78 protein-coding genes are annotated in these 88,040 nt (G+C 65.4%); 41 read left to right on the forward strand and 37 right to left on the reverse strand.

Going from position 1 to position 88,040, the window contains the following annotated elements; translation table 11 throughout:
- Window positions 1-47: 47 nt before the first annotated feature.
- The gene (locus tag RBB39_RS12745) at window positions 48-2,972 is read right to left on the reverse strand and encodes an insulinase family protein (RefSeq protein ID WP_045991339.1); all 2,925 of its coding nucleotides are present in this window, start codon (window positions 2,970-2,972) and stop codon (window positions 48-50) included.
- Window positions 2,972-3,655 carry an SOS response-associated peptidase gene (locus RBB39_RS12750; RefSeq protein ID WP_045991338.1) on the reverse strand — a complete coding sequence of 228 codons (684 nt, stop codon included), beginning with the start codon at window positions 3,653-3,655 and terminating at the stop codon, window positions 2,972-2,974. Before RBB39_RS12750 ends, RBB39_RS12745 begins: the two co-directional genes overlap by 1 nt.
- Window positions 3,656-3,835: 180 nt before the next feature.
- On the opposite strand from RBB39_RS12750, the gene RBB39_RS12755 reads away from it, so the two are divergent.
- Both RBB39_RS12755 and RBB39_RS12760 read left to right on the forward strand, forming a co-directional pair.
- Entirely contained in the window at window positions 3,836-4,486 is a 651-nt protein-coding gene (locus RBB39_RS12755) for a TetR/AcrR family transcriptional regulator (RefSeq protein ID WP_045991337.1), read from the forward strand.
- Between the two features lie 74 nt (window positions 4,487-4,560).
- A complete protein-coding gene (locus tag RBB39_RS12760; protein ID WP_371931875.1) occupies window positions 4,561-5,190 on the forward strand; it encodes a 1-acyl-sn-glycerol-3-phosphate acyltransferase in 630 nt (209 codons plus the stop codon).
- A 214-nt stretch (window positions 5,191-5,404) separates the two neighbouring features.
- Here the strand turns inward: RBB39_RS12760 and RBB39_RS12765 are convergent, their stop codons facing one another.
- A complete protein-coding gene (locus RBB39_RS12765) occupies window positions 5,405-6,700 on the reverse strand; it encodes an HlyC/CorC family transporter (protein WP_045991336.1) in 1,296 nt (431 codons plus the stop codon).
- Between the two features lie 75 nt (window positions 6,701-6,775).
- Window positions 6,776-7,576 (reverse strand): inner membrane protein YpjD, encoded by an 801-nt coding sequence (locus RBB39_RS12770; protein WP_045991335.1) that lies wholly within the window; start codon window positions 7,574-7,576, stop codon window positions 6,776-6,778.
- Between the two features lie 267 nt (window positions 7,577-7,843).
- On the opposite strand from RBB39_RS12770, the gene ffh reads away from it, so the two are divergent.
- The 11 genes from ffh to recJ all read left to right on the forward strand — a co-directional run bounded on the left by ffh (window position 7,844) and on the right by recJ (window position 19,102).
- Entirely contained in the window at window positions 7,844-9,262 is a 1,419-nt protein-coding gene (ffh, locus tag RBB39_RS12775; RefSeq protein WP_306169132.1) for a signal recognition particle protein, read from the forward strand.
- A gap of 278 nt (window positions 9,263-9,540) precedes the next feature.
- Complete coding sequence (rpsP, locus tag RBB39_RS12780; RefSeq protein WP_045991333.1) at window positions 9,541-9,789, forward strand: 30S ribosomal protein S16; 249 nt, start codon at window positions 9,541-9,543, stop codon at window positions 9,787-9,789.
- A gap of 50 nt (window positions 9,790-9,839) precedes the next feature.
- The gene (gene rimM, locus RBB39_RS12785) at window positions 9,840-10,409 is read left to right on the forward strand and encodes a ribosome maturation factor RimM (RefSeq protein WP_045991332.1); all 570 of its coding nucleotides are present in this window, start codon (window positions 9,840-9,842) and stop codon (window positions 10,407-10,409) included.
- Window positions 10,410-10,451: 42 nt separating this feature from the next.
- Window positions 10,452-11,258, forward strand: a complete 807-nt coding sequence (trmD, locus tag RBB39_RS12790; RefSeq protein ID WP_045991331.1) for a tRNA (guanosine(37)-N1)-methyltransferase TrmD — start codon at window positions 10,452-10,454, stop codon at window positions 11,256-11,258.
- A 110-nt stretch (window positions 11,259-11,368) separates the two neighbouring features.
- On the forward strand, window positions 11,369-11,725 hold the full coding sequence (rplS, locus tag RBB39_RS12795; protein WP_045991330.1) for a 50S ribosomal protein L19: 357 nt from the start codon (window positions 11,369-11,371) through the stop codon (window positions 11,723-11,725).
- Between the two features lie 154 nt (window positions 11,726-11,879).
- Window positions 11,880-12,776, forward strand: coding sequence for a site-specific tyrosine recombinase XerD (gene xerD / locus RBB39_RS12800; protein ID WP_239452500.1), 897 nt, complete (start codon window positions 11,880-11,882; stop codon window positions 12,774-12,776).
- 3 nt (window positions 12,777-12,779) lie between these two features.
- On the forward strand, window positions 12,780-13,517 hold the full coding sequence (locus tag RBB39_RS12805) for a DsbC family protein (RefSeq protein WP_045991329.1): 738 nt from the start codon (window positions 12,780-12,782) through the stop codon (window positions 13,515-13,517).
- 104 nt (window positions 13,518-13,621) lie between these two features.
- Window positions 13,622-14,938 (forward strand): homoserine dehydrogenase, encoded by a 1,317-nt coding sequence (locus tag RBB39_RS12810; protein ID WP_045991328.1) that lies wholly within the window; start codon window positions 13,622-13,624, stop codon window positions 14,936-14,938.
- A 91-nt stretch (window positions 14,939-15,029) separates the two neighbouring features.
- Window positions 15,030-16,421 (forward strand): threonine synthase, encoded by a 1,392-nt coding sequence (gene thrC, locus RBB39_RS12815; protein ID WP_045991327.1) that lies wholly within the window; start codon window positions 15,030-15,032, stop codon window positions 16,419-16,421.
- Window positions 16,422-16,541: 120 nt separating this feature from the next.
- Window positions 16,542-17,159, forward strand: a complete 618-nt coding sequence (locus tag RBB39_RS12820; RefSeq protein WP_045991326.1) for a glutathione S-transferase family protein — start codon at window positions 16,542-16,544, stop codon at window positions 17,157-17,159.
- Window positions 17,160-17,290: 131 nt separating this feature from the next.
- Complete coding sequence (gene recJ / locus RBB39_RS12825) at window positions 17,291-19,102, forward strand: single-stranded-DNA-specific exonuclease RecJ (RefSeq protein ID WP_045991325.1); 1,812 nt, start codon at window positions 17,291-17,293, stop codon at window positions 19,100-19,102.
- Between the two features lie 86 nt (window positions 19,103-19,188).
- Here the strand turns inward: recJ and RBB39_RS12830 are convergent, their stop codons facing one another.
- The 6 genes from RBB39_RS12830 to RBB39_RS12855 form a co-directional block, all read right to left on the reverse strand.
- Complete coding sequence (locus RBB39_RS12830) at window positions 19,189-20,673, reverse strand: multicopper oxidase family protein (RefSeq protein WP_045991324.1); 1,485 nt, start codon at window positions 20,671-20,673, stop codon at window positions 19,189-19,191.
- 190 nt (window positions 20,674-20,863) lie between these two features.
- Window positions 20,864-21,304: a DUF411 domain-containing protein gene (locus RBB39_RS12835; protein ID WP_045991323.1), complete on the reverse strand. Its 441-nt coding sequence runs from the start codon at window positions 21,302-21,304 to the stop codon at window positions 20,864-20,866.
- On the reverse strand, window positions 21,301-21,450 hold the full coding sequence (locus RBB39_RS12840; protein ID WP_185696471.1) for a hypothetical protein: 150 nt from the start codon (window positions 21,448-21,450) through the stop codon (window positions 21,301-21,303). The genes RBB39_RS12835 and RBB39_RS12840 overlap by 4 nt, the downstream gene beginning before the upstream one ends.
- Before the next feature lie 489 nt (window positions 21,451-21,939).
- Window positions 21,940-22,395 carry a VOC family protein gene (locus RBB39_RS12845; RefSeq protein WP_045991321.1) on the reverse strand — a complete coding sequence of 152 codons (456 nt, stop codon included), beginning with the start codon at window positions 22,393-22,395 and terminating at the stop codon, window positions 21,940-21,942.
- Between the two features lie 95 nt (window positions 22,396-22,490).
- Window positions 22,491-25,178, reverse strand: coding sequence for a heavy metal translocating P-type ATPase (locus tag RBB39_RS12850; protein WP_045991320.1), 2,688 nt, complete (start codon window positions 25,176-25,178; stop codon window positions 22,491-22,493).
- Window positions 25,175-25,624 carry a MerR family transcriptional regulator gene (locus tag RBB39_RS12855; protein WP_045991319.1) on the reverse strand — a complete coding sequence of 150 codons (450 nt, stop codon included), beginning with the start codon at window positions 25,622-25,624 and terminating at the stop codon, window positions 25,175-25,177. Before RBB39_RS12855 ends, RBB39_RS12850 begins: the two co-directional genes overlap by 4 nt.
- A 394-nt stretch (window positions 25,625-26,018) precedes the next feature.
- Between RBB39_RS12855 and RBB39_RS12860 the strand changes: the two genes are divergently transcribed.
- The 3 genes from RBB39_RS12860 to RBB39_RS12870 all read left to right on the forward strand — a co-directional run bounded on the left by RBB39_RS12860 (window position 26,019) and on the right by RBB39_RS12870 (window position 30,722).
- Window positions 26,019-27,329 carry an OmpP1/FadL family transporter gene (locus tag RBB39_RS12860; RefSeq protein WP_052704222.1) on the forward strand — a complete coding sequence of 437 codons (1,311 nt, stop codon included), beginning with the start codon at window positions 26,019-26,021 and terminating at the stop codon, window positions 27,327-27,329.
- 364 nt (window positions 27,330-27,693) lie between these two features.
- The gene (locus RBB39_RS12865; protein WP_045991318.1) at window positions 27,694-29,628 is read left to right on the forward strand and encodes a TonB-dependent receptor domain-containing protein; all 1,935 of its coding nucleotides are present in this window, start codon (window positions 27,694-27,696) and stop codon (window positions 29,626-29,628) included.
- 47 nt (window positions 29,629-29,675) lie between these two features.
- Complete coding sequence (locus RBB39_RS12870) at window positions 29,676-30,722, forward strand: MBL fold metallo-hydrolase (protein ID WP_052704221.1); 1,047 nt, start codon at window positions 29,676-29,678, stop codon at window positions 30,720-30,722.
- A 104-nt stretch (window positions 30,723-30,826) separates the two neighbouring features.
- On the opposite strand, the gene RBB39_RS12875 is transcribed toward RBB39_RS12870, so the two are convergent.
- The 5 genes from RBB39_RS12875 to RBB39_RS12895 form a co-directional block, all read right to left on the reverse strand.
- Entirely contained in the window at window positions 30,827-32,461 is a 1,635-nt protein-coding gene (locus RBB39_RS12875) for an ABC transporter ATP-binding protein (protein WP_045991317.1), read from the reverse strand.
- 20 nt (window positions 32,462-32,481) lie between these two features.
- On the reverse strand, window positions 32,482-33,366 hold the full coding sequence (locus RBB39_RS12880) for an ABC transporter permease (RefSeq protein WP_045991316.1): 885 nt from the start codon (window positions 33,364-33,366) through the stop codon (window positions 32,482-32,484).
- A 9-nt stretch (window positions 33,367-33,375) separates the two neighbouring features.
- Window positions 33,376-34,302, reverse strand: coding sequence for an oligopeptide ABC transporter permease OppB (gene oppB / locus RBB39_RS12885; protein ID WP_045991315.1), 927 nt, complete (start codon window positions 34,300-34,302; stop codon window positions 33,376-33,378).
- A gap of 75 nt (window positions 34,303-34,377) precedes the next feature.
- Complete coding sequence (locus tag RBB39_RS12890) at window positions 34,378-35,991, reverse strand: ABC transporter substrate-binding protein (protein ID WP_239452499.1); 1,614 nt, start codon at window positions 35,989-35,991, stop codon at window positions 34,378-34,380.
- A 141-nt stretch (window positions 35,992-36,132) separates the two neighbouring features.
- On the reverse strand, window positions 36,133-37,764 hold the full coding sequence (locus RBB39_RS12895; protein ID WP_045991314.1) for a peptide ABC transporter substrate-binding protein: 1,632 nt from the start codon (window positions 37,762-37,764) through the stop codon (window positions 36,133-36,135).
- A gap of 386 nt (window positions 37,765-38,150) precedes the next feature.
- Between RBB39_RS12895 and prfB the strand changes: the two genes are divergently transcribed.
- From prfB to RBB39_RS12930, 7 genes are all read left to right on the forward strand, one after another.
- Window positions 38,151-39,249, forward strand: a protein-coding gene (gene prfB, locus RBB39_RS12900; RefSeq protein ID WP_197037043.1) for a peptide chain release factor 2 whose coding sequence is annotated in 2 segments (ribosomal slippage) — window positions 38,151-38,225 and window positions 38,227-39,249 — 1,098 coding nt in all. Because the reading frame shifts where the segments join, the coding sequence is not laid out codon by codon here.
- A 150-nt stretch (window positions 39,250-39,399) separates the two neighbouring features.
- A complete protein-coding gene (lysS, locus tag RBB39_RS12905; RefSeq protein ID WP_045991312.1) occupies window positions 39,400-40,929 on the forward strand; it encodes a lysine--tRNA ligase in 1,530 nt (509 codons plus the stop codon).
- 159 nt (window positions 40,930-41,088) lie between these two features.
- Window positions 41,089-41,475 carry a hypothetical protein gene (locus RBB39_RS12910; RefSeq protein WP_045991311.1) on the forward strand — a complete coding sequence of 129 codons (387 nt, stop codon included), beginning with the start codon at window positions 41,089-41,091 and terminating at the stop codon, window positions 41,473-41,475.
- A 163-nt stretch (window positions 41,476-41,638) separates the two neighbouring features.
- A complete protein-coding gene (locus RBB39_RS12915) occupies window positions 41,639-43,105 on the forward strand; it encodes an MFS transporter (protein ID WP_045991310.1) in 1,467 nt (488 codons plus the stop codon).
- Between the two features lie 72 nt (window positions 43,106-43,177).
- Window positions 43,178-43,489 carry a BolA family transcriptional regulator gene (locus RBB39_RS12920; protein ID WP_045991309.1) on the forward strand — a complete coding sequence of 104 codons (312 nt, stop codon included), beginning with the start codon at window positions 43,178-43,180 and terminating at the stop codon, window positions 43,487-43,489.
- On the forward strand, window positions 43,486-44,442 hold the full coding sequence (locus RBB39_RS12925) for a hypothetical protein (protein WP_306169133.1): 957 nt from the start codon (window positions 43,486-43,488) through the stop codon (window positions 44,440-44,442). Before RBB39_RS12920 ends, RBB39_RS12925 begins: the two co-directional genes overlap by 4 nt.
- Window positions 44,414-44,995, forward strand: a complete 582-nt coding sequence (locus RBB39_RS12930; protein ID WP_253028930.1) for a GNAT family N-acetyltransferase — start codon at window positions 44,414-44,416, stop codon at window positions 44,993-44,995. The genes RBB39_RS12925 and RBB39_RS12930 overlap by 29 nt, the downstream gene beginning before the upstream one ends.
- A 136-nt stretch (window positions 44,996-45,131) precedes the next feature.
- Here the strand turns inward: RBB39_RS12930 and zapB are convergent, their stop codons facing one another.
- Both zapB and rsmD read right to left on the reverse strand, forming a co-directional pair.
- Window positions 45,132-45,353, reverse strand: coding sequence for a cell division protein ZapB (gene zapB, locus RBB39_RS12935; RefSeq protein ID WP_045991307.1), 222 nt, complete (start codon window positions 45,351-45,353; stop codon window positions 45,132-45,134).
- Window positions 45,354-45,517: 164 nt separating this feature from the next.
- A complete protein-coding gene (gene rsmD, locus RBB39_RS12940) occupies window positions 45,518-46,192 on the reverse strand; it encodes a 16S rRNA (guanine(966)-N(2))-methyltransferase RsmD (RefSeq protein WP_045991306.1) in 675 nt (224 codons plus the stop codon).
- Window positions 46,193-46,363: 171 nt separating this feature from the next.
- Here rsmD and ftsY point away from each other — a divergent pair, with 171 nt between their 5' ends.
- From ftsY to rpoH, 4 genes are all read left to right on the forward strand, one after another.
- Window positions 46,364-47,941, forward strand: coding sequence for a signal recognition particle-docking protein FtsY (gene ftsY, locus RBB39_RS12945; RefSeq protein WP_045991305.1), 1,578 nt, complete (start codon window positions 46,364-46,366; stop codon window positions 47,939-47,941).
- Complete coding sequence (ftsE, locus tag RBB39_RS12950; protein ID WP_045991304.1) at window positions 47,938-48,606, forward strand: cell division ATP-binding protein FtsE; 669 nt, start codon at window positions 47,938-47,940, stop codon at window positions 48,604-48,606. The genes ftsY and ftsE overlap by 4 nt, the downstream gene beginning before the upstream one ends.
- On the forward strand, window positions 48,603-49,646 hold the full coding sequence (ftsX, locus tag RBB39_RS12955; protein ID WP_045991303.1) for a permease-like cell division protein FtsX: 1,044 nt from the start codon (window positions 48,603-48,605) through the stop codon (window positions 49,644-49,646). Before ftsE ends, ftsX begins: the two co-directional genes overlap by 4 nt.
- 130 nt (window positions 49,647-49,776) lie before the next feature.
- Entirely contained in the window at window positions 49,777-50,643 is an 867-nt protein-coding gene (gene rpoH, locus RBB39_RS12960; protein WP_045991302.1) for an RNA polymerase sigma factor RpoH, read from the forward strand.
- Window positions 50,644-50,825: 182 nt separating this feature from the next.
- Here rpoH and RBB39_RS12965 read toward each other — a convergent pair whose 3' ends face one another.
- The 4 genes from RBB39_RS12965 to RBB39_RS12980 all read right to left on the reverse strand — a co-directional run bounded on the left by RBB39_RS12965 (window position 50,826) and on the right by RBB39_RS12980 (window position 54,991).
- Window positions 50,826-51,863 carry an SPFH domain-containing protein gene (locus RBB39_RS12965; RefSeq protein WP_045991301.1) on the reverse strand — a complete coding sequence of 346 codons (1,038 nt, stop codon included), beginning with the start codon at window positions 51,861-51,863 and terminating at the stop codon, window positions 50,826-50,828.
- Window positions 51,864-52,000: 137 nt separating this feature from the next.
- Window positions 52,001-52,465, reverse strand: coding sequence for an NfeD family protein (locus RBB39_RS12970; protein ID WP_306169134.1), 465 nt, complete (start codon window positions 52,463-52,465; stop codon window positions 52,001-52,003).
- 385 nt (window positions 52,466-52,850) lie between these two features.
- Window positions 52,851-54,314 carry an anion permease gene (locus RBB39_RS12975; protein WP_045991299.1) on the reverse strand — a complete coding sequence of 488 codons (1,464 nt, stop codon included), beginning with the start codon at window positions 54,312-54,314 and terminating at the stop codon, window positions 52,851-52,853.
- A 272-nt stretch (window positions 54,315-54,586) separates the two neighbouring features.
- On the reverse strand, window positions 54,587-54,991 hold the full coding sequence (locus tag RBB39_RS12980) for a DoxX family protein (protein WP_045991298.1): 405 nt from the start codon (window positions 54,989-54,991) through the stop codon (window positions 54,587-54,589).
- A gap of 226 nt (window positions 54,992-55,217) precedes the next feature.
- Here RBB39_RS12980 and RBB39_RS12985 point away from each other — a divergent pair, with 226 nt between their 5' ends.
- A complete protein-coding gene (locus tag RBB39_RS12985) occupies window positions 55,218-55,679 on the forward strand; it encodes an META domain-containing protein (protein WP_045991297.1) in 462 nt (153 codons plus the stop codon).
- A 24-nt stretch (window positions 55,680-55,703) separates the two neighbouring features.
- Here the strand turns inward: RBB39_RS12985 and RBB39_RS12990 are convergent, their stop codons facing one another.
- Window positions 55,704-56,510, reverse strand: a complete 807-nt coding sequence (locus RBB39_RS12990) for a hypothetical protein (RefSeq protein ID WP_157032944.1) — start codon at window positions 56,508-56,510, stop codon at window positions 55,704-55,706.
- 266 nt (window positions 56,511-56,776) lie between these two features.
- Here RBB39_RS12990 and RBB39_RS12995 point away from each other — a divergent pair, with 266 nt between their 5' ends.
- On the forward strand, window positions 56,777-57,022 hold the full coding sequence (locus tag RBB39_RS12995; RefSeq protein ID WP_045991295.1) for a hypothetical protein: 246 nt from the start codon (window positions 56,777-56,779) through the stop codon (window positions 57,020-57,022).
- Between the two features lie 121 nt (window positions 57,023-57,143).
- Here the strand turns inward: RBB39_RS12995 and RBB39_RS13000 are convergent, their stop codons facing one another.
- The 4 genes from RBB39_RS13000 to RBB39_RS13015 form a co-directional block, all read right to left on the reverse strand.
- Entirely contained in the window at window positions 57,144-59,990 is a 2,847-nt protein-coding gene (locus RBB39_RS13000) for a valine--tRNA ligase (RefSeq protein ID WP_045994723.1), read from the reverse strand.
- Window positions 59,991-60,222: 232 nt separating this feature from the next.
- On the reverse strand, window positions 60,223-60,720 hold the full coding sequence (locus tag RBB39_RS13005) for a DNA polymerase III subunit chi (RefSeq protein ID WP_045994722.1): 498 nt from the start codon (window positions 60,718-60,720) through the stop codon (window positions 60,223-60,225).
- A gap of 66 nt (window positions 60,721-60,786) precedes the next feature.
- Window positions 60,787-61,881, reverse strand: coding sequence for a branched-chain amino acid aminotransferase (locus RBB39_RS13010; protein ID WP_045994721.1), 1,095 nt, complete (start codon window positions 61,879-61,881; stop codon window positions 60,787-60,789).
- 241 nt (window positions 61,882-62,122) lie between these two features.
- The gene (locus RBB39_RS13015; RefSeq protein ID WP_045994720.1) at window positions 62,123-63,640 is read right to left on the reverse strand and encodes a leucyl aminopeptidase; all 1,518 of its coding nucleotides are present in this window, start codon (window positions 63,638-63,640) and stop codon (window positions 62,123-62,125) included.
- 194 nt (window positions 63,641-63,834) lie between these two features.
- Between RBB39_RS13015 and lptF the strand changes: the two genes are divergently transcribed.
- The 5 genes from lptF (at window position 63,835) to bfr (ending at window position 67,780) form a co-directional block, all read left to right on the forward strand.
- Window positions 63,835-64,917 carry an LPS export ABC transporter permease LptF gene (lptF, locus tag RBB39_RS13020; RefSeq protein WP_083970631.1) on the forward strand — a complete coding sequence of 361 codons (1,083 nt, stop codon included), beginning with the start codon at window positions 63,835-63,837 and terminating at the stop codon, window positions 64,915-64,917.
- Window positions 64,914-65,978: an LPS export ABC transporter permease LptG gene (gene lptG / locus RBB39_RS13025; protein ID WP_045994719.1), complete on the forward strand. Its 1,065-nt coding sequence runs from the start codon at window positions 64,914-64,916 to the stop codon at window positions 65,976-65,978. Before lptF ends, lptG begins: the two co-directional genes overlap by 4 nt.
- Before the next feature lie 97 nt (window positions 65,979-66,075).
- Window positions 66,076-66,555, forward strand: a complete 480-nt coding sequence (locus RBB39_RS13030) for an RDD family protein (RefSeq protein ID WP_045994718.1) — start codon at window positions 66,076-66,078, stop codon at window positions 66,553-66,555.
- A gap of 197 nt (window positions 66,556-66,752) precedes the next feature.
- Window positions 66,753-66,959: a bacterioferritin-associated ferredoxin gene (locus tag RBB39_RS13035; protein ID WP_045994717.1), complete on the forward strand. Its 207-nt coding sequence runs from the start codon at window positions 66,753-66,755 to the stop codon at window positions 66,957-66,959.
- 335 nt (window positions 66,960-67,294) lie between these two features.
- The gene (gene bfr / locus RBB39_RS13040; protein WP_045994716.1) at window positions 67,295-67,780 is read left to right on the forward strand and encodes a bacterioferritin; all 486 of its coding nucleotides are present in this window, start codon (window positions 67,295-67,297) and stop codon (window positions 67,778-67,780) included.
- 365 nt (window positions 67,781-68,145) lie between these two features.
- Here the strand turns inward: bfr and RBB39_RS13045 are convergent, their stop codons facing one another.
- From RBB39_RS13045 to RBB39_RS13055, 3 genes are read right to left on the reverse strand one after another with little or no spacing between them, the layout of a single operon-like run.
- Window positions 68,146-68,379 carry a DUF1653 domain-containing protein gene (locus RBB39_RS13045; protein ID WP_045993070.1) on the reverse strand — a complete coding sequence of 78 codons (234 nt, stop codon included), beginning with the start codon at window positions 68,377-68,379 and terminating at the stop codon, window positions 68,146-68,148.
- Between the two features lie 19 nt (window positions 68,380-68,398).
- The gene (gene tcdA, locus RBB39_RS13050) at window positions 68,399-69,196 is read right to left on the reverse strand and encodes a tRNA cyclic N6-threonylcarbamoyladenosine(37) synthase TcdA (RefSeq protein ID WP_045993071.1); all 798 of its coding nucleotides are present in this window, start codon (window positions 69,194-69,196) and stop codon (window positions 68,399-68,401) included.
- Complete coding sequence (locus tag RBB39_RS13055; protein WP_045993072.1) at window positions 69,196-69,972, reverse strand: pseudouridine synthase; 777 nt, start codon at window positions 69,970-69,972, stop codon at window positions 69,196-69,198. Before RBB39_RS13055 ends, tcdA begins: the two co-directional genes overlap by 1 nt.
- Before the next feature lie 161 nt (window positions 69,973-70,133).
- Here RBB39_RS13055 and RBB39_RS13060 point away from each other — a divergent pair, with 161 nt between their 5' ends.
- From RBB39_RS13060 to RBB39_RS13085, 6 genes are all read left to right on the forward strand, one after another.
- The gene (locus RBB39_RS13060) at window positions 70,134-71,612 is read left to right on the forward strand and encodes a TrkH family potassium uptake protein (protein WP_045993073.1); all 1,479 of its coding nucleotides are present in this window, start codon (window positions 70,134-70,136) and stop codon (window positions 71,610-71,612) included.
- Between the two features lie 165 nt (window positions 71,613-71,777).
- Window positions 71,778-73,520 (forward strand): bifunctional isocitrate dehydrogenase kinase/phosphatase, encoded by a 1,743-nt coding sequence (aceK, locus tag RBB39_RS13065; protein ID WP_045993074.1) that lies wholly within the window; start codon window positions 71,778-71,780, stop codon window positions 73,518-73,520.
- Between the two features lie 47 nt (window positions 73,521-73,567).
- Window positions 73,568-74,290, forward strand: coding sequence for an NAD-dependent deacylase (locus RBB39_RS13070; protein ID WP_045993075.1), 723 nt, complete (start codon window positions 73,568-73,570; stop codon window positions 74,288-74,290).
- 319 nt (window positions 74,291-74,609) lie between these two features.
- Complete coding sequence (locus tag RBB39_RS13075) at window positions 74,610-75,491, forward strand: tRNA-uridine aminocarboxypropyltransferase (RefSeq protein ID WP_083970705.1); 882 nt, start codon at window positions 74,610-74,612, stop codon at window positions 75,489-75,491.
- 236 nt (window positions 75,492-75,727) lie between these two features.
- Entirely contained in the window at window positions 75,728-77,254 is a 1,527-nt protein-coding gene (locus tag RBB39_RS13080; RefSeq protein ID WP_146164622.1) for a hypothetical protein, read from the forward strand.
- A 102-nt stretch (window positions 77,255-77,356) separates the two neighbouring features.
- Window positions 77,357-77,959, forward strand: a complete 603-nt coding sequence (locus RBB39_RS13085) for a carboxypeptidase-like regulatory domain-containing protein (RefSeq protein ID WP_157033174.1) — start codon at window positions 77,357-77,359, stop codon at window positions 77,957-77,959.
- Here the strand turns inward: RBB39_RS13085 and RBB39_RS13090 are convergent.
- From RBB39_RS13090 to RBB39_RS13100, 3 genes are all read right to left on the reverse strand, one after another.
- Window positions 77,956-79,107 carry an alpha-hydroxy acid oxidase gene (locus RBB39_RS13090; protein WP_045995320.1) on the reverse strand — a complete coding sequence of 384 codons (1,152 nt, stop codon included), beginning with the start codon at window positions 79,105-79,107 and terminating at the stop codon, window positions 77,956-77,958. The two genes, RBB39_RS13085 and RBB39_RS13090, sit on opposite strands and share 4 nt — an antisense overlap.
- Window positions 79,108-79,287: 180 nt before the next feature.
- The gene (locus tag RBB39_RS13095) at window positions 79,288-80,520 is read right to left on the reverse strand and encodes a TraB/GumN family protein (protein WP_045995236.1); all 1,233 of its coding nucleotides are present in this window, start codon (window positions 80,518-80,520) and stop codon (window positions 79,288-79,290) included.
- 97 nt (window positions 80,521-80,617) lie between these two features.
- Entirely contained in the window at window positions 80,618-81,187 is a 570-nt protein-coding gene (locus tag RBB39_RS13100; protein ID WP_083970698.1) for a lactoylglutathione lyase family protein, read from the reverse strand.
- A 99-nt stretch (window positions 81,188-81,286) separates the two neighbouring features.
- On the opposite strand from RBB39_RS13100, the gene RBB39_RS13105 reads away from it, so the two are divergent.
- Complete coding sequence (locus RBB39_RS13105; RefSeq protein WP_045995238.1) at window positions 81,287-82,174, forward strand: LysR family transcriptional regulator; 888 nt, start codon at window positions 81,287-81,289, stop codon at window positions 82,172-82,174.
- A 39-nt stretch (window positions 82,175-82,213) separates the two neighbouring features.
- Here RBB39_RS13105 and RBB39_RS13110 read toward each other — a convergent pair whose 3' ends face one another.
- The 5 genes from RBB39_RS13110 to fmt form a co-directional block, all read right to left on the reverse strand.
- The gene (locus RBB39_RS13110) at window positions 82,214-83,662 is read right to left on the reverse strand and encodes a TrkH family potassium uptake protein (RefSeq protein ID WP_108448511.1); all 1,449 of its coding nucleotides are present in this window, start codon (window positions 83,660-83,662) and stop codon (window positions 82,214-82,216) included.
- A 132-nt stretch (window positions 83,663-83,794) separates the two neighbouring features.
- Window positions 83,795-85,168 carry a Trk system potassium transporter TrkA gene (gene trkA, locus RBB39_RS13115; protein ID WP_045995220.1) on the reverse strand — a complete coding sequence of 458 codons (1,374 nt, stop codon included), beginning with the start codon at window positions 85,166-85,168 and terminating at the stop codon, window positions 83,795-83,797.
- Window positions 85,169-85,346: 178 nt separating this feature from the next.
- Window positions 85,347-85,553, reverse strand: a complete 207-nt coding sequence (locus tag RBB39_RS13120) for a dodecin (protein WP_045995219.1) — start codon at window positions 85,551-85,553, stop codon at window positions 85,347-85,349.
- A 59-nt stretch (window positions 85,554-85,612) separates the two neighbouring features.
- Window positions 85,613-86,917 carry a 16S rRNA (cytosine(967)-C(5))-methyltransferase RsmB gene (rsmB, locus tag RBB39_RS13125; protein WP_045995222.1) on the reverse strand — a complete coding sequence of 435 codons (1,305 nt, stop codon included), beginning with the start codon at window positions 86,915-86,917 and terminating at the stop codon, window positions 85,613-85,615.
- 71 nt (window positions 86,918-86,988) lie between these two features.
- Complete coding sequence (gene fmt / locus RBB39_RS13130; protein WP_306169135.1) at window positions 86,989-87,966, reverse strand: methionyl-tRNA formyltransferase; 978 nt, start codon at window positions 87,964-87,966, stop codon at window positions 86,989-86,991.
- Window positions 87,967-88,040: the final 74 nt, after the last annotated feature.

An 88,040-nucleotide genomic window follows, 5' to 3' on the forward strand; every position in this document is an offset into this window, starting at 1 on the left:
CAAGCAGGGGGCGATGGGGTGGGCCAGGGCCTTTTGGCAGAGCCCTGTCAGGGTTTGGCCGCCTGGGCGCTGGTGTCCGCCGGCGTCGGTGACAGCGATTCTTCCTCGTCACCGGGCAGGGCTTCCAGGTCGCCTTTCAACGCCATGACGTCGCTGGGTGCGGCGCCCGGATCGAAGGTCACGTCCACCACGGCGGCGCCACCCAGACGCTGCCAGCTGTCCTTCAGGCTGGCGGCGTCGACCTCGAGCACCGCGGCGGCCAGCCGCTCACGCCTATCGAAGTCGGTGTCGCCGTAGGACAGCGCCTGCCACAGGCGGGTGGTGCGCTCCTCGAGGCCCGAATCACGCTGGGTAATCTCGTCGTGGACCGCCTGGCGATAGGTGGCCAGGGTGTCGTCATCCAGGCTGTCCAGACGCTCGGGCACACGGTCGAGGAAGTCGCTGACCCTGGCCTTGAGCTCGTCGCTCTGGGTGGAGGGAGACTGCACCAGCAGGCTGATGCCCGGAGCGTGCAGCAGCGGTGAGTAGCCTGCGCTGACGATGTACCCGAGCTGCTGTTCGGTACGCAACTGCTGGTAGAAGGGTGTCTCGAGCAGCTTGCCGAGCACCGCGATGCGGGCTTGGGTGGCGATACCCTGGTCCGGCCCCTGCAGGTAGCGAATCAGCAGCGACTCGTCTCGGCTGGAGTCCGGCGTCAGGCTCGGCAGATCCACTGCCTTGAGTACCTGCAAGTCGGTGATGGCGTCCGCGCCAAGGCTGGGCTCAAGCGCCGCGATGGCCTGCTCGGCCTCGTCGCGTGCCAGCGACTCTTCCAGGTTGCCGACCACCAGCGCCTGCAGGTGCAGCTCGTCGAGGAAGCGCTCGCGGAAGTCGCGCAGGTCCTGGGCCTCGAGGTCGGACAGCGCCTCCAGCAGTACCTGGGGGGACCACTGGGGCCGAATCAGCGCCTCGGACAGGGTGCGTTGACCCTGGTGATAGAGCGGATTGCGTGGTGCATTGCCCCATTGCTTTTCCAGGCCGTAGCGTACTCGGGCGACGCTTGCGTCGAGGATCTCACCCTGCTTGAGCTGGTCGATCACCTCCCGTATCACCCTGTCCTGGCGGTCACGCCAGCCGGTGAAGGACAGCGTCATGCCACGCGAGTGGGCATAGGCTTCATACTTCTGTCCCGCCAGACGTGCGGCGTAGAGCTTCTCGTTGAGGCTGTCGTTGAGCCAGCCGGCCAGCAGTTGTGTCAGCACGGCCTGGCGCGGGGACTGGCTGGCGCCAGGGTGCTGCAGGCTGAAGCGCCAGGAGGCCTTGGGCGTATCGTACTCGGCATCGGCCTTGTACCAGGCGTCGGCCTCGGGGGTGTCGATCAGCAGTGAGGGGCGCTCGTCGTGGGCCTCAAGCAGCGCCAGGTCCTCGGCGATAAAGGGATTGGGCTCGGGCAGCGCCAGCCCCGCCAGGGGGTCGGCTGCGGTATCGGCCAATGGCGTCTCCTGCCAGGCGGTGTCGTAGTAGCGGCTGCGTTGGTCGCCTTCGACCTCGGGGCCGGTGTACAGGCGGATCATGTTGTCGGGGCGCAGCGCATCGAGCCAGCGACGCACTTCCTCCGCGTCGAGCCCGTCCATGCGGTAGCCGGCGCGGTTGACGTCCTCGAGCGGGTAGTGGGTCAGGCTCATGGACAGGCGCATGGCCTCGTCCAGGGCGTTACCGTGCTGCTGGAACTGGAACGCCTGCTCGGACAGGCTGGCCTGCTCGTCGTAGCGTTCCTCGCTGATGCCCTGTTGGCGAATCTGCTCGATGGTGGCAAACAGGCTGGCCTGGATGCGCTCGAGATGCTCGCGCCCCTCAGGGGTCAGGCTGACCTCCACGGCCAGCAGTGCATGGCGGCCGTCACCGCGGGTGACGCCGGCGGACAGGCCGTCGGCCCAGCCGGCCTCGCGCAGGCGGCTCAACAGGCTGCCGGGCCCCTCATGACCGATCAGGTTGGCGATGTAGCTGGCCGGCTTGTGGCGATAGCTGAGCACGGGGTCGGGCACCGGGAACAGAAAGCTGACGCGGCGAGCGTCGCGCAGCGACTGGGCCTCGGCGGCCAGCGGCAGGCGTGAGCGATCCACCAGTGGGGTGTCGATGACGGGTGCCCCGAGGCCGCGATCGGGCACCTCGGCGAAACGTTCGACCACCAGTGTCTGCAGTTGATCCAGCGGCATCGGCGCCACCACCGCCAGATGCATGACGTTGGCACCGTAGTGGTTGTCGTAGAAGTTCATGACCCGCTCGCGCAGGCTGGGCTCCCCTTCGGGCCGCTCGGCCAGGGTCTCCTTGCTGCCCACCGAGAAACCCACGGTGGGGTTGGCCGGATTGAGCAGGGCGTCGAGGACCTCGTTCTCGCGGCGTGCGTCATCGCGCAGGCGCGCCTGATATTCGGAGTGCACCACGTTGCGCTCGCTGCCCAGGCGGTCGGCGTTGAACAGCGGGTCGATGAAGAACCGACTGAAGCGATCCAGAGCGCCTTCGAAGGCCTCGGGCTCCACATCGAAGAAGTAGTTGGTGTCCAGCGAGGCGGTGAAGGCGTTGTGGCGCCCGCCGTGGCGGCTGATGTAGCCCTGGTAGGCGTCGGGCTCGGGGTAGGCCTCGGTGCCCAGAAACAGCATATGTTCGAGCAGGTGGGCGAGCCCCTGCAGGTCATCGGGATCCTGGGCGCTGCCCACCGACACATTGAGTGAAGCCGCCGCCTTGTCGGCCTCAGGATCGCTGACCAGCAGGACGTCGAGGCCGTTGTCCAGGGTCAGTACGCGATAGTCGCGGTCATCGTGGGGGCTGACGATCGGCGTCGTGGCGGTGGCCACGTCGGCGTCGGCCTGAGCCGTGACCGGTTGCTCGCTTGTAGCGGCCGGGGCCGCGGAAGCCTGAGCCAGCGGTAGCCACAGGCCGATCAGGGTGGCGACGAGGGCGCTGGCGCCGCGTCGTGTGAGGGTCGAAGCCATCACGTCTCCTTGGAAGTCTGGCGCCACATCTTGCCGATGGGGTGGGCACAGGATGGGTCTTGCTCTTGAGGATTGTTCACTCGTCTTGATACCGGAAAAGCGCCCAACAGTTCCCCGGGAGGGGGGCTCAACAGTGACTTGAGGTCCTCGGGATCACTCTGCGGGTCCAGCCAGGCCCTCGCTTGACCGGGGGCTATGACCGCCGGTAGACGGTCGGTCAGGGGGGCCAGAAAGCCAGGGCTAGGTACCGTGATCAAGGCGAAGGAGTCGTTATAGTCGGTAAGGGTGGTGTGAAACCTACACCATAGTCCGGCCAGCAGCATCGGCCCGCGGTCTGCCCTGGTGATCAGGAAGGGCTGCTTGTAGTTCGGACGCGGCTGCCAGGCGTAGGCGCCGGCTACCGGCACCAGGCAGCGCCGCGCGCGGAAGGCGTCACGGAACATCGGGCGCGAGTCGAGGCTTTCGGCGCGGGCGCAGTGGGGGGCGTGATCGAGCACCTGCAACCAGGGCGGTGTCAGGCCCCAGAAACCGATCCCCAGGGTAGGGCGTCCAGCTTCCAGGCGGATGATCGACAGTGGACGGCGCGGGGCCATGTTGACGCCGCTGATGGCCTGAGCCGGAGCATCGAGGTCGTCGAGGGCGGTCTCGATGGCGCGGGCGGGAATATAGAGACGGCCGGTCATGGGGGCTCCTGCGATCTGGAGGGCCAGCGTACCCAAGCTCCCGGTGTCAGGAAAGCCTTGAGCCCGTTGTCGCGGCGAAGGGGGCATAATGAGCGGTCGAAAACAGTGTTCGATTAATGTATGCTGAACGATACCGCTGAACCTGAAGCCGCCGATGTCCGGCCGCGAGAGAGAAGAGCGATGGCGCGTCCAAGACAGCATGCCCCCGAGGAGCTTCACGCCCAGGTGATGGCCGCCTGCGATGCCTGGCTGGCTGAGCAGCCGGTGCATGCCCTGTCGCTGCGCTCGTTGGCCCGGGAGGTGGGCTGTGCGCCGAGCACCCTGCTGAAACTCTACGGCAGCTTCAACAACCTGCTTCAGCACGTCAACCTGGAAAGCCTCGGTCGGCTGCGCACGGTGATGGAGCCCCTGCTGGTGGACACCACCGAGCCCGAGGCCCGGCTGCGTGCCCTGGCCCAGGGGTACTGGAAGTTCGCCCGCGAAGACGCCCATCGCTGGCAGCTGATGTTCGACTATCCGCTGGCCCAGGAAGGCGAGCTCGATCAGCGCCAGACCGATATGATCGGCGCACTGTTTGCCCGGGTCGAGGGGACCCTGACCGAGTATCAGCCGGAGCTCGAATCACTCGAGGCGCAGCGCCTGGCGCGAACCCTGTGGGGCAGCGTTCATGGCCTGGTGCAGCTGGGGCTCAATGATCGTCTTGGCTATTCCCAGGGCGGCGCCTTCGAGGTCGAGGAGCTGCTCGATCAACTGCTGTCGACCACCCTCGCCGGACTCAAGCAGATAGGCCGTGACCAGAGGGGCGATAGACAGGTGAACGACACGCCGTGATCGACGCACTCGTCTGGGGCCTCGTCGGCCTGCTTGCCTGCATCGCTGCCTGGCGCTTCTATCGCGCCCCGGCGGTGTATATCCGACGTTTCGTGTTTGCCTTTATCCATGTGTTGTACCGACTTCGCTTCCAAGGGCGTCGCTTCGTGCCCCCGCGCGGGCCGGCGCTGGTGGTGTGCAATCATGTCAGCTTCATGGATGCGCTGGTGATGGGCGGCGGCAGCCCCAGGCCGCTGCGCTTCTTGATGGATCGCCCGATCTACGAGTCGAAGCGCCTCAACTGGCTGTTTCGCATGGTCGGGGCGATACCCGTGGAGTCGGATCGTCGTGACCCGGGCAATGTGCGTCGCGCCCTGGAAGAAGTCAGCCGCGCCTTGAGAAACGGCGACGTGGTGATGCTGTTCCCGGAAGGGCGGCTGACGTCGGATGGTGAGGTCAAGACCTTCCGCCGGGGCCTCGACCTGATCCTGTCGAGGGATCCGGTGCCGGTGATTCCTGCCGCGCTGTCGGGCCTGTGGGGCTCGTGGACGTCCAATCGTCACGGCAAGGCCCTGGCCCATTTCCCCAGGCGCTGCCGCGCCCGGGTGGCGCTCTACTTCGACGAGCCGGTGCCGCCGGGGCAAGCCACCCGTCAGTCGCTGGAGGCCCGGGTGCGCGAACTCAAGGCCGAAGCCGATCGCTGGGTCGAGACCGGCCAGCCCTGAGGCAGCCGCCGCCGGGGTGCGCAGGCTCCGACAGAGGGAAGGTCGGGTTAGGGAAGGGATAACGCAGAAAGGGACGGCCTCGGCCGTCCCTTTCTCGTTAGTGCTTTGCTTGTCAGTGCTTTGCTGGCAAGTACTCTGCCTGCTGGGGCCTTGCCCGCCGGTTCCTTCCCTGCATGTCGCGTCGCGACTGACGTCCCTCTGGTCCTTGCGGTGGTCAGTCGCCCGCGTCGGATTCTGCCAGGACGCGGCGAGTGCCAGGCCAGCAGCTGACCGAGGTGATCAGGTTGTCGCGCATCTCGAGGATTTCCATGCGGATGTTGCCGATCTGCAGACAGGCCGGGCCGTCGGGGAAGGACTCGAGGTGTTCCAGTATCACCCCGTTCAGCGTCTTGGGGCCGTCGGTGGGCAAGTGCCAGCCCAGCGACTTGTTGATATCACGGATATTGGCGGTGCCGTCGATCACGTGGCTGCCATCGCTCTGGGGCAGCATGTCCTGTTCCTGGCCGGCCACGTCGGTGGTGAATTCACCGACGATCTCCTCGAGGATGTCCTCCAGGGTCACCAGACCCTCCACGTCGCCGTACTCGTCCACCACGATACCAATCCGGCGCTTCTGCTTCTGAAAGTTCAACAGCTGGGTGTGCAGCGGCGTCGATTCGGGAATGAAGTAGGGCTCCCGCGCTTCCTGCACGATGGCCGCCTTGGTCACCTCGCCTCTGGACAGGAAGCGGGCGGCATTGCGCAGGTGCAGCATGCCGATGATGCTGTTGATGTCGCCCTTGAATACCGGCAGCCGGGTGTGCTGGCTGGTGCGGATCTGGGTCAGGATATCCTCGAGACTGTCGTCGAGATCGATGCCGACCACCTCATGGCGCGGCACCATGATGTCGTTCACGGTGACATTCTCGAGATCCAGAATCGACAGCAGCATGGCCTGGTGGCGATGGGGGATCAGGGTGCCGGCCTCGTGGACCACGGTGCGCAGCTCGTCGCGGGTGAGATTGTCACCATTGCCGTCGATATTCTTGACGCCAAGCAGCCTGAGCAGGCCGTTGGAGATCACGTTGACCACCCACACCAGCGGATATAGCAGCTTGAGCAGCGGCTCCAGGATCATCGAGGCCGGGTAGGCGATGCGCTCCGGCTTCACCGCCGCGAAGGTCTTGGGGGTAACCTCGGCGAAGATCAGCACCACGATGGTCAGGATCGCCGTGGAGATGGCGGGGCCGCTGACATCGCCAAAGAAGTGGATGGCGATGATGGTGGCGATGGAGGCCGCCAGGTTGTTGACGAAGTTGTTGCCGATCAGGATGACGCCGATCAGCCGGTCGGGACGCGCGAGCAAGCGCATCACGCGCTTGGCGTTGCGCTGTCCGCTGTTGGCCTGGTGGCTCAACCGATAGCGGTTGATCGACATCATGCCGGTCTCGGAACTGGAGAAGAAGCCCGATAGGGCAATCAGCAGAAAGAGCAGGCCGAACAGCAGGCCCACCGGAAAGTCGTCGTTCAAGACGTGAAATCCTTGGTCGCGGGTAGGGGTCGAGTTGTAGGGGGTCGGGCCGGGAGTGTCAAGGAGACCTCCTGTCTAGCTGTGCGCTAACAGCACCTCAAGGACAAACTTGCTACCAAAGTAGGCCAGAAGCAGTGCGATATAGCCTCCCAGGGTCCAGCGCACCGCCCGCATGCCTCGCCACCCAAGGCGGTAGTGACACAGCAGCAGTACCGCGAACACCAGCCAGGCCAGCAGCGACAGCACCGTCTTGTGGACCAGGTGCTGGGCGAACATGTTGTCGAGGAACACGAACCCGCTGGCGATGGCCAGCGTAAGCAGGGCCATGCCCACCCAGATCATCTCGAACAGCACCCGCTCCATGGTGGTCAGCGGCGGCAGTGCCTGTACCACGCCGCGAATCCGGTGATGCTTGAGGGCCTTGTTCTGGACGCCTACCAGTATCGCCTGCAGCGAGGCGATGGCCAGCACCGCGAAGGCCAGGGCGGAGCTGACGGCGTGGAAGGCGATGCCGGGGGTCATGCCGTTTGCGCTGGTGGGGGTCGGTAGTTCGGTACCGAGCAGCAGCACCACGCCGGCAAAGGGGAACAGCACGGCGGCGATATTGAGCACCGGTTTGAACAGGCTGGCGCCCAGCAGCACCACCACCGCCAGGGCGGTGACCAGCACCGCGCTGGTGGACAGTCCTGGCAGCATCGAGCCCTCGAGGGCAAGCAGGCCGCCGGCGACGACCAGGTGGAGAGCCGCCGCCAGGGTGCCGAAGCCACGCACCAGTAGATCGCGCGGAGGAACCCGGCGAATCAGGGTCAGCCCTTGCCAGGAGGCAGCCGCCAGATAGAAGACAAAGGCCAGTAGAGCCAGAGGTAACGCCTGCATGCTGTGCTGTCCGTGCGCCTTGCCGGCGCCTTTGAAGATAGGGATCCTGGGTCCGGGGAATGCCTTCCCCTCGACACCGACTATACCGGATAGCGCCTCGGCTGACAGCCAGCGGGCGGCCTTCTTCGGCTGTCTTGCCGGCAACTGCATGGAGAGTCCGCGCCACAAGGCGTATAATTTGCGCCATCGTCAAGGCCGCGCACCGGCGGCCGTCTCAAGGGGCGTCTCGACAAGGGCGCCTTGAGGCCATCGCATTTGGAGAGGCCCATGTTTCAGAACCTGAGCGAGCGTCTGTCCCAGACGCTGAAGTCGATCAAGGGTCAGGCACGCCTGACCGACGACAACATCAAGGACACCCTGCGCGAGGTGCGCAAGGCGCTGCTCGAGGCGGACGTTGCCCTGCCGGTGGTCAAGGCGTTCATCGAGCGAGTGCGCGAACGTGCCGTGGGCCAGGAGGTCTCCCGCAGCCTGTCGCCGGGCCAGCAGTTCATCAAGATTGTCCAGCAGGAGCTGGAAGTCACCATGGGCGAGGCCAACGAAGGGCTGTCGCTCAAGGGCACGCCCTCCGTGGTGCTGATGGCCGGCCTGCAGGGTGCGGGCAAGACCACCTCGGTGGCCAAGCTGGGCAAGTATCTGCGCGAGCGCGAAAAGAAGAAGGTGCTGGTGGTTTCCACCGACGTCTACCGCCCCGCCGCCATCGACCAGCTCGAGACCCTGGCCAAGGAGGTCGAGGTCGACTTCTTCCCGTCGCGCTCGGATCAGGCCCCGGTGGACATCGCCACGGCGGCGCTGAAACACGCCAAGATCCAGTTCCATGACGTGGTGCTGGTCGATACCGCGGGTCGCCTGGCCATCGACGAAGCGATGATGCAGGAGATCCAGGGGCTGCATCAGGCTATCGAGCCCTCCGAAACGCTGTTTGTGGTCGACTCCATGACCGGCCAGGATGCGGCCAACACCGCCCGCGCCTTCGCCGATGCCCTGCCGCTGACCGGGGTAGTGCTGACCAAGGCCGACGGTGATGCCCGTGGCGGTGCCGCCCTGTCGGTGCGTCACGTCACCGGTCGTCCGATCAAGTTCATGGGTGTCGGCGAGAAGGTCGATGCCCTCGAGCCCTTCCATCCGGATCGTGTGGCCTCGCGCATCCTCGGCATGGGCGACGTGCTGTCGCTGATCGAGGAAGCCGAGCGTACCGTCGACAAGGGCAAGGCCGAACAGCTCGCCAAGAAGGTCAAGAAAGGCCAGGGCTTCGATCTCGAGGACTTCCGCGAACAGCTCCAGCAGCTCAAGAAGATGGGCGGCATGAGCGGCCTGATGGGCAAGCTGCCGGGCATGGGGCAGATGGCCGAGATGGCCCAGGGACCTGGGCCCGAAAAGGAGCTTGGCAAGCTCGAGGCGCTGATCAACTCGATGACGCCGAAGGAGCGCCGTAATCCGGACATCATCAACGGCTCGCGCAAGCGCCGTATCGCCGCCGGTGCCGGCCTGCAGGTGCCGGACCTCAATCGTCTGCTCAAGCAGCACAAGCAGATGCAGAAGATGATGAAGAAGGCCGGCAAGAAAGGCGGCATGCAGAAGATGATGAGGGGCATGTCCGGCATGATGGGCGGAGGTGGTCCTGGCGGTCCCGGGGGTATGGGTGGCATGGGTGGCATGGGTGGCCCCGGCGGCATGCCCTGGCGCTGAGTCAGTTTTCTTGCGCTGGTGCTGTTTTTAATGCCAAGCGCCCAAGCGTGATGAAGATGCAATACGCTGGGCCCGCCACTCCCGGCCCTGGCACCGCTGGTGGGCCGCTCGTCAAGGGATGAGCGGTAAAAAAGGTTCCCTTGGGGGGTGGTTTTCCGTAGAATACTGCCTCTTCACTCGAGGACCGCGCCTGGCGCGGCCCTCGTCGTGAGCGAAACACCGGTGGCTGGCCTGGCCGTCGCCGTTATCTGAAATCCCAACCGAAGGACAGTCAACGTATGGTTACCATTCGTCTGGCACGTGGTGGCGCCAAGAAGCGTCCCTTCTACCACCTCGCCGTGACCGATTCCCGCAACGCCCGCGACGGCCGCTTCATCGAGCGTCTGGGCTTCTTCAACCCGGTGGCCCGTGGCCAGGAAGAGCGTCTGCGCATCGACCTCGACCGCATCGCCCACTGGCAGTCCCACGGCGCGCAGCTGTCTGACCGCGTCGCCGAGCTGGTCAAGGAAGCTCGTAAGCAGGCCTGAGGCGCAAGCCTTGCCTGTGAATGTCCCGGTGTGAAAGAGGTTTGACCCAGATGGCATCGCCACAACGCCCTAGCGCGCAGCGCCAAGCGCAAGACGATCGCCACAGCGACGATTACGTCGTGCTGGGCAAGCTGACCAGTCCTTACGGCATCAAGGGCTGGCTGAAGGTGTATTCCTACACCTCACCCATGGAAGGCATTCTCGACTATGCCGAATGGGTGGTCCGTCACGACGGACAGATTTCGCGCCACCGCCTCAAGCAGGGGCGCAAGCAGGGACAGGGCCTGGTCGCCCAACTGGACGGTGTCGATGACCGTGACCGCGCCGAGAGTCTGGCCGGAGCGGACATCCTGCTGGCCAAGCAAGACCTGCCCGAACTCGACAGTGAAGAGTACTACTGGCACCAGCTGGAAGGCCTCAGGGTCGTCACGCTGGAAGGGGTGTCTCTGGGACGCCTGGCCTACCTGTTCGAGACCGGTGCCAACGACGTCATGGTCGTGAAGGGCGGCGACGCCCCGGACGATCGCGAACGTCTGCTTCCCTACCTGCCCGATGACGTGGTCAAGCGCGTCGATCTCGAGGCGGGGGAGATGCTGGTCGACTGGGACCCGGAGTTTTGAGCGCAGTGCGTTTGAAAACCGCGTCGACAGGAGATCGATAACGTGTGGATAGGGGTGGTGTCACTGTTTCCGGAAATGTTCGAGGCGATTACTCGCCACGGCGTGACCGGCAGGGCCGTCGACAAGGGCCAGGTGACGCTGGAGTTCTGGAACCCCCGGGACTACGCCACCGACCGCCATCGCACCGTGGATGATCGCCCCTATGGCGGTGGTCCCGGCATGCTGATGAAGGTCGACACCCTGAGAAGTGCCATCCACGACGCCCGCAGCCGAGCCCAGGCGGCCACCGGCGAGCGTCCCAAGGTGATCTACCTGTCGCCCCAGGGGCGCAGACTGGATCAGCAGGGCGCGCGGGAACTGGCGTCCGGACCGCCCCTGGTGGTGGTGGCGGGGCGTTACGAAGGCATCGATGAACGCGTGGTCGAAGCGGACATCGATGAGGAGTGGTCGATCGGCGACTATGTCCTGAGCGGGGGAGAGCTGCCCGCCATGGTGCTGATCGATACGGCGGCAAGGCTGGTGCCCGGTGTACTGGGGCATCAGGATTCCGCGGTCGAGGACTCCTTCAACGACGGTCTGCTGGACTGTCCGCACTATACGCGCCCGGAGGAAATCGACGGTCGCAAGGTGCCGGACGTACTGCTCAGCGGTCACCACGGACAGATCCGTCAGTGGCGGATGAAACAGTCCCTGGGGCGTACCTGGCAGCGGCGGCCCGACCTGCTCGAGGGCAGGCAGCTGTCGAAGGAGCAGAAGCGGCTGTTGAACGAGTTCATCGACGAACACGCCGACAAGGCGGAGGTGCAGGACGATCGTCGGGATTCCGACGAGGCGGCCAGTCGCCGCTGACGGACCTGCGTCATCAACGACCCGCGCGCTCGAGCTTCGAGGGCCGGGATCACGATCCATCGGCACCCACGACCGATCGATGGATCACAACGATTTCAGGAGTGAGTCAAATGAGCAGCAAGAACAAGGTGATCCAGGCGCTCGAAGCCGAGCAGATGAGCAAGCAGGTGCCGGACTTTGCACCGGGCGACACCATCGTCGTTCAGGTCAAGGTCAAGGAAGGCAACCGCGAGCGTCTCCAGGCCTTCGAAGGCGTGGTCATCGGCAAGCGTAACCGCGGTCTGAACTCCGCTTTCACCGTGCGCAAGATCTCCCACGGCGTCGGCGTCGAGCGTACCTTCCAGACCTACAGCCCGCTGGTCGACTCCATCAGCGTCAAGCGTCGCGGTGACGTGCGCCAGGCCAAGCTGTACTACCTCCGTGAGCGTAGCGGCAAGTCTGCACGCATCAAGGAAAAGCTGGCCTAAGACGCGTAAGCGTCTGCCAGTCCGAGGGAGGCCCTGCCTCCCTCGCCCGACACCCCGTCACCACCTTCGTGGGGCGGGGTGTCGGTGCATTGGGGGCCTTCTCGTGCTTCACCAGTGCCCTCGATGGCCAGCCCCACAGCCCAGGAGGTGTTGCTTGAGCGCCGGCGATCGTCAGACAATCGACCGCTTCCTCGACCAGCTATGGCTCGAGCAGGGCGTCAGCGACCATACCCTGAGCGCCTATCGCCACGATCTGGAGGCCTGGGCCAACTGGCTTTCTGGTCAGTCGTGCGCGTTGCTCACGCCGGGTGAGCGGACCTTGCCGGACTGGCTGGACTCGCGTCGCGAGCAGGGCTACAAGCTCACCAGCAATGCCCGGCTGCTGTCGAGCCTCAGGCGCTTCTACCGCTGGGCCCTGGCCGAAGGCATGATCGAAGCGGATCCGCTGGCCCGGGTGCGCCTGCCGCGGGTACGGCCATCGTTGCCGGACACCCTGGACGAGGACGAGGTCGAGCGCCTGCTGAATGCGCCGGACCTGTCCACCGCTCTGGGACTGCGCGATCGCGCCATGCTCGAGGTGCTGTACGGCGCGGGGCTTCGCGTCAGCGAACTGGTCGGCCTGACCACCGATGCGGTCAATCTGCGCCAGGGCGTGGTGCGGGTGCGCGGCAAGGGGCAGAAGGACCGTCTGGTGCCGCTGGGCGAGGAAGCCGGCCACTGGCTCGAGCGCTACCTGCGCCAGGGGCGTAGCGAGCTGATGAGCGATATCCAGCGTCCGGCGCTGTTCCCCGGACGGGGCGACGGCGCCATGACCCGCCAGACCTTCTGGCACCGAATCAAGCACTACGCCAGTGTGGCAGGCATCGATCGTCCGCTGTCGCCACACACCCTGAGGCACGCCTTTGCCACCCATCTGTTGAATCATGGGGCCAATCTGCGTGTCGTACAGATGCTGCTGGGGCACTCGGACCTGTCGACGACCCAGATCTACACCCATGTGGCGCAGGCGCGACTGGAAGCCCTGCACGCCGACCATCATCCTCGAGGCTGACCCATGAAACGCCCTCTGTTCGTGCTTTCCCTGCCCGCTCTGCTCACCGCTGCCCTGTGGACCAGCGGTGCGCTGGCGGCCCCTCCCGCCGCGCTCAATGAGCTTGAGGTGAACGGCCAGAAGATGCCGGTGAGTCAGGTGCTGGATACCCCCATGGACGGCATCTACGAGGTGCGTCTGGAGACCGGGGAGTCCTTTTACACCAACGAGAGCGGCAGCCACTTCCTGGTGGGGGATCTGTACCAGAACGCCGAGGACGGCCTGGTCAACCTGTCCGAGCAGAGCCGCAACGCCAGCCGCGCCAGCCGCGTGGCGGCCATCGACGAGTCCGAGCAGATCGTCTATCGCGGGGTCGATGAGCCCAAGGCCACCATCCACGTCTTCACCGATACCACCTGTCCTTATTGCCGCAAGTTGCACGAGGAAGTGCCGCGCCTCAACGAGCTGGGCATCCAGGTCAACTACCTGGCCTTCCCGCGTGGCGGCATGCAGAGCGAAGGCGCCCGCCAGCTCGAACAGGTGTGGTGCGCCGACAATACCAGCGAGGCGATGACCGCCGCCAAGAGTGGAGAGGTTCCGAGCGGCGCCACAAGCTGCGACAATCCGGTGGAGCGGCAGTATCATCTGGGGCTGGAGCTGGGCGTGCAGGGCACGCCGGCGATCATCCTGCCCGACGGCACCATGGTCCCGGGCTATGTGCCCGCCGAACGGCTGGCCGAACGCCTCGGTATCGACGGCTAAGCCCGTCCGACAACACAATCGAGAAGGCCCGAGCCAGACTCGGGCCTCGCCAAATCGCTGACACAGCCGTTGCTTGCGGCGACGGTCGAGAAGGGAGAATGACATTGAAACCGGTGAGAGTGGGAATCTGTGGGCTGGGTACCGTCGGTGGCGGCACCTTCAATGTACTGACGCGCAACGCCGACGAGATCGCTCGGCGTGCCGGTCGCCCGCTGGTGATCGAGCAGGTCGCCCATCGCAGCATCAATCCCGCCTGTGACCTTACCGGTATTCGTACCACCAAGGACGTCTTCGAGGTGGCGACCAACCCCGATATCGACGTGGTGGTGGAGCTGATCGGCGGCTACGACGTGGCCCGCGAGCTGGTGATGATGGCCATCGAGAATGGCAAGCACGTGGTCACCGCCAACAAGGCGCTGATCGCGGTGCACGGCAACGAGATCTTCAAGGCGGCCCATGAAAAGGGCGTGATCGTGGCCTTCGAGGCCGCCGTGGCCGGCGGTATCCCGGTAATCAAGTCGCTGCGCGAGGGCCTGGGTGCCAACCGCATCAGCTGGGTGGCGGGTATCATCAACGGTACCGGCAACTACATCCTGACCCATATGCGCGACGAGGGCCGGGCGTTCGAGGACGTGCTCGCCGAGGCCCAGGCGCTGGGCTACGCCGAGGCCGATCCGACCTTCGACGTGGAAGGCATCGACGCCGCCCACAAGCTGACCATCCTGGCGTCCATCGCCTACGGTGTGCCGCTGCAGTTCGAGAAGGCCTACACCGAGGGTATCTCTCGGGTCACCGCCGAGGACGTCGAGCAGGCCGACAACCTGGGCTACATCATCAAGCACCTGGGCATCTCCAAGCGCACCGGTGACGGCCTCGAACTGCGCGTCCATCCGACGCTGATTCCCAAGGAGCGGCTCCTGGCCAGCGTCCACGGGGTCAAGAACGCCATCGCCGTGATGGGTGACGCCGTCGGTCCGACCCTCTACTACGGTGCCGGCGCCGGTGACGAGCCCACCGCCTCGGCGGTGGTCGCCGACCTGCTCGACGTGGCCCGCGACATCTCCACCGAGCACCGCTATCGCACGCCTTATCTGGCCTTCTGCGGCGTCACCGATGACTGTGACGAGCTGCCGATCATGCCCATGGAAGACATCACCACGGCCTACTACCTGCGCCTGCTGGCGGTGGACCGCCCCGGCGTGCTGGCGCGGGTGGCGACCATCCTCTCCGAGGAGGGTATCTCCATCGAGGCGCTGATCCAGAAGGAGGCCACCGAGGGCGAACTGGTGCCGATCATCCTGCTGACCCACCGTACCCTCGAGAAGCACATGAACGAGGCCATTCGCCGCATCGAGTCTCTGGCCGACATCGCCGGCTCGGTGACCCGCATTCGCGTCGAGAGCCTCGACGAGCAGGACTGATGATGCCTGCGGGAGCGGGCCCAGGCTCGCTTTCGCGGGCGCTTCGCTGGAATCTCAGGCCGCGCCCCGGGCGGCGGCAAGGAATCACAAGATGCGCTATATCAGCACCCGCGGGCAGGCGCCCGCGCTGTCCTTCGAAGAAGTCGTCCTTACCGGCATGGCCGCCGACGGTGGCCTCTACGTTCCCGAGGACTTCCCTCACCTGAGCGCCGACGACCTGGCCGACATGGCCGGGCTGTCCTACGCCGAGATCGCCTTTCGGGTGATGAAGCCCTTCGTCGGCGGCGAGATCGACGACGACACCTTCCGTGGCCTGGTCAAGGACGCCTACGCGACCTTCAGCCACGACGCCGTGGTGCCGCTCAATCAGCTCGACGCCAACCACTTCCTGCTCGAGCTGTTCCACGGTCCGACCCTGGCGTTCAAGGACGTGGCCCTGCAGCTGCTCGGACGTATCCTCGATCACTTCCTCAAGAAGCGTGGCGAGCGTGCGGTGATCATGGGCGCCACGTCCGGCGACACCGGCTCGGCGGCGATCGAGGGCTGTCGTCACTGTGACAACCTCGACATCTTTATCCTGCACCCCCACAACCGGGTGTCCGAGGTACAGCGCCGGCAGATGACCACGGTGCTGGCCGACAACGTCTTCAACGTCGCCATCGAAGGCAACTTCGACGACGCCCAGGCCATGGTCAAGGCCAGCTTCGCCGACCAGAGCTTCCTCGATGGGGCTCGGCTGGTGGCGGTGAACTCGATCAACTGGGCGCGGATCATGGCCCAGGTGGTCTACTACGTAGCCTCCGCTGTGGCGGTGGGCGCGCCCCAGCGTCAGGTCAGCTTCTGCGTGCCCTCGGCCAACTTCGGCAACGTCTTCGCCGGCTACGTGGCCTACCGCATGGGGCTGCCGGTGAAGCAGTTCATCGTCGCCACCAACGCCAACGACATCCTCCATCGCACCCTGGCCGACAACGACTTCTCCAAGCAGGAGCTGCTGGCCACCCTGGCGCCGTCCATGGACATCGTGGTGTCGTCCAACTTCGAGCGACTGCTGTTCGAGGCCTACGACCGCGACGGCGGCGCCGTGGACGAGCTGCTCGGGCGCTTCCAGAACGAGCCGACGGTGCTGGCCGAAGCCCCGCTGGGCCGGCTGCGCGAGGTCTTCTCGAGCCACAGCGTGGATGACGACACCATCCTCGAGGTGATCCGCGAGGCCCACCACCGCACCCAGGAGATCCTCGATCCCCACACCGCTACCGGCTATCGTGCCGCCGAGCGCGAGCGCAGGGACGCCTCTACGCCGATGATCACCCTGGCCACCGCCCACCCGGCCAAGTTTGCCGAGGCGGTGGTCAAGGCCGGCTTCCCGGGTGTGCCGTTGCCGCCACATATGGACGATCTGCTCGAGCGCGAGGAACGCTACGAGGTGCTGCCGGCTAGACTCGAAGCGGTACAAGCCTTCGTCGCCGAACATCGTCGTCGCTGAGGCCTTCGGGATGGGGCCGAGCGCCTTGCGGCGTTCGGCTCGGTTTAGTGCCAATCGGTTCTTATCCATCGGTTTTTGCCAAGGGTGCCCGCTGCCGGGCATCCCGACAGGGAGACTTCCATGAAGCTGTGGGGACGCAACAACTCGGTCAACGTCAAGAAGCCCGTCTGGTGTGCCATCGAGCTGGGGATCGACCTCGAACGGGTCGATCTGGGAGGGCCCTTCGGTGGGCTCGATACGCCGGAATTCCTGGCCAAGAATCCCAACGGCCTGATTCCCTGTCTCGAGGACGGAGACCTGGTGCTGTGGGAATCCCACACCATCGTCCGCTATCTGGCCGATGTGCACGGTGACGGTCGGCTCGCGACCGACTCTGCCGGCGCCAGGGCGCGCTGCAGCATGTGGATGGACTGGGCGCTTGGCAGTCTGGCGGGCCCCTATCGGGATCTGATCATGAACCTGGTGCGCGGCACCCCCGAGACCCGCGACGATGCGGCCATCGAGCGTGGCCTGGCCGGGTTCGAGAAGAGCCTGCGTATCGCCGACGGTGCGCTGGCTCGCCAGCCCTGGCTGTCCGGCGAGGAATTCGGCATCGGTGATATTCCGCTGGGGGCCTACGTCTACCTGTGGTTCGCCCTGGATATCGAGCGCCCGAGCCTGCCGAACCTCGAGGCCTGGTACGAGAAGCTGACCCAGCGCAGCGCCTATCGCGAACACGTGATGCTGCCGATCAGTTAAGTCGATCCAGCTGCGTTGGACGCGCCGGTATCGCGTCGGCGCAGGTGGCGGTCAGCACGCCATCTGCGCCGACCTTCTCGGTTCCCGTCACCCTCCTGCGCCACCCTCGCTTCAACCTTCCAGAGAATCCGATGTCCCACTCTTCTCCGGCAAATGCCGGCTCGAGCGAGCATGCCGAGCCGCGTCCGCGTATCGAACCGCGTCCTCGCAACGAAAGGCTATATCGGCAGGGACTCGAGGCCGGGCTGTCGGAGCTTCAGGCCCGGCTGCTGGCCGGACGCCTGCCCGACTACCAGGGCGAACTCGGCCCGCTGGTCGATCCGAGTCTGCGTCATCTGGTCCATCCCGAGCGTCTGGCCGATGCGCCGAGAGCGGCCGAGCGCATCGCCCAGGCGGTGGCCGAGGGCGAGCACATCGGCATCCTCACCGATTACGACGTGGACGGCATCACCTCCCACGTGGTGATCCGGCGAACCCTGAACGAACTGTTCGGGGTGCCGGAGTCACGTCTGCACAGTCTGATCGGTCACCGTATTCATGACGGCTATGGCATCAGCCTGCCGTTGGTGGAGCGCACCCTGAAGCTGACGCCGCGGCCCAGCCTGGTGATTACCGCCGACTGCGGCAGCAGCGACGAGGCGCGTATCGCCAGGCTCAAGGCGGCGGGAATCGACGTGGTGGTCAGCGATCACCACGCTTTGCCCCTGGAAGGGCCGCCGCCCTCGGCCTATGCCACGGTCAATCCGACCCGAGCCGACTGCGACTACCCGGACGCCACCATCGCCGGCTGCATGGTGGCCTGGCTGTTGATGTCGCTGACCCGCCAGGTATTGATCGAACAGGCGGTACTGTCGCCGTCCACGCCCAAGCTCTCGCCCTGGCTGTCCTACGTGGCGCTGGGCACCGTGGCCGACTGTGTGTCACTGGGTGGCAGCGCCATCAACCGGGCGGTGGTGCGCCACGGTCTGGCGCTGATCAATCGCATGGGCGAGCCCTGCTGGCGGGTAATGGCGGAGCGCCTGGGCGCCGACAGCGTGCCCTTCGACGCCGAGACCCTGGGCTTCCAGATGGGGCCGAGAATCAACGCCCGTTCGCGTCTCGACGATCCCTACGCGGCGCTTCACTTCATGCTCGCCGGGGATGACGGGGTGGCGCGGCGTCACCTGGAGACCCTGGACGCCGACAACCAGTCGCGCAAGGCCATCGAAGCCGACATGGTCGCCGAGGCCAGGCTGCTGGCCCGCCGGGCGCTGGACGCCGACGAGCCGGTGGTCATCGTCTATCTGGAGAACGGCCATCCGGGGGTTCAGGGCATCGTCGCCTCGCGCCTGGTGCAGGCCTACGGACGGCCGACCCTGGTGCTGACCCCCGCCGCAGAGGCCGGCATGCTGACCGGCTCCGGACGCTCGGTGGAGGCGCTGCACCTGCGCGATGCTCTGCAGCGCGCCCACGACCTGGCCCCCGAGGCGCTTACGCGTTTCGGCGGCCACCGGGGCGCCGCCGGCGTCGGCGTGGTACAGGAACGTCTCGACGACTTCCGCCAGGCGCTGATCACCGCGGTCAGCGAACAGCTCGGCGATCTGGAACTGGTGCCCAGGCTCTACACCGACGGTGAACTCGGCGAGCATCAGCTAAGCCTCGAGACCCTGGCCGAGATCGAGGGCCTTGGCCCCTTCGGCCGCGAGTTCGAGGCGCCGCTGTTCGAGGGGCGCTTTCTGGTGGAGCGGCTCAAGCCGGTGGGTGACGGCAGTCACCTGACCCTGGAGCTGTCCTGTCGCGGACTGACCCTGAAGGCCATCTGGTTTCGCTGCCTGACCCCGGGCCAGTTGCCGGACTTCGACGTGGGCGCCACCCTCCACTGCGCCTACAAGCTCAATCGCAACCGCTTCCGCGGACGCGAGTCGCTGCAGCTGATGGTGGAGCACGCAGAGCCCGTTGAATAAGCCGGGCGACTGAAGCGGTCGAACGAGGGTCGGTGATCCCGGCAAGCCTCGGTCTTCGTTGCCCGGAGGCCCCGGCGCTGCTGGCTTCAGGTTACCGTGAATTGTCCCATCATGCCGTTATCTTCGTGTTCGAGGATATGGCAGTGATACATGAAGGGCGCACCCAGCGAAGGCTGGTTGAAATGGACCAGCAGTTCGACGGGCTCGCGCACCAGCACAGTGTCTTTCATGCCCTTGTCACGGGTCTGCGGCGCAGAACCGTTGCGGCTGATGACCTGGAAATGCACGCCGTGTACATGGAAGGGGTGGGCCATCATTGCGCCGGTCACCTCCCATATTTCGCTATCACCCAGGTTGACCCGCTCATCGACTCTGTCCATGGAGAAGGCACGGTCATTGATGCCGAAGCTGGCCCTGCTCATCCGTGTTTCGTCCCTCCTCATGTTTCCCATGCCCATGCCCATGCCCATCTCCATGCCCATGGTCAACTCGAAGCGACGTCTGCGCAGTGCCGTTGAGGGAATCCGGGGTTCAGGGGCGTGAAGCCGCTGTGGTACCTGAAGGGAACTGCTGCCGGAGCCTTGGGGAATGAACTCGATGACGGTCGTTTCGCTAGCCCCTGACATGGGCGTCATCATGCGCATCATCGACAGACTACTGTCTGGTCCGGTAGTCAGGGTCGCAGGGCGACCATTGGAGAAATCGACGAGAATTTCGGCTCGCTCTCCTGGAACGAGGCGTAGCGAGCGCAGCGCAACAGGCTTCTCGAGCAGACCTCCCTCCGAGGCAATCCAGTGAAAGATTCTGGCGTCGGAGAACGCCAGATCGAAAAACCTGGCGTTGGCACCATTGACCATCCTCAGACGCACCAGCCGGGGAGGAACCTTTGCTACTGGGTTGACAGTGCCGTTGACCAAGAGAGTGTCGCCACGTCGTCCATGCATCGTCGTCATCATGCCCTGTGGTAATACCAGGGTTCCCTGCTCGAACTGCTTATCCTGAAGTATCAGGGGAATGTCATCGACACCGTAATCCGAGGGCAGGCCCAGCGATTTTTCATGGTCGTCACTGACGATCAACATTCCTGCCAGGCCTGCGTAGACCTGTCTGGCGGTGCGCCCATGAGCGTGTGAGTGGTACCAGAGAGTGCATGCCCGCTGACGTATCGGTAGTACCGGTCGCCAGGTGGCTCCGGCGGGGATCGTCTGGTGAGGGCCGCCGTCCAGGTTGCCGGAGACCAGCAGCCCATGCCAGTGCACGGTGGTGTCTTCACCCAGGGTGTTGGTGATGGTGACCTCGGAATCGTCGCCCTGGTGGACCCGAAGCGTGGGACCTAGGTAGCTCCCGTTGTAGCCCAAGGTGATGCTTTCTCGGCCAGGGAAGAAATGGCGCGAGCCCTCCTGAACTTCCAGCGCAATCGACTGGTGACGGCTGCGGGCATCGATCAGTTCCGGGATGTAAAGCTCGTTGAGTTGCGGCAGTGAGTACAAGCGACCTGTGGCGTTGGCTGCCAGCACGGCACCACCCGATAGCAAGGAGCCCATCAGGAACGAGCGGCGTGTCATGAACATGCTTTTCTCCTTCACGGTAACCATCTTGTTGCGCTCACATCGACAGACTGTGGCCGAACAAGCGAGTCTTTTGACTCGTCAGGTGAGAGCAGATAGGTCAAGGCGACAAGACCGGGTTGCTTGGCCCTGGATCGCTGTGGCGCTGGTGGTGATGCCCCGGCAGCTGCCGGGGCCTTGCCCGTGAGGGCGTTCAGAGCGTCATGAATGGCCTGGCCTCACCATCGCGGAACTCGTAGACGTTCCACTCCTGCTGGCGAGGGCCTGGCATGCCTGGGGTGCCGGCAGGCATGCCGGCCAGACCGATGCCGGCTGTATCGGGGTGCTGTTCGAAGAGTCGATCCAGCGCCGCGAAGGGCACGTGCCCCTCGACCGCGTAGCCCCCCATTTCGATGGTATGACAGGCGCCGAGGCCAAACGGAATGCCGAGGCGTTGCTTGATGCTACCGATGTCTCGAGTCTCGACGATGGTCACGTCGACACCACGTTGTTCCAGCAGGCGCGCGTACTCGTCACAGCAGCCGCACTGTGGATTCTTGTACAAGGTGGCAGTGTCGGGCAGATCCGCCATCGCGGGCGCCGCAGCCAGCAGGCTGGTGGCGAGGAAAAGCAGGGAGGCGTGACGGTGGCTCATGACTGTTTCTCCCGAGAGCGGTGAGTGGTGAGAAGGTACTTGCCGAGGGCGGAGATGCCGAGACCCAGCAGGATCAGCCAGGCGATCGGCATTAGCCAACCGATCCAGCCCATCGAACCCATAAAGGCGAAACATGTCGTGCTCATTGGTGTAACTCCTGACAGAAGAAGCGTGGCACCGGGGTAGGTGCCTTGTGATGTGCGGTGGTGACATGACGCTTTTTGCTGTCAGGAACGAGGAGGGCGCCTCGGCGGCGCAATGATGTGACTGGTGCCAGCCGGGACGACGATGTCGATCAAGCCGGCTGGCGGTGTGTCGTGGATGGTCGGCAACGGCGAGACGGCGGCACAGACGCTGCACTCCGGGTGTGTGTGGTCTGGTGTGTCGCTGTGGAGTGCGATACAGGGGCCTGCGCAGTCCTCCATGGCCACGGCAGTCGGTCCAGCAAGGATCGTCAGCACTACCAGCATGACCATGAGCACCATCGGTGCCATGGCCAGGCGTTTGATGCAGTTGCAAAGCAGTGTTCGAGCCGTGGGGTTCATCAACTTGCCCTTGTGGAGTTGATTGACCTCGCAAGCAGGCTTCCTATGGTCAGCCGCCGCGTATTTTCCACCGGAGTGGTTCCGGGTACGTCAATAATTTGGCCAGATGCCCGGGGTGGCGAGTTCCAGCAGATGCCCGTCGGGGTCGCGGAAGTACAGGCTCTCGCCGCCCTTGGGCCAGTGGGTACGACCCTCGATCTCGACCCCGTGGGCGTCGAGGCGCGTCTCCCAGGCACCAAGCTCCTCGCGGTCGATGGCCAGCGCCATATGCACCCAGCCGCGGCCGTCGTGGGGCGGGATGGTGCCCATGTCATCCGGCAGCACCACCGTCTCCAGGGTCTCGCCCTCGAGAAACAGCAGTAGCACCGAAGGGCCGACCTGGTAGGCGGTGAAGCGATGGTCGGCGTTGAAGGGCTCAAGCCCCATCACCTCCTCGAAGAAGGCGCGCGCCCGCGCCATGTCGGCCACGTACAGGGCGGTTTCCAGCACCGACCTGAGGCGGGGGCAGGGGGGCGAATCCAGGTCACTCACGGAAGGCTTGCTCATGGGGCGCTCCTCGGCGTGGCGGTCTCTTCAGGATAGCCAGAACCACCACACAATCAGGCCGATCAATCCCAGTCCCGTCAGGGTCACCACGATGCTCATGACAGCACCTCCTGCGATGGCGGGGTGGCGGGGCGTGGCGCTCGCGCGTTCTGGGGGCGCAGGCGCTTGAGTCGCAGCCGGTTGGCGTTGGCCACCACGGTGATCGACGAGGCCGACATGGCGGCGCCAGCGATCATCGGTGACAGCAGGGTGCCGGTGAGCGGGTAGAAAAGGCCGGCCGCGATGGGGATGCACAGGGCGTTGTAGCCCAGTGCGCCCCACAGATTCTGGCGGATATTGGCCAGGGTCGCCTGGCTGATCTCGATGGCGGCGGCGACGCCGTGAAGCGATGAGCGCATCAGCGTCACCCCGGCGCTTTCGATGGCCACGTCGGTGCCCTGGCCGATGGCGAAGCCGACGTCGGCCCGGGCCAGGGCGGGGGCGTCGTTGATGCCGTCGCCCACCATGCCGACGACTTCGCCCTCGGCCTGAAGGCGCTCGATCTCGGCGTGCTTGTCCTCCGGCGACAGCTCGGCGTGGACCTCATCGATGCCGACCTCTTCCCCGATCGCACGGGCGGTGGCGCTGTTGTCACCGGTCAGCATCACCACCTTGAGGCCATCGGCCCGCAGTCGCGCCACCGCGTCGAGGCTGTCCTCGCGCAACGGATCCTCGATGGCGAAGCCCGCCGTCAGGACGCCGTCCAGCGACAGATAGACCAGGGTGCGGGCCTGGGCCTGCCAGTCGTCGAGCTCATGGTCAGCGAGTGTGACGCCTTCCTCCTGCATCATCGCCGCATTGCCGATGGCCAGGCGTCGTCCCTCGGCGTCCCGGGCACGCACGCCGCGTCCGGTCAGGCTTTCGAAGGCCTCGATGGTGCTGTTGGCGAAAGAAGAGGCACTAGCGGTGCTGCCGCCAGATTCGTCGCTGGGGTTGGTGTCGGCGGCGGCATGGTCATGGCCATGGTCGTGTGCATAGCGGCCCAGGGCCTCGGCCAGGGGGTGTTCGGAACGGGCCTCGATGGCCGCGACCAGACCCAGCAGCCGGGTGCGGTCGTCGCTGGCTTCGCCAGCGAACCAGCGGCAGTCGGTGACCCTGGGGCGACCTTCGGTCAGGGTGCCGGTCTTGTCCACCACCAGGGTGGTCAGTCGACTGGCGGTCTGGAGCGCTTCGCCGGAGCGTATCAGCACGCCGTGCTCGGCGGCCTTGCCCACACCGATCATGGTCGACAACGGGGTGGCCAGGCCCAGTGCGCAGGGGCAGGCGATGATCAGTACCGTGGTGGCGGTGACCAGCATATGGATGACCCGCGGCTCGGGGCCGAAGTGGTACCAGGCCAGGGCGGTGAGCACGGCGATGATCATCACGCTGGGCACGAACACCGCCGAGACGCGATCGGCCAGGTTGCCGATGGGTGGCTTGGAGCCCTGGGCGTTGGCCACCTGTTCGGTGATGCGCCCCAGTCGAGTATCGGCACCGACGCGGGTCGCGCGGAACACCAACGACCCCCGGCCGTTGACCGTGCCGGCGCTGACCTCGTCGCCCGGGCCTCGGGCCAACGGCGCGGGCTCACCCGAGAGCATCGATTCGTCGATATGGCTGTCGCCTTCGACCACCTCACCATCCACGGGCAGGCGCTCGCCGGGCCGCACCCGGATCAGATCGCCCTGGCGAACCTCGTCGATGGGCAGGTCCAGCTCGCCCTCTTCACGCACCACTCGGGCGCTCTGGCTCTGCAGGTCGAGCAGGCGATGCAGGGCGTCCGAGGTCCTGCCCTGGGCACGCAGTTCCAGCGCCTTGCCCAGCAACACCAGGCCGATGATCATGCTCGAGGCCTCGAAGTAGAGCCCTCGGGCGGCCTGTGGCAACCAAGGGGCAGCCACCACCACCGCCATGGAGTAGAGCCAGGCGGTGCCGGTGCCCAGTGCGATCAGGGTATCCATGTTGGCCTGGTGGTGACGCAGCGCTTTCCAGGCGCCGACGAAGAAGGCGCGTCCCGGGAACGCCAGCACGGCCAGCGTCGCCAGGCCCACCAGCCCCCAGCCAAGGCGGGCAAGACCCGTCGGCTCAGGGTGATGGATCAGCATCATCACCATCAGCGGAACCGCCAGCGCCAGCGAGGCCAGGCTGCCCTTGAGCTTGCGCCGGTATTCGCGCTGGTTGCGTTCGGCACGCTGGCGTTCGGCCTGGCGCAGGTCGACGATGGGTTCGGCGCCGTAGCCCACGGATTCCACCGCTTGAACCAGCGCCTCGGCGTCAACGTCGCCGTGGATCCGCGCGGTATGGGAGGCGAAGTTGACCTCGGCGCGCTCGACCCCTGAGGTGGCGGCCAGCGCCTTTTGCACACTGGCCACGCAGCCGGCGCAGGTCATGCCCTGGATCGCCAGACGCTGCGAAGGCGCTGAGGGCGCTTCTTGCAGCGACGCTGAGGTCTCTCTATGCGGCGACGCTGAGGACGCTTCCTGAGGCGATGGCGCCTCGGCGGGCGCTAGCGGCGTGGTCGTGCTGTCGCTGGCTATCTGCTCATCGGTGGCACTCGCCTCGGTGGGGTAGCCGGCTTGCGACAGCAGGGCGGCTAATTCGTCGGCGCCGAGGCATGAGGCAACCGACAGCGTGCCGCTCCCGGGGTCGCCTTCGACCTGGGCTTCGGCGTCGTGCTCCTGGATGGCCCGGCGCATGCGCCCGACGCAGCCCTGGCAGGACATTCCGGTCACCTGAAATTGGTGCTCCTCGAGGCGATTCATGACGACTCCCGCTGTCTGGCCGTGGCGGATTGTGGTACGGACGCCGTCGGCACGCTTTCGATCAGACGGCACAGGCTGTGTCCGTCCGGCACGCCGTCGGGCAGGTGTTGCCAGCTCTGCATGGCGTCTTCCATGCGCGCTGCCAGGGCCTCGAGCTCGGCGATGCGCCTGCGGATCTGCGGCAGCCGTTCGGCCAGCAGGTCGCGCACCATGGGGCAGGGCGAATCCCCCTGATCGGCATGGGACAGGATGTCGCGAATCTCGGCCAGGCTGAATCCCAGGGTTCGGGCGCGCTGGATAAAGTCCAGACGCTCGCGATCGCGGTCGCCATAGAGGTGATAGCCGTTGTCGGGGTCTCGATCGGGCGCCAGCAGGCCCTCGCGGGTGTAGTGGCGCACCGTCTCGGCGGTCACGCCGGTGATTCTTGCCAGTTCACTGACCTTCATGTGCACTCCTCGGCGCCCATCGGCGCTGCGCATGGGAGAACGATGGGGATAGTGTAAAACCTGTGTGTTGCACAAAGGTCAAGGGCGCCTGAAGTATGCAGGAAGCGTTTTGTTTAGCTTGTCTAAGTCTTTGAAATGACTGAACTGGCAAATGTTCTTTGACCAAAGTATGAGTAATTTGGCCATTAAAACGAACGTTTGGCCTTGAACTCTTTGGCGCCTTCGCAAACACTGCGAGCAGGCCCGTCGACAGGGCCAAGCAATTCAGGTCAAACAAATTACAAAGAGTGCTCGAAAGGAACTGCGCCCGGACAAGTGTGCGGACGCAACTGCACAATAACCACTACGCCACAACAAGTACGCCGACACGCTTGCTGATAATAAGGACGCCGACATGATGCACAACAACTTCAAGCCTTTGACCCTGGCGGTTGCCGTGGCCACCGCTGCTCTTTCTGGCCAGGCGATGGCCGGCGCCTTTCAGCTCAACGAGCAGGGCGTAAGCGGCCAGGGCACCTCCAACGCGGGCCGTGCCTCCACCGTGACCGACGCCACCATCGTGTTCGGCAACCCGGCCGGCATGTCGTTTCTCGATCGTGCCCAGGTCACCGCCGGTACCGCCTTCCTGACCGTGGACACCGACATCAAGAATGCCGACGGCAGCGCCACGGGCTCCAACGAAGGCGATATGGTGCCGGACACCTTTATTCCCTTCGGTTTCTACGTCCAGCCGATCAACGACAACCTGCACTTTGGCCTCGGTGTCTACGCGCCCTTCGGTCTGATCACCGACTACGAAGGTCAGTTCCAGGGCCGTTTCTTCGGCGATCGCAGCAAGGTCGAGGTGGTCACCGTTCAGCCGACCATCTCGGTGAAGTTCAGCGAGCAGTTCTCGGCCGGCTTTGGCCTGACCTACAACCAGATCGACGGTGAGCTGACCGCCAATACCCCGGGAGGCCCCACAGGGTTTGTCGGCCCTGGCGGGTTTACTCAAGTTGGGACTGCGGGGGAAGGTGATGTAGATATTGAAGGGGACGATAACGCCTGGGGCTTTACCTTCGGCGCCATGTACAAGCCCTGGGAGCACACCACCTTCGGCTTCGCCTACCACTCCGAGGTGGAGTACGACCTCGAAGGCAAGGCACGCTTTAACAATGTAATTGGTACTCAGCCCGGACCTGGAGGAGTAACACTTGTCGGGCCGGGTAACCGCCAAACTGACGCCGATCTTTCGATCACCCTGCCCGAGGTATGGGACTTCTCGGTCACCCACGAGCTCAATGATCGCTGGACGGTGATGGCCGGCGCCGCCATGACCAACTGGAGCGAGTTCGATGAGCTGCGTGTCGAGAACGATGTTCGCGAGATCGTCGAGGCCCAGAACTATGAGGACAGCTGGCAGTACTCCATCGGTACCGCCTATCAGCTCAACCCCCAGTGGGTGCTGCGTACTGGCCTCGCCTACGACGAGACCCCGATCAAGGACGAGTACCGCAGCGTGCGTGTGCCGTCTGATGATCGCATCATCTTCTCGCTGGGTGCCGGCTGGACCCCGACCCCGGATCTGACCGTGGACGTGGCCTACTCCTATATCCACGAATCCGACGCCGAGCTGTCCCAGGAAGAGGAAAATCGCGGCACCTACGAGGCGGACTTCGAAAACACCGCCCAGGCCTTCGGTGCCCAGCTGACCTATCGCTTCTGACCTATCGCTTCTGACCGGCCACCACCTCGGTCCAGGCGACCGATATTGGCTTCCGCTAGAACATAGTCAGACCCTGCGCAGCGCCCCCTCCCAGGAGGGGGCGCTGTCGTTCGTGGAAGCCAGCCATGCCAAGAGAAGATATCAGCGTTGCAAGTGGAGGCCTTTCTGGAAGGGCAGGGGGTAACAACAGCGATGCTTCACCGTCAGGGTGATAGCACGCGAATCGGCGAAGTCCACTATTGTCGAACATCCCGTTGCATCGGTTTGCCGGTTTTCTGATCGCTAAACGCTGTCTGGACGTATCCCGGTTGGTTAACATTGCGAATCAATCGTATTTGGTCAATACAACAACCTGGTGCTCCGGATGTCCCTTCGCTTGATGATTCGCTGGTCTGTTCTGCCCCTGGGGGCGGCTTCCCTGTCTGTTCAGGCGCAACAGGATCTCGCCCTGGACAATATCGTCGTTACCGCTGCGGGCTATGAGCAGACGCAGACCGAGGCACCGGCTTCGATCAGCGTGGTGACCCGGGAATCGCTTGAAAAACGTGCCTACCGGGACATCACCGATGCGCTACAGGATGTGCCCGGCGTCGTGGTGACCGGCGGTGGAGATGGCGAAGACGTCAGCCTGCGTGGCATGCCGGCGCAGTACACCCTGTGGCTGGTAGACGGTCGCCGGCAGACTTCGCGGGAATCCCAGCCGAGCGGCGGGGGCGGCTTCCAGAAGGACTGGCTGCCACCGTTGAGCGCCATCGAGCGTATCGAGGTCATCCGCGGCCCCATGTCGACCCTGTACGGGTCCGATGCCATCGGTGGAGTCATCAACATCATCACCCGCAAGGTCGCGGAGGATTGGGTCACCCAACTGCGTACCGATGCGACGATTCAGGAAGACAGTGACTCCGGCAACGAATTCAACAATCAGCTGTATGTGTCCGGTCCGCTGGCCGACGACGTCCTCGGGTTGCAGCTGACCGGTCAGTACCAGCATCGCCAGGAGGACAAGATCGAGCGCGGCTATGCCAAGCGCGAGTTTTCCAACCTGGCCGCGCGGCTGTCGCTGGAGGCCACGCCCGATCACTCACTTTCGCTTGATGTCAGCCGACGGGAGCAGGATCGCACCAGTCGTGCCGGATTCTCGCTGCCCGAGCGTTCGAGCGACGCCGAGACCGAAAATCGACACAAGACCGTTGCGCTGTCCCACCAGGGCAACTGGGGGCTGCTGACCTCGGATTCCTACGTGCAGCTGGAGGAAACCGACAACGTCGGTCGCGATATCGAGATTCGCAATACGGTGGCGGATTCACGCTGGGTACTGCCGCTGGGCGACCACTTCGTGACCTTCGGGGGCACCTGGGAGGACGAGAAACTCGAGGACACCACCACCAACGCCCTGGCAGGCACCGACGAGATCACCGTCTACCAGTACGCGCTTTTTCTCGAAGACGAATGGTATCTGACCGATAGCTTCTCGTTGACCGCCGGGCTGCGCATGGACGATCACGAGTTCTTCGGTGAGCACTACAGCCCGCGACTCTACGGTGTCTGGAGCCTGCTGCCCGACTGGACCCTGAAGGGCGGTATGTCCACCGGGTTCCGCGCGCCCAACCTGCGCGAGCTGTCCGGCGACTGGGTCCAGGAGAGCCGGGGCGGCGATATCTACGGCAACCCTGATCTGGACGCGGAAGAGTCCCGTAGCTACGAGATGGGGCTGGTGCATGATGGCGCCAACGGCCTTCAGGCCAGCCTGACGATGTTCTACAACGACTTCGATGACAAGATCTCCACCATCGCCTGTGGCGATCGCGACTGCGGTGATGCGGCGGCCGGCGACCCGGACGCCCGTACCAACGTCAATATCGATGACGCCATCACCAAGGGCATCGAGGCTGGTGTCCAGATGCCGATCGGCGAACGCTGGCAGGCCCAGGCCTCCTACACCTACACCGATTCCGAACAGAAGAGCGGTGACAACGAGGGTCAGCCGCTGACCCAGGTGCCTCGCCACCTGTTCAATACCACCGTCAACTGGCAGGCCACCGAGGCCCTCGCTCCCTGGCTGCGCTTTACCTTCCGCGGCGAGGAAAGCCAGCCGGTGAATCTCTCAAGCAACAGCAGCACCTCCATCCGGGCCCCGTCCTACGCTACCTGGGACGCGGGGCTCAGCTGGCAGGCGACACGACAGATCCGTGTGCTTTCCGGCATCTACAATCTGACCGACAAGGACATCGAGTTCGATAACTTCGGTCATGTGGACGATGGACGGCGCTACTGGGTCGGGCTCGACCTGGAGTTCTAAAGCGCGCAGCGACCCACCTAAACGAACAGCAGCGAACAGGAAGGACCATGAAAGCGATGATCGCAGGGGCCGTGGTAAGCCTCACCCTGAGTCAGACCGCCCTGGCGGTGGATGAACCTCCCCAGCAGCTGCCCGAGCAGCTGGCCGAGCAGCTGGCTGAGCGGGGCCTGGCGGCCGGACAGGCCTTCCCCGGGCTGTCCAGCCTGTGTGACCTGTCGGCCAGGCTCAAGGTGGCGGGCCAGCGTCCGAAAGGCGAGGCGGCAGAGCGGGAGCGTCGTGAGTCCAGTCGCGATGACCGGCGCCAGCGCGGCCCGGCCGAGCCGATGCCGACCCAGGTATTCGACAATCTCTACTACGTCGGCACGCCCGGCGTCGCCAGCTGGGCGCTGACCACCAACGAGGGGATCATTCTGATCGATGCCCTCAACAACAACGAGGAAGCGCAGAAGTTTATCGAGCAGGGGCTGGTGGATCTGGGCCTGGATCCCGAGGACATCACCTATCTGGTGGTGACCCACGCCCACGGTGATCACTACGGTGGTCAGCAGTACCTGGTCGACAACTACGGAGCCCAAGTGGTCATGAGCGATGCGGACTGGACCGCCCTCGAACAGCCGGAGCTGGCCATCGACAATCCCCGCTGGGGCGAGCCTCCAGTGCGCGATATCACCATCGCCGACGGCGACACCCTGACTCTTGGCGATACCGCCCTCGAGGCCTACGTGACCCCCGGCCATACCCTCGGCACGCTGTCGCTGGTGATTCCGCTGAAGGATGGCGACAGTACCCATCGGGCGGTGCTGTGGGGCGGTACCGGTTTCAACTTCGGGCCGGACGAGGCCCGCTTGCGGGAGTACTCGGCCTCCGCCTCACGAATGAAGACGATCTCTGAACAGCAGGGCGTGGACGTCTTCCTGTCCAACCATCCCGCCCGCGACAACACCCTGGCGCGGATCGAGGCGTTGGAGCAGCGGCAAGCCGGCGATCCCCATCCCTTCGTCAGCGACCAGGCGCTGGGTGCCCTGGACCTCTTGATGAGCTGTTCGCTGGCCCAGGCCGAGCGTGTCTACGCAGGCGAACATCCGACAGAGTAGAGACGTTCATACGAGCCAAAGCAGCGGCCGCTGCCTTCGCACACCAGGCGCTGCTCAAGCAGCGCCTGTTACGTTACGTAGGTAGAGCCCGTAGATCGCTTGGCCTAGGCCACCTGATCGAGCATGGCGGCGGCCAGCAGCTTGCGGGTGTATTCGGTCTTCGGCGCGGCGAACAGCGCCTCGGCGCTGCCCTGTTCCACTACCTCTCCGTCCTTCATCACCAGCACGGTGTCGGCCAGTGCCCGCACCACCGCCAGGTCGTGGCTGATGAACAGGTAGGTCAGGCCGTGTTTCTGTTGCAGGTCACGCAGCAGGTCGATGACGGTGACCTGCACCGAGCGGTCCAACGCTGAGGTGGGTTCGTCGAGCAGCAGGAACTCCGGCTTGAGCACCAGCGCCCGGGCGATGGCGATCCGCTGGCGCTGGCCGCCGGAGAACTCGTGGGGGTAGCGATTGCGCATCGAAGGATCCAGCGACACCTCCTTGAGCGCCGCCATCACCTGGGCCTCGCGCTCGGCGCGGGACAGGTGCGGGGCGTGGACCTTGAGCCCTTCGCCGATGATGTCGCCAACGGTCAGCCGCGGCGACAGCGAGCCGTAGGGGTCCTGGAACACCACCTGCAGCTTCGAGCGGATCGGCCGCATGGCGGTCTTGTCCAGCACGTCGAGGCGGGTGTCGTGGAAGCGGATCTCGCCCTGGCTCTTGAGCAGCCTCAGCAGGGCGCGGCCCAGGGTCGACTTGCCGGAGCCCGATTCGCCGACGATGCCCACCGTCTGGCCGCGACGGATGCTGACGTCGATGCCACGCACCGCCTCGAAGTACTCGCTGGGACCGAACAGGCGCTTCTTGAGGGCGAAGCGTACGCGCATGTCCTTGGCCTCGAGCACCATGGGCTCGCTGTCGGCCACCGGCGCCTTGCGCCCGCGTGGCTCGGCGTCGATCAGCATGCGGGTGTACTCGTGGCGCGGGTTGGCGAAGACCTCCCGGGTCTCACCCTGCTCGACCAGCTCGCCGTGGCGCATCACGCAGACCCGGTCGGCGAAGTGCTTGACGATGGTCAGGTCGTGAGTAATGAACAGGATCGCCATGCCGTAGCGGCGTTGCAGGTCCTTGAGCAGCTCGAGGATCTGGGCCTGGACGGTGACGTCCAGCGCGGTGGTGGGCTCGTCGGCGATCAGCATCTCCGGCTCGCCGGCCAGGGCCATCGCGATCATCACCCGCTGGCGCTGGCCGCCGGACAGCTCGTGGGGGTAGCTCGACACCCGCCTTGCCGGTTCGGGGATGCCGACCTGCTCGAGCAGGTCGATGGCCTTGGCGGTGGCGGCGCGCCCCTTGAGGCTCTGGTGGCGGTCGAGCACCTCCTTGATCTGGTCGCCGATGCGGTGCAGCGGATTGAGCGAGGTCATCGGCTCCTGGAAGATCATGGCGATATTGCCACCGCGAATCCGGCGCATGCGCTTGGCGGTGGCACCCAGCAGTTCCTCGCCCTTGAAGCGGATGACGCCCTCGGCCCGGGCGAGCTCCGGCAGCAGGCGCATGGCGGCGGTGGAGGTCACCGACTTGCCGGAGCCGGATTCGCCCACCAGCGCCAGGGTCTCGCCGGGATTGATGGCAAAGCTGACGTCCCTGACCGCCTGGACGGTGCCGTGGGGCAGCTCGAAGCTGACGCTGAGCCCCTCGATCTCGAGCAGCGCCTCGCGGGCGGGACGACGGGGGTTCTTGGGTTGTGTGTCGGTCATGGTCGCGTCTCCGTCGTCGATCAGCGGGTCTTGGGGTCCAGGGCGTCTCTTAGGCCGTCGCCGAGGAAGTTCAGGCAGAACAGCGTCAGCGCCAGGAACACCGAGGGCACCAGCAGCATCCAGGGCGAGGTCTGCATCATGTCGGCACCCTCGGAGATCAGCACGCCCCAGCTGGTCAGCGGCTCCTGCACGCCGAGGCCGAGGAACGACAGGAAGCTCTCGAGCAGGATGACCTTGGGCACCGTCAGGGTGACGTAGACGATCACCGGGCCGATGGCGTTGGGGATCAGGTGGCGGGTGACGATCTTGCCGTCCTTGACGCCGAGGGCGTGGGCCGCCTCGACGAACTCCCGCTGCTTGAGCGCCAGGGTCTGGCCGCGCACGATACGCGCCATGTCGAGCCACTCCACCGCGCCGATGGCGGCGTAGATCAGGAAGATGTTGCGGCCGAACACCACCATCAGCAGGATCACCAGGAACATGAACGGCAGCGAGTACATGATGTCGACGAAGCGCATCATCAGGTTGTCGACGCGCCCGCCGACATAGCCGGACACGGCGCCGTAGAGCACCCCGATGATCAGGCTGACGAAGGTCGCCACCAGCGCCACCGACAGCGACACCTGGCCCCCATAGAGGGTGCGGGTCAGCAGGTCGCGGCCGTTGGCGTCGGTGCCGAGCCAGTGGCCGCCTTCCAGGGTCGGGCCCACGTCGAAGGCGTTCCAGTCGACGTCGGCCAGCCCCCAGGGGGTCAGCCAGGGACCGATAAAGCAGGCCAGGGTCATCAGGCCGAGCAGCCACAGGCTGGCCATGGCCGCGCGGTTCTGGCTCAGCCGGCGCCAGGCGTCGCGGCCGAGGCTGTCGCCGACGGGGGCGGCGGTCGGGGCGAGGGAATCGGTACTCATGGCGTCGCCTCAGTCGTCATAGCGGATTTGGGGATCAAGGGCCGAGTAGATCAGGTCCACGATCAGGTTCATCAACACGATCAGGGCGCCGTAGAACACCACCGTGCCCATCACCAGGGTGTAGTCGCGGTTGAGCGCGCCCTGGACGAAGTAGCGGCCGATGCCGGGGATGCCGAAGATCTGCTCGATCACCACGGAGCCGGTGATGATGCCGGCGATGGCCGGGCCCAGGTAGGAGGTCACCGGCAGCAGGGCGGGGCGCAGGGCGTGGCGCCAGACCACCTCGGCCTCGGTCAGTCCCTTGGCTCGGGCGGTGCGAATATAGTGGCTGCCCATCACCTCGATCATGCTGGCGCGCATCATCCGCGCGATGTAGGCGATCTGCTGGATCGATAGCGCGATCACCGGCAGGATCAGGTTGGGCAGGGCGCCGTCGTTCCAGCCCCCCGCCGGCAGCCAGCCGAGCAGCACCCCGAACACCAGCGCCAGCACCGGCGCCACCACGAAGTTGGGCACCGCGATGCCGGCCAGCGCCGTGCCCATCACCGTGTAGTCCACGGCGGTATTGCGCTTGAGTGCGGCGATGATGCCCAGCGGCAGGCCGATCGCCAGCGCCAGCAGGATCGCCAGGCCGCCGATCTGCAGGCTTACCGGGAAGCCCTGCATGATCAGCTCGGTGACGGTGAAGTCCTTGTACTTGAACGAGGGCCCGAAGTCGCCCTGGACCAGGTTGCCCAGGTAGCGGAAGTACTGCTGCCACAGCGGTTCGTCCAGGTGGTAGGCGGCCATCAGGTTGGCCTCGATCTCCGGCGGCAGGGCGCGCTCGCCGTCGAAGGGCCCGCCGGGGGCGATGCGCATCAGAAAGAAGGCGATGGTGATGACGATCAGCATCGTCGGTATGGCCTGGGCCAGGCGTTTCAAGGTGTAGCTCAGCATGGCGCCGTTCCTCGGTTGACATGGAGGGCGGGCCATCCCTGGCCGCGCCCGCGATGGGGTTGGAGCGGGTGATCGTCAGGGCGCGTCGGCGTCCACGGACACGTAGCGCAGCGGATGCACGTCGAGCGTCGTGGGCTGCCAGCCCTTGACGTCCGGCGAGACCAGGTTGACGACCACGTAGTCGTAGATCGGCAGCATCACGTCGGCTTCCAGCAGGCGCTGCTCGGCCTCGCTCATCAGCGCGGCGCGTCGGTCCGCGTCGAGCTCATGGGTGCTGGCCTCGACCAGGGCGTCGTACTCGGGGTCCGCGTAGCCGGTGCTGGCCGCCGCCGAGCCTCCCGCGGCGTAGGCGTTGAGGAAGTCGTAGGGGTCGTTGACCGTGGCCACGAAGCCGTAGCGGGCGATCTCGAAGTCGCCCTGGCGCAGGCCGGCGAAGTGCACCGCCGCCTCGCGGTTGACCAGCTCGATCTCCACCCCCAGCGGGCGCCACATGGCGGCGATGGCCACGGCGATCTTCTTGTGGTCTTCCAGGGTGTTGTAGGACAGCTCAAGTTCAAGCGGTCGATCCGGCCCGTAGCCGGCCTGATCCAGCAGCTCCCGGGCCCTGGCCCGGCGGCTGTCCATGTCCTGATCATGGAAGTCGAGGCTTGCCGAGGTAGGCGAGGCGATGGTGCGGGGCACAAACCAGTAGGACGGCGTCTGGCCCATGCCCAGCAGGCGCTCGGTGATCACCTCGCGGTCGAGCGCCAGGTTCAGCGCCTCGCGCACCCGCTCATCGCTGAGCGGCGTGCCTTCACGCAGGTTGAGCATATAGAAGTAGCTGCCGATCAGCGGCCCGACGCGCAGCGACTCGCCCAGGTTCTCCTGGGCCCACTCGAAGCGCGCGGAAGGCACCGCACCGTAGGCGATGTCGAGCTCGCCTGAGCGAAAACGGTTCATCAGCGCCGAGGTGTCCTCGATGGCGTGGAAGTCGACACCCTCCAGTGCCACCTCATCGACGGCGTAGTAGCGAGGGTTGCGCGCCACCTCGACCTTGTCCTGGGGCTTCCAGTCGGTGAGCACGAAGGGTCCACTGGCCACCAGGGTGCCTGGCCGGGTCCAGTCCTCGACGTCGCTGGTGAGCAGGTGGCGGGGCAGAGGTGCGGCCTCGGTCATTGCCATGGCCTGAAGAAAGTAGGCGGTGGGCTCGGACAGCCGGATTTCCAGGGTGTGGGAATCCAGAGCGGTGACGCCGAGGCTCTCGGGTTCGGCCGCGCCGGTGTTGATCGCCCGGGCGTTGATGATGGGGTAGTAGAGATTGGCGTTGTGGTTGGCGGTGGCCGGCGTCACCAGGCGTCGCAGGGCGAAGACGGCGTCGTCGGCGGTGATTGGCTCGCCGTCGGACCACTGCGCCTCGCGCAGCCGGAAGGTGATGACCCGACCGTCGTCGGACAGCTCCCAGGATTCGGCCAGGCCCGGCACCAGCGCGCCGTCGGGGCCGTAGTTGATCAGACGATCGAACAGTTGGCGGGTGATCCGGCTCTCCCAGTTGCCGTTGACCTTCTGCGGATCCAGGGTGCTGGGTTCGGCGCCGTTGCCGACCTGCAGGGTGGCGGCCTGGGCGTCGGCAGCGGGCAGACAGAGTCCGAGGCTTGTCGTTGCCATCAGGCCGGCAAGTGCCAGCGGACGAAAGGCGTCCATGGAGACCATAGTGAAGTCCTTGTGGGGTAGGCAGAGCATCGGTAGGGGACTCGCCTCCTGGTGGAGGCGAGTCCTTGAAGCGAGTCCTTGAAGATAGCCCAGCGCTGCTGTTTACAAGTCCCAGCGCTGCTATCTACAAACCCAGCGCTGCTACTCGTCGAAGGAGATCCAGCGAGACGGGTGATCGTCCTCGATATTGTCTTCCCAGCCGCTGATCTTCGGGTTCACCAGGTTGCGCGAGACGTAGTAGAGCATCGGGATCAGGGCGTCGTCGTCCATGGCCAGGGCCTCGGCGCTTTCCATGACGGCCTTGCGTTCATCCAGGTCCAGGGTGGCGGCGGCCTGGTCGTAGAGGGCGTCGAACTCCTCGTTGGCGTAGGCCCCGTAGTTGTTGCCGACGCCGGAACGCAGCAGCGCCAGAAAGTTCTCGGCGTCGTTGTAGTCGGCGATCCAGCCGGCCCGGGCCACATCGAAGTCTCCCTCGGCGATGGTCTGGTAGTGCACCGTGGCCTCGGCATTGACTAGCTCCACCTCGACACCCAGCGGGCGCCACATGGACGACACCGCCACCGCGATCTTCTTGTGCTCGTCGGTGGTGTTGTAGCGCAGGCGCAGTTCGAGCGGTGACTCCTGGCTGTAGCCGGCCTCTTCCAGCAATTGCTTGGCGCGGGCCATGCGGGCGTTCATGTCATCGGTGATGTCATTGCCGTCGGCGTCTTCGAAGCTGGTGTTCTGCACCTGGTAGTGATCGATGCCGTCAGGCACGAAGGACAGCGATTTCTGGAAGGTGCCGCCCATGATCTGCTGAGCGATGACGTCGCGGCGCACCGCCATGTTGAGCGCCTCGCGCACCCTGGGGTCGGCGGTGGGATGACCGTCGCGGTGGTTGAACACGTAGTAGTAGCTGCCGAGGTAGGTGGCCATGTGGGTGGCCTCGGGGATCTCTTCCTTCAACAGCGGGTACATGCTCGAGGAGTACTCGGTCATGATGTCCAGCTCGCCCGCGCGAAAGCGCGAGACGCCGGCGTTGCGATCCTCGATGGTGTGGTAGCGCACGCCGTCCAGCGCCACCTGGTCGGCCTCGTAGTACTCGGGATTCTTGACCACGGTGATGCGCGACTGGGAGATCCACTCGGTGGGGGTGAAGGCACCGTTGGTAACGATATTGTCGAGATCCACGTAGTCCCGGCCGTACTCCTCGAAGGTGTGCTGTGGCTGGGGGTAGCCGGTGTAGTGGGTCAGCAGCTGCAGGAAGTAGGGCGTCGGTTGAGTCAGCTGGACCACGAAGGTGCGGCCTTCGTCGCGGCTTTCCACGCCAAGCTCCTCCAGGGGCAGCTCGCCGGTGTTGACCTCCCTGGCGTTGACCACCGGATAGAGCATATAGGCGTACTTGGAGGCGTTGGCCGGGTCCAGCAGGTGGCGCCAGCCGAACACGAAGTCCTCGGCGGTGACAGGCTCGCCGTCGGACCAGCGGGCATCCTCGCGCAGGCTGAAGGTGTAGGTCTTGCCGTCCTCGGAGACCTCCCAGTCGGTGGCCATGCCGGGCAGGATCTCGCCGTCCGGGGCGTTCTTGACCAGGCCCTCGTAAACGTCCATCAGGATCTGGGACTCCCACACGCCGCCAGAGATCTGGGAGGTGTCGAAGGAGGCGAGTTCGCCGGTGACGCCAAGATCGAGGGTCTCGGCCATGGCCGGTGCGCTGATGGCGGCCGCCAGCGAGGACAGGGTCAGGCCGGAGGCCAGCGCCAGGCGGCGGGCCCAGCGAGCACGGTTCGCGATCATGTCAGTTCCTTGTTCGTGTTGGCATTGTTGTCGCGGGCCGGGCCGTTGGCAGCGCGGTTCGCTGCGACCACGGCCATTGTGGGAAGGCCGCACAAGGCGTGCGACACCGGCTAAGCCCGCTTAGTCGATATCGACCATCGCGCCGTGGCTCCGGTGCTGTCCAGACGAAAATTTTCATGACGTCTTGCGTTTCGTCGATAGCCCCGTGGGAGCCCTTGTGGCAAGGGGGCTCGATGGCAGGAGCAGGATGACGGGGTTAGACGTTTTGGCTACAATGCATCCCCTTTATCGCGGCCTGGCCGACGATCATCGCAACTGGCCCATCGCCACCGGCGCATCGCGAGCGCACGCCGGCACCCGGCGAGGGACGACAAAAGGCGAACTTCATGTTGGAAACCAACCCGATTCACAACCTCATCAAGGACCTGTCTGAGCGGACAGACGTCCTGAGGGGGTATCTTTGACTATGCCGAAAAGAAAGATCGGCTAGAGGAAGTCACCCGCGAGCTTGAGGACCCGGCGGTCTGGAACGACCCGGACTACGCCCAGAAGCTCGGCAAGGAACGTGCCTCGCTGGAACTGGTGGTCGCCACCATCGACGAGCTGGACCAGGGCCTCGGCGACAGCCGGGACCTGCTGGAGCTGGCCGAGATGGAAGACGATGAGGCCACCGTGGCCGAGGTCGAGAAGGAACTGGCCTCGATGCAGGCCAACCTCGAGAAGCTCGAGTTCCGGCGCATGTTCTCCGGCGAGATGGACGAGAACAGCGCCTATCTCGACATCCAGGCGGGCTCCGGCGGCACCGAGGCCCAGGACTGGGCCAACATGCTGCTGCGCATGTATCTGCGCTGGGCCGAGTCCCACGGTTTCAAGGCCGAGATCATCGAGCTGTCGGCCGGTGAAGTGGCCGGGATCAAGTCGGCCACGGTGCACGTCCAGGGCGAGTACGCCTTCGGCTGGCTGCGCACCGAGACCGGGGTGCATCGTCTGGTGCGCAAGAGTCCGTTCGACTCCGGCGGCCGCCGCCACACCTCCTTTGCCTCGGTGTTCCTGTCGCCGGAGATCGACGACAGCTTCGAGGTCGAGATCAATCCGGCGGATCTGCGCGTCGACACCTACCGCTCCAGCGGCGCCGGTGGTCAGCACGTCAACACCACCGACTCGGCGGTGCGGATCACCCACGAGCCGTCCGGCGTGGTGGTGTCGTGCCAGAGCCAGCGCAGCCAGCACGCCAACCGCGACTTCGCCATGAAGCAGTTGAAGGCGAAGCTGTGGGAGCTGGAAATGCAGAAGCGCAACGCCGCCAAGCAGGAGGCCGAGGACTCCAAGGCCGACATCGGCTGGGGCAGCCAGATCCGTTCCTATGTGCTGGACGACCAGCGCATCAAGGACCTGCGCACCGGCGTGCAGTCGAGCAACTGCGACAAGGTGCTCGACGGCGATCTTGACCAGTACATCGTCGCGAGCCTCAAGCAGGGGCTTTAAGCGACCGTCGCCAAGCCCACCGCGTCGCGACTTCGCCCCGGGAGCCAAGTGGCCTCGGGGCGTTTCGCCACCACCATTCATGGGTCCCGTGCCGGGGCCGTTCGGGGAACCGCCGTGGCGGCTTCCCTGCCGTGACAGAGACGAGTAGCCATGGCCAACCAGGATACGCCTTCCACCAATGACGCCGTTGCCGAAGAGAACCGCCTGATCGCGGAGCGCCGCGCCAAGCTGGCGGCTCGTCGCGAGCGCGCCGAGGCCGAGGGCGGCAGCGCCTTCCCCAACGACTTTCGCCGTGACAGCCTGGCCGCCGAGCTCGAGGCGGAACTTGGCGAGCATGACAAGGAAGCGCTGGAGTCGCTGGGCCGCGAGGCCGCGGTCGCCGGGCGCATCATGCGCAAGCGCGGCCCCTTTATCGTGATCCAGGACGTCAGCGGCCAGATCCAGCTCTACGTCGACAAGAAGGGGCTGGATCCTGCCCTGCTCGAGGACATCAAGGGCTGGGACATCGGCGACATCGTGGCCGGCCAGGGCCCGGTGCACAAGTCCGGCAAGGGCGACCTGTACGTGATGATGCGCGAGGCCAAGCTCCTGACCAAGAGCCTGCGCCCGCTGCCCGACAAGTTCCACGGCCTCACCGACATGGAAGCGCGTTACCGCCAGCGCTATGTCGACCTGATCATGAACCCGGACTCGCGCCGGGTGTTCGAGACCCGTGCCGGCATCATCAGCGCCATGCGCCGCTTCTTCGAGGATCGCGGCTTCATGGAGGTGGAAACGCCGATGCTGCAGCCGATCCCCGGCGGCGCCACGGCGCGTCCCTTCATCACCCACCACAATGCGCTGGACATCGACATGTACCTGCGTATCGCGCCAGAGCTTTACCTGAAGCGCCTGGTGGTGGGGGGCTTCGAGCGGGTCTTCGAGATCAACCGCAACTTCCGTAACGAAGGGCTCTCCACCCGCCACAACCCCGAGTTCACCATGGTCGAGTTCTACTGGGCCTACGTGGACTACCAGGCGCTGATGGATCTGACCGAGGCGATGCTGCGCGAGATCGCCCAGAAGGTGCTCGGCACCACCACCCTGAACTACCAGGGAGCGACCTACGACCTGGGCCAGCCGTTCGTGCGGATGACCCTGCGCGAGGCGATCCTGGCTCACGGCGAAGGCATCGAGGCCGCGGACATCGACGACCTCGACGCCGCCCGTGCCCTGGCCGAGCGCCTCGGCATCAAGGTCAAGGATGGTTGGGGACTCGGCAAGCTGCAGACCGAGATCTTCGAGGAGGTGGCCGAGGCGCGCCTGGACCAGCCGACCTTCATCACCGAGTATCCGGCCGAGGTCAGCCCGCTGGCGCGGCGCAACGACGCCAATCCCTTCGTCACCGACCGCTTCGAGTTCTTCGTCGGCGGCCGTGAGATCGCCAACGGCTTCTCCGAGCTCAATGACGCCGAGGACCAGGCCGAGCGCTTCCGCGCCCAGGCGGCCGAGAAGGACGCCGGTGACCTGGAGGCGATGTACTACGACGCCGACTACGTGCGCGCGCTCGAGGTAGGCCTGCCGCCCACCGCCGGCGAGGGCATCGGTATCGACCGCCTGGTGATGCTGTTCACCGACAGCCCCTCGATCCGCGACGTGCTGCTGTTCCCGGCGATGCGCCCGGAAGCCGGCGAGGCCTGAGCCGTTCGGCCTGGCCACCGAGGACAATGTCCCCAGTGGTCGGGTCGATGGATTGTCGGCGGGGTCGGGCCGATGGATTGTCGGCGGGGCCGGGCTTTTGCTGGCAAGCGAGGCCCTTAGCACCCATAATGGCTGCGATTCGACGTCGAGGAGACCGCGATGAAACTGCTCAACCGCTCCGCACTGAGCGTCAGACCCACCCAGCACTTTGTTGACTGGATCAATGCCCTGGAACCGACCATGGGCGATGACGACCTCACGCTCGCCGACGTCGACCGGGAAAGCACGGTCTACCTGATCCCGGAGATGGACACCCCCGAGGCGCTGGAAGCCTTCGTTCGCGAGCGCTATCTCGAGGTGCTCGAGAACGAACTGCGCGCCTGGGAAGAGGACGAACGGCAGTGGCCCGAGGCCCTGAACTGGGAGCTGTTCCAGCGCTTCTTGCAGGTCGAGCACAGCTATCTGGCGATCGATCTGGATGGCGAGGCTGCGCTTGAGATCTCCGAGGTGGACGACGAACTGCTGGCCGACCTCGAGCAGGACTGAAACAGCGCGGCCTGCCGCCGCTGATCAGTGTCTGCCGGATGTACCCCGCAGGTGTCGACGAGACCGGCCACGGCCGGTCTCGTTGCGTGCCGGCATGACCTCCTGTGCCTGACCACCCCGATGCAAGACAACACCCGCCTAGACAACACCAGGAATTGCCCCGATGAGTCGACTGTTCTCCACCCGTGACGGCGACGACGGCCTGCCCGGGCCGGAGCGACGGCTGGCGGTCATCGCCTTGGTGCTGGGGACCCTGATGGCGGTGGTGGACACCACCATGATCAATATCGCGCTGCCCTCCATGGCGCGGGATCTGGGCGTGTCCGATGCCCGCGCGGTGTGGATCACCAACCTGTTCCAGGTGGTCTGCGCGGCCATGCTGCTGGTGTTCGCCGCCGCCAGTGAGTTGCTCAGTCGGCGCAAGGTCTACGTGGCAGGGCTCACCCTGTTCGTAGTGGCGGCGCTGGGCAGCGCGCTGTCGCCCAACTTCGAGACCCTGCTGGTGTTTCGTGCCCTGCAGGGCGTCGGCGCCGCCGCCACCCTGTCGATCGGGCCGAGCCTCTATCGCTCGATCTTTCCCTCGCGCCTGCTCGGCAGCGCCCTGGGCCTGTCGTCGCTGGTGGTGGCGGGGGGCTACGCCGCCGGCCCGTCGATCGGTGGTCTGGTGCTGTCGGTGGCCAACTGGCCGTGGCTGTTCGCCCTGAACGTGCCGCTGGGCGCCGCCGCCGCGGTCATGGCCTGGCGAGCCCTGCCCAGGGAGGAACGCCGCGAGGGCAACTTCGACGCCTTCGGCGCCCTGGCCTCCATGGCCATGCTGGCGGGACTGTTCATGTGCATGGACGCCGTCGGTCATCGCGCGCCGCTGGCCGAGATCCTGGCCTGGCTGGCGGTGACGGTGGTGTCGGCGGTGGCCTTTATCCGTCGCCAGGGGCGGGCTCCCCATCCGCTGCTGCCGCTGGGGCTGTTTCGTGAACCGCGTTTCAGCCTGGCAGTGTCCGCCCAGGGCACCGCCTTCATCGGACAGGGGCTGACCTTCGTTGCGCTGTCGTTTCTCTACCAGCAGCAGATGGGCTACTCGGCGCTGCATACCGCCTGGTTGTTTACCCCCTGGCCGCTGACCATCATGGTGGTCGGGCCGCTGTCTGGTCGTCTGGCCGATCGCTTCAACCCGAGCGTGGTGGCAAGCGTCGGCCTGGTCATGCTGTTGCTTGGGCTGGTCAGCCTGGCGGCGCTGCCGCAGGACGCCAGCGCGATCGACAGCCTGTGGCGTACCGCCCTGTGTGGCGCAGGCTTCGGCCTGTTCCAGCCGCCCAACAACCGTGAACTGATGACCAGCGTACCCAAGGCCCGCAGCGCCAACGCCTCGGGGGTGATGAGTACCACCCGCACGGTGGGGCAGTCGCTGGGGGTGGCCCTGGTCGGGCTGTGCCTGGCCGCCGGCGCTGGCGTTCAGCAGGCGTTGTGGGTCGGCGCTGTCACCACCTTGCTGGCGCTGGTGATCAGCCTGGTGCGTATCCCCCGGGCCCATCGTGCGTATCGTGCGGCGCGGGAGCAGAAGAAGGCCGCGCGGGCCGGCTACTCCGAACGAGTGGGCGAGGACTCCCCGAACCGGGTCGCGGATCGGGCTTAGTCAGCGGCTGGGCGAGGGCGTACAATGGCACAGTATGTACAAAATTAACCGTCACAGACGCGAGTACCCATCATGAGTATTCAGGCGACCATCGAACACAAGCTAAAGGCCCTGGAGCCCACCGAACTGGTGGTCGAGAACGAGAGCCACATGCACAGCGTGCCGCCGAACTCGGAAACCCACTTCAAGGTGACCCTGGTCTCCGAGCGCTTTTCCGGGCTGATGCCGGTCAAGCGCCACCAGCAGATCTACTCGCTGCTGGCCGATGAACTGTCCGGCCCGGTCCACGCCCTGGCGCTGCACCTTTACACCCCCGGTGAGTGGGATAGCCGCAGTGCACCGCGTCCGGACTCGCCCAACTGCATGGGCGGCTCACGCTCGTGACGCCGGAGCCGACACGGCTCGCCTATCTGGATGCCATGGGGCTGACCGCCTGGGTGGCCCGCTATCAGCTACCCAACGCCCGCGAGACCGAAGCCTGCGACTGGCCCGAGCCGGTACCCGAAGAGCGGCCCCAGCCCGGTGCCAAGGGCCTGCATGCGCTGCTCGATGACATGCCCGCCTCGGCCGGCGGTGGCGACACGTCCGCCGGGGCGACCGAGCAGGCCGCTGTCGCTGATTCGTCCTCTGCCGTCCAGGCTCCTGCCCCCCAGGCGCCGGCTGGTCCGCGCAAGGCCAGGGCGCTGCTCGGTGATATCGTGCCCGATGCAGACGACGGTGCAGCGACGGCCCCCACGGCCATGCCGGCAGAGGATGAGGCGGAGGAAGGCGCCGAGCCGCTGCGCTTCGGCTGTCAGGTGGCCTGTCTCGACGGTCGCTGGCTTTTGCTGGTCGCCCGTGACGAACCGCTGGGGCCCCTGCACCAGCGGCTTCTGCTCAATATCCTGACCGGCGCCGGGGTCAGGCCGTCGCAGCGACCGGTGTTCGACTCCCTTGCCTGGCCGCTGGAAGAGGGCTTGCCGGTCAGGCGGCCGTTGGACGAGGCGCGTCAGGGGCTCAAGGCCTTTGTGGCCGGGCGCGCTCGTCGTGGCTGGGCTCCGGAGCGGGTGCTGGTATTCGGCCGCCAGGAGGCGCTGATGCAAGCACTGGCCCCGTCTGACACCACCGACAACAGCGCGCAGCCTCCGCGCAGCCAGACCCTGGCGCTGCCATTGTGGCAGGGCCCGGGGCTCGACGAACTGCTCGCCGGTGACGGCGTCGGTGCCGAGGCCAAGCGCCGGCTGTGGTCGCAGATCGGCGAGTGGCAGGCACAGTGGAGCGACGGCACTCGAGGTGATGGTGCTGGAGGCGATGGTGCAAGAGTCGATGGTGCAAGAGACGACAGCGATGGCGCCTGAGGCGACAGCGGGCCAGCAGAGCTGTCCGCATAGCGGTGTCTACGGTCCTGTCCGTGTCCTTGGCGCCGCCGATCTTGATGCTCTCCTGCGACTGGAAGCGATGCCGTCAGCGCCGTTGTCCAGCCCTCAGGCGTTGGCCCAGGCGCTGGAAGATGACCAGCGCCTGTTGCTGGGGATCGATCGGCTGGGACCGGCAGGTGATGTCGGCGTTGAAGGCGGCCTTGATGCGGGCATGACGGGGCAGAGGGCTATTCACGCCTACGCCTTGCTGGCACGCCAGCCCTTCGAGGCCGAGCTGGAAGCGATCCTGGTGGCCCCGCAAGCTCGCCGCCAAGGGCTTGCCGCACGGCTGCTGACAAGCCTGATTGCGGTAGCGCGCCAGTGGGGCTCGGAGCGACTGCTGCTGGAGGTGCGTGCCGACAACGGCGCGGCGATCGCCTGCTACCGAGCCGCCGGCTTCGCCGAGGATGGTGTGCGTCGCGGCTACTATCCGCCGCTGGCCGATGGCGGCGAGCGTGTCGATGCCTTGCTGATGTCGCTGGCGCTTGACTGAAACAGCCTGAAGCGCACGGCTTCCGTGCATCCATCGTACGCGCAATGCAAAAGGGCTCCCCATGGGGAGCCCTTTTCATTCGTGTCGATCGTTCGTATCAGCCGTTCGAGTCGACACTGCCGGCACACAAGGCAGGTCAGAGGCTATGGGCGGGCGCCTGTTCGGTATTGCCCGTTTCGCCTTCCACCTCATCGAGCTGGCCCAGGATGGCGGTCAGGCGACGTTCCCACTCTTCGCGATCCTGCTTCAGGCGAGCGTTTTCCTCGCGCAACTCCTCGGCTTCCAGTTTCAGCAATTCCAGGGCCTCAAGGGCGCTGGAGACCTTCTTTTCGAGTTGGTTGAAGAGTTCCGTGCTCATCCTCGTCTCCTGACATGACGTGGGGTGAAGGCGCGACGCGCGCCCCGATGGAACGAGCGTAACGCCGCCGCCGCCGGCGAACAAGCGTCGCCGGGCGGCGACGGGGCTGCTTTGCTGATTCGGCTCAGGAATTACGACGGTCGCGTGCTTGGGGTACTGCCGGCTCAGCTCTCAGACGCAGCGTCCTTGAGCGAGTCGGCGTCGCTTTCGCTGCGTCGATACAGACGCCCCATGCTGTCTCCGGCGCGGACCTCTCGGTGTAGCTGCCAGGTGGGGGGCACGGCGGGAACCAGGCCACTTTCGACCTCCACGTAGATCCAGGCCTCATCCGCCAGCCAGCCGGCTTCCAGGGCCTGGCAGCATGGCTCGGCGAGGCCCTGGCGAAAGGGCGGGTCGAGAAACACCAGGTCGAAGGGGCTGGCGGTATCGTCTTTCAGCAGCGCTGCGGCGTCGGCGCGTCGCACCTTGGCGCGATCGATCGCCAGCGTCGCCAGGTTATCGCTGATCGCCTGGGCCACCTGGGCATCGCGCTCGACGAACAGGGCCTCGCTGGCGCCACGCGATAGCGCCTCCAGGCCCAGGGCACCGGTGCCGGCGAACAGATCGAGCACGCGAATGCGGTACAGCTCGCCCCCGAGCCAGTTGAACAGGGTTTCGCGCACCCGGTCCGGGGTCGGGCGCAGGCCGGGCTTGTCGAGCACCGGAAGCTGGCGGCGGCGGTGTTCGCCACCGATGATACGCAGCTTGCCAGGCGGCCGACCGCTCGCGGGACTCTTGCCCGAGCGGGGTTTTCCGGCGCCGCCGCGCGGACGGTTTCTTGAAGGACGTTGTCGACTCATGGGCGGCGATTCTACCCCCATGGCCGGGTGTCGTCATGCCTTCGCCATCGCTTCTGTGGCAGGCTGTGGGCAGCGTCGCGTCGCCGCCTCGGGGCTGTCCTGTGTCCACAGCGAGCGGGCAGGGTGGTAGGATGTGGCGGTTCGTTCACCGGCTGAGGCGTCAGGTCATCCATGTTCGGTATTTTCAAGCGCAAGAAGAAGCACACGGGCGAAGAACCCGCCAAGGACCAGGAAGTCGTCGATCAGTCGTCTGCAGATGAGGCGGAAGGCGCGGCTGACAGGGAGGCTGAACAGCCCCTCGGCGGCGAGCTGTCGCAAGGCTCACCGTCGGATGCCGAGCCGCCCCAGCAGGGCCGGGAATCTGGCCCCGAGCCGACCGAGACCGCCGAGGCGGTGGTGCCGGAGCCTGTCGAGCCGGCAGCGCCAGCGCCTGCCGAGCCGTCCACCCCTGCCGGGCAGGCGCCCGTTGAAGCCGAGCTCAACAAGCCAGAGCCCGTCGAGCCAGAGCCCGTCGAGCCAGTGCCTGTAGAGCCAGAGCCCGTTGAGCAAAGCAGCGTCGCGGCAGCGTCCGACCAGGCGCCGCCTGCCGCCCCCCAGCCGGCTGGCGAGCCCGCCGAAGATGAATCGCCGGCCTCGGCGCACAAGTTGGCCGAGGCGGAGGTGCCCGAGCCTGCAAGTCCGCCAGCTCCCGACGCTGGCACCGGCCAGCGCGAGCACGCCGAGGTGATCGAGCCCAGCCGTCCCACCGGCCCGGCCCTGCAGGAAAAGCCCAGAGCGCCGGTGCAGGGTGGCAAGGGTGGCGAGAAGAAGGGCTGGTTTGCGCGCATGCGCGAGGGCCTTGGCAAGACTCGGGCCAACCTGAGCGACGGCCTGGCCGACCTGTTCATGGGTGCCAAGCAGATCGATGACGAGCTGATCGAGGACATCGAGACCCAGCTGCTGATGGCCGACGTCGGTATCGAGGCCACCAGCGAAATCATCGAGGCGCTGACCGATCGCGTCTCGCGCAAGGAGCTGAAGGACCCGGAGGCGCTGTATCGTGCGCTGCAGCAGGAGCTGGCCGCCATGCTCGGCGAGGTCAGCCAGCCCCTGAGCCTCGAGACCGCCGACGGTGGGCCCTTCGTCATCCTGGTGGTGGGCGTCAACGGCGTCGGCAAGACCACCACCATCGGCAAGCTGACCCAGCGCTTCCAGCGCGAGGGCAAGAGCGTGATGCTGGCGGCGGGGGATACCTTCCGCGCGGCTGCGGTAGAGCAGCTCAAGGTGTGGGGCGAGCGCAACAGCGTGCCGGTGGTGGCTCAGCACACCGGCGCCGACAGCGCCTCGGTGATCTATGACGCCGTGGCGGCGGCCCGTGCCCGTGGCGTCGACGTCTTGATCGCCGATACCGCTGGTCGCCTGCACAACAAGAGTCACCTGATGGAAGAGCTCAAGAAGGTCCATCGGGTGATGGGCAAGCTCGATGCGCAGGCGCCTCACGAGGTGATGCTGGTGCTCGACGCCGGTACCGGCCAGAACGCCTTGTCCCAGGCGGCCACCTTCAACGAGGCGGTTCCGGTCAGCGGGATCACCCTGACCAAGCTCGACGGTACCGCCAAGGGGGGCGTGATCTTCGCCCTGGCCAAGCAGCTGAAGACGCCGATCCGCTTTATCGGGGTGGGTGAGAGTCTGGATGACCTGCGGCCGTTCAAGGCCGAGGACTTCGTCGACGCCCTGTTCGATCGTCGCCCGAGTGACGCCGACGAATGATCGCCTTTGAGCACGTCGGCAAGCGCTATGGAGGGCGCTTCGAGGCGCTCTCCAATATCGATTTTCGCGTCTCGCGGGGCGAGATGGTGTTTCTCACCGGCCATTCCGGTGCCGGCAAGAGTTCGCTGCTGCGGCTGATCATGCGCCTGGAGCGACCCAGTCGCGGACGGGTGATGGTCGCCGGTCACGATATCGACAAGCTGCATCCCAGCCAGTTGCCGTTCTACCGGCGTCAGATCGGGGTGGTCTTCCAGGACCACCAGCTGCTGTTCGACCGCTCGATCTATCACAACGTGGCGTTGCCGCTGGAGATCCGCGGCCTGGCGCCGCGGGATATCGCGCGGCGGGTCCGCGCCGCACTCGACAAGGTCGGCCTGTTGCACCGCGAAAAGGCGCTTCCCATCGAGCTTTCCGGCGGCGAGCAGCAGCGCGTGGGGATCGCCCGGGCGGTGGTCAACAAGCCCGCCCTGCTGCTGGCCGATGAGCCTACCGGTAACCTCGACCCTCAGTTGTCCGCCGATATCATGGGGCTGTTCGAGGACTTTCATCGCATCGGCACCACGGTGATGATTGCCAGTCACGATCTGGCGTTGATCGCCAGGCTGCGTCACCGCACCCTGCGCCTGAGCGAGGGGCGTTTGGTGGCCGACGAGGAGGCCGCATGAGCGCTCGCCATTCGCGCAAGGGCGCGGCGACGCCCAGGGGCGCCTCGGCCGCCGCACGTACGGGCGGCCGCCAGGAGGCCTCGACGTCACCTCGCGGTGCGCGTCAGCAGACGGTGCGCGCACAGGGGCAGTGGCAAGCCTGGCTGCGCCACCATCGCGCCATGTGTGTGGACAGCCTGCGCCGGCTGGTGCGCCAGCCGGTGGGTAGCCTCTTGACCATGCTCGCCATCGCCATCGCCCTGGTGCTGCCCAGCGCCCTGTGGCTGTCACTGGACAGCGCCAAGCTGGTGGACGCCGAGCTGGACGCCAGCGCCACCCTGACGGCCTACCTCGACAAAGGGGTGAGCGAGTCCGAGACCGGTCGCATCCTGGAAGCGCTGGAGGCTCAGTCGGAGGTCGCCGCCACCGAATTGATCACCGCCGAGCAGGGCATGGCGGAATTCCAGCAATCCCTGGGGCTCGATGATGCCCTGGCGCGGCTCGACGAGAATCCGCTGCCCGCCGCGGTGGTGATCTCGCCGACGACGCCGTCTCCGGAGGCCATGGCGGCGCTGTCCGAGCGCCTGTCGGCGATGTCCGGGGTGGCCGAGGTGCGCCTCGATCTGGCCTGGATCGAGCGTCTGCGGCAACTGGCTGAGCTGGGGCGTCGCCTGACCCTGGCGCTGGGCGTGCTGTTTGGTTTGGGCGTGCTGCTGGTGGTGGGCAACACCATCCGCCTGGCGGTGGAGAACCGGCGCAAGGAGATCGAGGTGGTGACCCTGATCGGCGCTACCCATGCCTTTGTACGCCGACCCTTTCTGTACAGCGGTGCCTGGTATGGCCTGGGCGGCGGACTGCTGGCGTGGGGTCTTCTGACGCTGGGCAGCGACTGGCTGGCGGCGCCGGTGGCATCGCTGGCGGCCAGCTACGGCGCGCACTATCAGCTACCGACCCTGGGCCTCGTCGGCTCTACAACATTGCTGACTTGTAGTACACTATTGGGCTGGTTGGGAGCCTGGATCGCCGTCAGCCGCCATCTGGCGGGCATCAAGCCACGCTAGCGGCAACAGGTAATCACCCGTTTCTTGTACGGTTTCGTCGGATGTCTACGACCAAAGGGGAACTTCTTCCTATTTTTATCCTCCAAGGTGCATCCGAAATCTTGTTGGTCTTCGAGGAGACAACCTGCACATGAGCAACAGTCTTCTGCCGGTGGGTCATCTTTCACCGGGGCACGACCTCAACGGCTATATTCAGGCCGTCAATCGCATTCCGCTGCTGACGGTGGATGAAGAGCAGGACCTGGCCCATCGCCTTCAGCAGGAAGGCGATCTGGAAGCCGCCCGCCGTCTGGTCATGTCCCATCTGCGTTTTGTCGTGCACATCGCACGCAGCTATTCCGGCTATGGACTTCCCCAGGCTGACCTGATTCAGGAAGGCAACGTCGGCCTGATGAAGGCCGTCAAGCGTTTCGACCCGACCCAAGGCGTACGCCTGGTGTCTTTCGCGGTGCACTGGATCAAGGCCGAGATCCACGAGTTCGTGCTGCGCAACTGGCGTATCGTCAAGATCGCCACCACCAAGGCCCAGCGCAAGCTGTTCTTCAACCTGCGGGGCGCCAAGAAGCGCCTGGCCTGGTTGAACAGCGACGAGGTCGACGCCATCGCCAAGGACCTGGACGTCAAGCCCGAGGTGGTGCGCGAGATGGAAGGTCGTCTGGCCTCCCATGATGCCGGCTTCGATGCCTCACCGTCCGAGGACGAGGATTCGGCCTATCAGGCACCGGTTCACTATCTGGACGACGCCAGCCAGGACCCGGCGACCCAGCTCGAGGACAGCGACTGGGAGCAGGACGCTACCCGCCGCCTCCAGGGCGCGCTGGCCGAGCTCGACGAGCGCTCGCGGGATATCCTGAGCCAGCGCTGGCTCGCCGAAAACAAGGCGACCCTGCATGAACTGGCCGACGTCTATGGCGTGTCCGCCGAGCGCATTCGTCAGCTCGAGAAGAACGCCATGAAGAAGATCCGCGAACGTCTGGGCGACAGCATGGCGGCCTGAGGCCTGACCGCCATCGATTGCGCCAGCCGCTGGCAGGACGAAAACGCCCGAACCTCACGGTTCGGGCGTTTTCAGTTGTGGCTGAGCTTGTACCAAGGCGACTGCCACAAGGGCTGTAGGGTGGTTGCCTGAGCCGCTATACGAACTGCTATACCAGCCGCTACACGCCCTGGTGCCAGCGCCTAGCCCTGGGCGCTGGCAGCACCCGTCAGGCCGCCAGCGGCGGCCGCGCGGCGGGCAATGTCGCCCAGCGCCTCGTCACCGGCGCTGAGATCGCGAAAGGCGCCCATGGCGCCGAGCAGGGCCGAGCTCTCGTAGGGCACGAACACACGCTCTCCCTGCTTGGCCATCTCCGGCAGCATCGAGATATAGGACTGGCCGAGCAGGTAGCCGATGACCGCCCTGGTGCTCTTCTCGCCTTCGCCCATGGCACCCAGTACCAGCTCGATGGAGCGACTTTCGCCCTGGGCACGCAGAATGGCGGATTCCTTGTCGCCCTGGGCGTTGAGGATCGCTGACTCCTTCTGGCCCTGGGCCTTGGCGATGGCCGCGGCCTTTTCGCCCTCGGCCTCGGTGACGGTGGCTCGACGGCGACGTTCGGCGGACATCTGCAGGTGCATGGCCTCCTTGACCTCCGTCGGCATCTCGATGTCCTGCACCTCGATGCGATTGATCGCCACCCCCCACTTGGAGGCAGGTTCCTCCATCTGTTCCTTGATCTTGGCGTTGACCTCGGCGCGGGACTCGAAGATCTTGTCCAGCTCCATCTGGCCGACCACCGAGCGCAGCGTCGTCTTGGCCAGTACCTCCACCGCCTGACTCATGTTCTCGATCTTGTAGACGGCGTTGGCCGGATCGATGATCTGAAAGTAGATGGCGCCGTCGATGCGCACCGTCACGTTGTCGGTGGTGACCACCGGCTGGGACGGGAAGTCCATGACCGACTCGCGCAGGTCGATGCGGGTCTCCTGACTCAGCACCGGGGTGAACTCCTGGCCCTTGCGCAGGTAGCGCACCATCTTGATCGGTCTTGGCTTGTCGAAGAACGGAACGATGAAGTTGATGCCCTTCTGCAGCGTGCGGTGGTAGGCGCCGAGGCGCTCGATCACCATCACCTCGGACTCCTGAACGATCACCAGTCCCTTGATCACCATGATCACGGCGATGACGACCACCACCAGGGCAATCAATAGCCCCGGATTTATGGCATACGGCAACATGCAGGTACCTCCTTGGTATCGAGAGTGTCGCCCAGGGCGACCGACGGCATCCCGCCGCCGAAAGCCAGCTTAGGCAATGGGCGGGCGAGTGGCGATAGCGTCTGGCGGCCGCTGCCCGAACGAGCGCATGACCGGGATCAAGAACCTTCGCCGGCGGGACGGACCACCGCCTGGGTGCCCTCGAAGCGGACCAGCGTTACCTCGTCACCCGGACGAAGGGCAGGACCACTCCCTGCGTCGTCCGCCAGGCTGGCACGGTAGAGATCACCGTCGAGCTTGATGCAGGGTGCGTCATCGAAGTCGCGGCTGACCAGCACGAAGCGTTGACCGCGGCCTCCACCGCTACCAGCCACGCCGAAGCCTTTTTTTGCGCCTCGGCCGCGTCGTCTTAACTGTCGAATCGTCAGCGGCACCAGCACGGCGCAGGCGAGCGCCAGGACGATCAGTTGCAGGGTGAAAGTGGCGCCCAGCCAGGCGGCCAGGGCGGTGAGGGCGAGCGCCGCCGCCAGGGCCAGCAGCACGTAGGAGCCGGTCAGCAGCTCGACCAGCAGAGCCGCGAGTCCGGCCAGCAGCCACCACAGCGCGGGAGATAGAAAATCCATGAGGGGCCTCTTGGAAGCAGCGAAATGACGTCCTGTCCTGTCCGATTCTGCGCCGCCTGCCGTGGCCCGGCAAGCCGGTGAGGCCCGCAGACGACAGCGCCACCGCGATTGCGGTGGCGCTTGGCTGAATGTGAGGAGGCCCGAAAGGCTGTCGTGTTACGGGGCTTACCAGTACCCCAGCACCTTCCACCGTAGAGAGTCTGCGACACCGACCCAGACGGTCAGGTTGACCAGACTCCTGCCATGATCAAGAGCGGACCCGCCTTCCGGGCGTCTTGCCAGTACCCCAGCACCTTCCACCGTAGAGAGTCTGCGACACCGACCCAGACGGTCAGGTTGACCAGGCTCCTGCTCTGATCAAGAGCGGACCCGCCTTCCGGGCGTCTTACCAGTACCCCAGCACCTTCCACCATAGGCTGCCGACACCGACCCAGACGGTCAGGTTGACCAGGCTCATCACCAACCCGGCCTTCCACCAGGTGCCGAGTTCCACATAGCCGGAGCCGAAGATGATCGGGGCGGTGCCGGTGGCGTAGTGGGTCAGCGACATCATCAGCGAGGAGGCGCCGGCCAGCAGCAGGGCGATGTACAGGGTAGGGATGCCGAGGGCGATACCGGCGGCCAGGAAGGCGGCGTACATGGCGGTGATATGGGCGGTAGTGCTGGCGAAGAAGTAGTGCGCGTAGAAGTAGACACCGGTCAGCGCCAGGGCCATGCCGAACCAGCCCATATTGAAGCCGCTGATGCCCTCCTCGATGACCCCGGAGAACCAGCCGATCAGTCCGAGCTTGCCCAGGAAGCTTGCCATCATTACCAGAGCGGCGAACCACACGATGGTGTCCCAGGCGGACTTCTCGCCGAGGATGTCATCCCAGGTCAGCACATTGGTGACCAGCAGGATGGACAGTCCCAGCAGCGCCACCGCGGTGGAGTTTACCTTGAACTCGGGGCCGAACAGCATCGCCGGGATACCGGCCCACAGGATCAACAGCAGGCCGAACACGCCAATCATGATCTTCTCGGCGCGGTCGAGCGGGCCCATGGCGGTGAGCTGCTCGCGGGCGAAGGAAGTGGCGTCCGGGGTGCGCTTGAGTTCCGGCGGATACAGCACGTACAGCACCGCCGGCATCAAGGCGATGGCGACCAGGCCGGGCAACAGCGCGGCCAGCGCCCACTGGGTCCAGGTGATCGAGATGGCGGAATCGGTGGCCTTGGCGATCAGGTCGACGATCAAGGGGTTGGGGGCCGTTGCGGTGATGAACATGGCCGAGGTGATGGGGTTGGCGTGATAGTTCACCAGCGCCAGGTACTCGCCGATCTTCTTGCTGGTGCCGGACTCGGGGGAGGAGCCGAAGCTGTCGGCGATGGAGCGCATGATCGGGTGCATGATGCCGCCACCCCGGGCGGTGTTGCTGGGGGTGATCGGGGCGATGGTCAGCTCCGCCAGGGACAGGGCGTAGCCGATGCCGAGGGTGCGTTTGCCGAAGGCGGCGATAAAGGCGTAGCCGATGCGGTTGCCCAGACCCGTCTTCGACAGCCCGCGGGAGATCATGATGGCCAGGCCGATCAGCCAGATCAGCGGGTTGGAAAAGCCAGAGAGGGCGTCGGAGACCGCGCCCTTGGAGCTTTCAGGGTTGGTGACGCCGGTCAGTGCGACCACGGTGATGGCAATGATCGCCAGGGCCCCGATGCGCATGGTCTTGCCGATGATGGCGGCGATGGTGGCGACGAAGATCGCCAGCAGGTGCCAGGCCTCGGGATTGACGCCGTCAGGTACGGGGATTACGAACCAGAGCGCCAGCCCCAGGGTCACCGAGACCAGGGCGGGAAGCGGTTTGAATGCGAGCATAAGCGAGCTCCTTTGGGGAAGATCGAGTGATCACCTCTCCGCAGAGAGAATCCGAAGGTGTTGTGCTCATTTACGCATAGACGAAGCGACGTCCGAATGACGGACATCAAGCAGAAGTACGACTTTCGTCGAAATGGTCATGTCGAGTGCAACTTGCGCTGAGGAGGTCGCAGCGCCAAGGCAGGAGATAACGGTGCAGGAGTTGGATGAGGGCTGCAGCCGACGCCATGCCGGGAACTGCCCGGCATGGCGCGAGAGGAGGTGAACGGTCCCTAGTCGGGCTTGATCGCGGTGCGGCCGCTGCCCAGGAACATCATCGCCAGGGCGCCGAACAGGAACATGCCCTGCAGCTCCAGCGCCCAGCCGCCGCTGCTGGTCAGGCTGAACAGCTCACCCATATGCGCCAGATAGATGGCCACCACCATGTTGCCGGCGATCAGCAGACCGGCGATGCGCGTGTTCCAGCCGAGGATTGCCATCACCGGTGCGACGACTTCGCCCAGCAGAACGCCATAGGCCAGCACCGTGGGCAGGCCATGGGAGGCCAGGGTTTCACCGATCCAGGACAGGCTGCCGGGGTTGATCAGCTTGCTGACGCCGTGCAGCAGGATCATCACGCCAAGGGCCAGGCGCAGGATCAGCTTTCCCAGATCGTCGTTGTCGAGGGCGTTGAGCATGGTGACTTCCTTTTCACTAGGGGCTTTTTTGACTCGAGAGCCTTTCACTTCAGGTATTGGTCGGAAAACAGGCGCACCGAGTTATCCGTGGCTTCGCAGCATGATCGCGATGACGTCGGCATGGTGCCTTCGGTCGCAGCACCAGAATCGTCGAAACGGTCGGACCACGCAGGCAATTCTGGCATATTAGGCATCATCCAGATGACTCAGCTGCAAGGAAGATAGCATGGTTCCGTCACGACTTCGCCGCACCGCCGCTTTCGCTCTTTTCACCCTGGCGCTCAGTGCCTGTTCCAGCCAGCCCGCGCCCACGGCGGGTGGTGGCGACACGGCGGCCCCGGGCAGCGTCTCGAGCCCGCTGGTCGGCAAGCGCTGGAACCTGTTGCTGGTGGGCACCAGCGATCGCCTGTCGATGCCGCAGAAGCCGTACTTCGAGGTGGCTTCCGATGGCCGTGTCAGCGGTAGCGACGGCTGCAATCGCTTCACCGGCACGGTGAGCTTCGGTGACAGCCAGCGTATCGACTTCGGTGAACTGACCGCGACTCGCATGGCCTGTGCCAATCCCCAGGGGGCCCAGCAGGTCCGCGACATGCTCGACAATGCCTATCGCTACCTGATCGACCACGATCGACTGGTGTTCTTCGGCCCCAACTCGCTGGTGCTGGGCGGTTTTCGCGACGCCAGCTGACTGGGCCAGTGTTCATCGGGACGATCAGCGACTCCGGTTGTCCCTCGTGGGCGCGGTACTCGAGATGTCGGCCGCAGCGCTGCTTGCATGATGCAGGCAGGATCGCAGGCTGTGCTTTCGCTGTTGGAAGCGATCCAGCCACCGGGGATGGATCGCCACCACGCGCACCGGAACGAAAGCTAGTCCCAGCAATTGCACGATGGCCAGGCGGTGTGAGCCGCCGTAGCCGAGCACGACCTCGCCATCACGGGTAATCAATACCTGCATTTCGTCATCGGGGTGGCGACTGTCGTCGGGGTGTTGGCGAGCCAGTTCTTGCTGGGTCTTGTAGCCGTGTCGGCGAATGCCGTGGTAGGCACGAGATAGCGTCTCGAAGTAGCGAGCGATATCTTCCTCGCTGCGACACCAGTAGGCGCCTTGCTGTGCCGGGTCGGTGCAGTCGCCGGAACGATAGCGAGCCACCGCTTGATGCATCTGGGCGTACTGGGCGGTCTCGCGGAAGTGCCTGTCGTGGGCGAAGATGTCCTCGACTGCAGCGGTCTCGTTCAGGCGTGCCTGGCAAAGTGGTGCAACATGGCTGAGGTCCCAGTCGCCTTCACTGATCAACTCACGGCTCAAGCCAGAGCGCGTGACGCAGCGCGCGATGCGCCTTGGGTCGATATCGACCAGCGGCAGGTCGTTGGCATTCAGCCAGCGACGTTGAAGGTCGATACGGCCACACAGCTCGGCCAGGTACAGCAGGGCACGCCGTGTTCGGCGGCGAAGGCGTGGCAGGGCGGCGAGCCTGGCAGTGCCAGGGAGCGCCAGGGGGGAAAGGCCCGAGTGCGTCATGTTGTACATGTCTATTGTTGTTGTATGCGTTGGTATGGCCGTTGTTCGGTCTGTTGTCGTATCTGCGGCCGAATCGGCGATTGGCCTGAAGGAGCGGCTGTGCTGACAGCTTCACTGTGCCGCAAAAGGCTTTAATAGAAGAAACTGAATTTTGTAGTAATACCGTCATCTTTGTGTCGTACCCGATCAGGCTGAGGCGACGCAGACGGTTGCCTGAGGCGAGGGGCAGGCACGCACCAATAGCGACGTTCCGCCAGGGGGGGTGGATGGCCTTCAGCAACGAAGAGAGAGCGGCATTGCTTGCGCTTCACGGGGTAGGGCCGACCGTCATCAGTCGCTTTGAGCAGCTTGGCATCGACTCCTTCGAGCGTCTGGCGACGTTCGAGGCCCGGGAGATCGCCGAGCAGGTGGCATCGATGCTCAACACCAGCTGCTGGAAGAATTCGCCACGCGCCCTGGCGGCGGTGGAGGCGGCCATCGTGCGTGCCAGGCAAGGACTCAAGGTAGGCTGAGACCCTGACTTGAGATCATGGCGGACGAAAAAGAGCCGACCCCCCCAGTGGTGGGGTCGGCTCGGGTGGTGCTGACGTCGGTCGTGCCGGCTTGGGCCGGGACTCGACTAGAGCGCTGCGACTACAGGGCCGCGATCTTGTCGCGCTGTTCGACCAGCACCCGGCGGGCGGCCTGGTACTCCTCGAGCTTGCCACGCTCCTTGTCGATGACGGCGGCCGGGGCCTTGGCCACGAAGCCTTCGTTGGCGAGCTTCTTCTCGACGCCGCCGATCAACTTGTCCTGCTTGTCGATCTCCTTGCCCAGGCGGGCGAGCTCGGCGTCCTTGTCGATCAGGTCCGCCATCGGCACCAGTACTTCCATGTCGCCGACCAGCTGGGTGGCGGACAGCGGCGCCGTGCTGGCGTCATCGAGCCACTCGATGGACGACAGCTTGGCCAGCTTGGACAGGAACAGGCGGTTGGCGCTCAGGCGCGCCTGGTCGGCCTCGCTGCCCTTGGTCAGCAGGGCGTCGAGCGGCTTGCCCGGGGCGATGTTCATCTCGGCGCGGATGTTGCGCACCGCCACGATCACCCCCTTGAGCCATTCGATGTCACGGATCGCGTCCTGGTCGATCAACGCCTCGTCCGCCAGCGGCCAGGCCTTGGCCATCAGCGAATCGTTGTCCCCTTCCAGGGTGCCGGCGAGCGGCGCCACGCGCTGCCAGATCTCCTCGGAGATGTACGGCATCATCGGATGGGCCAGGCGCAGGATGGCTTCCAGCACCCGCACCAGGGTGCGCCGGGTGCCGCGCTTGGCGGCCTCGCTGGCGCCTTCGTCCCACAGTACCGGCTTGGACAGCTCCAGATACCAGTCGCAGTACTCGTTCCAGACGAAGTCGTAAAGCGCCTGGGAGGCGTGGTCGAAGCGGAACTCCTCCATCGCACGAGTGACCAGATCCACCGTCTGCTGCAGGCGGGCCTCGATCCAGCGGTCGGCCAGCGACAGCTCGACCTCGCCGCCTTCGCGTCCGCAGTCCTCGTTCTCGGCGTTCATCAAGACGTAGCGAGAGGCGTTCCACAGCTTGTTGCAGAAGTTGCGGTAGCCGTCCAGCCGGCCCATGTCGAACTTGATGTCGCGACCGGTGGTGGCCTGGGACAGGAAGGTATAGCGCAGGGCGTCGGTGCCGTGGGCCTCGATGCCGTCGGGGAACTCCGAACGGGTCGCCTTGGCGATGGCCTTGGCCTTCTGCGGCTGCATCATGTTGCCGGTGCGCTTGTCGACCAGCGCCTCCAGATCGATGCCGTCGATCAGGTCGATGGGGTCGAGTACGTTGCCCTTGGACTTGGACATCTTCTGGCCCTGGCCGTCACGCACCAGGCCGTGGACGTAGACCGTCTTGAACGGCACCTCGTCGGTGAACTTGAGGGTCAGCATGATCATCCGCGCGACCCAGAAGAAGATGATGTCAAAGCCGGTCACCAGCACGCTGCTGGGATGGAAGGTCTTGAGCTCTTCGGTCTGCTCGGGCCAGCCGAGGGTGCCGAAGGTCCACAGCCCGGAGCTGAACCAGGTGTCGAGTACGTCCTCGTCCTGGGTCAGGGCGACGTCGCCTGCGATGCCGTGCTTTTCGCGGGCCTCGGCTTCGGTGCGCGCCACATAGACGTTGCCCTCCTGGTCATACCAGGCAGGGATACGGTGGCCCCACCACAGCTGGCGCGAGATGCACCAGTCCTGCAGATCACGCATCCACGAGAAGTACATGTTCTCGTAGTTTTTGGGCACGAACTGGATGTCGCCGTTTTCCACCGCCTCGATGGCCGGCTTGGCCAGTGTTTCCACCGCCACGAACCATTGATCGGTCAGCAGCGGCTCGATCACGTCACCGGAACGATCGCCGTAGGGCAGGGTGTTGTTGACCGTTTCGGTCTTCTCGAGCAGGCCCTTGGCCTCCATGTCGGCGACGATGGCCTTGCGAGCGGCAAAGCGGTCGAGGCCGGCGTATGCCGCAGGCAGGCTAGTGTCGATGTCGGTCAGCGGACGGCCCTGGATGTCGAAGGCCTCGGCGGCTTCGAGGATATGGGCGGTCTTCGAGAAGACATTGATCAGCGGAAGACCAGCGCGCTTGCCGACTTCATAGTCGTTGAAGTCGTGGGCCGGGGTGATCTTCACGCAGCCCGAGCCCTTGTCCATGTCGGCGTGCTCATCGGCGACGATGGGGATGCGACGGCCGACCAGCGGCAGCTCGACGAACTTGCCGACCAGCGAGGCGTAGCGCTCGTCGTCGGGATTGACCGCCACGGCGCTGTCGCCGAGCAGGGTCTCGGGGCGGGTGGTGGCGACCACCAGATGGTCGAGGCCGGCGTCGGTGGTGACACCGTCGGCCAGCGGATAGCGGAAGTGCCAGAACTGACCCTGCTGGTCGCGATTCTCGACCTCGAGATCGGAGATGGCGGTGTTCAGCGTCGGGTCCCAGTTGACCAGGCGCTTGCCGCGATACACCAGATCCTCTTCATACAGGCGGACGAAGACCTCCTGCACCGCCTTGTAGAAGCCCTCATCCATGGTGAAGCGCTCGCGGCTCCAGTCGAGGCTTGCGCCCATTCGACGGAGCTGGCGGGTGATATGGCCGCCGGACTCATGCTTCCATTCCCACACCTTGTCGATGAAAGCCTCGCGCCCCAGGTCGTGGCGCGTCTTGCCTTCCTCGGCGGCGACCTTGCGCTCCACCAGCATCTGGGTGGCGATGCCGGCGTGGTCGGTGCCCACCTGCCACAGAGTGTTGCGACCCTGCATCCGCCGCCAGCGGATCAGGGTGTCCATGATGGTGTCCTGGAAGGCGTGACCCATGTGCAGGCTGCCGGTGACGTTGGGTGGCGGAATCATGATGGCGAAGGGGTCGCCCTTGCCCGAGGGCGCGAACCGTCCGTCGTTTTCCCAGCGCTCGTACCAGCGGGCTTCGATGCTTTCGGGTTGGTAGGTCTTGTCCATGGGGTACTCTTGCTAGCGGAGCCCGGGGCATGCCAGGCACGAGACAGAGGCTCGCGCATGGCGCTGGGCTTGGAGTTCGACAGCCGGCGCTCGGGCTCGAAAGCTTCCCGCCGAAGAGCGGTTGCGCGAGTGAGGCCTGCGAAAAATGGGCTCGATTATACCCTGATCCGAGGCGGGGCGTCAGGGGCTGACGGGATGACCGGCAGTGTCCAGAGGATTTGGTGACAGGAGCCTACCCCTGACCCTTGAGGTGGTGCGGGGTGACCGGGTAGCCGCGCTGCTTGTAGGTCTTCCAGCACTCGCGCTTGACCGTCAGCACGTCCTGGTGCTGGTTGATGATCTCGGCCACCCGCTCGAAGCGAGAAAACCACTCGGGGATTTCCGGCGACAGATTGAGCATCGCCTGGGGCGGCGGGTCGAGGCTTTGCGGCGGGCCCTGCCAGCCGATGGTGACGGGTACCTGTCTTGCGTTCTCGATACCGGCCTCTGTTGTCCCGGCCCCGGCCTCTCTTGCATCGGCCCCGCCCCCAGCCTCGAGCGCATGGGGGACGAAGGCGTCGGGACGAAAGTCCCACAGACGCTGGTCGAGCTCCCGGGCCATGGCTTCGTCTTCGGCGTACAGGTAGAGCCGGTAGCCCTTGCGGGCGATGGTCTCGGTCAGCCGACAGGCGAAGGCGAGGCGGGCCTCGAGGGTGGTGTCCGGCAGGATGTAGAAGTCGATCTTGGTCATGCGCTCTGACTTGATGGCTGAACGAAGGCCGCCCGGGGGCGGCCTTTTAGTAGGGAAGGAGCCGGATCAGGCAAGACGGGTCAACCAGCCATGGGTGTCTTCGACACGGCCGTACTGGATGTCGAGCAGACGCTTGCGCAGTCGGCTGGCCACCTCGTTGCCCTCGGGGTGCTCGATCACGCCGTCCTCGCTGACCAGTCGCCCGATGGGGGTGATGACCGCGGCGGTACCGCAGGCAAAGACTTCGGTGATTTCGCCGGAGGCCACGCCATCGCGCCACTCGTCGATGCTGATGGGGCGCTCTTCCGGGGTCAGGCCTTCATCCTTGGCTAGTTCGAGCATGGAATCCCGGGTCACCCCCTCGAGGATGGTGCCGGTCAGGCGCGGGGTGACCAGACGGCCGTCACGGGTGACGAAGAACAGGTTCATGCCGCCGAGTTCCTCGATCCAGGTGTTTTCCACGGCGTCGAGGAAGGCCACCTGGTCGCAGCCGTGGTCGGCGGCTTCCTTCTGGGCCAGCAGCGAGGCGGCGTAGTTGCCGCCGCACTTGGCGTAGCCGGTGCCGCCGGGAGCGGCGCGGTTGTAGTTCGACGACAGCCAGATCGATACCGGCTTGACCCCACCCTTGAAGTAGGCCGCCACCGGCGAGGCGATGACGTAGAAGTCCACCTCCTTGGACGGGCGCACGCCAAGGAAGGCCTCGGAGGCGATCATGAAGGGTCGCAGGTAGAGGCTGGATTCCTCGGCAGCGCTTGCCGGCGTCGGCACCCAGTCGATGTCCTGGGCGACCAGTGCCTTGACCGCACCGATGAAGTCCTCGTCGGACAGTTCCGGCAGGGCCAGGCGACGGGCGCTGGCGCGAAAGCGCGCGGCGTTCTTTTCCGGGCGGAAGGTCCAGACGCTGCCGTCGGCGTGGCGGTAGGCCTTCATGCCCTCGAAGATTTCCTGGGCGTAGTGCAGCACCGAGGCGGCCGGGTCCAGTGACAGCGGGCCGTAGGGACGTACCTGATGGCCGTGGAAGCCGGCGTCCTCGGTCCAGCGGATGTGGGCCATGTGGTCGGTGAAGTGACGACCGAAGCCCGGGTTCTCGAGAATGGTGTTACGGATGCTCGCGTCGGTGGCGTTGGCGTTGGGCTCGAGCGAGAAGCCTTGGATGGACACGGGTCGTTCTCCAGAATCGTATCGCGCCGCAAGGGCTCTGCGGCGACAGCGGATCGAGGTCGAGTCAGGGGGCTCGACCGGGATGGGGTGGGCAGGCATCGCGCCTGCCGATGGAATCAGAATGACACAGGCTCGCCCTTTCGGGAAAGCCTGTGGGTCGGGAAAGCCTGTAGGACGGGGATGCCCGCCGGGGCGGGTGCCGACGTCTGTCGGCACCCGCGCGGACTGCGGACTTGCCGGGTCAGTCCTGGTCGGTGTTGACCACCTCTGCCTCGCGGTCGAGCAGGTAGCGGGTCAGCAGGCCCACTGGGCGGCCTGTGGCACCCTTGGCGCTGCCGCTGTTCCATGCAGTGCCGGCCACGTCCAGGTGCGCCCAGGGGAAGTCGGTGGCGAAGCGCGACAGGAAGCAGCCGGCGGTGATGGTGCCCGCCGGGCGCCCGCCGATGTTGGCCAGGTCGGCGAAGTTGGAGTCCAGCTGTTCCTGGTACTCGTCCCACAGCGGCAGATGCCAGGCGCGATCCCAGGCGGTTTCGCCGGCGTCGAGAAGGTCCAGCGCCAGGTCGTCGTCGTTGGACATCAGGCCGGTGGCGTGGTGGCCAAGCGCAATGATGGCGGCTCCGGTGAGGGTGGCGATGTCGACGACGCTGGCCGGCTCGAAGCGCTCGGCGTAGGTCAGGGCGTCACACAGCACCAGGCGGCCCTCGGCGTCGGTGTTGAGCACTTCCACCGACAGCCCCTTCAGCGTCTTGATGATGTCGCCAGGCTTGGTCGCGCGACCGCTGGGCATGTTCTCGGCGGCGGCGACGATGGCGACCAGGTTGATCTTCGGCTTGATCGCCAGGATCGAGGCAACCGCGCCGAACACGCTGGCGGCGCCGCACATGTCGAACTTCATCTCGTCCATGCCGGCACCGGGCTTGAGCGAGATGCCGCCGGTGTCGAAGGTGATGCCCTTGCCGACGAGTACGTGGGGCGACTCGTTTTCGTCGTCCGCGCCCTGATAGCGCATCACGATCAGCCGCGACGGCTCGTCGCTGCCATGACCGACGGACAACAGCGAGTGCGCGCCGAGCTCCTCGAGGGCTGCCTCGTCGAGGATCTCGGTGGTCAGGGCGCCATCGGATTCGCTGGCCAGGCGCTCGGCCTCGCTGGCGAGGTAGCGCGGCGTGCAGACGTTGCCTGGCAGGTTGCCGAGCTGGCGGGCCAGGTTGATGCCCTGGCCAACGGCGGCACCCTGGCGGGCGCCTTCGCTGGCCGCGTTCTGGTCTTCGCCCTCACTGAGCAGGATCGACACCGTCTTGAGGCTGGGAGCCGGGCCACTCTCCTTCTTGAAGTCGGTGAAGCGGTAGCTGGCGCGCAGCGCGCTCTCGGCGATCTTGTGGGCCTTCCAGCCGGCGTCGCGATCCTCGACGGGCACGTCGGTGAGGGCTACCGAGACTTCGTCCACGGTCAGCTGACCGAGGCTCGCGAAGGCGGCGTCCACGGCCTTGCAGAAGGCGCCTTCGTGGCACTTGTCGCGCTCGCCGAAGCCGACCAGCAGCAGGCGGTCGGCGCACAGCCCAGGCGCAAAGGGCACCAGCTGGACGTTGCCGAGCTTGGCGTTGAAATCGCCACGCTCGATCAACTGTCCGATCAGACGCTCGCTGGCGTCGTCGAGCTTGGCGGCGGCAGGAGTAAGTTCACCGTCCTTGAACACCGGGATGACCAGGCAAGCGGTCTCGATCTTGACCGGGTTGGCCGTCTTTACAGGGAATTCCATGCTGACTCCACAAGACAAGTGTGGGGGGATTCTGGATAATGCCGGCACGATGCCGAGTCCATCCAGTGTACCCAAGGCCCCCGGGGTTTGCATGATCACCGTGGCCGCAGCGACCGATCGGGTAGAGACATCGATCAGGGACCTATACTGGATCAGGGACGACCGGTGAGGACGACCGAGAGCAGGAGCGCGCATTGATCATATTCCGTTACCTCACCCGCGAGATTCTGCTGACCATGTCGGCGGTGGCCGGGGTGCTGCTGCTGGTGATCATGGGCAGTCGGTTTATCCGCTATTTTGCCAACGCCGCCGAAGGCGAGATCCCGGCGAACATCCTCGGTTCGCTGATGCTCTATCACATGCCGGGCTTTCTCGAGCTGATCCTGCCGCTGGCGTTCTTTCTCGGAATTCTGCTGGCCTATGGCCAGCTCTACCTCAACAGCGAGATCACCGTGCTGGTGGCCTGCGGCACCAGCCCCAACCGCTTGCTGACGGTCAGCCTGGTGCCCGCCGCCCTGGTGGCACTGCTGGTCGGGATATTCAGCCTGTGGCTGACCCCCGCTGGTGCCCTGCACAACGAACTGGTGCTGGAAGAACAGCGCAGCAAGCTCGACTTCTCGGCGCTGGCGCCAGGGCGTTTTCAGGAGTTCGGCAGTGGGCGTATTGCCTACGCCAGCGACGTGTCCGAGGACGGCGAGCGCATGCAGGAGGTGTTCATCAGCGAACGCCAGAAGCGCAATGACGGCTCCCCCGAGAGCGTGGTGACCCGGGCGACCCAGGGCTACCAGTCGGTGGATCCGGACACTGGCAGTCGCTATCTGGTGCTGGAAGACGGTGAACGCTATAGCGCAGAGGCCGGTCGCGCCGACGCCGAGCGGCTCGAGTTCGGTACCTATGCCGTGCGTCTGGCGCGGGCGGTGGAGGCGGTCGAGACCGACTCGGCGGAGTTTGCCACCACCACGACCCTGCTGAATGACGCTTCGCCCGAGGCCAGGGCCCAGTTGCAGTGGCGACTCGGCGCCCCCTTGATGGTATTCGTGCTGACCCTGCTGGCCCAGCCGCTGTCCCGGGTCAATCCACGCCAGGGCCGGTTTGCCAAGCTGCTGCCGGCGATCTTTCTGTACGTGGCCTACCTGAGTCTGCTGCTGGCGGCCATGGATGCCATCGGCAGCGGCAGCCTGCCTGCCGTCATCGGCATGTGGCCGATCCACGCAGGCTTCCTGATCCTCGGTCTGGGACTGGCCTTCAATGCCCAACGCAAGGGAATGAGCGGATGATTCTCGATCGCCTGGACGGCTACATCGCCCGCAACGTCCTCGCTGCCATTCTGGTAGTGCAGGTGGTGCTGCTGGGCCTGGACCTGATCATCACCTATATCGATGACCTCGGAGACATCGAAGGCGGCTATGGTGCCTTCGAGGTCTTCCTGTTTCTGTGCATGCGCCTGCCCTGGCGCTTTTATCAATATGCCCCGGTAGGCGTGTTGATCGGCGCCCTGATCGGACTCGGCAGCATGGCTTCCAACAACGAGCTGACGGTGATGCGGGCGGCGGGACGGTCGCTGGCGCGCATCGTCTGGGGGGTGATGAAGCCGATCATCCTGGTGGTGGTGATCGTGCTGACGGTGTCAGAGTTCGTCAGCCCCAGAACCGAGCAGTTCGCCCACGCCTGGAAGGTGCAGCAGATGCAGGGCGAGGGCGCGGTGGTCACCGAACGCGGTGGCTGGCAGCGTGAGGGCGACGACTTCTATCGCTTTGGTGCGATTCGCGCCGACGACACCGTGCTGGATCTGACCCGCTACGAATTCGACGGCCACCGGCTGGAGTCGGTCACCACTGCCAGGCGTGCGGTGTGGCAAGGCGACTTCTGGGAGTTGCAGCAGGTCGAGACGACCCGCTTTGCCGATGACCGCACCGAGGTCGACAAGGTGGCTAGCCTGCGCTGGGACACCAGCCTGTCGCCGACTCAGCTGTCGCGTCTGCTGCGCGACGTGGAGACCCAGGCACCGAGCGAGCTGTGGGCCTACGCCGACTATCTGGACGAGCAGGGCCTGGAGGCCACCCAGCCGCTTCTGTACTTCTGGCAGAAGATGCTGATGCCCCTGACCATGGCCTCGCTGGTGCTGGTGGCGGCGTCCTTCGTGTTCGGCCCGCTGCGCACCGTGGCCGCAGGGACGAGGGTGTTCTACGGGGTCATCACCGGGCTGGTGTTCAAGTATCTCCAGGATCTGCTGGCACCGGCCTCCACGGTATTCGGCTTTTCGCCGGCTTGGGCGGTTCTGGCCCCTACACTCGTGTGCGCCCTGCTGGGACTTCACCTATTGAGGCGGTCGGGGTGAAGGGCGGCATGCCTGGCGCCGGCTTGGGCACTCTCGATCGATCTGGCCCCAACGTTAGCGCGCGCCTTGCCGAGACTTCACCTGCTGAGCAAACCCAATGACACGACGTTTTCCCCATCTCGATGATGTCTGGCCCGCAGGGCTGGGCCGGCGTCTGGGCGCCATGTTCTACGACAGCTTTCTGTTGCTGGCCATCTGGATCGCGATCACCACCCTGCACGTGCTGGTGGTGCGCAAGCTGCTGGGCCTGGCCCCGGAAGAGGTGGGCGCAGGCGTTTGGCAGGTGCTCAGCCTGCGACTGCTGCTGGTGGTCGCGGCCTTTGCCTTTTTTGCCTTCTTCTGGCGCCGCGGGGGCATGACCCTGGGGATGCAGGCCTGGCGCCTGCGCGTCCAGACCCTCGACGGCGGTCCCATCAGCCTGCGTCAGACCATGCTGCGCTTCGCCGTGGGAGCGTTTTCCTTCGTGCCGCTGGGGCTGGGCCACTGGTGGGTGCTGTTCGACGCGGAACGGCGCAGCTGGGCGGATCTGGCGTCTGGCACTCAGGTGGTAGTGCTGCCGAAGGCGGCGAAGCGATAACCCTGCACGAGTCGCTCCCCTCTGTTTCCTTCCTGGTTTTCTGGATGCTGTCGATTGGCTGTCGGCAGGGGCAGCGCTTGAGCTGAGTCATGTAAATTCAAATCTTTAGCTAAAGTAAATACGAATTACTCTTGAAAAGGTTGCGTGTCGCTATGGGAATCATTTACATTGCCTATAGTGATTCAGGAGAGATGGCGATGTACGTATGCCTGTGCAAAGGGGTCAGTGACCGACAGATTCGTCAGAGCGTCGATGACGGCGCGCGTAGCTGGCGTCAGGTTCAGCGTGAGACCGGTTGTGGCACCCAGTGCGGCAAATGCGCCTGTGTGGGCAAGCAGATCACCCGCGACGCCATCCAGGAAGCGTCGAGTCTGGAAGTCGAAGCGCTGGCCTATGCGGTATAGCCTTGGTCGTCGGTACGCTCTTGCGCTACTTCCTTTGCGGTAGTCTTTTGAATTAGCAATCGATATCGTTGTAGTTGCGGTTTTCAAGATTCTGATTTTATTGAGTTTTTTCATGGATGCCCTATACTGCTTCTTGACGGGAGCTGGTAGGGCATTGCTTGTCGTGCCAGTGTGTCTGTAGCCCCGCGTCTGTTGCCCTGTGAAGGCGGGCGAGGCCAAGGAGAGACGTCGCCTCTGCGGCGTCCGATGCAAGACGGTTCGATCAACGACGACTGGCCACGGCCGGTCAGCAATCACCGGCAAGCACAAGTCCGGCAAGCATTGAGGAGTTTTCCATGAAAGGCGATCCCAAGGTCATCGAGCATCTCAACAAGGTGCTGGGCAACGAGTTGGTGGCCATCAATCAGTACTTCCTGCACGCCAAGATGTACAAGGACTGGGGCCTGGCCCGGCTGGCCAAGTGGGAGTACGACGAGTCCATCGAAGAGATGAAGCACGCCGACATTCTGATCGAGCGCATCCTCTTTCTCGAAGGCATCCCCAACCTGCAGGACCTCGGCAAGCTGCATATCGGCGAGGACACCCGCGAGATGCTCGAGGCCGACCTGGCCGCGGAGCATACCGGGCGTGACGACCTGATCGAAGCCATCACCTACTGCGAGCAGGTGCGGGACTACGTCAGCCGTGACCTGTTCCAGAAGATCCTCGACGACGAGGAAGAGCACATCGACATCATCGAGACCGAGCTGGGTCTGATGGACAAGGTCGGCTTGCAGGCGTATCTGCAGACGCAAATGCAAAAGGCCGGCGGCGAAGAGTGATTTAGCGCTGGCGCATTGCATCGACAGCGCCCAGGCAAGCAAAAAGGGGAGGCCAGCGGCTTCCCCTTTTTGCGTCTGCGTGTTCCGTTGCCTGCGCGCTGGCCAGGGCGTATGGACTCGCCTCGCCGGGCTGGCGCTGTTGGACCAGCGTTATCGAACTGGCAGCGTCGGACCGACGACATGGATCCGGGCGCCGTCAGGGCCTGCTAGGCGCTGTCGGAAAAGTCGACGAGCGATGGTTAGACAAGGCAAAAATCGGTGAGAAAGCGCAGTTTACGGGGTGTAAATGAGCATTTTGACCGGGCTGGCGCACCAGCCGATTTTTAACGCCGTATTACCGAGCGCAGGCAGTTTTCAGACAAGCCCTAGAACGCCTTCTCGAGGGCAAAGCGTGGAGTGGTGACACCTTCGACGTCGACGCTCTCGCAGAACATCTCAAGCGGGCGCACCCACAGGCCGTAGTCGCCGTAGAGCGCGCGGTACACCACCAGGGCCTCTTCGCTCTCGCTGTGGTGGGCGACGCCGGTCACCTCGTAGAGCGGGCCCTTGTAGTGGCGATAGATGCCGGGCACCGGAAGGGGGGATTGCGGGGTTGTCATGGTCGTTTCCTTGTCTGGCTCATTTTACCCGGGTCAGTCTGGCCAGCGCCCGCGAGGCGGCGACAAAGCCGAAGCTGCCGGTGACAAAGGTGGCGGCGCCGAAGCCGCTCTCGCAGTCCAGGCGCGTGGACTCGCCGGCACCAGGCTTGGTGTGGCAGACCTCACCGTCCTGGCCGGGGTAGACCAGCTGCTCGTCGGAGTAGACGCACTCGACGCTGAAGCGGCGCTTGGGGTTGCGCGAAAAGCCGTGGTCGCGGCGCAGGCGCGAGCGCACCTTGGCAAGCAGGGGGTCATGCTCCGTGCGGGTCAGGTCGGCCACCTTGATCCGGGTGGGGTCGGTCTGGCCGCCGGCGGCACCGGTGACTGTCAGCGGCAGCTTGCGGCGCTTGCACCAGGCGATCAGTGCGGCCTTGGCCACCACGCTGTCGATGGCGTCGATCAGATGATCGGCGTCCTCGGGAATGCGTTCGGCGAGATTGGTCGGGGTGGCGAAGGCGACATCGGCGACGACCTCGATGCCGGGGTGGATGGCCCGGCAGCGCTCGGCCAGCACTTCCACCTTGGGCCGCCCGATGGTGCCGTCGAGGGCGTGAAGCTGACGATTGACGTTGGATACGCAGACGTCGTCGAGGTCGATCAGGGTCAGCTTGCCGACGCCGCTTCTGGCGAGCGCCTCCACCGCCCAGCTGCCGACACCGCCGACCCCGACCACCACCACGTGGGCTTGCGCCAGACGGGCGCTGGCGGTGGTGCCGTAGAGACGGCGAATACCACCAAAGCGCAGGTCATAGTCGTTGTCGCTGGGGTCAGTGCTCATCAGGAATCTCGCTGGGTCGTTGCGGTCACGTTGGCGTTGGTGGTGCTGACTGGCCGGGGCAGGTGGGCGCGCCAGCCGAAACGGTCGAACAGCCGCGTCATGCAGGCGTCCAGCGGGCAGCACAGCGCCATCGGGGTGCGATGGCGAGGGTGCTCGAACTCGAGCGAGGTCGCCGCCAGCAGCAGCCGATCGCAGTCCAGGCTGTCGCGAAAGAAGCGGTTGTGATTGCCCTTGCCGTGCTTGGCGTCGCCGATGATCGGGTAGCCGATGCCGGACAGATGACGGCGTATCTGGTGGCGCCGGCCGGTCAGCGGGCGGGCTTCCATCAGCGAGTAGCGAACCTGGGGGTAGCGGTCGATACGTACCGGCAGCTCCACGCTGTCGAGTCGGCGCACCTCGGTGATCGCGGGCATCGCCGGCATCTCGGCCTTGGGCCGGCTACCGTCTTCCTCGCGCAGTGCCCGGTCGATGCGCTCGGTCTCGGGGCCGATGCCGCGCACCACCGCCAGGTAACGCTTGGTCACCTGGCGCTCGGTGAAGGCCTCGGCCAGCCGCCGGGCCATGTCCGAGGACAGCGCGAACACCATGACCCCCGAGGTAGGCCGGTCGAGCCGATGCACCGGGTAGACCCGCTGGCCCAACTGGTCGCGCAGGCGCTGCAGCAGGAATTCGCGCTCGCCACGGGCCAGCGCGCTGCGATGCACCAGCAGCCCTGACGGCTTGTGCACCGCCACCAGATCGTCGTCCTGGTAGAGAATGGGCAAGGGCAGGGACATCGCGGCGATACCTATGGCGTGAATGCGGGCTCGAGGCGCGCTATTGTCGCCATGTTGCGGCGATCTGTCATCCGGATTGCGACGACTCCGTGAGTCGAGGGGCATCTCTGGCTACGGCTTTGGTCTATGATGAGCGCCGACAATCGGTGAGAGAGCAGGCTATGACCCGAGGGATAGGGATGCTGCGCTGGTGCAGGGACTGGGCACCGGTCCTCAAGGTACTGTCGGTACTTTGGCTGGTGCTGGCGCTGTTCATGCTGCTGCCCTGGGGGGTGCTGGTATGGGAAGGCGACGCCGACGCGCCGGCCTTCGCTCGTTCCCTGCTGGTGGTGCTGGCCACGGTGCTGATGTGCTGGTGGCTGACCTGGCGGATACCGGTGGCGCTCAAGACCCAGCAGATGTTCGTGCTGACCACCCTGAGCTGGGTCAGTATCAGCGGTTTCGCCAGCCTGCCGCTGGTGCTTGGCGCGCCCCATCTGTCGCTGACCAATGCGGTGTTCGAGTCGGTCTCGGCGATCACCACCACCGGCTCCACCATCCTCACCGATATCGACCAGCTGTCCGATGGTCTCAAGCTGTGGCGGGGTTTGATGCAGTGGCTCGGCGGCATCGGCATCATCGTCATGGGCATCGCCATCCTGCCGTTTCTCAAGGTCGGCGGCATGCGCCTTTTTCAGACCGAATCCTCGGACTGGTCGGACAAGGTAATGCCGCGCACCGGCGGCATCGCCAAGGCCACGCTCGGCATCTACGCCCTGGGTACCCTGGTGGCGATTCTGGCCTACGGTATCGGCGGCATGGCACCGGTGGACGCGGTGGTACACGCCATGAGCTCGGTATCCACCGGCGGCTTCGCCAACTCTGACGCCTCCTTCGGGGCCTACGCCGACCAGCCGCATTTGTTGTGGATGGGCACCTTGTTCATGCTGCTTGGCGCCTTGCCCTTCGTGCTCTACATCCGCTTTCTGCGCGGCTCGCCGTTGGCCTTGTGGCGCGACGAGCAGGTCCGTGGGCTGGTGTGGCTACTGGTGGTGGTGACGTTGATCCTCAGTCTCTATCGGGTATGGCGAGGCGAGGCGATGTTCGATGCCCTGACTCACACCGCCTTCAACGTGGTCTCGGTGGTGACCACCACCGGCTACGCCAGTGACGACTACAGCCAGTGGGGCCCGTTCGCCGCCATGGCGTTCTTCTATCTGACCTTTGTCGGTGGCTGCAGTGGTTCGACCAGCGGAGGCATGAAGATCTTTCGCTTCCAGGTGGCGATCAAGATGCTGCTGAGCCAGCTGCGCTTCTTGATCCACACTCATGGGGTCTTCGTCTCTCGCTACAACGGTGCGCCGCTGTCCGATGAGATCAGCCGGGGGGTGGTGGCCTTCTCCTTCTTCTTCTTTCTGACCATCGCCGGCCTCGCCCTGGCCCTCGCCATGCTGGGACTTGATCTGGTCACGGCGCTGACCGGGGCGGCCACGGCGGTGGCCAACGTCGGGCCAGGACTTGGCGATATCATCGGCCCAGCCGGCAACTTTTCCACCCTGCCCGACGCCGCCAAGTGGCTGTTGTGTGTGGGCATGCTGATGGGCCGCCTGGAAATCCTGACCGTGCTGGTACTGTTGACTCCGATGTTCTGGCGCAAATAGGTCTTTGGCGGCGGTGGGGGAGGTGATCGAGGGCGTAGTGTGCCGGGTTGGACAGACGGCTTGGCGGCTGCCATGTTGCACGGCAACATGACAGTCGACATTGGTCGTCTCGCCGAAGGTGGCGGCGGCGGTCATTCTGAGCTGACGCCCGTCGGGAGCCCCGTGATGAAACTGTCCCCTGCCTATCGCATCGCCGCCACTATCCTGCATGGATTCGACGAGTACCGCTCGCGCTTCAAGCAGATCACCCTGGACGCCAATCGACGCTTTCGCGACGCCGCCTGGCGCGAGGCCCAGCAGGCCTCGGCGGAGCGGATCAACCTCTATCAGGAAAAGGTCGACGAGACCCTGGGGCGCCTGCAGCGCACCTTTGACGAGGATATCCTGACCCACTGCGAGTGCTGGCGTGAGGCCAAGGGACACTATGTCGAGCTGATCGGTCAGCGACTCGACTACGAGCTGGCCGAGACCTACTTCAATTCGCTGTTCTGCTCGATCTTTCATCACCGCCACATCCGCGATGACTGGATGTTCGTCAACTCCTCCAGGGACGCCGCGTCACACCACTCGGGTATCGAGCTGTGCCGACACATCGCGGTGGAGGGGGACTGGTCAAGGGCCATCGCCGAGGCGCTGGAGGGGGCCGAACTGGGCATGGAGTTCATCGACCTGGGCCACTGCGGACATCTGGCGCGTGACTTTCTGGTCGAGCACCTGCCGCAAGGGCTGGCGGGCGGCACGGACACCGAAATCGAACTGCTGAAGAGCATCTTCTACCGCAACAAGGGCGCCTACCTGGTCGGCCGCATCCACCGCGATGGCGAGCAGGTGCCGCTGGTGCTGCCGGTGCTCCACGAGGAGGGCAAGGGGTTGCACCTGGATACGGTGCTGATCGAGCCCGACGAGGTGTCGATCATCTTCTCCTTCACCCGGGTCTACTTCCAGGTCGATGCCACCGTGCCCCGTGAGTTCGTGGCCTACCTGCACATGCTGATGCCGGACAAGCCGATCAGCGAACTCTACGCTGCCATCGGCTTCTTCAAGCACGGCAAGACCGAGTTCTTCCGCGCCCTGAACCAGCAGATCGCGCGGCGCGAGGACAAGTTCATCATCGCCCCCGGGGTGCGCGGCATGGTGATGGCGGTGTTCGTGCTGCCGTCACACCGCACCGTGTTCAAGATCATCAAGGACCGCTTTGACCCGTCCAAGGCGATGAGTCGCGACAACGTGCGCGAGAAGTACGGCCTGGTCAAGCGCCATGACCGGGTCGGCCGGATGGCCGATACCCAGGAGTTTTCCTACCTGGTGTCGCGCAAGGACCACTTCGATCCCGAATGCCTGGAGCATCTGCTGGAAGTGGCGCCGAGCAATGTCTACCTGAAGGACGACAAGGTCATCATCAAGCACTGCTACACCGAGCGCATGATGACCCCGCTGAATCTGTATCTGGAACAGTGCGACGAGACCGAGACCCGTGCGGTGCTCAAGGACTACGGCAACGCCATCAAGCAGATGGCGGCGGCCAACATCTTCCCCGGCGACATGCTGCTGAAGAACTTCGGGGTGACCCGCCACGGGCGGGTGATCTTCTACGACTACGACGAGGTGAGCTATCTCACCGAGTGCAACTTCCGGCATATCCCGGAGCCCCTGTATCCCGAGCAGGAGCTGGCCGACGAACCCTGGTACTCGGTGGGGCCCAATGATATTTTCCCCGAGGAATTCGGGCCCTTCCTGTTCGCCAATGTGCAGTTGCGCAAGCTGTTCTTCGAACTGCATCCGGAGCTTTTCGATGCCGACTACTGGAAGAGCCTGCAGGCGGCGATCACCGACGGTCAGGTGATCGACGTCTACCCTTATCGCAACAAGCAGCGCTTCGCCTCGGACCCCGGGGGCCTGACCTACTGAGTCCGTGGCGGCGCTGATTCAGACTCTCAAAGCTGTGGAGCGAGTTCATGTCCAAGGCCCCCCATCTGGTGGTGCTGACCGGCGCCGGCATCAGCGCCGAGAGCGGAATCCAGACCTTCCGTGCCGCCGATGGCCTTTGGGCGGATCATCCCATCGAGGACGTCGCCACCCCCGAGGGCTGGGCACGAGACCCGCAGCGCGTGCTGAGCTTCTATGACGCCCGTCGGGACCAGGTACGTGGCGCGCGTCCCAACGCCGCCCACCGGGCGTTGGCTAACCTCGAGGCGCGTGGCTTCGAGGTCAGCATCGTCACCCAGAACATCGACGATCTGCACGAGCGAGCGGGCTCCCGTCGGGTGCTGCACCTGCATGGCGAGATCATGATGGCGCGCTCCTCGGTGGACGAGCGCATGCGCTATCCGCTGGGGCGTCGGAATATCGCCATGGGCGACGTCTGTGACCGTGGCAGCCAACTGCGCCCGGACGTGGTCTGGTTTGGCGAGGCGGTGCCGGCCTATCAGGACGCCTGCGAGATCGTCGCCGAGGCGGACCTGTTGCTGGTGGTCGGCACTTCGCTGGCGGTGATGCCGGCGGCGGCCCTGATCAACGAACTGCCCTTCGATGCCGACTGCGTGCTGGTGGACCCTGACGAATCGCTCAGGGTGCCTGCTGGCGTTGCCCGGCTGGTGATGCCGGCAGGTGAGGGCGTGCCCGCCCTGACCCGTCACTGGCAGCGTGAAGGTCGACTGTTCATGCCGCAATTGGGCTAGGGCTTGTCTGAAAAGTGCCTGCGCTCGGTAATACGGCGTTAAAAATCGGCTGGTGCGTCAGCCCGGTCAAAATGCTCATTTACACCCCGTAAACTGCGCTTTCTCACCGATTTTTGCCTTGTCTAACCTTCGCTCGTCGACTTTTCGGACAGCGCCTAGGCCCGGGCGAAGGTGGCGCCGTCGAGCGGGTTTTCTAGAGAGCCGTCGGTACGGCGACCTGAGCCGCTGCCAGGAGCGCCAACCTTTCGCGTGGCTTGCCTGACGCAGGCAATGGGGCGTGGTAGATTGGGCGCCCTTTGCCGCAGCCTGCATCCCGCCCATGTGTGACTCTCGTTTCGCCGATTCCGCCCCCTCCCAGCAAGACGCCCGCTCCGAAGATTCCGGCTCGACTCAGGAAGCTTCAACCACCGAGGAGGCGTCCGCCGAGCGCCATCCGGGTGAGCCGAGCGCTGTCGGGGATCCGCACCTCGGCGAGAGCCGGAGCCTCGACCGGGACCCTGCCACCGGTCATCCGCGTCCCCCGCGACGAGAGTTCAAGGCGCGCGGCAGTTTCGTCACCCGTTGCGCCGGCTGCAACCTGCCTGAACTCAACTGCCTGTGTCCCTATCAGGCCAAGGCCGACTCTCGGGTCCAGGTGTGGCTGATCACCCATCCGCTGGAGCACCACAAGCCGACCAACACCGGGCGTCTGATCGCCGACGTGCTGGCGCCCACCCGTGTCTTCACCTGGTACCGCACCACGCCCGATGAACAGCTGCTGGCGCTCCTGGCCGACGAGCGCTACGCCCCCTTCGTGGTATTCCCCGATGACCAGCCCGACTACGCCGACCGCGTGGTCGAGGTGGAGGCGGTCCGGCGAGTCCCCCGGGAGCGCATCCCGGTGCTGATCCTGCTCGACGGCACCTGGCGTCAGGCGCGGCGGATCTTTCGCAAGAGCCCCTACCTGGAACGCCTGCCGGTACTGCCGTTGAGAACCGATCGACTGACGCGTTATCGGTTGCGCAAGCCCGCTTCCCAGGCGCATCTGTGCACCGCCGAGGTGGCCGCCGAGCTATTGCGTCAGAGCGGCGAGGAAGACGCCGCTTCGGTGCTCGACGATTACTTCGACGTCTTCAACGACAGCTACGCCGCCAGTCGGCGCTACCACAAGATCGAAACGCCAAGCCCGGCCATGCGCAGGCTGGCCGCACGGCGAGGGTGAGAGGGCGTGGTCAGGCATCGAGGCGACGACAACGACAGGATCGGTGTCGGTATACGCATAACTATGCCGTATTGAGCGGGTTTTTTCGGACCTGTCGGTATAAAACTACATTCCCTATCCACGACCGCTGGCTTGTGGTGTCGCCAATATCCTAGTTCGCCCGGGCTTTTTCTGGGAGACGCTCTTCTTTTGACACAGTTTCGTCAATCTGTGCGGCTTGGCGCACGAGGAGCGTTATGGATTTTCGTAGGCGTTTTCACCCCTGCCGACCTCTCCCGGGAGATCGCTGTCCATCGCTGGCGGTGGATGGTGATGCCGCATTTTCCGTGGCGACGCTGGAGCGTCGCTTGGAAAAGGACCGTACCCGGGTCGTCCACAGTGCCAGCCTGCGTCGATTGCAGCTGCTGCCCCAGCAGGGCGCGGTGCTGGCCCACGCAAGCCAGAGGCGACTGCTGTCGGCCTCGCTGGAGCGACAGCAGATGGGGCGCCGGATCGTGCAGATGGTCTATCGCAAGCTGGGCAAGCGGGCGGGTGACTGTGGCCTCGATGGTCTGGAAGACGCCTTCATCTGTCTGGTCGAGGTGGGCAGCCTGCTGCGTGATATCGGTCGACCTCCCTTTGGCCAGGCCGGAGAACTTGCGCTCTGCGGTTGGTTCGACAGCCATATGTCGGCCCTGGGAGGCCGCCAGCTGCCGCTGGCCAAGGACGATATCCAGGGCGCGGCCCTGCTCAACGAGCTGTGTCGGTTCGACGCCCAGGCCCAGGCGCTCCGCACCATCAGCAAGCAGGAGGGGATCTCGCTGACCCATGTCCAGGGCGCGGTGCTGCTGGGGGAGCAGGCGGTGTGGCGCGAAGTGGGCGACGATGGCCGTGGCCGCCAGGGCTACTGCTATCGTGCCGAGAGCGACCAGGAGACGGCCATGCGTGGTGTCCTGGGGCTGGGCCAGGATCATCGCCATCCGGCCAGCTACGTGGTGGATGCCGCCGAGGTCATTGCACGGACCCTGTCTCGTCTGGAGGCGGTGGTGGAGCGGGGGTTGATCGACCCGACATCCCTGGTGGCATCGCTCAAACAGGCCTATGTGGAGGGGCTGGCCCGCCAGGGAGAGCCCTGGGCGAGTCTGGAGGAGCGGCGCTTCTCGCGCCACGGAGTAGTACGCCGCTGGAGCCTCGGTGGCATGCTGGACTGGGCGCTGCGCCGCTATGAGCGGGACAACGTCGAGGAACTGGGGCGCTTCTTTCACTACCTGCGACTGGCGCTGGGGCGCACCCTGGTCAATCACGCCGCCGATGCCTTCGTGGCCCACCTGGAGAACATTCGGGAGGGACAGCCTCAGTTGAGGCTGCTGAGCGCGGAGGTCGGCTGTCGCGCTCTGCTCGAGGCCTTCGACAGCCTGGCCACTCGGGTCGAATATCGGGATCCGGAGCTGGAACGGCTGGAGCTCGAGGGCTACCGCACCTTATGTGGACTGCTCGATGCCGCCCTGCCGGCGTTGCGCCTGCCGGAAGCGGCCTTCGTGCGACTGCTGGACGAGGGCCATGGCGCCTCGCCGCGGCTGACGTTGTGGGTGAAGCGGTTGCCGCCCGGCGTGCTCAGGGTGTACCGCCAGGCCATGGCGCAGCCCTGGGAAGGGGCGAGCCGCGAGGTCTGGGAGGCCTACCATCGTGGACGCCTCGTGCATGACTGGATCTGCAGCATGACCGAATCATCGGCGCTGGAAGAGTACAGTCGCCTGCGTGTAGCCGGTCGTTCGCTGGCCTGACGGTCTGGAACTGTGGCGTCACCACCGGCCCGCCCAGCGTTGAAACGATGGGCCAGGGATGGCGTAGAGTTTCTGTCGACGATTCTGCACAGGCGAAGTCCCATGAGGCTGGCGACGGGTGGTCGGCGAAGCATCTCGTTGATGGCGGTGCTGGCACTGTTGCTGGTACTGATGTCGCTGGTTTCTGGCTGCGTGCCGGTGATCAGTGAGCGCTGGGCGCGCCAGCCATTGCAGGGGCAGGTCATCGACGCCCGTACCGGGGCCCCATTGGCGGGGGCCAGGGTCTCGGCCGAGGCCTTTGCCGAGGCCGCCGACGTGACCGACAGCAACGGGCGGTTCGCCATTCCGGGGAATTCGTATATCGGTGGGCAGTTGTTGATGGCTGCAAGCGGGCTCCGTCCTCAGTGCTGGAAGATCGAGCGCGACGGCTACCGGACGCTGTGGATCGAGGTGATGGAGATGGTCCCGGATACGCTGCGCCAGCCGATCACGGTGAACCTGCCCATGTTGGCGTTCGATGCCGAGGCGCCCGCTGGACGCTCTGCCGAGACGATGGTCAAGGAAAAGAGCCCCGGGGATCACGCCGGGGATCAGGTCGGCAATCACGTCGCCAAAGAGGCGATTTCCCGCGCGATACAACGCGACAATTACCGGTGGCGCCTGGCGGAAGGCAACGACTGTGGCGCAGCGCCGCCGCCCGGCTAACGATCGACGTGGTTGGCGTTCGCTGCCAGCGCGCGTGCATCCACTTCCCTGATACTCGAACAGCCACACATGGCGAGGCCCTGGTCCAGCTCCCGGCGCAGGATCGCCAGGCAGCGCTCGACGCCGGCTTCGCCCGCGTCGGCCAGTCCGTACAGATAGGGGCGGCCGATATGCACGGCGTCGGCGCCCAGGGCCAGCGCCCGAAGGATGTCCAGGCCGCTGCGAATCCCCCCATCCAGATGCACCTCGAGACGCTCGCCCACCGCCGCCGCCACCTCGGGAAGCGCCGCGATGGTGGCCCTGGCGGCGTCCAGTTGGCGCCCCCCGTGATTCGACACCACCACGGCGTCGGCCCCCTGCTCGGCGGCCTGGCGCGCCGAGTCCGCGTCCAGTACACCCTTGACGACCAGCGCGCCCGGCCAGCGGGCGCGGACCCAGCCCAGATCACTCCACCCCAGTGAGGGATCGAGCTGGTCGTCGAGCCAACTGGCGAGTGAGGCGATGCCGTCCGGGGCCGAGAGCGGTCCGTCCAGATTGCCCATGGAAAAACGACGGCTGCGCAGGTGGCGCCACCACCAGCCGGGGTGACGGCCCAGCCCCCAGGCGAGCTTGAGGGCGGTGGCCGGATCGGGCCTGACGTCGTGGCCGAGTCCCCGGTGGTGATCGGCCAGCAGCGGCATATCGATGGTCAGCACCAGCACACGGCAGCCGAGACTCAGGGCGTCGTCCATCAGTCGCTCGCTGAGGGCACGATCCTTGAACACGAACAGCTGAAACCAGGGTGGGCGCGGGCAGTCCCTGGCGATATGCGCAAGGGGGGCGTTTGACAGGGTGGCGGCGGTGTAGGGGACCCCGGCTCGCGCAGCGGCGCGTGCGGCCAGACGTTCTCCGTCGGCCCAGGCCAGGCCGCCCAAAGCCACCGGCGAGAGCACCAGCGGCAGCGCGATATCTTCGCCCAGAATGCGAGTACCGAGGGTGCGCCGGCTGACGTCGGCCAGGCGCGGTGCCAGCGCCACTCGTGACATGGCCTGGAGGTTGGCGGCCAGCGCCTGCTCGGCGCCGGAGCCTCCTTCGATATAGTCGAAGACCAGCCGTGGGAGTCGCCGTCTCGCGCCTTGGCGAAGCGCCTCGATGGTGCTGCGGGTCATGGGGCCGACTCCGTTCAGCAGGCTGTTCCTTTGAGCATAGTCTAAGCGGGCTTCGGAGCCGGTTTCGGTGGCGGGCTGGCGTGGACCCGGAGCGGGTTCGCGTTGATGGTAGGGGGGCGTCGAAACGACACCGCCGCCCGAGGGGGCGGCGGCGCGTGGGTGCCGAACGAGGCGGCCGGGCTAGCCGAACAGGCTGTCGGCGATACGAAAACCGGCGATCCAGGTGCCGGCGGCGGAGCCCAGGGTCGCCGTCAGAAACACCAGCAGGGTGCGCGAGACACGGTTTTTCCACCAGCCCTTCACCTGGGTAACGTCGTGACGCAGGGTGGAGAAGTCGCGCACCTTGGGCTTGCGCATGGCCAGTTCCACCCCGGCGGCGACGAAGCCCGCCCCGATGGTCGGATTGAGCGAGGTCAACGGGGCGGCGAACACCGTGGCGATCACCGTGACCGGGTGGGCGAGGGCCAACAGGGTGGCGCCCCCTGACAGCACGCCGTTGATCACGAACCATTCCGCCACCAGCTGCCAGCCGAGCTCGGTGTTGCGCGAAAAGCCGATGGCGAAGCCGGTCAGTACCAGGGCAGTGATCAGCCAGGGCAGCATCTTCCACACCTTCGACGGCGGCCGGGTGGCCTCCAGCGCGGCGATTTCCTCGGCCGGGTCCTCGGCAGGCGGGCCTTCCAGATGCTCGGCCATGCCCTTGAGGTGGCCGGCGCCGATCACCACCAGCACCCGCTTGAACTTGCCAGGTGGGCACTGCTGGGCCAGGCGCATCACCATGTAGCGATCGCGCTCGCTGATCAAGGGGGTGAACAGCGACTGCGACTCGGCGGCGAATTCGCTGAAGGTGGATTCCAGCACGTCGCCCTGCTTGAGCCGCTCGACCTCCTCGGCGGAGACTTCCTGGCGCGACAGCACGCTGCCGAGCAGGCCCGACAGCAGGCTAAAGCGCTGCCACCAGGGCACGTTCTGGTAGATCCGCTTGAGCGTCAGGCCCACGTCCCGGTCGATCAGCAGCAGCGGAAGCTCGTGGCGCTGACTGGCCTCCAGGGCGGCGCGCATCTCGGCACCGGGCTCGATGCCGGATTGCTCGGCGATGCGCTGCTGGAAGGCGCCGAGGGCCAGGTTGGCGGCGACCATGCCGGCCTTGCCCTGACGAAAGATCTGGAACAGGTCCTGGTCACCCAGGGCGTCGGGGTTGGCCAGGTTGCTGTGGCGGGCGTCGCACAGCTCGATGGCGACGGCGTCGAAGTCGCCGGAATCGATCAGGTCGCGCACCTCGTCGGCGCTCTCGGCGCTGACGTGGGCGGTGCCCAGCAGGGTAAAGGTGGTGTCGCCGACGCGGAGGTCACGTCGGGGGCCGCCTCGGGTCTCGGGCCGCTCGGCCAGCGCAATGTCGTCGATCTCGCTCATGGGGCTCGGGGCCTTGAGAATGTGAAGGATCGATTATCCATGAACGAGGAGGGCAGGCCAAACCCTGGCCTGCCCTCGAGCTGACATTGTCCGGCGTTCAGTCCTGATAGGCGCCAGCGGAATAGGTCAGTTCGTAGCTGTGAGAGTAGATCTCGAGGATGTTGCCGAACGGATCTTCCATGTAGATCATCCGGTAGGGCTTCTCGCCGGGATAGTACTCGCGCACCTTGGGCATGCGCTTCTTGCCGCCGGCGGCGACGATGCGCTCGGCCAGGCCCTCGACGTCGGGATCCTGGACGCAGAAGTGGAACACGCCGGTCTTCCAGTACTCGAAGTTGTTCTCCGGGTCCTCGTGGTTGGCGAACTCGAACAGCTCCACGCCGACCCGGTCACCGGTGGACAGGTGGGCGATACGGAAACTGCCCCAGCCAGGACCGAAGACGTCGGTGCACATCTCGCCGATGGCGGAGTCGTCTTCCTCGATGGTGGTCGGCGCCATGATCTGGTACCAGCCCAGCACCTGGGTGTAGAACGCCACCGCGGCCTCCACATCCGGCACCGAGATGCCGATATGGGAGAAGCTGCGGGGATAACTGTTTGGAGAGTTGCTTGAAGAGTTGGCGGGAGCGTCATGGTTGGCGTTTGCCAAGGCGTCTTGCTGGCTCATGGAGTGTCACCTCTTGATGCAGGAATGATGAGCACAGTCTGGGCCGGGATCGCTATAATGAAAATCGACGCGACGTTATGGTGATGATAATAGATGCTTATGGCAAATCCGCTCTGGCTACGCTCGTTTCAGGCGTTGGTGGAGCAGGGCAACTTTACCCGCGCCGCCGAGCGCCTTGATCTGACCCAGGCGGCGGTCAGCCAGCATATCCAGCGCCTGGAGGCCGAGCTGGGACTGTTGTTCATTCGCCGGCCTCGGCGGCTCGAGCTGACCCCGGCAGGCCACGCCCTGCTGGACTATCTGAACGAACGTGAACGGGTCGATCAGCGCCTTACCCAGCGCCTGGCCGGTGATCTGGACGATCATGGCGAGATCAGCCTGATGACACCAGGGAGTATCGGGCTTGCGATCTACCCGCGTCTGCTGGCGTTGCAGAAGCGCGCGCCGGGGCTGGCGATTCGCCATCGCTTCGGTCCGACGCGGGAGATCGTCGAGGCCGTCATCGACGGCAAGGTGGAGATGGGGCTGGTGGGCGAGCGTCCCGACGACGCCAGTCTGACGGTCAGCGAGTTTGCCACCGAGGCGCTGGAACTGGTGGTACCGGCCGACACCCGTGTCGAGACGTTCGATGAGCTGATGGCGCTGGGCTTTATCGACCATCCGGATGGCAAGGCCCTGGCCACCCGTCTGCTCAGTCGGCGCTTTCCGGGCTCGCCGGGCTACGCTCGCTGGCCGCGCAGCGGCTTTACCAATCAGATTGGCCTGATCCTGGCGCCGGTGGCCCAGGGGCTGGGCTTCAGCGTGTTGCCACGCTTTGCCCGGGAGGCCTTCGAGGACCAGCACGCCATCCGTGTGGTCGAGGGTGCCCCCGAGGTCAGCGATACCCTCTACCTGATCCAGCGCGCCGAGTGGCCACTGTCGGCCCGGGCACAGCGGGCGCTTTCGGTGATGCGAGAGGCGGTGGCGGGTGCCGACACCGCCCTCTAGCGAAGGGCTACGGCAAAGGAAAGGGCACCAGGATCGGTCCTATTTGCGCCAGAAGGCCGGGGTAAACAACACCAGAACGGTAAAGATCTCCAGGCGGCCCATCAGCATCGCCATCACCAGGATCCACTTGGCCATGGTCGGCATGTCACCGTAGTGCAGACTGGCTTCGCCCAGCGCCGGCCCCAGATTGTTGAGCGCCGAGCCCACCGTGGACCAGGCGGTGACCTGGTCGACCCCGGTGGCCATCACCCCCACCAGCATCAGGAAGAACAGCAGCACATAGGCCGAGAAGAATCCCCACACCGCCTGGGCGATGCCGTCGGGTACGCTGACCTTGCCGATCTTGACCGCGATCACCGCATTGGGGTGGATCAGGCGCATGATCTCGCGCATGCCCTGCTTGATGATCAGGATGATGCGGATGACCTTCATGCCGCCGCCGGTGGAGCCGGAGCTGGCGCCGACGAAGGCGGCGATGAACAGCAAAAGCGGCAGGGCGCCGGGCCAGGCGGAGAAGTCTGCCACCGAAAAGCCGGCGGTGGTGGCTACCGAGACCACCTCGAAGATGCCGTGGCGAAGTCCCACGGTGGTCTCTTCGGTGCCGGTCAACCACAGCACCACCACGGTGATGCTGGCCAGTCCCGTCAGGTACAGCAACAGAAAGCGCGCCTCGGAGTCTTCCCAGTAGTGGCCGATACGGCGTTCGCGCCAGGCCAGGAAGTGCAGGCTGAAACTGAGCGCGGAGATCAGCATGAAGACGATGCAGATGGCCTCGATCACCGCGCTGTCGAAGTAGCCGATGCTGGCGTCGTGGGTCGAGAAACCGCCGATGGCCACGGTGGAGAAGCTGTGACCCAGGGCGTCGAACCAGTCCATCCCGGCGGCCATGTAGGCCAGCATGCACACCACCGTCAGGGTGGCGTAGATGTACCACAGTGCCTTGGCGGTCTCGGTGATCCGCGGGGTCAGCTTGGAATCCTTGAGCGGCCCCGGGATCTCGGTACGGTACAGCGCCATGCCGCCGACCCCCAGGGTCGGCAGGATCGCCACCGCCAGCACCACGATGCCCATGCCACCGAGCCACTGCAGCTGCTGACGGTAGTAGAGGATCGCCTCGGGCAGGAAGTCGATGCCGGTGATCACCGTGGCACCGGTGGTGGTCAGCCCCGAGAACGACTCGAACACCGCGTCGGTGAACGACAGTGCGGTGCTGCCGGTGAGCATCAGCGGCAGCGAACCGAACAGCCCCAGCACCGTCCAGAACATGGCGGCGATCAAAAAGCCGTCGCGGGTGCGCAATTCCCGCCGGGCACGACGATTGGGCAGGAACATCAGCGCGCCGGTCAGCACGGTGATGGCGATGGCAATCAGAAAGGCGTCCCAGGTGCCGTCGCCGAACAACAGCGAGATGGCGATGGGCGGCACCATGGTCAGGCTGAACATCATCAGCAGCAGCCCGAGAATGCGCAGGATCATCCTCAGGCTCATGGCGTCCTGCCTCCTGGCTGACAGCAACAGGCGGGGGACATGTCGGGACGGGTCGTCGTCTCAAGCCCGGTCGGCATCGGACTCATGCGGCGGCTCTCCTTGGTATGGCGGCAGGGGCGAGGGGCGCGCCCATCAGAAAAAGGTCAATCCGACCTGGAACAGGCGTTCGACGTCACGAATCTTGCGCTTGTCGACCACGAACAGGATGACGTGGTCACCGCTCTCCACCACCACGTCGTCGTGGGCGATCAGCACTTCCTTGCCGCGCACCACCGCGCCAATGGTGGAGCCACCGGGCAGGTCGATGTCGCCGATGGCACGACCGACCACCCGGGAGGACTGGCTGTCGCCGTGGGCGATGGCCTCGATGGCCTCGGCGGCGCCGCGGCGCAGCGAGTGGACGTTGACGATGTCACCGCGGCGCACATGGGTCAGCAGGCTGCCGATGGTGGCCTGCTGGGGCGAGATGGCGATGTCGATCTCGCCGCCCTGGACCAGATCCACGTAGGCGGCGTTGTTGATCAGGGTGAGTACCTTCTTGGCACCCATGCGCTTGGCCAGCATCGACGACATGATGTTGACCTCATCGTCGTTGGTCAGCGCACAGAAGATGTCGCAGTCCTCGATGTTCTCCTCTTCCAGCAGGCGCTTGCTGGTCGCGCTGCCGTGCAGTACCACGGTGCGGTCGAGGCGTTCGGAGAGCTGGGTGCAGCGCTCGAGGCTGTGCTCGATCATCTTGACCTGGTGGCTGTGCTCGAGGTGCTCGGCCAGGCGCTCGCCGATGTTGCCGCCGCCGGCGATCACCACCCGGCGGAAGTCGCGATCCAGTCGCCTCAGCTCGCTCATCACCGCGCGGATATCGCGCCGGGCGGCGATGAAGAAGACCTCGTCGTCGGCCTCGATCACGGTGTCGCCACGCGGAATGATCGGACGGTTGCGCCGGTAGATGGCGGCCACCCGGGTGTCGACGCTGGGCATGTGACGGCGCAGGAAGCCGAGCTCCTGGCCGACCAGCGGACCGCCGTAGAAGGCCTTGACCGCCACCAGCTGGACCAGTCCACCGGCGAATTCCAGCACCTGCAGGGCGCCGGGGTGCTCGATCAATCGGCGAATATGGTCGGTGACCACCTGCTCGGGGCTGATCAGCACATCGATGGGCACCGCCTCGTGGGCGAACAGTCCCTTGCGCGCCAGGTAGGCGGTGGCGCGCACTCGGGCAATCTTGGTCGGGGTACGAAACAGGGTATGGGCGACCTGACAGGCGATCATGTTGACCTCGTCGGAGTTGGTCACCGCGATCAACATGTCGGCGTCTTCGCAGCCGGCCTGGCGTAGCACCATGGGGTAGGAGGCCGCCCCGGAGACGGTGCGGATGTCGAGCCGGGTATGCAGTTCGCGCAGGCGCTCACCGTCGGTGTCCACCACCGTGATGTCGTTCTCCTCGCGGGCCAGGTGCTCCGCCAGGGTGCCGCCAACCTGGCCGGCGCCGAGAATGATGATCTTCATCGTCGTCGTGTCCGAAGAGGGGTTCAGAGCCTATGGTGCGTCGCAGCATTGAGCCAGCATACCCGAGCTCTGAACAGTACAACAGGGCGGGAGAGTCCCGCCCTGTGCTGAAAGGAAACAACGCAGGACTTGTGCAATGCAAGTCCCGTGGGTCTCCGGGTCGAATCAGCCTCGCAGGTCAGTCGAGGGTGAAGCCGACCTTGACCGTGACCTGCCAGTGGGCCACCCGGCCATTCTCGATATGGCCGCGGGTATCGGTCACCTCGAACCAGCGCAGGTCATGCACGGTTTCCGAGGCCTTGGTGATGGCCCGCTGCACCGCATCTTCGATGCTGGTTTCCGAGGAACCGGTCAACTCGATCTGCTTGTAGACGTGTTGGCTCATACAGACTCCCTGTTGGAGAAGCATAGGTCACGGGCGGCCAGGCCGACGTCCTGGTCGGACTAGCGGCCCGCCTTCACCAGTCTGGCATAGAAGAAGCCGTCATGGCTGTCGACCTTCGGTAACAGTTGGCGTCCGGCCCCGGAAACCTGGCCCCAGGCGATGCCGTCGGGCATCTGCTCGCTGGCGTCCGGGGTGCGCGCGAGAAAGTCGCGGATCTGGTCGCGATTCTCTTCCGGCAGCACCGAGCAGGTGGCGTAGAGCAAGGTGCCGCCGGGCTTGAGCAGCGGCCACAGATTGTCGAGAAGCGCGCGCTGCAGCTGGGCCAGCTGGGCGATGTCGCTGGGCCGACGCAGGCGCTTGATGTCGGGATGACGGCGGATGACGCCACTGCCGGAGCAGGGGGCGTCGAGCAGGATGGCGTCGAACGGGGTGCCGTCCCACCAGTCACGCTCGGTGGCGTCGCCTTGGGCCAGGGTCGCCGACAGGCCCAGACGAGTCAGGGTGTCTTCCACCCGTGCCAGGCGCGCGGCATCGGAGTCGATGGCGTGCAGGTCGACGTCGAACAGCTCGAGCAGGTGAGCGGTCTTGCCACCGGGGGCGCAGCAGGCGTCGAGCACCCGTGCCCCCGGCCGCGGTGCCACCACCGGGCCAAGCAGCACCGCAGCCAGTTGGGCGGCCTCGTCCTGGACGCTGACGTGGCCCTGGGCGAAGCCGGGCAGCGCCTCCACGTCGCGGGCGGTTTCCAGCACCAGCCCGTCCGGGGCGTGGGCGCAGAGCCTGGCGGAGATGCCGGCACCGTCGAGGATATCCAGATACTGCTCGCGGTCGTTGTGGCGACGATTGACCCTCAGGGTCATCGGTCCGGGCTGGTTGTTGGCCTCGCAGATCGCCTGCCAGTCATCGGGCCAGGCCTGGCGCAGTGACTTGAGCCACCAGCGCGGGTGCAACAGCGCCACCGCCGGGTCACGGTCGACTTCGGCTTCCAGCGTCGACGACTCGCGCTGCAGCCGGCGTAGACAGCCGTTGAGTACCCGGGTGGCCCAGGCCTTGCCGAGCAGACGCGCGGCACCGGCGGTCTCGCCTACCGCCGCGTGGGCCGGAATGCGCAGGTACAGGAGTTGATAGGCGCCCAGCAGCAGCAGCGCCTGGATGTCGGCATCGCGACTCTTGAACGGTTTCTCGAGCAGCTGGGCGGCCAGTGCCTCGAGCCGTGGCAGGGTGCGGCAGACGCCGAAGCACATGGCCTTGAACAGGGCACGGTCGCGGGCCACCACCTGATGGTCGTCCAGGGTGGCCAGTGAGCCCTTGCCGGTGATCACCGGCACCAGCGCCTTGGCTGCGGCGGCGCGGACACAGTCACCCATGTCGCGCCGTGCGTTGGCGTGACGACGGCCATGATGGGGTGGCTTGCGATCGCGTGGGGGTTGAGAATCGCTCATGCGGAGGTCTCCGGGAAAGGACGTCCCAGCAGCGTGCCCTGGGGAAAGCGTTCGGCCCTGGCGCGCAACAGCTCGGATACCGCCAGCTCCTTGCCGCCGGGCAGCTGGGCCCGGGTGATGCGAAGGCGCTCGCGGCCCTCGGCGCCACAGGCCACCAGCAGCTCGGTGTCGGCGCGGGTGATGGTGCCGGGCGACTCTGGTGCGCCGTCGTCGGCCGGCTCGGCCAGGTGGATACGTAGACGCTCGTCGCCCAGCGCGCACCAGGTCACCGGCCAGGGATTGAAGGCGCGCACCCGGGCGGCCAGGGTCGCGGCGGGCTGGGCGAAGTCCAGCTCGGCCTCGGCCTTGCTGAGCTTGGAGGCGTAGGTGACGCCCTGTTCGGGCTGCGGCGTGGCGGCAAGCTCACCGTCGGCGAGTCGGTCGAGGGCCTCGACCATGGCCTTGCCACCGATCTCGGCCAGGCGATCGTGCAACTCGCCGCCGGTGGTGGTGGGCAGGATCTCGGTGCGCCGGATGATCAGCATGTCGCCGGTATCGAGTCCCTCGTCCATCTGCATGATGGTGACGCCGCTCTCGTCATCGCCGGCCTCGATCGCCCGCTGAATCGGCGCTGCACCGCGCCAGCGCGGCAGCAGCGAGGCGTGGACGTTGAGGCAGCCCAGGCGCGGTGCCTCGAGTACCGGCAACGGCAGGATCAGGCCGTAGGCCACCACCACCATGACGTCGGCGTCCAGCGCCGCCAGGGCGCGCTGTTCGGCTTCGTCCCTGAGCCGCTCGGGCTGGTACACCGGCAGGCCGTGCTCCAGCGCCAGCGACTTGACCGGGCTTGGCGTCAGCTTGCGGCCGCGTCCGGCGGGGCGATCGGGTTGGGTATAGACGGCAATCACCTGGTGGTGACTGGCCAGCAGCGCCGAGAGACTCTCGGCGGCGAAGTCGGGCGTGCCAGCGAAGATCACGCGCAGCGATCGGGTCATGTTCAGGGCCTTGGCCGAAGAATGCGGGGACAATAGTAACGGAGACGGGCGAAACGACGAAGACCGACAACGTG

This window comes from Halomonas sp. MMSF_3323 (genome assembly GCF_030733595.1).
In the GTDB taxonomy this organism is placed as follows: Bacteria; Pseudomonadota; Gammaproteobacteria; order Pseudomonadales; family Halomonadaceae; genus Halomonas; species Halomonas litopenaei.

Coding starts and splice junctions, on each gene's coding strand:
- RBB39_RS12745 (WP_045991339.1), bottom strand. CDS start 2,972: ATGGCTTCGACCCTCACACGACGCGGCGCCAGCGCCCTCGTCGCCACC.
- RBB39_RS12750 (WP_045991338.1), bottom strand. CDS start 3,655: ATGACCGGCCGTCTCTATATTCCCGCCCGCGCCATCGAGACCGCCCTC.
- RBB39_RS12755 (WP_045991337.1), top strand. CDS start 3,836: ATGGCGCGTCCAAGACAGCATGCCCCCGAGGAGCTTCACGCCCAGGTG.
- RBB39_RS12770 (WP_045991335.1), bottom strand. CDS start 7,576: ATGCAGGCGTTACCTCTGGCTCTACTGGCCTTTGTCTTCTATCTGGCG.
- ffh (WP_306169132.1), top strand. CDS start 7,844: ATGTTTCAGAACCTGAGCGAGCGTCTGTCCCAGACGCTGAAGTCGATC.
- rpsP (WP_045991333.1), top strand. CDS start 9,541: ATGGTTACCATTCGTCTGGCACGTGGTGGCGCCAAGAAGCGTCCCTTC.
- rimM (WP_045991332.1), top strand. CDS start 9,840: ATGGCATCGCCACAACGCCCTAGCGCGCAGCGCCAAGCGCAAGACGAT.
- rplS (WP_045991330.1), top strand. CDS start 11,369: ATGAGCAGCAAGAACAAGGTGATCCAGGCGCTCGAAGCCGAGCAGATG.
- RBB39_RS12805 (WP_045991329.1), top strand. CDS start 12,780: ATGAAACGCCCTCTGTTCGTGCTTTCCCTGCCCGCTCTGCTCACCGCT.
- thrC (WP_045991327.1), top strand. CDS start 15,030: ATGCGCTATATCAGCACCCGCGGGCAGGCGCCCGCGCTGTCCTTCGAA.
- RBB39_RS12820 (WP_045991326.1), top strand. CDS start 16,542: ATGAAGCTGTGGGGACGCAACAACTCGGTCAACGTCAAGAAGCCCGTC.
- recJ (WP_045991325.1), top strand. CDS start 17,291: ATGTCCCACTCTTCTCCGGCAAATGCCGGCTCGAGCGAGCATGCCGAG.
- RBB39_RS12830 (WP_045991324.1), bottom strand. CDS start 20,673: ATGTTCATGACACGCCGCTCGTTCCTGATGGGCTCCTTGCTATCGGGT.
- RBB39_RS12835 (WP_045991323.1), bottom strand. CDS start 21,304: ATGAGCCACCGTCACGCCTCCCTGCTTTTCCTCGCCACCAGCCTGCTG.
- RBB39_RS12840 (WP_185696471.1), bottom strand. CDS start 21,450: ATGAGCACGACATGTTTCGCCTTTATGGGTTCGATGGGCTGGATCGGT.
- RBB39_RS12845 (WP_045991321.1), bottom strand. CDS start 22,395: ATGAGCAAGCCTTCCGTGAGTGACCTGGATTCGCCCCCCTGCCCCCGC.
- RBB39_RS12850 (WP_045991320.1), bottom strand. CDS start 25,178: ATGAATCGCCTCGAGGAGCACCAATTTCAGGTGACCGGAATGTCCTGC.
- RBB39_RS12855 (WP_045991319.1), bottom strand. CDS start 25,624: ATGAAGGTCAGTGAACTGGCAAGAATCACCGGCGTGACCGCCGAGACG.
- RBB39_RS12860 (WP_052704222.1), top strand. CDS start 26,019: ATGATGCACAACAACTTCAAGCCTTTGACCCTGGCGGTTGCCGTGGCC.
- RBB39_RS12865 (WP_045991318.1), top strand. CDS start 27,694: ATGTCCCTTCGCTTGATGATTCGCTGGTCTGTTCTGCCCCTGGGGGCG.
- RBB39_RS12870 (WP_052704221.1), top strand. CDS start 29,676: ATGAAAGCGATGATCGCAGGGGCCGTGGTAAGCCTCACCCTGAGTCAG.
- RBB39_RS12875 (WP_045991317.1), bottom strand. CDS start 32,461: ATGACCGACACACAACCCAAGAACCCCCGTCGTCCCGCCCGCGAGGCG.
- RBB39_RS12880 (WP_045991316.1), bottom strand. CDS start 33,366: ATGAGTACCGATTCCCTCGCCCCGACCGCCGCCCCCGTCGGCGACAGC.
- oppB (WP_045991315.1), bottom strand. CDS start 34,302: ATGCTGAGCTACACCTTGAAACGCCTGGCCCAGGCCATACCGACGATG.
- RBB39_RS12890 (WP_239452499.1), bottom strand. CDS start 35,991: ATGGTCTCCATGGACGCCTTTCGTCCGCTGGCACTTGCCGGCCTGATG.
- RBB39_RS12895 (WP_045991314.1), bottom strand. CDS start 37,764: ATGATCGCGAACCGTGCTCGCTGGGCCCGCCGCCTGGCGCTGGCCTCC.
- lysS (WP_045991312.1), top strand. CDS start 39,400: ATGGCCAACCAGGATACGCCTTCCACCAATGACGCCGTTGCCGAAGAG.
- RBB39_RS12910 (WP_045991311.1), top strand. CDS start 41,089: ATGAAACTGCTCAACCGCTCCGCACTGAGCGTCAGACCCACCCAGCAC.
- RBB39_RS12915 (WP_045991310.1), top strand. CDS start 41,639: ATGAGTCGACTGTTCTCCACCCGTGACGGCGACGACGGCCTGCCCGGG.
- RBB39_RS12920 (WP_045991309.1), top strand. CDS start 43,178: ATGAGTATTCAGGCGACCATCGAACACAAGCTAAAGGCCCTGGAGCCC.
- zapB (WP_045991307.1), bottom strand. CDS start 45,353: ATGAGCACGGAACTCTTCAACCAACTCGAAAAGAAGGTCTCCAGCGCC.
- rsmD (WP_045991306.1), bottom strand. CDS start 46,192: ATGAGTCGACAACGTCCTTCAAGAAACCGTCCGCGCGGCGGCGCCGGA.
- ftsY (WP_045991305.1), top strand. CDS start 46,364: ATGTTCGGTATTTTCAAGCGCAAGAAGAAGCACACGGGCGAAGAACCC.
- ftsE (WP_045991304.1), top strand. CDS start 47,938: ATGATCGCCTTTGAGCACGTCGGCAAGCGCTATGGAGGGCGCTTCGAG.
- ftsX (WP_045991303.1), top strand. CDS start 48,603: ATGAGCGCTCGCCATTCGCGCAAGGGCGCGGCGACGCCCAGGGGCGCC.
- rpoH (WP_045991302.1), top strand. CDS start 49,777: ATGAGCAACAGTCTTCTGCCGGTGGGTCATCTTTCACCGGGGCACGAC.
- RBB39_RS12965 (WP_045991301.1), bottom strand. CDS start 51,863: ATGTTGCCGTATGCCATAAATCCGGGGCTATTGATTGCCCTGGTGGTG.
- RBB39_RS12970 (WP_306169134.1), bottom strand. CDS start 52,465: ATGGATTTTCTATCTCCCGCGCTGTGGTGGCTGCTGGCCGGACTCGCG.
- RBB39_RS12975 (WP_045991299.1), bottom strand. CDS start 54,314: ATGCTCGCATTCAAACCGCTTCCCGCCCTGGTCTCGGTGACCCTGGGG.
- RBB39_RS12980 (WP_045991298.1), bottom strand. CDS start 54,991: ATGCTCAACGCCCTCGACAACGACGATCTGGGAAAGCTGATCCTGCGC.
- RBB39_RS12985 (WP_045991297.1), top strand. CDS start 55,218: ATGGTTCCGTCACGACTTCGCCGCACCGCCGCTTTCGCTCTTTTCACC.
- RBB39_RS12990 (WP_157032944.1), bottom strand. CDS start 56,510: ATGACGCACTCGGGCCTTTCCCCCCTGGCGCTCCCTGGCACTGCCAGG.
- RBB39_RS12995 (WP_045991295.1), top strand. CDS start 56,777: ATGGCCTTCAGCAACGAAGAGAGAGCGGCATTGCTTGCGCTTCACGGG.
- RBB39_RS13000 (WP_045994723.1), bottom strand. CDS start 59,990: ATGGACAAGACCTACCAACCCGAAAGCATCGAAGCCCGCTGGTACGAG.
- RBB39_RS13005 (WP_045994722.1), bottom strand. CDS start 60,720: ATGACCAAGATCGACTTCTACATCCTGCCGGACACCACCCTCGAGGCC.
- RBB39_RS13015 (WP_045994720.1), bottom strand. CDS start 63,640: ATGGAATTCCCTGTAAAGACGGCCAACCCGGTCAAGATCGAGACCGCT.
- lptG (WP_045994719.1), top strand. CDS start 64,914: ATGATTCTCGATCGCCTGGACGGCTACATCGCCCGCAACGTCCTCGCT.
- RBB39_RS13030 (WP_045994718.1), top strand. CDS start 66,076: ATGACACGACGTTTTCCCCATCTCGATGATGTCTGGCCCGCAGGGCTG.
- RBB39_RS13035 (WP_045994717.1), top strand. CDS start 66,753: ATGTACGTATGCCTGTGCAAAGGGGTCAGTGACCGACAGATTCGTCAG.
- bfr (WP_045994716.1), top strand. CDS start 67,295: ATGAAAGGCGATCCCAAGGTCATCGAGCATCTCAACAAGGTGCTGGGC.
- RBB39_RS13045 (WP_045993070.1), bottom strand. CDS start 68,379: ATGACAACCCCGCAATCCCCCCTTCCGGTGCCCGGCATCTATCGCCAC.
- tcdA (WP_045993071.1), bottom strand. CDS start 69,196: ATGAGCACTGACCCCAGCGACAACGACTATGACCTGCGCTTTGGTGGT.
- RBB39_RS13055 (WP_045993072.1), bottom strand. CDS start 69,972: ATGTCCCTGCCCTTGCCCATTCTCTACCAGGACGACGATCTGGTGGCG.
- RBB39_RS13060 (WP_045993073.1), top strand. CDS start 70,134: ATGACCCGAGGGATAGGGATGCTGCGCTGGTGCAGGGACTGGGCACCG.
- aceK (WP_045993074.1), top strand. CDS start 71,778: ATGAAACTGTCCCCTGCCTATCGCATCGCCGCCACTATCCTGCATGGA.
- RBB39_RS13070 (WP_045993075.1), top strand. CDS start 73,568: ATGTCCAAGGCCCCCCATCTGGTGGTGCTGACCGGCGCCGGCATCAGC.
- RBB39_RS13075 (WP_083970705.1), top strand. CDS start 74,610: ATGTGTGACTCTCGTTTCGCCGATTCCGCCCCCTCCCAGCAAGACGCC.
- RBB39_RS13080 (WP_146164622.1), top strand. CDS start 75,728: ATGGATTTTCGTAGGCGTTTTCACCCCTGCCGACCTCTCCCGGGAGAT.
- RBB39_RS13085 (WP_157033174.1), top strand. CDS start 77,357: ATGAGGCTGGCGACGGGTGGTCGGCGAAGCATCTCGTTGATGGCGGTG.
- RBB39_RS13090 (WP_045995320.1), bottom strand. CDS start 79,107: ATGACCCGCAGCACCATCGAGGCGCTTCGCCAAGGCGCGAGACGGCGA.
- RBB39_RS13095 (WP_045995236.1), bottom strand. CDS start 80,520: ATGAGCGAGATCGACGACATTGCGCTGGCCGAGCGGCCCGAGACCCGA.
- RBB39_RS13100 (WP_083970698.1), bottom strand. CDS start 81,187: ATGAGCCAGCAAGACGCCTTGGCAAACGCCAACCATGACGCTCCCGCC.
- RBB39_RS13105 (WP_045995238.1), top strand. CDS start 81,287: ATGGCAAATCCGCTCTGGCTACGCTCGTTTCAGGCGTTGGTGGAGCAG.
- RBB39_RS13110 (WP_108448511.1), bottom strand. CDS start 83,662: ATGAGCCTGAGGATGATCCTGCGCATTCTCGGGCTGCTGCTGATGATG.
- trkA (WP_045995220.1), bottom strand. CDS start 85,168: ATGAAGATCATCATTCTCGGCGCCGGCCAGGTTGGCGGCACCCTGGCG.
- RBB39_RS13120 (WP_045995219.1), bottom strand. CDS start 85,553: ATGAGCCAACACGTCTACAAGCAGATCGAGTTGACCGGTTCCTCGGAA.
- rsmB (WP_045995222.1), bottom strand. CDS start 86,917: ATGGGTGACTGTGTCCGCGCCGCCGCAGCCAAGGCGCTGGTGCCGGTG.
- fmt (WP_306169135.1), bottom strand. CDS start 87,966: ATGACCCGATCGCTGCGCGTGATCTTCGCTGGCACGCCCGACTTCGCC.